Origin of the sequence: Tabrizicola aquatica (genome assembly GCF_002900975.1) — a bacterium.
Lineage (GTDB): Bacteria > Pseudomonadota > Alphaproteobacteria > Rhodobacterales > Rhodobacteraceae > Tabrizicola > Tabrizicola aquatica.
Genome location: NZ_PJON01000002.1, coordinates 165628 through 277904, shown reverse-complemented (window position 1 = coordinate 277904; position 112277 = coordinate 165628). Strand labels below are relative to the sequence as shown.

General features: G+C 66.8%; 108 protein-coding genes and 1 pseudogene (2 of these 109 only partly in view). 50 read left to right on the top strand and 59 right to left on the bottom strand.

Annotated features, from left to right (window positions below; genetic code table 11):
* The 5 genes from CXR42_RS09745 to CXR42_RS09725 all read right to left on the bottom strand — a co-directional run.
* Window positions 1-1820 carry the 5' portion of a dynamin family protein gene (locus CXR42_RS09745; protein ID WP_146038038.1) on the bottom strand. Its footprint begins 259 nt before the window's first position, so only the first 1820 of its 2079 coding nucleotides appear in the window; its start codon is at window positions 1818-1820; its stop codon lies off the left edge, out of view.
* A 134-nt stretch (window positions 1821-1954) separates the two neighbouring features.
* Entirely contained in the window at window positions 1955-4468 is a 2514-nt protein-coding gene (locus tag CXR42_RS09740) for an ATP-binding cassette domain-containing protein (protein ID WP_103257346.1), read from the bottom strand.
* 2 nt (window positions 4469-4470) lie between these two features.
* A complete protein-coding gene (locus CXR42_RS09735; RefSeq protein ID WP_245875406.1) occupies window positions 4471-5550 on the bottom strand; it encodes a PP2C family protein-serine/threonine phosphatase in 1080 nt (359 codons plus the stop codon).
* The gene (locus CXR42_RS09730; protein WP_103257345.1) at window positions 5531-6349 is read right to left on the bottom strand and encodes an FHA domain-containing protein; all 819 of its coding nucleotides are present in this window, start codon (window positions 6347-6349) and stop codon (window positions 5531-5533) included. The genes CXR42_RS09735 and CXR42_RS09730 overlap by 20 nt, the downstream gene beginning before the upstream one ends.
* Window positions 6350-6627: 278 nt before the next feature.
* Complete coding sequence (locus tag CXR42_RS09725) at window positions 6628-7635, bottom strand: polyprenyl synthetase family protein (RefSeq protein ID WP_103257344.1); 1008 nt, start codon at window positions 7633-7635, stop codon at window positions 6628-6630.
* A gap of 48 nt (window positions 7636-7683) precedes the next feature.
* Between CXR42_RS09725 and CXR42_RS09720 the strand changes: the two genes are divergently transcribed.
* From CXR42_RS09720 to CXR42_RS09710, 3 genes are all read left to right on the top strand, one after another.
* On the top strand, window positions 7684-7896 hold the full coding sequence (locus tag CXR42_RS09720) for a putative signal transducing protein (RefSeq protein ID WP_103257343.1): 213 nt from the start codon (window positions 7684-7686) through the stop codon (window positions 7894-7896).
* Window positions 7896-8654 (top strand): tRNA1(Val) (adenine(37)-N6)-methyltransferase, encoded by a 759-nt coding sequence (locus CXR42_RS09715; RefSeq protein ID WP_103257342.1) that lies wholly within the window; start codon window positions 7896-7898, stop codon window positions 8652-8654. The genes CXR42_RS09720 and CXR42_RS09715 overlap by 1 nt, the downstream gene beginning before the upstream one ends.
* A gap of 101 nt (window positions 8655-8755) precedes the next feature.
* Complete coding sequence (locus tag CXR42_RS09710; RefSeq protein ID WP_103257341.1) at window positions 8756-8920, top strand: YdcH family protein; 165 nt, start codon at window positions 8756-8758, stop codon at window positions 8918-8920.
* Here the strand turns inward: CXR42_RS09710 and yddG are convergent.
* The 4 genes from yddG to CXR42_RS09690 form a co-directional block, all read right to left on the bottom strand.
* The gene (gene yddG, locus CXR42_RS09705) at window positions 8917-9768 is read right to left on the bottom strand and encodes an aromatic amino acid exporter YddG (RefSeq protein ID WP_103257340.1); all 852 of its coding nucleotides are present in this window, start codon (window positions 9766-9768) and stop codon (window positions 8917-8919) included. The genes CXR42_RS09710 and yddG overlap by 4 nt on opposite strands.
* Window positions 9769-9894: 126 nt before the next feature.
* Window positions 9895-10620, bottom strand: coding sequence for a beta-ketoacyl-ACP reductase (gene phbB / locus CXR42_RS09700; RefSeq protein WP_103257339.1), 726 nt, complete (start codon window positions 10618-10620; stop codon window positions 9895-9897).
* 132 nt (window positions 10621-10752) lie between these two features.
* Window positions 10753-11925 carry an acetyl-CoA C-acetyltransferase gene (locus tag CXR42_RS09695; RefSeq protein ID WP_103257338.1) on the bottom strand — a complete coding sequence of 391 codons (1173 nt, stop codon included), beginning with the start codon at window positions 11923-11925 and terminating at the stop codon, window positions 10753-10755.
* Window positions 11926-12057: 132 nt separating this feature from the next.
* On the bottom strand, window positions 12058-12921 hold the full coding sequence (locus CXR42_RS09690) for an EAL domain-containing protein (protein ID WP_245875405.1): 864 nt from the start codon (window positions 12919-12921) through the stop codon (window positions 12058-12060).
* A gap of 105 nt (window positions 12922-13026) precedes the next feature.
* On the opposite strand from CXR42_RS09690, the gene CXR42_RS09685 reads away from it, so the two are divergent.
* The 6 genes from CXR42_RS09685 to CXR42_RS09660 all read left to right on the top strand — a co-directional run bounded on the left by CXR42_RS09685 (window position 13027) and on the right by CXR42_RS09660 (window position 16909).
* Window positions 13027-13590, top strand: coding sequence for a DNA-3-methyladenine glycosylase I (locus CXR42_RS09685; RefSeq protein ID WP_103257337.1), 564 nt, complete (start codon window positions 13027-13029; stop codon window positions 13588-13590).
* Window positions 13591-13656: 66 nt separating this feature from the next.
* Window positions 13657-14559, top strand: coding sequence for a thioredoxin (gene trxA / locus CXR42_RS09680; RefSeq protein ID WP_103257336.1), 903 nt, complete (start codon window positions 13657-13659; stop codon window positions 14557-14559).
* Between the two features lie 27 nt (window positions 14560-14586).
* Window positions 14587-15246 carry an LON peptidase substrate-binding domain-containing protein gene (locus CXR42_RS09675; protein ID WP_103257335.1) on the top strand — a complete coding sequence of 220 codons (660 nt, stop codon included), beginning with the start codon at window positions 14587-14589 and terminating at the stop codon, window positions 15244-15246.
* Window positions 15243-15419, top strand: coding sequence for a Trm112 family protein (locus CXR42_RS09670; RefSeq protein ID WP_103257334.1), 177 nt, complete (start codon window positions 15243-15245; stop codon window positions 15417-15419). The genes CXR42_RS09675 and CXR42_RS09670 overlap by 4 nt, the downstream gene beginning before the upstream one ends.
* 195 nt (window positions 15420-15614) lie before the next feature.
* Entirely contained in the window at window positions 15615-16022 is a 408-nt protein-coding gene (locus CXR42_RS09665) for a type II toxin-antitoxin system PemK/MazF family toxin (protein ID WP_103257738.1), read from the top strand.
* A gap of 212 nt (window positions 16023-16234) precedes the next feature.
* Entirely contained in the window at window positions 16235-16909 is a 675-nt protein-coding gene (locus CXR42_RS09660; protein ID WP_245875404.1) for a DNA methyltransferase, read from the top strand.
* 225 nt (window positions 16910-17134) lie between these two features.
* Here the strand turns inward: CXR42_RS09660 and CXR42_RS09655 are convergent, their stop codons facing one another.
* Window positions 17135-18364 (bottom strand): UbiH/UbiF/VisC/COQ6 family ubiquinone biosynthesis hydroxylase, encoded by a 1230-nt coding sequence (locus CXR42_RS09655; RefSeq protein ID WP_103257332.1) that lies wholly within the window; start codon window positions 18362-18364, stop codon window positions 17135-17137.
* Between the two features lie 77 nt (window positions 18365-18441).
* Between CXR42_RS09655 and CXR42_RS09650 the strand changes: the two genes are divergently transcribed.
* The 4 genes from CXR42_RS09650 to CXR42_RS09635 all read left to right on the top strand — a co-directional run bounded on the left by CXR42_RS09650 (window position 18442) and on the right by CXR42_RS09635 (window position 25451).
* On the top strand, window positions 18442-19773 hold the full coding sequence (locus CXR42_RS09650) for an amidase (protein WP_103257331.1): 1332 nt from the start codon (window positions 18442-18444) through the stop codon (window positions 19771-19773).
* A gap of 209 nt (window positions 19774-19982) precedes the next feature.
* Entirely contained in the window at window positions 19983-21161 is a 1179-nt protein-coding gene (locus tag CXR42_RS09645; RefSeq protein WP_103257330.1) for an aminotransferase class I/II-fold pyridoxal phosphate-dependent enzyme, read from the top strand.
* 7 nt (window positions 21162-21168) lie between these two features.
* Window positions 21169-24141, top strand: a complete 2973-nt coding sequence (locus CXR42_RS09640) for a DNA translocase FtsK (RefSeq protein ID WP_103257329.1) — start codon at window positions 21169-21171, stop codon at window positions 24139-24141.
* 263 nt (window positions 24142-24404) lie between these two features.
* Entirely contained in the window at window positions 24405-25451 is a 1047-nt protein-coding gene (locus CXR42_RS09635; protein WP_103257328.1) for a serine/threonine-protein kinase, read from the top strand.
* Window positions 25452-25458: 7 nt separating this feature from the next.
* Here CXR42_RS09635 and mnhG read toward each other — a convergent pair whose 3' ends face one another.
* The 7 genes from mnhG to CXR42_RS09600 form a co-directional block, all read right to left on the bottom strand.
* The gene (gene mnhG / locus CXR42_RS09630; protein ID WP_103257327.1) at window positions 25459-25800 is read right to left on the bottom strand and encodes a monovalent cation/H(+) antiporter subunit G; all 342 of its coding nucleotides are present in this window, start codon (window positions 25798-25800) and stop codon (window positions 25459-25461) included.
* Entirely contained in the window at window positions 25797-26081 is a 285-nt protein-coding gene (locus CXR42_RS09625) for a K+/H+ antiporter subunit F (RefSeq protein WP_103257326.1), read from the bottom strand. The genes mnhG and CXR42_RS09625 overlap by 4 nt, the downstream gene beginning before the upstream one ends.
* Complete coding sequence (locus CXR42_RS09620; protein WP_103257325.1) at window positions 26078-26560, bottom strand: Na+/H+ antiporter subunit E; 483 nt, start codon at window positions 26558-26560, stop codon at window positions 26078-26080. The genes CXR42_RS09625 and CXR42_RS09620 overlap by 4 nt, the downstream gene beginning before the upstream one ends.
* Window positions 26557-28188 carry a monovalent cation/H+ antiporter subunit D gene (locus CXR42_RS09615; RefSeq protein ID WP_245875403.1) on the bottom strand — a complete coding sequence of 544 codons (1632 nt, stop codon included), beginning with the start codon at window positions 28186-28188 and terminating at the stop codon, window positions 26557-26559. Before CXR42_RS09615 ends, CXR42_RS09620 begins: the two co-directional genes overlap by 4 nt.
* Complete coding sequence (locus CXR42_RS09610) at window positions 28185-28529, bottom strand: Na+/H+ antiporter subunit C (RefSeq protein WP_103257324.1); 345 nt, start codon at window positions 28527-28529, stop codon at window positions 28185-28187. Before CXR42_RS09610 ends, CXR42_RS09615 begins: the two co-directional genes overlap by 4 nt.
* Window positions 28529-31411 (bottom strand): monovalent cation/H+ antiporter subunit A, encoded by a 2883-nt coding sequence (locus tag CXR42_RS09605; protein WP_103257323.1) that lies wholly within the window; start codon window positions 31409-31411, stop codon window positions 28529-28531. Before CXR42_RS09605 ends, CXR42_RS09610 begins: the two co-directional genes overlap by 1 nt.
* A 139-nt stretch (window positions 31412-31550) precedes the next feature.
* Entirely contained in the window at window positions 31551-32384 is an 834-nt protein-coding gene (locus tag CXR42_RS09600) for a cyclic nucleotide-binding domain-containing protein (RefSeq protein ID WP_103257322.1), read from the bottom strand.
* Between the two features lie 250 nt (window positions 32385-32634).
* On the opposite strand from CXR42_RS09600, the gene CXR42_RS09595 reads away from it, so the two are divergent.
* The 8 genes from CXR42_RS09595 to CXR42_RS09560 are packed head-to-tail and all read left to right on the top strand — an operon-like array spanning window position 32635 to window position 41594.
* Window positions 32635-33009: a hypothetical protein gene (locus tag CXR42_RS09595; RefSeq protein ID WP_146038037.1), complete on the top strand. Its 375-nt coding sequence runs from the start codon at window positions 32635-32637 to the stop codon at window positions 33007-33009.
* Window positions 33006-35183 carry a NosR/NirI family protein gene (locus CXR42_RS09590; RefSeq protein ID WP_103257320.1) on the top strand — a complete coding sequence of 726 codons (2178 nt, stop codon included), beginning with the start codon at window positions 33006-33008 and terminating at the stop codon, window positions 35181-35183. The genes CXR42_RS09595 and CXR42_RS09590 overlap by 4 nt, the downstream gene beginning before the upstream one ends.
* 12 nt (window positions 35184-35195) lie before the next feature.
* The gene (gene nosZ / locus CXR42_RS09585; protein WP_103257319.1) at window positions 35196-37145 is read left to right on the top strand and encodes a TAT-dependent nitrous-oxide reductase; all 1950 of its coding nucleotides are present in this window, start codon (window positions 35196-35198) and stop codon (window positions 37143-37145) included.
* A gap of 4 nt (window positions 37146-37149) precedes the next feature.
* A complete protein-coding gene (locus tag CXR42_RS09580) occupies window positions 37150-38472 on the top strand; it encodes a nitrous oxide reductase family maturation protein NosD (protein ID WP_103257318.1) in 1323 nt (440 codons plus the stop codon).
* The gene (locus CXR42_RS09575) at window positions 38438-39334 is read left to right on the top strand and encodes an ABC transporter ATP-binding protein (RefSeq protein ID WP_103257317.1); all 897 of its coding nucleotides are present in this window, start codon (window positions 38438-38440) and stop codon (window positions 39332-39334) included. The genes CXR42_RS09580 and CXR42_RS09575 overlap by 35 nt, the downstream gene beginning before the upstream one ends.
* Window positions 39331-40152 (top strand): ABC transporter permease, encoded by an 822-nt coding sequence (locus tag CXR42_RS09570; protein WP_103257316.1) that lies wholly within the window; start codon window positions 39331-39333, stop codon window positions 40150-40152. The genes CXR42_RS09575 and CXR42_RS09570 overlap by 4 nt, the downstream gene beginning before the upstream one ends.
* Complete coding sequence (locus CXR42_RS09565) at window positions 40149-40694, top strand: nitrous oxide reductase accessory protein NosL (protein WP_103257315.1); 546 nt, start codon at window positions 40149-40151, stop codon at window positions 40692-40694. The genes CXR42_RS09570 and CXR42_RS09565 overlap by 4 nt, the downstream gene beginning before the upstream one ends.
* A gap of 3 nt (window positions 40695-40697) precedes the next feature.
* Window positions 40698-41594 (top strand): FAD:protein FMN transferase, encoded by an 897-nt coding sequence (locus CXR42_RS09560; protein ID WP_103257314.1) that lies wholly within the window; start codon window positions 40698-40700, stop codon window positions 41592-41594.
* Window positions 41595-41707: 113 nt separating this feature from the next.
* Here the strand turns inward: CXR42_RS09560 and CXR42_RS09555 are convergent, their stop codons facing one another.
* Window positions 41708-43012: a D-amino acid dehydrogenase gene (locus CXR42_RS09555; protein WP_103257736.1), complete on the bottom strand. Its 1305-nt coding sequence runs from the start codon at window positions 43010-43012 to the stop codon at window positions 41708-41710.
* Window positions 43013-43268: 256 nt separating this feature from the next.
* Between CXR42_RS09555 and CXR42_RS09550 the strand changes: the two genes are divergently transcribed.
* On the top strand, window positions 43269-43868 hold the full coding sequence (locus CXR42_RS09550) for a LolA family protein (RefSeq protein ID WP_103257313.1): 600 nt from the start codon (window positions 43269-43271) through the stop codon (window positions 43866-43868).
* 88 nt (window positions 43869-43956) lie between these two features.
* The gene (locus CXR42_RS09545; protein ID WP_103257312.1) at window positions 43957-46014 is read left to right on the top strand and encodes a methyl-accepting chemotaxis protein; all 2058 of its coding nucleotides are present in this window, start codon (window positions 43957-43959) and stop codon (window positions 46012-46014) included.
* Here CXR42_RS09545 and CXR42_RS09540 read toward each other — a convergent pair.
* Window positions 46011-46592, bottom strand: a complete 582-nt coding sequence (locus CXR42_RS09540) for a transglycosylase SLT domain-containing protein (RefSeq protein WP_103257311.1) — start codon at window positions 46590-46592, stop codon at window positions 46011-46013. The two genes, CXR42_RS09545 and CXR42_RS09540, sit on opposite strands and share 4 nt — an antisense overlap.
* Before the next feature lie 207 nt (window positions 46593-46799).
* Between CXR42_RS09540 and hspQ the strand changes: the two genes are divergently transcribed.
* From hspQ to CXR42_RS09505, 7 genes are all read left to right on the top strand, one after another.
* Window positions 46800-47126, top strand: a complete 327-nt coding sequence (gene hspQ, locus CXR42_RS09535) for a heat shock protein HspQ (protein ID WP_103257735.1) — start codon at window positions 46800-46802, stop codon at window positions 47124-47126.
* Window positions 47127-47187: 61 nt separating this feature from the next.
* Window positions 47188-47529, top strand: a complete 342-nt coding sequence (locus CXR42_RS09530; protein ID WP_103257310.1) for an STAS domain-containing protein — start codon at window positions 47188-47190, stop codon at window positions 47527-47529.
* Window positions 47513-47965 (top strand): ATP-binding protein, encoded by a 453-nt coding sequence (locus tag CXR42_RS09525; RefSeq protein ID WP_180996017.1) that lies wholly within the window; start codon window positions 47513-47515, stop codon window positions 47963-47965. The genes CXR42_RS09530 and CXR42_RS09525 overlap by 17 nt, the downstream gene beginning before the upstream one ends.
* A gap of 207 nt (window positions 47966-48172) precedes the next feature.
* A complete protein-coding gene (locus CXR42_RS09520; RefSeq protein ID WP_103257308.1) occupies window positions 48173-49747 on the top strand; it encodes a gamma-glutamyltransferase family protein in 1575 nt (524 codons plus the stop codon).
* Window positions 49737-50201: a GAF domain-containing protein gene (locus CXR42_RS09515; protein ID WP_245875402.1), complete on the top strand. Its 465-nt coding sequence runs from the start codon at window positions 49737-49739 to the stop codon at window positions 50199-50201. The genes CXR42_RS09520 and CXR42_RS09515 overlap by 11 nt, the downstream gene beginning before the upstream one ends.
* Before the next feature lie 107 nt (window positions 50202-50308).
* Entirely contained in the window at window positions 50309-51199 is an 891-nt protein-coding gene (locus tag CXR42_RS09510; RefSeq protein WP_103257307.1) for a homocysteine S-methyltransferase family protein, read from the top strand.
* A complete protein-coding gene (locus CXR42_RS09505; protein WP_245875401.1) occupies window positions 51192-51860 on the top strand; it encodes an RluA family pseudouridine synthase in 669 nt (222 codons plus the stop codon). Before CXR42_RS09510 ends, CXR42_RS09505 begins: the two co-directional genes overlap by 8 nt.
* A gap of 43 nt (window positions 51861-51903) precedes the next feature.
* Here the strand turns inward: CXR42_RS09505 and CXR42_RS09500 are convergent, their stop codons facing one another.
* The 11 genes from CXR42_RS09500 to CXR42_RS09450 form a co-directional block, all read right to left on the bottom strand.
* Window positions 51904-53880 carry an oxidoreductase gene (locus tag CXR42_RS09500; protein ID WP_103257732.1) on the bottom strand — a complete coding sequence of 659 codons (1977 nt, stop codon included), beginning with the start codon at window positions 53878-53880 and terminating at the stop codon, window positions 51904-51906.
* A gap of 141 nt (window positions 53881-54021) precedes the next feature.
* Window positions 54022-55467 (bottom strand): aldehyde dehydrogenase family protein, encoded by a 1446-nt coding sequence (locus CXR42_RS09495; protein ID WP_103257731.1) that lies wholly within the window; start codon window positions 55465-55467, stop codon window positions 54022-54024.
* An 81-nt stretch (window positions 55468-55548) separates the two neighbouring features.
* Window positions 55549-56148 (bottom strand): GNAT family N-acetyltransferase, encoded by a 600-nt coding sequence (locus CXR42_RS09490; protein ID WP_103257306.1) that lies wholly within the window; start codon window positions 56146-56148, stop codon window positions 55549-55551.
* Window positions 56139-57005: a molybdopterin guanine dinucleotide synthesis gene (locus CXR42_RS09485; RefSeq protein ID WP_103257305.1), complete on the bottom strand. Its 867-nt coding sequence runs from the start codon at window positions 57003-57005 to the stop codon at window positions 56139-56141. Before CXR42_RS09485 ends, CXR42_RS09490 begins: the two co-directional genes overlap by 10 nt.
* A complete protein-coding gene (gene mobB, locus CXR42_RS09480; RefSeq protein WP_103257304.1) occupies window positions 56998-57489 on the bottom strand; it encodes a molybdopterin-guanine dinucleotide biosynthesis protein B in 492 nt (163 codons plus the stop codon). The genes CXR42_RS09485 and mobB overlap by 8 nt, the downstream gene beginning before the upstream one ends.
* Window positions 57486-58073: a molybdenum cofactor guanylyltransferase MobA gene (gene mobA, locus CXR42_RS09475; RefSeq protein ID WP_103257303.1), complete on the bottom strand. Its 588-nt coding sequence runs from the start codon at window positions 58071-58073 to the stop codon at window positions 57486-57488. The genes mobB and mobA overlap by 4 nt, the downstream gene beginning before the upstream one ends.
* 136 nt (window positions 58074-58209) lie before the next feature.
* Window positions 58210-58824 (bottom strand): hypothetical protein, encoded by a 615-nt coding sequence (locus CXR42_RS09470; RefSeq protein WP_103257302.1) that lies wholly within the window; start codon window positions 58822-58824, stop codon window positions 58210-58212.
* 17 nt (window positions 58825-58841) lie between these two features.
* The gene (locus CXR42_RS09465; RefSeq protein ID WP_103257301.1) at window positions 58842-58988 is read right to left on the bottom strand and encodes an aa3-type cytochrome c oxidase subunit IV; all 147 of its coding nucleotides are present in this window, start codon (window positions 58986-58988) and stop codon (window positions 58842-58844) included.
* Between the two features lie 84 nt (window positions 58989-59072).
* Window positions 59073-59456, bottom strand: a complete 384-nt coding sequence (locus CXR42_RS09460; protein ID WP_103257300.1) for a DUF6173 family protein — start codon at window positions 59454-59456, stop codon at window positions 59073-59075.
* Entirely contained in the window at window positions 59453-60481 is a 1029-nt protein-coding gene (locus CXR42_RS09455) for an MBL fold metallo-hydrolase (RefSeq protein WP_103257299.1), read from the bottom strand. The genes CXR42_RS09460 and CXR42_RS09455 overlap by 4 nt, the downstream gene beginning before the upstream one ends.
* Window positions 60478-62181: an acyl-CoA dehydrogenase gene (locus CXR42_RS09450; RefSeq protein WP_103257298.1), complete on the bottom strand. Its 1704-nt coding sequence runs from the start codon at window positions 62179-62181 to the stop codon at window positions 60478-60480. Before CXR42_RS09450 ends, CXR42_RS09455 begins: the two co-directional genes overlap by 4 nt.
* Window positions 62182-62289: 108 nt before the next feature.
* Between CXR42_RS09450 and CXR42_RS09445 the strand changes: the two genes are divergently transcribed.
* Window positions 62290-63234: an L-threonylcarbamoyladenylate synthase gene (locus CXR42_RS09445; protein ID WP_103257297.1), complete on the top strand. Its 945-nt coding sequence runs from the start codon at window positions 62290-62292 to the stop codon at window positions 63232-63234.
* Window positions 63235-63358: 124 nt separating this feature from the next.
* Window positions 63359-63730, top strand: a complete 372-nt coding sequence (mscL, locus tag CXR42_RS09440; protein WP_103257296.1) for a large conductance mechanosensitive channel protein MscL — start codon at window positions 63359-63361, stop codon at window positions 63728-63730.
* A gap of 39 nt (window positions 63731-63769) precedes the next feature.
* On the opposite strand, the gene CXR42_RS09435 is transcribed toward mscL, so the two are convergent.
* A complete protein-coding gene (locus CXR42_RS09435; protein ID WP_103257295.1) occupies window positions 63770-64375 on the bottom strand; it encodes a protein-methionine-sulfoxide reductase heme-binding subunit MsrQ in 606 nt (201 codons plus the stop codon).
* A 55-nt stretch (window positions 64376-64430) separates the two neighbouring features.
* Window positions 64431-65549, bottom strand: a complete 1119-nt coding sequence (gene ald, locus CXR42_RS09430) for an alanine dehydrogenase (RefSeq protein WP_103257294.1) — start codon at window positions 65547-65549, stop codon at window positions 64431-64433.
* 149 nt (window positions 65550-65698) lie between these two features.
* On the opposite strand from ald, the gene CXR42_RS09425 reads away from it, so the two are divergent.
* Window positions 65699-66157 (top strand): Lrp/AsnC family transcriptional regulator, encoded by a 459-nt coding sequence (locus CXR42_RS09425; protein WP_103257293.1) that lies wholly within the window; start codon window positions 65699-65701, stop codon window positions 66155-66157.
* Here CXR42_RS09425 and CXR42_RS09420 read toward each other — a convergent pair.
* Window positions 66154-67167 (bottom strand): NAD-dependent epimerase/dehydratase family protein, encoded by a 1014-nt coding sequence (locus tag CXR42_RS09420; protein ID WP_103257292.1) that lies wholly within the window; start codon window positions 67165-67167, stop codon window positions 66154-66156. The genes CXR42_RS09425 and CXR42_RS09420 overlap by 4 nt on opposite strands.
* Window positions 67168-67285: 118 nt before the next feature.
* Window positions 67286-67492 carry a 30S ribosomal protein S21 gene (gene rpsU / locus CXR42_RS09415; RefSeq protein ID WP_008027119.1) on the bottom strand — a complete coding sequence of 69 codons (207 nt, stop codon included), beginning with the start codon at window positions 67490-67492 and terminating at the stop codon, window positions 67286-67288.
* A gap of 103 nt (window positions 67493-67595) precedes the next feature.
* On the opposite strand from rpsU, the gene CXR42_RS09410 reads away from it, so the two are divergent.
* On the top strand, window positions 67596-68267 hold the full coding sequence (locus CXR42_RS09410) for a COQ9 family protein (RefSeq protein ID WP_103257291.1): 672 nt from the start codon (window positions 67596-67598) through the stop codon (window positions 68265-68267).
* Window positions 68268-68297: 30 nt separating this feature from the next.
* Entirely contained in the window at window positions 68298-69290 is a 993-nt protein-coding gene (locus CXR42_RS09405; RefSeq protein WP_103257290.1) for an NAD(P)H-quinone oxidoreductase, read from the top strand.
* 216 nt (window positions 69291-69506) lie between these two features.
* Here CXR42_RS09405 and CXR42_RS09400 read toward each other — a convergent pair whose 3' ends face one another.
* Entirely contained in the window at window positions 69507-70145 is a 639-nt protein-coding gene (locus CXR42_RS09400; protein ID WP_103257289.1) for a ribonuclease T2 family protein, read from the bottom strand.
* 131 nt (window positions 70146-70276) lie between these two features.
* Here CXR42_RS09400 and CXR42_RS09395 point away from each other — a divergent pair, with 131 nt between their 5' ends.
* Entirely contained in the window at window positions 70277-71026 is a 750-nt protein-coding gene (locus CXR42_RS09395; protein ID WP_103257730.1) for a DUF1013 domain-containing protein, read from the top strand.
* Window positions 71027-71154: 128 nt separating this feature from the next.
* Here CXR42_RS09395 and CXR42_RS09390 read toward each other — a convergent pair whose 3' ends face one another.
* The 7 genes from CXR42_RS09390 to CXR42_RS09360 all read right to left on the bottom strand — a co-directional run bounded on the left by CXR42_RS09390 (window position 71155) and on the right by CXR42_RS09360 (window position 78849).
* The gene (locus tag CXR42_RS09390) at window positions 71155-72579 is read right to left on the bottom strand and encodes a gamma-aminobutyraldehyde dehydrogenase (RefSeq protein WP_103257729.1); all 1425 of its coding nucleotides are present in this window, start codon (window positions 72577-72579) and stop codon (window positions 71155-71157) included.
* Window positions 72580-72597: 18 nt separating this feature from the next.
* Complete coding sequence (locus tag CXR42_RS09385) at window positions 72598-73401, bottom strand: ABC transporter permease (protein ID WP_103257288.1); 804 nt, start codon at window positions 73399-73401, stop codon at window positions 72598-72600.
* On the bottom strand, window positions 73391-74329 hold the full coding sequence (locus tag CXR42_RS09380) for an ABC transporter permease (RefSeq protein WP_103257287.1): 939 nt from the start codon (window positions 74327-74329) through the stop codon (window positions 73391-73393). The genes CXR42_RS09385 and CXR42_RS09380 overlap by 11 nt, the downstream gene beginning before the upstream one ends.
* A 211-nt stretch (window positions 74330-74540) precedes the next feature.
* Window positions 74541-75527, bottom strand: coding sequence for an ABC transporter ATP-binding protein (locus CXR42_RS09375; protein WP_103257286.1), 987 nt, complete (start codon window positions 75525-75527; stop codon window positions 74541-74543).
* 89 nt (window positions 75528-75616) lie between these two features.
* On the bottom strand, window positions 75617-76774 hold the full coding sequence (locus tag CXR42_RS09370; protein ID WP_103257285.1) for an ABC transporter substrate-binding protein: 1158 nt from the start codon (window positions 76772-76774) through the stop codon (window positions 75617-75619).
* 168 nt (window positions 76775-76942) lie between these two features.
* Window positions 76943-77953, bottom strand: coding sequence for a hypothetical protein (locus tag CXR42_RS09365; protein ID WP_103257284.1), 1011 nt, complete (start codon window positions 77951-77953; stop codon window positions 76943-76945).
* Window positions 77950-78849 (bottom strand): LysR family transcriptional regulator, encoded by a 900-nt coding sequence (locus tag CXR42_RS09360; RefSeq protein WP_103257283.1) that lies wholly within the window; start codon window positions 78847-78849, stop codon window positions 77950-77952. Before CXR42_RS09360 ends, CXR42_RS09365 begins: the two co-directional genes overlap by 4 nt.
* 183 nt (window positions 78850-79032) lie before the next feature.
* On the opposite strand from CXR42_RS09360, the gene CXR42_RS09355 reads away from it, so the two are divergent.
* The gene (locus CXR42_RS09355; RefSeq protein ID WP_245875400.1) at window positions 79033-79467 is read left to right on the top strand and encodes a DMT family transporter; all 435 of its coding nucleotides are present in this window, start codon (window positions 79033-79035) and stop codon (window positions 79465-79467) included.
* Here CXR42_RS09355 and CXR42_RS09350 read toward each other — a convergent pair.
* The 11 genes from CXR42_RS09350 to CXR42_RS09300 all read right to left on the bottom strand — a co-directional run bounded on the left by CXR42_RS09350 (window position 79464) and on the right by CXR42_RS09300 (window position 92023).
* Window positions 79464-80477, bottom strand: coding sequence for a hydroxyacid dehydrogenase (locus CXR42_RS09350; protein ID WP_103257281.1), 1014 nt, complete (start codon window positions 80475-80477; stop codon window positions 79464-79466). The two genes, CXR42_RS09355 and CXR42_RS09350, sit on opposite strands and share 4 nt — an antisense overlap.
* Window positions 80478-80536: 59 nt before the next feature.
* Window positions 80537-81232 (bottom strand): urea ABC transporter ATP-binding subunit UrtE, encoded by a 696-nt coding sequence (gene urtE / locus CXR42_RS09345; protein ID WP_180996016.1) that lies wholly within the window; start codon window positions 81230-81232, stop codon window positions 80537-80539.
* Window positions 81232-81975, bottom strand: a complete 744-nt coding sequence (urtD, locus tag CXR42_RS09340; RefSeq protein ID WP_103257279.1) for an urea ABC transporter ATP-binding protein UrtD — start codon at window positions 81973-81975, stop codon at window positions 81232-81234. The genes urtE and urtD overlap by 1 nt, the downstream gene beginning before the upstream one ends.
* Complete coding sequence (gene urtC, locus CXR42_RS09335) at window positions 81972-83237, bottom strand: urea ABC transporter permease subunit UrtC (RefSeq protein ID WP_103257278.1); 1266 nt, start codon at window positions 83235-83237, stop codon at window positions 81972-81974. Before urtC ends, urtD begins: the two co-directional genes overlap by 4 nt.
* A 69-nt stretch (window positions 83238-83306) precedes the next feature.
* A complete protein-coding gene (urtB, locus tag CXR42_RS09330) occupies window positions 83307-85145 on the bottom strand; it encodes an urea ABC transporter permease subunit UrtB (RefSeq protein ID WP_425444859.1) in 1839 nt (612 codons plus the stop codon).
* Between the two features lie 198 nt (window positions 85146-85343).
* Window positions 85344-86585 carry an urea ABC transporter substrate-binding protein gene (gene urtA / locus CXR42_RS09325; protein ID WP_425444858.1) on the bottom strand — a complete coding sequence of 414 codons (1242 nt, stop codon included), beginning with the start codon at window positions 86583-86585 and terminating at the stop codon, window positions 85344-85346.
* A gap of 323 nt (window positions 86586-86908) precedes the next feature.
* Complete coding sequence (locus CXR42_RS09320) at window positions 86909-87244, bottom strand: hypothetical protein (RefSeq protein WP_103257275.1); 336 nt, start codon at window positions 87242-87244, stop codon at window positions 86909-86911.
* 2 nt (window positions 87245-87246) lie between these two features.
* The gene (gene holA / locus CXR42_RS09315) at window positions 87247-88260 is read right to left on the bottom strand and encodes a DNA polymerase III subunit delta (protein WP_103257274.1); all 1014 of its coding nucleotides are present in this window, start codon (window positions 88258-88260) and stop codon (window positions 87247-87249) included.
* Window positions 88257-88742, bottom strand: a complete 486-nt coding sequence (gene lptE / locus CXR42_RS09310; protein ID WP_103257273.1) for an LPS assembly lipoprotein LptE — start codon at window positions 88740-88742, stop codon at window positions 88257-88259. The genes holA and lptE overlap by 4 nt, the downstream gene beginning before the upstream one ends.
* A complete protein-coding gene (gene leuS, locus CXR42_RS09305) occupies window positions 88729-91356 on the bottom strand; it encodes a leucine--tRNA ligase (RefSeq protein WP_103257272.1) in 2628 nt (875 codons plus the stop codon). Before leuS ends, lptE begins: the two co-directional genes overlap by 14 nt.
* Window positions 91357-91489: 133 nt before the next feature.
* Window positions 91490-92023: a DUF3576 domain-containing protein gene (locus CXR42_RS09300; RefSeq protein WP_103257271.1), complete on the bottom strand. Its 534-nt coding sequence runs from the start codon at window positions 92021-92023 to the stop codon at window positions 91490-91492.
* Between the two features lie 268 nt (window positions 92024-92291).
* Between CXR42_RS09300 and CXR42_RS09295 the strand changes: the two genes are divergently transcribed.
* Both CXR42_RS09295 and CXR42_RS09290 read left to right on the top strand, forming a co-directional pair.
* On the top strand, window positions 92292-93188 hold the full coding sequence (locus CXR42_RS09295) for a porin (RefSeq protein WP_103257270.1): 897 nt from the start codon (window positions 92292-92294) through the stop codon (window positions 93186-93188).
* A gap of 101 nt (window positions 93189-93289) precedes the next feature.
* Window positions 93290-93949 (top strand): YggS family pyridoxal phosphate-dependent enzyme, encoded by a 660-nt coding sequence (locus CXR42_RS09290; protein ID WP_103257269.1) that lies wholly within the window; start codon window positions 93290-93292, stop codon window positions 93947-93949.
* Between the two features lie 438 nt (window positions 93950-94387).
* Here CXR42_RS09290 and CXR42_RS19900 read toward each other — a convergent pair whose 3' ends face one another.
* The 3 genes from CXR42_RS19900 to ribA all read right to left on the bottom strand — a co-directional run bounded on the left by CXR42_RS19900 (window position 94388) and on the right by ribA (window position 97986).
* Entirely contained in the window at window positions 94388-96265 is a 1878-nt protein-coding gene (locus CXR42_RS19900; RefSeq protein ID WP_103257268.1) for an amylosucrase, read from the bottom strand.
* A gap of 132 nt (window positions 96266-96397) precedes the next feature.
* Window positions 96398-96901, bottom strand: a complete 504-nt coding sequence (locus CXR42_RS09280; protein ID WP_103257267.1) for a L,D-transpeptidase family protein — start codon at window positions 96899-96901, stop codon at window positions 96398-96400.
* Window positions 96898-97986, bottom strand: coding sequence for a GTP cyclohydrolase II (ribA, locus tag CXR42_RS09275; RefSeq protein ID WP_103257266.1), 1089 nt, complete (start codon window positions 97984-97986; stop codon window positions 96898-96900). Before ribA ends, CXR42_RS09280 begins: the two co-directional genes overlap by 4 nt.
* Window positions 97987-98126: 140 nt before the next feature.
* On the opposite strand from ribA, the gene CXR42_RS09270 reads away from it, so the two are divergent.
* The 4 genes and pseudogenes from CXR42_RS09270 to CXR42_RS19940 all read left to right on the top strand — a co-directional run bounded on the left by CXR42_RS09270 (window position 98127) and on the right by CXR42_RS19940 (window position 100869).
* On the top strand, window positions 98127-98813 hold the full coding sequence (locus CXR42_RS09270; protein WP_103257265.1) for a response regulator transcription factor: 687 nt from the start codon (window positions 98127-98129) through the stop codon (window positions 98811-98813).
* A gap of 390 nt (window positions 98814-99203) precedes the next feature.
* Window positions 99204-99512: a hypothetical protein gene (locus tag CXR42_RS09265; protein WP_103257264.1), complete on the top strand. Its 309-nt coding sequence runs from the start codon at window positions 99204-99206 to the stop codon at window positions 99510-99512.
* A 63-nt stretch (window positions 99513-99575) separates the two neighbouring features.
* Window positions 99576-100364, top strand: coding sequence for an exodeoxyribonuclease III (locus CXR42_RS09260; RefSeq protein ID WP_103257263.1), 789 nt, complete (start codon window positions 99576-99578; stop codon window positions 100362-100364).
* Window positions 100246-100869: pseudogene (locus CXR42_RS19940) on the top strand (RES family NAD+ phosphorylase). Before CXR42_RS09260 ends, CXR42_RS19940 begins: the two are co-directional and overlap by 119 nt.
* On the opposite strand, the gene CXR42_RS09250 reads toward CXR42_RS19940, so the two are convergent.
* The gene (locus CXR42_RS09250) at window positions 100870-101421 is read right to left on the bottom strand and encodes a TlpA family protein disulfide reductase (RefSeq protein ID WP_245875427.1); all 552 of its coding nucleotides are present in this window, start codon (window positions 101419-101421) and stop codon (window positions 100870-100872) included.
* A 10-nt stretch (window positions 101422-101431) separates the two neighbouring features.
* On the opposite strand from CXR42_RS09250, the gene argH reads away from it, so the two are divergent.
* From argH to CXR42_RS09240, 3 genes are all read left to right on the top strand, one after another.
* Window positions 101432-102835, top strand: a complete 1404-nt coding sequence (gene argH / locus CXR42_RS09245) for an argininosuccinate lyase (RefSeq protein WP_103257261.1) — start codon at window positions 101432-101434, stop codon at window positions 102833-102835.
* Window positions 102836-102898: 63 nt separating this feature from the next.
* The gene (locus CXR42_RS19500) at window positions 102899-103036 is read left to right on the top strand and encodes a hypothetical protein (protein ID WP_180996014.1); all 138 of its coding nucleotides are present in this window, start codon (window positions 102899-102901) and stop codon (window positions 103034-103036) included.
* Window positions 103033-103353, top strand: a complete 321-nt coding sequence (locus CXR42_RS09240) for a DUF2834 domain-containing protein (RefSeq protein WP_103257260.1) — start codon at window positions 103033-103035, stop codon at window positions 103351-103353. The genes CXR42_RS19500 and CXR42_RS09240 overlap by 4 nt, the downstream gene beginning before the upstream one ends.
* Window positions 103354-103469: 116 nt before the next feature.
* Here the strand turns inward: CXR42_RS09240 and CXR42_RS09235 are convergent, their stop codons facing one another.
* Window positions 103470-104444 (bottom strand): quinone oxidoreductase family protein, encoded by a 975-nt coding sequence (locus CXR42_RS09235; protein WP_103257259.1) that lies wholly within the window; start codon window positions 104442-104444, stop codon window positions 103470-103472.
* A gap of 160 nt (window positions 104445-104604) precedes the next feature.
* Here CXR42_RS09235 and lysA point away from each other — a divergent pair, with 160 nt between their 5' ends.
* The 4 genes from lysA to pheT all read left to right on the top strand — a co-directional run bounded on the left by lysA (window position 104605) and on the right by pheT (window position 111938).
* Entirely contained in the window at window positions 104605-105870 is a 1266-nt protein-coding gene (lysA, locus tag CXR42_RS09230) for a diaminopimelate decarboxylase (protein ID WP_103257258.1), read from the top strand.
* A gap of 39 nt (window positions 105871-105909) precedes the next feature.
* A complete protein-coding gene (locus tag CXR42_RS09225; RefSeq protein WP_103257257.1) occupies window positions 105910-108462 on the top strand; it encodes a TIGR02302 family protein in 2553 nt (850 codons plus the stop codon).
* Window positions 108463-108740: 278 nt separating this feature from the next.
* Window positions 108741-109463 carry a heparan-alpha-glucosaminide N-acetyltransferase gene (locus tag CXR42_RS09220; RefSeq protein ID WP_103257256.1) on the top strand — a complete coding sequence of 241 codons (723 nt, stop codon included), beginning with the start codon at window positions 108741-108743 and terminating at the stop codon, window positions 109461-109463.
* 57 nt (window positions 109464-109520) lie between these two features.
* Complete coding sequence (gene pheT / locus CXR42_RS09215; protein ID WP_103257255.1) at window positions 109521-111938, top strand: phenylalanine--tRNA ligase subunit beta; 2418 nt, start codon at window positions 109521-109523, stop codon at window positions 111936-111938.
* Window positions 111939-111944: 6 nt separating this feature from the next.
* Here pheT and CXR42_RS09210 read toward each other — a convergent pair whose 3' ends face one another.
* A protein-coding gene (locus CXR42_RS09210) for a peroxiredoxin-like family protein (protein ID WP_103257254.1) crosses the window boundary here: on the bottom strand, window positions 111945-112277 show its 3' portion. The gene runs 312 nt beyond the window's last position; 333 of the gene's 645 nt are visible here — the last part of the coding sequence; the start codon falls outside the window, past its right edge — the gene reads right to left on this strand; the stop codon is at window positions 111945-111947.

Sequence of the window (112277 nt, the reverse complement as noted above, 5' to 3'; positions counted from 1 at the left end):
TCCTGCGCAAAGGCCTTGTAACCCCGGCGGCGCTGCCACCAGCCCTTCCACCAGCTGACCTGAAGGTCCAGCGCGATGGTCTGGCCCAGGTTGATCGGTGGCGGGATGTAGGACACGACCGGCGTCTCGATCTTGAACCCCTCGACCGTGATCGAGAAGGTCTTGCCGTACAGATCGGCAATCCGAACCGCGGTCTCGTTGTTCACCTCGGCCGCGATGCCGTGCATCTTCTTCAGCACGACCTGATAGCTGGACGACAAGAGCATCCGAAGGCCCAGCGGGCTGTAATGCCAGGTCGCATCTTCGCCATTGGCCTGAAGATGTTCGATCAGGCTGTTGGTCGCACGTTCCAGGAACCGCTCATAGCTTTGGTCGATGCGGTTGGTGAAATCCTTGCAGGCCACATCGGTCAGCGCGGTCAGCTTTTCCAGCGCGGCGATCTCGATCTTGCGCAGTTCGGCGTCCAGCTGTTCGGCCGTCATGGTCCGGTCAAGCTGGCCGTCGGATTCCAGGATGCGGACCTGGTCCACCACGTCCAGCGACTGCGCCAGGTTCAGCGCCTGCCGCGCCGATTTCTGCAGCGCCTCGTGGACCGGGCCTTCGTACATGCGCTGGCCCAGGGCATCCAGCAGCGCCGGCACACCCGAGGCATGCCAGACCAGCTGTTCCGCCGACCATTCCGCCATCTTGTCGGCAAAGGCGGCGCGGGTCCAGTTGATCGCCGACTCGGTCGAGTCGTCGGTCATCTCGTCGATCTTGCCGTCCAGCACCGCGTTAGCCCAATGGGCCGAGCCGTAGATGATGTCGATATCCTGCGGCGCGTTGTTCTTTTCCAGCGTCTCCAGGATCGAGCGGTGGATTTCCGGCACCTGGTTCGCCGGGTCGGGCAGTTCGTCGATCCGGTTGACGAAGATGATGATCTCGCGGCTTTGGCGGTGCGCGATCAGGCGGATCAGCGCCATGTCCATCGTCGTCAGCGCCTGGTGTGCGGACAGCACAACGATACAGGACCGGCTGTCGCGGACCGCGTTGATCGTGATCTGCTCGCGCATCATGAACGTGTCGTTCACGCCGGGCGTGTCGCGCACGCACAGCATGATCGGAATGTCGCCGCGTTCGATATACAGGTCGGCCGACTTGGTGATGTCGGTAAAGCGGCCCTGGTCGGCCCCCGCCGCCTCATCGTCGCCGACGCAGACATAGCGGCGCAGCAGCGAATCATCGACCGTGCCATAGCGGTGTTCGGTGCCCAGCAGCAGCTCGAACTTGCGGCCCAGCCGGGCCTGCGCCTTCTCGCGCATCTGCACGACCTGCAGGCGCAGCTTCTCCAACTCGTCATCCGCACCGGCGCGGGCCGCCAGCTGGCCGATCCGGCCGCCGTTCGACACCAGCTTGTCCCATTCGGCATGGTCGAAGAACTTGAACTTCGCCCGCACGTTCAACTCGGGCGTGGGGGTGTTGATGTGCAGCGACGTGACGACCGAGGTCCAGGGGTTCACGTCCGTCGGCAACAGCCCCGGCGCGCCGATCATCGCGTTGATCAGGCTGGTCTTGCCCGCCTTGATCTGTCCGATCACGGTGACCGAGGGTTCGACCTCGCGCACCTGCTGCAGGATGCGGGTGACCTTCTTCGACGTGTCGGGGTCCGACATCGTGACGAAGTCGCGCAGCACATCCTCGAACTGCTGGATCGAATCTGCAATGCGGCCCAACCCCGGGAAGTTGCGCGTCAGCGCGACCTCAGGCTGTGCCACCACGTCCGGAACGCCGTGCTCGGCAACCGGATCATCATCATCTTGCACAACTGCGCCAAGTCCCATGATCACCCCTCAGCTACCGCCCGGAACCACTCATATCGCACACGCCAAGGCGCAAGTCCCCGCGATCATGACATAAGTTTGGAAAGTGGTCCCAATTGGGCACGTTTTAGACGATTCTTCGGTCAATAATAAGGCTACGCTGCGCGCAATGTTTCCAATTCGCGCCTAAGTTGCAAGAGAAGGGTCAGCGCGTCGTCGGCCGGCGCGCGCCCTTTCTCCAACTGCATCAGCATGATGAGGTCCTGCACCTCGCCAAGGTCACCCTTGATTCGGCGGATCTCGGGCGATGTCGCCCGCGACAGAATGGCCATCAGCCGTTCGGCCGTTTCCCTGCCATGATCCAGGATCAGGTCCACCGGCACCTTTTCATCCGGGTTTACCTCACCGACAAGCTCGGCCGTGCGGGCCACGATCAGGCCGACCGCCTCGTCCAGCAGTGCCTGCTCGACGGCCGAGACAGGCATCGGCGCGGCCGGCGTCAGGGCCGGGGCCGAGACTGCACGCGCCGCGATGCGCGGCCGCTCGCGCCGCGCCAGTGCCGGTTCGGCCACCGGCGCCTCGCGCATCGGGGCAGTGCCAGGCATCGGCACGTTGGTCATCGGCGGGGCCGGTGCGCGCTCACGCGGGGCGCGGGGTTGCGGGGGCGGCGCGGCCGGGCGCTCGCGCGGCGTCACGACCGGAGCATTGGTCATCGGCGGGCTGGGTGCCCGGTCACGCGGCGCGCGTTCGACCGTGCGCAGCCGGGCCACCCGTTCGACGGGCGGCGGGGATTCAACCGGGTCTACCGGTGCAGCAGGCTGCGGCGCAGGCTCGGGTTCGGGAACATGCGCGTCCGCAACCTCCTCCTCCGCGTCCTCCGGCTCTTCGCCAGCATCCTCGGGCGGCAGCATCTCCTCCGGCCGGGCGCGCAAGGACGACAGGTCGGGCAAGGGCGAGCCTGGCTCCGTCCCCGCGCCACGCCGTGCGCCGAACAGGCGAGGACGCGGTTCTTCCTCGACCGGCTCTGCTACGGGCGCCGGGGCGGCGGCTGGCCGAAGCCCGTCGCGCGGCTTGCGTTCCCGGGGCGCGCGTTGGGCCTGTGCGGCCGCAGCCGCGATCATCCGGGCAATCCGCGCCTCGTCCGATTCGGGCAGCTCCGGTTCCGCTGCGGCCACCGGCTCTGCGGGGGTCGGGTCCGCCTCCGGTTCGGACTCCAGACCCGGCCCGGGAACAGGCTGCGGCTCAGGAACAGGCACCGGCTCGGGCTGGTGTGCGATCGGCTCGGGCTCGGGTTCCCGTGCTGGTGTAGGCGCTTCCACCAGCTCGGGCTCCGGCTCCGGCTCGGGGGCCGGGGGTGAAGCCGGTGGCGCGGCAAGTTCCGCTTTCGACTTCCACGTCGTGCGCAGCGGGACCTGCGGCGCGGTGCCATCGGTCGGCAGTTGCTTGATCCGGTCGGCAAAGCGTTTGCGGCCGGTCACCACCTCGGTCACCGGTTCGGGTGCCGGTTCTGGCGGGGCCACCTCAACCTGCACGGCAGTCGGCGCGGGCACTGGGGCCACCGGGGCCTCTACCTCAGGCAGCGGCGCCGGGGTGGCGGCAATCGGCTCCGGCTCGGGCGGCGCCGCGTCCGGCTCAGGTTCGGGCAAGGGCGCCGCAATCACCGGCTCGGGCGGCAGGGCAGGCGGAACGACGACCGGCTCGGGCTCGGGCGGCGGGGCCGCAACCACCGGCGTCGGCTCGGGCACGACAGGCGCCGGCGCAACCTGCGCGTCCTCGGGCGGCGGCACCCATTCCGGGGCCTTGGTATCCCCGGTCTCGGCAAAGCGCCGGGCCACCATTTCGCTGGCCTCGACATGCCGGGCCAGCAGCAGTTCGGCCATGTCCATGTCGGCCCGCCGCGCCATCTGGACCCGAGTCTTGATCGCGGTGATCACCGCCCCGGCGCCGCTGTCGCGGAACATCTCGCGGTCCAGCCCGCCGGGGGCCTGCATCGCCGCCCGCGCCTGCTTGGCCGAGATCGCCAGCACCTGCCGGAACTCTTCGCCCGCGCGCTGCTCCACCCGCTCCAGCATGCCCTGCGCGGCATCGCGGCTGCCCAGAAGATCGACCTTGGTCAGGAACAGGAACCCGTTGTCCTTCACGACATCGGGCATGTCCTCCCACACCACCTGCTCTTTCGGCAGGTATGAGGTCGTACACCAGACGACGATATCCGCGCGCTTCTGCGCCCAGGCGGTCGCGCGGCGCTGCTCGGCCTCCATCGGGCCGGCGGACACCTCCAGCAGGGTGATGACCTTCAGCGCCGGCAGGTCCATCTCGACCGTGACCAGGGCAGGGGCCAAACGCAGCACTTCTGACAGGTCGGTGCCGGGGATCACCTCGGTGCGCCCGTCGGCCAGGGTGCACAGCATCCGCGGCTCGGCCCCGTGCTGCACGACGATCGTCGGCAGGCGCAGGGTCTCGGGCACCACGATCATCCCGGCCAGAAGGTTGAGAATCGCCGACTTGCCAGACCCTGGCAGGCCCAGCAACGCCACGCGCGCCGGCCGTTCCAGCCGTTCGATCAGCCGTTCCGCCGCCTCTGCCGGGCCGCCAGCAGGAAGCAGGCCCCGGTCCAAAAGACGACCAAGCCGCTGCGCGACCGTAAGTTCCCCGTCAACTTCCGCCATGGTTACTTTATGACAATCACCCGCTTCGGCCGCAAGCGCACTGGTGAAAGATCTTCCACATCTTTCTTACCATCTTCTTGCGGCGGCTCGACAACGATGGTGCGCCGTGGCTGGGTGCGCACTTCCTCGGCCCGGGCCTTGCCATCCTTCGGCCCGGCCGGTTCCGCCGCCGCCTCGGGATCGGGCTTGCGCGGGATCAGCATCGGCTCTGACGCGACGGTTGTCAGCCGCTTTGGCCTTGTGACGGCCATGGAGGGGCGGGGGGTTCGGTTTTCCTTGGGGCGGGTGCTGGCGTCGTTCACCTTGATGATGGTGAAGCTGATGTTGTCCTGGTCGGGGTCGGCCAGGCGGTTCAGCTCTTCCAGCAGGCGTTCGGCGATCTCGGTCGAGCGGCTTTTGCGGTACTTGTGCAGCACCCGCTCGATCTGCGCATTGGTCAGGAACTGCAGCCCGTCCGACGAGCAGACCACGATATCCCCGGCCTTCAGCTCATAGGGTTTGGCCGGGCAGTCGATCTTGGGGATCCGCGTGCCCATCAGCACCGAGATCAGGCAGTTGCGGTCCGGGTGGTTCGCGCCGACCTCGGCCTCCATCAGGCCCGACTTCACCATGAAGTCGATCTGCGGCGCCATCGAGTGGTCCTCGTTCAGCTGCACCAGCTTGCCGCCCCGGTACAGGAACAGGGGCGAATCGCCGACCGAGATCCACCACAGCCGGTTCTCGACCAGCGCCGGCACCACCAGCGTCGCGCCCATGCCCTGCGTCTCGGGGTGGGTGCGGGTGTGCTGGCGCAGGGTCTCGTTCGCAAGGTCGGCCACGCCGCGCAGGATCTCGGGTGCGCGGGTCTCGAAGGCGTCGACATCGGCGAAGTGGAACTTCAGCTCGCTGTAGACCTCGGTCAGGACGATCTTCGACGCGACATCGCCGGCCGCATGACCGCCCATGCCGTCGGCCAGCACGACAAAGCCGGCCTCGGCGCCCACCGGGAAATCGCTGGTGATCGCGTCTTCCTGATAGTCGCGTGCGCCCTGGGAAATGCCCGAGGCGACATCATAGCGCGGCTCACGCGATCGCCACATCATGCCCGTCTCCTCCGGCCTCGTTGGCCACCCAGTTGAAGTCAGGCGTGCAGAGCACTTTCAGCAAGAGCGTCGTCTCGCCGATCTGGATCACGTCGCCGTCGCCCACCGCTTCGGTCGACAGCAGCGGCTTGCCGTTCAGCCGCACCAGGTTCGACTTGCCGCCATGGCCGATGTGAAAGCGGTGGCTGGCCGGGTCATAGGCGATCGCCGCATGGTTCTGCCGCGAGATCGCCATGTCGCCAAAGTCCAGCGCAACCGTCTGGTCAACACCGCGACCGATCTGGCTGACGCCTTGGGCAAGCGGAAATGCGGCGCCACGGCCTGGCCCCTGCGTGACCACCAGCCAGCCGGTGGGGCGCATCACCATGTTCGCCTTGGTTCCCGGTTCGCCCAGGTCGCCCAACTCGTCCATGCGGCCCTGGTCCAAAAGCGGAACCACGGCGGGGGACTGCGGCTCGAACCCCAGCACGCGCGTCTTGGTCCGCGAGGACCGGCGGCCCTCGACCCTTGGTTCACGCGGCGCGTCCACCGTTGGAGACTCGCCCTCCATGTCCCAGATATTCACCGCCGGCGCCGGGCCATCCTTGGCCACGGTCGCGCTGGTCGCGGTCTGGGTCAGCACCTCGGACTTGGCGTCGGCCAGCTTTGGGAAACGCCCGGCCGCCGGGCCTTCGCCCGCTGCGACCGCGTCTACTGCCGCCTTCGTCGCCCTGATTTCTTCCGTTGCGTCGCCGCCATGGCTGATCGCCAGCCGTCGAGCCCTTGGCTTGCGGCGCAGCAGCCAGTCAAACAAGCCCATACCTTACACTCCCTCCCCGGACATGGCCGAGGGTCCACCCGTAGTCACCACACCAAACCGCAGCTTGCAGCCATCGCTGCCGGACTTCCCCTGACGCTTCCCTTGGCGCCAAAGTCCAGCAACATCCTGCCCCCTGATGCCTGCAGCATCTATCTTCGGGCAGGGTCAGCAGCGGTCACCATTCACCACACACTCTGTCAGCTTACACTTTCCTGTAAACTTTGGCCAAAAAATGATCTGACTTCGGTCATTTCAGGATCACCATTCGGTCAAGTCGCTCAGGCCACCCGGGCCACCACATAGTCTGCCAGGTCGCTCAGCATCCCGCGCAGCGCTTGGTCGGGCAGCATCGCCAGCGCCTGCCGCGCGCGGTCGGCCCAGGCCAGGGCCTCGGCCCGCGCCTCGGCAATGGCCCCGTGCCGCGCCAGGATCGCCATGGCTTCGGCCAGGTCGCCGTCGCGCTGGTCGCCCTTCTCGATGGTCCGCACCCAGAAGGCCCGCTCCTCGGCCGTCGCCTTGGCCACGGCCTTGATCACCGGCAGAGTCAGCTTCCGCTCGCGGAAATCGTCGCCAGTGTTCTTGCCGATCACCGCGTCCTGGCCGCCGTAATCCAGGATGTCGTCGACAATCTGGAAGGCGATCCCCAGCGCATCGCCATAGTCGAACAGCGCCCGCACCTGCGCCTCGTTTCCCCCCGCGATCACCCCGCCCGATTCCGTCGCGGCCGAGAACAGCGCCGCCGTCTTGCCGCGCACGACCTTCAGATAGATCCCCTCATCCGTCGCCAGATCCTGCGCGGCGGTCAGCTGCAACACCTCGCCTTCCGCGATGGTCGCGCTGGCATTGGCCAGGATATCCAGCACCCGCAGACTGCCCGTCTCGACCATCAGCTGAAAGCTGCGGGCGAAAAGGTAGTCCCCGACCAGGACCGAGGATTTGTTGTCCCAGAGCAGATTCGCCGTCGGCCGCCCACGCCGCCGCTGGCTTTCGTCCACCACATCGTCATGCAGCAGCGTGGCGGTGTGGATGAACTCCACCGTCGCGGCCAGCTTCTGGTGGTCGGTGCCCGCGTATCCCAGCAGCCGCGCGGCAGCCAGGGTCAGCATCGGCCGCAGCCGCTTGCCCCCGGCCTCGACCAGATGGGCGGTCACCTCGGGGATGCGGGGGGCATGTTCGCTGGCCATCCGCTCGCGGATCAGCGTGTTCACGGCCACCATATCCTCGGCCAGCCAGTCCGCCAGCCGATCCTGCGGCGCCTTCGCCTGTGTCTCGCCCGCCCCGTCCATTCCTGCCCTGCCCTTGCCCCGGCCCTTGGGCGGGGTTAACTCCATGCCATGAAGGAAGTCCTGCGCACGACCGACCCGACGCTGATCGCTTTCGCCACGCACCTTCTTGGGGGCGAGGGTATAGCCACCTTTCCGCTGGACGTCCACATGAGCGTCCTGGACGGCAGCCTTGGAATCCTGCCGCAGCGACTGATGGTCGCGGACCGTGACCATTTTCGCGCCGCCGCGATCCTGCGCGACAACGACATTCCCGCCGCCTGATGTTCGCGGACGACCAACTGTCCGACGACAAGTTCCTGTGCGGCCGGCTGCGGCTTCTGCAACCGCTCAAGGGCTACCGCGCTGCGACCGATCCGGTCCTGCTGGCCGCCGCCTGTCCGGCGCAGCCGGGCGACAGTGTCCTTGACCTTGGTTGCGGCGCCGGCGCCGCCGCGCTGTGCCTGGGCTGGCGGGTGCCTGGCCTGATGCTGGCGGGACTGGAGCTGCAACCCGACTACGCCGATCTTGCCCGCCGCAATGCGCAGCGCAACGGCATCGCGCTTCAGGTGCATGAGGGCGACATTGCCCGCATGCCCACCGCCCTGCGCCGCGACTTCGACCATGTAATCGCCAACCCGCCCTATTACCCGCCGGGCGGCAGCCCCTCGCCCGTCGCGGGACGGGCGCGGGCGATGCAGGTCGACACGCCGCTGTCCGACTGGGTTGCCGCCGCAACGCGCCGCCTGCGGCCCGGCGGCTGGCTGACGCTGATCTGCGGGGCGGACGGCTTGCCGCAGGTTCTGTCCGCGCTGGGCACCAAACTCGGCTCGGCCGCCGTCCTGCCCCTGCAACCGCGCGAGGGGCGGCCGGCCCTGCGTATCCTGCTGCAGGCCCGCAAGGGCGGCCGCGCGCCCTTTCGTCTGCTTGCTCCCTTCGTGATTCATGCCGGGCTGGAACATGACGGCGACCGCGAGAGTTATACGCCGCAAGCAAATGCCGTCCTGCGGGATGGCGCCGACCTTGTTGCGCCTTTTCGCTGAATTGGCCGCATCATCCTGTCACATGCCTGTAACAGTTGATGACACGACTCGGGTTTCGTGGTGCACTGATCCTCGTGGGTAGCTTTTACAGGAGGACGACCATGACGATCGCATCGCATCTGGTGGAACTGCGGAAGAAGCACGAAGTCCTGTCCGAACAGGTCGAACGGGCGCAACGCAGCCCCAGCACGGATGCCCTGAAGATCGCTGAACTGAAGAAGCAGAAGCTGCGCCTGAAAGAGGAAATCGCGCGGCTCAGCCACTAGGTCTTTCCGGCCCGCGCGGCCATCGCCGCGCCGGCCGTGATCAGCACCGCAGCAAGGGCTATGGTCCAGGTCGGCCGGGCAATCCCGGCCGCCACCAATGCCAGGGTGGACAGCAACGGCGCGGCATAAGACGCGACGCCCAAAAGCTGGATGTCGCCCCGCTTCATGCCGATGTCCCAGGTGAAGAAGGCCGCCCCGACCGGCCCGATCCCCAGTGCCACGACGGCCGCCCAACCCAGGGCGCCCTGTGGCCAGACCGTGACCTCCAGCGCCAGATGCGCTGCCACTGACAGCACTGCCGTCGCCAGGCAAAAGACGGTCACGCTTTGCGTCGGCACATCGCCCAACCGCCGCGACAGGACCGAATATCCTGCCCAGGTCAGCGCGCACAGGAAAGCCAGCACCAGCCCCGCGGCCGAGCCTCCCCCGCCGTCGCGCCCCAGCACGATCACCGCCGCCCCGGCAAAGGCGACCAGCGCCCCGATCACATGCGGGGTCCGCAACCGCTCGCCCGGAAGCAGGCCCGAAAGTAGGACGATGAACAGCGGCCAGAGATAGGCGATCAACCCGGTCTCGGCGCTGGGCGACAGGCGGAAGGCGGTGAAATACAGGAAATGATAGCCGAAAAGTCCAGCCGTGCCAAAGGCATAGACCTTCCAACTGACCCCGCGCAGCACGCCGAACCCCTGCCGCGCGGTCCAGACCAGGCCGATCGCCCCACCGATCCCGAAGCACAGCGCATTCAGCAGGAACGGCGGGACCGGCGCGCTGCCGATGGTGAACAGCGCCAGAAGCGACCACATCAGCACCGCCGTAAAGCCGATCAGCGTTGCCTTGCCCTTGGTCACGATGCGCCCTCTCTGCTTGCCCGATCTGCATAGCCGGGCCTCGCGGCAAGCAAAAGGGCCGCCCCGAAGAACGGCCCCGCTGCTCGTCGATGACTTCGTCACCCCTCGCGGGACGACCTTCCGGCGTCAGACGAAGAACTGCCCGCCGTTCGCGCTGATGGTCGAGCCGGTGATGAACCCCGCATCCTCGGACGCCAGGAACACCACGATCCGCGCGATTTCCTCCGGCTCGCCCAGACGACCGACCGGGATCTGCGGGATGATCCGCTCGTTCAGCACCTTCTCGTCGATGGCGCGCACCATTTCCGTGCCGATATAGCCCGGGCAGATCGCGTTCACCGTGATCCCGGCCCGCGCCCCTTCTTGCGCCAGCGCCTTGGTGAAGCCCAGGTCGCCCGATTTGGCCGCGGAATAGTTCGCCTGACCGGCCTGGCCCTTCTGCCCGTTGATGCTGCTGATGTTGATCACCCGGCCGAACTTGCGGTCCCGCATCCCCGACCACAAGGGGTGGGTCATGTTGAACAGGCCCGTCAGGTTGGTGTCGATCACTTCCTTCCACTGGCCCGGAGTCATCTTGTGGAACATCGCATCCCGGGTGATCCCGGCATTGTTCACCAGCACGTCGATCGGGCCCAACTCGGCCTCGACCTTGGCGATCCCGGCAGCGCAGGCGTCATACTCGGCGACAGACCACTTGTAGGTCGGGATGCCGGTTTCCTTGGTGAAGGCGGCCGCCGCCTCGTCGTTGCCGGCGTAGTTCGCCGCAACCGTGTAACCCGCCGCCTTCAGCGCGACCGAGATCGCCGCACCAATGCCGCGCGACCCGCCCGTGACCAATGCAACCCGTGCCATCGTGATTCTCCTCCTAAGGGTATGCTACCGTATGCCGTTGAAATCCTGTTACCGAAACGAAATCGGGCGCGCAACATTATTGCGCGCCCGATTCGATTCAGGTCGTAGGGTGCGTGCTTGCACGCACCGCCCTCACCGCTCCAGGCACATGGCGACGCCCATGCCGCCACCGATGCACAGCGTGGCCAGGCCCTTCTTTGCGCCCGACCGGCCCATTTCGAACAGCAGCGTGTTCAGGATCCGCGCGCCCGAGGCGCCGATCGGGTGGCCGATGGCAATCGCGCCGCCGTTCACGTTCACGATCGACGGGTCCCAGCCCATGTCCTTGTTCACCGCGCAGGCCTGGGCGGCAAAGGCCTCGTTCGCTTCGACCAGGTCCAGGTCGCCGACCTTCCAGCCCGCCTTGGCCAGTGCCTTGCGGCTGGCATGGATCGGGCCGACGCCCATGATCGACGGGTCAAGCCCGGCCGTCGCGTACGAGGCGATCCGCGCCAGCACCTTCAGCCCGCGCTTCGCCGCCTCTTCCTCGGTCATCAGGACCACCGCCGCCGCGCCGTCATTGATGCCCGACGCGTTCGCCGCCGTGACCGAGCCATCCTTGGTGAAGGCGGGCCGCAGCTTCTGCATGCTTTCCAGCGTCGCGCCGTGGCGGATGTATTCGTCCTGGTCCACCACCGTGTCGCCCTTGCGGGTCTTCACCGTGAACGCGATGATCTCATCCTTGAACTTGCCAGCCTTCTGCGCCGCCTCGGCCTTGTTCTGGCTGGCCAGCGCGAATTCGTCCTGCATATCGCGGCTGATCTGCCACTGGTTGGCGACGTTCTCCGCCGTCTGGCCCATGTGATAGCCGTTGAACGCGTCCCAAAGGCCGTCCTTGATCATGCTGTCGATGAAGTTCATGTCGCCCATCTTCTGGCCCGCGCGCAGATGCGCGACGTGGGGCGACAGGCTCATGCTTTCCTGACCGCCCGCGACGACGATCTTCGCATCACCCAGCTGCACATGCTGCGCGCCCAGCGCCACCGCCCGCAGGCCCGAGCCGCAGACCTGGTTCAGCGACCAGGCGCTGCCTTCCTTCGGCAGTCCGGCCTTGATATGCGCCTGCCGCGCCGGGTTCTGGCCCTGACCGGCGGTCAGCACCTGGCCCAGGATCGTTTCTTCGACTTCGGCCTTGTCGATGCCGGCGCGTGCCACCACAGCCTCGATCACCGCAGCCCCCAGGTCATGCGCCGGAGTATTGGCGAACGAGCCGTTGAAGCTGCCCACCGCGGTGCGGCCTGCGGCCACGATTACGACATTGGTCATCTGGATCCTCTCCCTTGCGCCCGGTCAAAGCCATGGCGGCACAAGCGCCTTGCGCCGCGTCACCCATGGCCTAAGCGCATCCGGAACCAAGCGCAAGAATGTTGGCGCAACCAAGGGGAATCCGCCGCAATCCTAACCCGCCAGCGCGCCCAGGTTCGGCCGACCATGCCGGAATGCCCGGAAATCCGGGGTCACCGAGGGCGCGCCAAACAGGTAGCCCTGCATGCAACCCACCCCAGCCTCGCGCAGCCAGGTGGCCTCGGCCTCGGTTTCGACCGCTTCGGCGACGACATACATCCCCATCTCTTGCGCCAGGGCGATCGCCCCGCGGACCACCGTTTGCGGTCCGGTCATCCGGTCGATGTCGCGCACCAGACTGCCCTCGATCTTCGCGATCTCGAACCGCAGGTCCTGCAGGGTTTCCAGCGAGATCAGCCCGGCCCCGAAATCGTCCAGTGCAAAGACGATGCCGTGGTTGCGCATCTCCTCCATGAAGGGGCGCAGCACGTCGGGCACCTGCATCGCGCTGACCGCGTTGATTTCCAGGATCAGGTTGTAGCCCAGCTTGGGACTGTCGCGCAGCGCCTTGCGCAGGATCGTCGCCCAGCGCTGATAGCCGACTGACCGGGCGGACATATTCACCGAGATGCGGATCTGCGGGTTCCGCTGCAAGCTCATCAGCCCCATCTGCAAGGCGGCGCAATCGATTTCCCGGCCAAGCTGCGTTCGTTCCACCGCCCCCATGAAATCGCGCGCGGGAATCACCTGGTCGCGCAGGTTCAAAAGCCGGATGAAGCCTTCGAAAAAGCCGATGACTGCGGGGTCGGCCGCATAGACCACCGGCTGATAGGCCAGCCGCATCCGCCGGTCCTTCAACGCATCGGCCACGGTCTTCAACGTCTCACGGTCCTGGGCGGCCATTGCGGCGGCAAGGGGGCTGGCCAGTGCGGGATCGCGGTCGAACTTCGACGTTTTCGCTTCCTTCATGAAACTCATCCGCGGCCCCCGGGTGCAACTCAGTTATCGACAACCTAGACCTGCATCGGTAAACCCAACCCTAACATTCCCTTTTCGTTCTCATCTCAAAGCCCCCGGTTTGCCATGGAAATTGCCGACAATTCGATGCGTTGCCCCTGGTGCGGGACCGATCCGCTTTATGTCGCCTACCACGACCACGAATGGGGCCGGGCCGAGCGTGACCCCCGCCGGCTGTTCGAACTTCTGATGCTCGAGGCCTTCCAGGCCGGCCTCTCCTGGATCACCGTCCTGCGCAAGCGCCCCGCTTTCCGCGCCGCGTTCCACGACTTCGACCCCGCGACCCTGGCCTCCTGGGGCGAGGATGAGGTCGCCCGCCTCCTCCAGGACCCCGGCATCATCCGCCACCGCGGCAAGATCGAGGGCACGCTGAAAGCCGCCCGCGCCTTCCTGCGGATCGAGGGGACGCAGGGCTTTTCGCCCTTCCTGTGGTCCTTCACTGGTGGCCAGACCTTGGACAACCGCCCCGTGCGCCTGGCCGATGTCCCTGCCCAGACGCCGCAATCCCTGGCCATGTCCAAGGCGCTGAAGGCCGAGGGGTTCAGCTTCGTCGGCCCGACCATCACCTACGCCTTCATGCAGGCCTCGGGCATGGTCAACGACCACCTTCTGACCTGTCCCGCCCGCTGACCGCCCCCTTGGCGTTTCCGGCGCGAAGGCTCATATAGGCGGCAGACAAACCGCAAGGGGGCGACCATGCTGGGTCTGGGCGACAAACCGCAAACCGACGCGAACCTGATCAAGGACGCAACCGAGGCCAGCTTCATGGCCGACGTGATCGAAGCCAGCCGCGAGGTGCCGGTCATCGTCGACTTCTGGGCCACCTGGTGCGGCCCCTGCAAGACCCTCGGCCCGATGCTTGAGGCCGCGGTGACCGCCGCCAAGGGCAAGGTGCGCATGGTTAAGGTCGATGTCGACCAGAACCAGCGCATCGCCGCGCAACTGCGCATCCAGTCGATCCCCACCGTCTATGCCTTCTGGCAGGGCCAGCCCGTCGACGGCTTCCAGGGCGCCGTGCCTGCCTCGGAGCTCAAGGCCTTCATCGACCGCGTCTCGGCGCTTGGCGGTGACGGCGGCCTTGCCGACGCGATCCAGGCCGCCGAAGAGATGCTGACCGAAGGCGCCGCCGTCGATGCCGCGGAAACCTTCGCCGCCATCCTGGGCGAAGAGCCGGAGAATCCCGTCGCCTATGGTGGCCTTGTCCGCGCCCATATCGCGCTTGGCAACCTGGAGCAGGCGGAAAGCTTCCTCGCCGCCGCGCCTGACAAGGTGGCCAAGTCCAAGGAACTCGACGCCGCCCGCGCCCAGCTGGAACTGGCGAAGCAGGCCGCCAATGCCGGACCCGAGGCGGAACTCCGCGCCGCCGTCGACGCCAACCCCGACGACCACCAGGCGCGCTACGACCTTGCCGCAGCCCTTCTGGCGGCCGGGAACCCGAAGGAAGCCGTCGACCAGCTTCTGGAACTTTTCCGCCGTGACCGTGAGTGGAACGACGGCGCCGCCAGGGCCCAGCTTTTCACCATCTTCGACGCGCTCAAGCCGCAGGACCCGATCGTCCTCGCCGGCCGCCGGCGCCTGTCGTCGATGATATTTGCCTGACCCCCCGGTCGGGCTACCTCACTCGCCATGATCAGCGCCGCCGACCTGCCGGACACCATTCCGGTCTTCCCCCTGCCCGGAGCACTCATGCTGCCCCGTGCGCGTTTGCCCCTGCATATCTTCGAGCCGCGCTACCTTGCGATGATCGAGGATTGCCTGAAAACCAAGCACCGGCTGATCGGCATGATCCAGCCGCGCGAAACCCCCGCCTCCGAACGGCGCGAGGGTGAGAAACGCCTGCAAGCCATCGGTTGCGCCGGCCGCGTGACCGGCTTCTCGGAAACCGAGGATGGGCGCTACATGATCACTCTCTCCGGCATCTCGCGCTTTCGCGTCAAGGAAGAGGTCCAGGGCTTCACCCCCTACCGCCGCTGCCTGGTGGACTGGTCGCCCTTCGGCCGCGACCTAGGCCCGACCGAGGAAGACCCCGGTTTCCGCCGGGGCGAGTTCATGGCGCTTCTCGGCCGCTACTTCGTCAAGATGAAGCTTTCCACCGATTGGGACAGCCTGAAAGAGGCCGAGGTAGAGCTTCTGATCAACTCGCTCTCCATGCTTTGCCCCTTCTCACCCGAGGACAAGCAGGCCCTCCTGGAAGCCCCCACCCTGGACACCCGGCGCGAGACGCTGGTGACGCTGATCGAATTCGCCCTGCGCGGCGGCGGGTCCGAGGACGAGGTGCTGCAATGACCGAACCCGCCGACCGCCGGATGCTGGAATCCCTGGTCTGCCCGGTGACCCACGCCATCCTGACCTATGATGCCGAACGTCAGGAACTGATCTCCAAGGCCGCCCACCTGGCCTTCCCGATCCGCGACGGCATCCCCGTGATGCTGATCAGCGAGGCGCGAGAGTTGGAGTGACCCGTAGGTCGGGGTTCACCCCGACTCTCCTCCAATCCCCGCACAGGACCGGCACTCCCCCTCCGCTTCACTTGCCCTTAACCCCTTCCGCCGGATAGGATTCCGGTGAACCAAAGGGGCGACCATGCCGAACCACCTCCGTTCGTCGTCAAAATGGGAAGGCTGCCTCGGCTTTTATTCCAAAGGCGGTTCAGCATGCCGCTGACATACCACCCAAGAGCCGGTCAGATCCTCATTTGCGATTTTGAAGGATTCAAAGTGCCCGAGATGGTAAAGGTGCGGCCGGTGATGGTGATTTCACCGCGCTTGCCGCATCGGAACGACATCGTCACAATTGTGCCTATCAGTCTGACTGCACCAAAGCACAGTCTGCCCTTCAATGTCCGTCTTTCGAAGAATTACCACCCGCAAGAACCTGACGACCTGCCTTGCTGGGCGAAGTGCGACATGGTGATGAACCTTGGGACATGGCGTTTAGATGGCTTTAAGGTTGGACGGCGAAAATGGGAGAATCCACAGGCGACCGGCGATGACCTGCAGGCAGTGCGTCGCGGTGTCTTGTGGGGATTGGGTCTGGGCGGCTTGATTCCTGGCGCAGAGTGACCTATCTATGCAGTGTTCCCGGTCATCGGGCTTTAAGACCTAGATCACTAGGCAGGCTGACCGCCAAGCGATGACAAGCTTTGGTCAGTCTAGATTTTGTCAGCGTCCCTAGGCCCCGCTTTGGCGGGGCCTTTGCATTTCCGTAATGGTGTATACTGTCCTCCGGTTCCCTGCCTCCGCTGGGCTGAGTATCCTCACGCCTAATTCCAACCGTGGGACCGCAGCCCGGCGACGTGGTGCTTGATCCGTTCTGCGGCTGTGGCACCACCGTTCATGCGGCCGAGAAACTCGGGCGCCAGTGGATCGGCATCGACGTCACCCACCTTGCCATCGGCCTGATCGAAAAACGCCTGCGCGATGCGTTTCCGGCCGTCCAGTTCACCACCCACGGCGTCCCGCAGGACATCCATGCCGCCCGCGACCTTGCGGCGCGGGGCAAGTATCATGAGTTCGAGAAATGGGCGCTCTCCCTCATCGCCGCCCAGCCCGGCAACTTCGGCAAGAAGGGCGCGGACCGGGGCCTCGACGGGCGGCTGTACTTCGGGGCCAAGGGCACCACGCTGGGGATCGTCAGCGTCAAGGCCGGTGAGAATATCGGTGTCAGCATGATCCGCGACCTGAAAGGCGTGCTGGACCGCGAACGCGCCGGGGTGGGCGTGTTCCTGACGCTGACCGAACCCACCAAACCCATGATCACCGAAGCCGCCAGCGCGGGCCTGCACGAAGAACCCGGCTTTGCCCCCGTCCCCCGCTTGCAGATCGTGACCGTCGAACAGGCGATGGCCTTGCGCGAACGGGCCGTCCACCTCCCCGCCCGCCGCGACGACACCTTCAAGCGCGCCGCGCGGGAGGAACCCCCCGGCCGCCAGGGCGCCCTGGACCTGTAGGTCGGGCTTCAGCCCGACAAGATCACCGGCCCCGCCGCCCGGCCTTCCTCCCCGGCCTCACCCCATACCACAAAGCGCCTCCCTCCCCCTCTTTGGGGTAGGGCTGGGGTGGGGCGGCCGCACCACCCAAAAACCCACCCAAACCAAAGGTTGCCAAATCCCTAACGCCCGCGACGAAATCTTTGATTCCAAACGGATTCCAGAAAATGTCCACCGTGGACACTCTCAGATCGGCTTGCCCGCCAGCAGCTTCGGCAGCTCTCCGGTCAGCCCGGCCGCCTGCCGGATGAACCCCCGCCGCAGGCCCGGCAGCGCGCCGACGATCCCCATCCCCAGGTCCCGCCCCAGCCGCAGGACCGGGTTGTCGGTCGAGAAGACCCGGTTCACCGCATCCATCCCCAGCGCGAGGGCCGTCGCATCGAACCGCCGCCACCGCTGGTACTCTTCCAGCGCGACCGGGTCGCCCGCCTCCAGCCCCCGCCGCCGCGCCAGGATCAGCACCTCGGCCAGCGCCGCCACGTCGCGCAGGCCCAGGTTCAGCCCCTGCCCGGCAATCGGATGCACCCCATGCGCCGCATCACCGACCAGCGCGACCCGGGGGGCCACGAACCGCTCGGCCAGGGACAGCGACAGGGGGTAGGTGAACCGCGTCCCGGCCAGGCTGATCTCGCCCAGAAAGTCCCCGAACCGCGGCCGCAGCGCCTCCAGATACTGGTCGTCCGGCAGCGCCTGGATGGCCGCCGCCGCCGCCGCATCCTCGCTCCAGACGATGCTGGAGTGATGCCCGCCCTTCAACGGCAGGATCGCCAGCGGACCCGAGGGCATGAAGAACTGCTGCGCGATCCCCTGGTGGTCCTTTTCATGCCGGATCGCCGTGACCAGCGCGGTCTGGCCATAGCCCCAGCCCACCCGCTTGATCCCCGCGCGTCCCGCGACCCCCGATCCCCGCCCGTCGCACCCGACCAGCAGCCCCGCCGTCAGCACCCGCCCCGAGGCCAGCGTCACCGCCACGCCTGACGCGGAAACCTCCTGCCCCACGACCGTCTCGCCCGACAGCAGCGTCACCCCCGGAGTGGTCTGCATCGCCGCCAGGAAGGCGGCATACAGGAACCGGTCCTCCAGCATGTGGCCCATCGGGCCTTCCTCGATCTCTGCCGCGTCGAACTGCAGGAAGAACGGCGCGGCACCTTCGCCGGCACGGCCGTCGCTGGCCTTGATCTGCAGGATCGGCTGCGCCTTCTCGGCCACCGCCCCCCAGACGCCAATCGCCCGCAACAGCCGCACCGAGGCTACGGCCAGCGCATAGGCCCGCCCGTCGAACCCCGCCTCGGCCCGGTCGGGCGCGGGGCGGGCATCGACCACGGTCACGCGGAACCCCCCCTGCGCCAGTGCCAGCGCCAGGGCGGGACCGTTCAGCCCCCCGCCCGCGATCAGGATGTCGGTGTCCCAGGTCATGCCCCCTTAGATACCCCGCACGGCCCGATTGTCCATGCGTCTCCAAGCCGCTACCTTGCGGGAAAACGGGGGATAGCATGACCGGAACCTGGGCCAACCTGACCGCGGCGGAACTTGGGCGCGAGATCGAGAAGGGCCGCATCCACCCCGTCGAACTGACCGAGGCTTTCCTCGACGCGATCGACTCCCATCCACTGGCCCCGCGCATCTATGCCCGCACCACGCCGGACCGGGCCCGGGGCGAGGCGATGGCGGCGGCCTCTCGTGCGAAGGCCGGGCTGCGCAAGGGCCTTCTGGACGGGGTGCCGGTAAGTTGGAAGGACCTGTTCGATACGGCGGGGGTGGCGACCGAGGCGGGCTCGGCCCTGCTGAAGCACCGCACGCCCAGCCGCGATGCCGCGGTGCTGGAGGTGGCCACGCTGCAAGGGCTGGTCTGCCTGGGCAAGACGCATATGTCGGAACTGGCTTTCTCGGGTCTTGGCCTGAACCCGGTGACGGCGACACCGCCCTGCCTGAATGACGAGCGGGCGGTGCCCGGTGGGTCATCCTCGGGCGCGGCGGCCTCGGTCGCCTTTGGCCTGGCCCCGGCGGCGATCGGGTCGGATACCGGCGGCTCGGTCCGCATCCCGGCGGCGTGGAACGACCTTGTCGGCCTCAAGACCACCCACGGCAGCCTGCCGATGGCCGGAACCGTTCCCCTGTGCGAGACCTTTGACACCATCGGCCCGCTGGCCCATTCGGTCGAGGATTGCGCGCATCTCTTGGCCGCACTTTCCGGGCAGCGCCCAGCCGACCTGAAAGGGGCCGATCTCTCGGGCCTGCGGCTGGCGGTGCTGGAAACCGTGGCGCTGGACGACCTGCGCGACCGGCCCGCGCAGGGCTTTGACGATGCCGTGACGCGGTTGGGGCGGGCGGGGGCGCAGATCACCCGCATCCAGGCGCCCGAGGTGGCAGAGGCGATGGGCCTGGCCGGGATCCTGTTCACTGCCGAGGCCTATGGCATCTGGCGCGACACCATCGAAAAAGCGCCGGAAAAGATGTTTCCGCGGATTCTGGAGCGGTTCCGCTCGGGTGCCAGCATCGCTGCGATGGACCATGTGGCGGGTTGGCGGCGGCTGCATGTCCTGCGGGCGGCCTGGGCGGCGCGGACAGCGGTCTTTGACGCAGTGCTGGTGCCGACCTCGCCGATCCTGCCGCCCAATGCGGATCGGCTGATGACCGACAACGAGTATTACGTGACCGAGAACTTGCTGGCCCTGCGCAACACCCGGATCGGCAACCTGATGGGCCTGTGCGCGCTGACGCTGCCGACCTCGCAGCCGTCCTGCGGGATCAGTCTGCTGGCCGGTCCGGGACAAGAGGCGCGGCTGTTGCGGCTGGGTGCGGCGGCGGAGATTGCCCTGCGGTAGGGTGGGCGGATCGCCCACCTTACGCCCGCGATCACGGCCCGGGACCTGCCCCAGGTAGGGCGGGCGATTCGCCCACCGCCCGATCTTGCCGGAATGCCACAGACCCCGCGACCCAAGCCCATAAAGCTGTTGGTTTTTCTGGACCTGCGCGCCATGCCCGGTTATCGTTGCCGCAAATGGGGCGCATAGACCCCGACCTTGAGGCAGCAATGGCATTTCCTGAGCGGTTTTCGAACCTGCCAGAATACGCGTTTCCGCGCCTGCGGAAGCTTCTGGACGCTCACGCCCCCGGCGGTGAGCCCATCGCCATGACCATTGGCGAGCCGCGCCATGCCATGCCCGATTTCGTCGGTCCCATCCTGGCGGCGAACCTGTCCGGCTTTGGCGTCTATCCCCCGAACGATGGCACGCCCGAGCTTTTGGCCGCCATCTCGTCCTGGATCGCCCGCCGCTATGCCGTGACTGTGGACGAGGACCGGCTGATGGTCCTGAACGGCACGCGCGAAGGGTTGTTCAACGCCTGCATTGCCCTGTGCCCGGAAATGAAGAACGGCCAGAAGCCGGTCGTTCTGATGCCAAACCCGTTCTACCAGGTCTATGCAGTGGCTGCGCTGACAGTGGGCGCGGAACCCGTCTATGTGCCCGCGACGGCCGCCACCGGCTTCCTGCCCGACTACGGCAGCCTGCCGGCCGAAGTGCTGGACCGCACCGCCATCGCCTATATCTGCTCGCCTGCCAATCCGCAGGGGGCCGTCGCCTCGGCCGATTATCTGGCCGACCTGCTGGCGCTGGCGGAAAAGCACGATTTCACCGTGCTGGCCGACGAATGCTATTCCGAAATCTGGCGCGAGGCACCGCCGCCCGGCCTGCTGCAGGTCGCGGCGGGGCAGGGCGCCGACCCGGAGCGTGCGGTCGTGTTCCACTCGCTGTCCAAGCGGTCGAACCTGCCGGGCCTGCGCTCGGGCTTTGTGGCGGCTGGCAGCGAAAGCATGAAGCGTATCCGCCAGTTGCGCAGCTTTGCCGGCGCGCCGCTGCCCCTGCCCCTGCAACGCGTGGCCGAGGCGGCCTGGGCCGATGAGGGGCACGTCACGACCAGCCGGGCGCTGTATCAGGACAAGTTCCGCGCCGCCGACCGCATCTTTGCCGGCGTGCAGGGCTATCAGGCGCCGGATGGCGGCTTTTTCCTTTGGCTGCCGGTCGAAGACGGCGAACAGGCGGCGCTTAGACTTTGGCGCGAGACGGGGGTGCGGGTTCTGCCCGGCGCCTATCTTTCGCGCGATGCCGGGGGCCAAAACCCCGGTGCTGGATATATCCGCGTGGCGCTGGTCGCCACGCCAGAAGAAACACAGCGCGGGCTGACCATGCTTCGCGACTGCATCTATCGGTGAGGGACGAATGGCATCCTTTCAGGCACGGCAGCGCGATCCGCTTCTGGACCAGGGCACGCAGGCGATGCTCGAACGCCGCGGGCGTGAGCTTCTGGGCCTGGGCCTTATCCTGGTCGCTCTTGCCTTCGCGCTGATCCTGGGCAGCTACTCGCCCGAGGATCCGGGCTGGATGGTCGCCACCGATGAACCCGCGCAGAACATGCTGGGCCGGTTCGGGGCTGCTGTCGCCTCGACGCTGACGATCCTGATCGGGCAGGGGGCCTGGGCGATCCCGGTGATCTTCCTGGCCTGGGGCGTGCGCTTCATGGCGCATCGCGGTGGCGAGCGGGCGCTGGGCCGCGTGGTCTTTGCCGTGGTCGCGGTGGCCTTCGCCGCCGTCCACTGCGCGACGCTGGTGCCGGGCGATACCTGGACCCACACCTTCGGCCTTGGCGGGCTGTTCGGCGACACCGTCCTTGGCTCGCTGATCGGGGTGGTGCCGGGCAGCGCGGGCTTCGGGCTGAAGTTCCTGTCACTGGTGACATTTGCCGGCCTGATCGCCTTCATGCTGTATGTCTGCGGCTTTGACATGATCGAGCTGCGGTCGATCTGGCGCTTCCTGCTGCTTGGCTCGATCCTGGGCTACAATGCCGCGGCCACCGCCTTCGGTTCCGGCGCACGCGGGGCGGTCAGTGGCGCGATGTCCTTGCAGGACCGTGCCCGCGCCCGGTCCGCCGCCGCGCCGCACCTGGCGCGTGATACTGCCGTCCGACGCGCAGTGCCGCCCGTGACCGGCTCCATGGCGCCCGAGCCGCTGCGCGCCAGCCCGGCCCGCGCCATGCCGCCGTCGCTCCGGTCCGAGTCCCGCCCCGTCGCACCCGAACCTGCGCCCGCACTGCAGCCGAAGCTGGGCCTGCTCGACCGCCTGCGCCGCAAGGCCCAGCCCGATCCCGAGCCCGAACTGATCGAACCCGAGGCCCCCTCCTGGACCCCCGAGATGCCGCAGCAGGACCGGATCAAGGCCCGTATTTCGGACGTGATCCGCACCCGCGTGCAGCGCAGCCCCGATTTCCCCGTGGCCCCCGCACCGCTGCCCCCGACATCGCGGGTGGAACCGCCGGTCATGCGACCGAAGGGGCCGGTCCCGTTGATGGTCGATACCCGGCCGCAGCCGCGGTCCATGCCTTCTGCCGCCGCCCCTGTCGCGGCCCCGCTCTCGCCGCAATGGCAGGCCGAGGTCGAGGAGGATGACGAGGACCAGTACCAGGACGCCCTTTCGGTCAACACCTATGCCGAAAACGCCACCTGGGACGAGGCCCCCGAGGATGACCTTGATGCCCTGGACGAGCTGGAGGACGAGCTTCCCCCCGCCCGCCCGCTGGGCTTTGCCGCCGATCGCCGCGCCGTGGTGCAGCATGTCGCGGTGAAGAAGCCCGCCCCGTCGCGCCAGGCGATGGCCGAAAGCCAGCCCGCCCTGCGCTTTGACGAGGCCGCCAGCCAGTACGAACTGCCGCCGCTCAGCCTGCTGTCCAGCCCGACCACCATCCAGCGCAGCCAGCTTTCCGACGAGGCGCTGGAGGAAAACGCGCGGATGCTGGAATCCGTGCTGGACGATTACGGCGTCAAGGGCGAGATCACCGCCGTCCGCCCCGGCCCGGTCGTCACCATGTACGAGTTGGAACCCGCGCCGGGCCTGAAGGCCAGCCGCGTGATCGGCCTTGCCGACGACATCGCCCGCAGCATGTCGGCGCTTTCGGCCCGCGTCTCGACCGTGCCCGGCCGCAGTGTGATCGGCATCGAACTGCCGAACGCGATCCGTGAAAAGGTCGTCCTGCGCGAAATCCTGGCCGCTCGCGACTTTGGCGACAGCCACCTGCGCCTGCCCCTGGCCCTTGGCAAGGACATCGGCGGCGAACCCGTGGTGGCCAACCTGGCCAAGATGCCCCACCTTCTGATTGCGGGGACCACCGGCTCGGGCAAGTCGGTCGCCATCAATACCATGATCCTCAGCCTCCTCTACAAGCTGACGCCGGAAGAGTGCCGCCTGATCATGATCGACCCGAAGATGCTGGAACTGTCCGTCTATGACGGCATCCCGCACCTTCTGTCCCCCGTCGTCACCGACCCGAAGAAGGCCGTGGTCGCCCTGAAATGGGTCGTGGGTGAGATGGAGGAACGCTATCGCAAGATGTCCAAGATGGGCGTCCGCAACATCGAAGGCTACAACGGCCGCGTGCGTGAGGCGCTGTCCAAGGGCGAGATGTTCAAGCGCACCATCCAGACCGGCTTTGACGAGGAAACCGGCGACCCCATCTTCGAGACCGAGGAATTCGCGCCGCAGCCCTTCCCCTATATCGTCGTCATCGTCGACGAGATGGCCGACCTGATGATGGTGGCGGGCAAAGAGATCGAGGCCTGCATCCAGCGTCTGGCACAGATGGCCCGGGCGTCGGGTATCCACCTGATCATGGCGACGCAGCGGCCGTCCGTGGACGTGATCACCGGCACGATCAAGGCGAACTTCCCGACCCGGATTTCCTTCCAGGTTACGTCCAAGATCGACAGCCGCACCATCCTGGGCGAACAGGGGGCCGAACAGCTTCTGGGCGCGGGCGACATGCTTTACATGGGCAACGGCGCCAAGATCACCCGTATCCATGGTCCGTTCGTCAGCGACGAAGAGGTCGAGGAAATCGTCAACCACCTGAAGAGCTTCGGCCCGCCGGTCTATATGTCCGGCGTCGTGGAAAGCGTGGATGACGAACGCGACAACGAGATTGACGCCGTGCTGGGCCTGAACTCGGAAGGCGATGACACGCTGTATGACCAGGCCGTCGCCATCGTGGCGAAGGACCGCAAATGCTCCACCTCCTACATCCAGCGCAAGCTGGGCATCGGCTACAACAAGGCCGCCCGCCTGGTCGAGCAGATGGAGGAAGAAGGCGTCGTCACCCGCGCCAACCATGTCGGCAAGCGCGAGATTCTGGTCGAGGAACGCTGACCCCCACCCAGCCTTGGCCCGCCCGACTCTGCGCCTGCCCGAATCTCGGGCAGGCAGCGCCCTGCGGACCCTTCATTGTTGCCAGTGGTTGCACAATCTAGGGTTGAATCGGGCAATAATAAAATCTGTCCAAAATACTGCCCCAAAGCTGCCGGAAAAAAGTTGCAACCCAAAGTTGCGGCGCTAACCTCACTTATGTCGGGACTCGGCAACTGCGGCCGCCAGCCCGGACAAGTTTCTGCTTTTCGGGGGGCTGAAACACCATGGGTTTCGAAAGATGGTCCGGCGCCGACATTATTGCCGATCTGGACGATGTGCTTTTGCCGGGAACGGCTTTGCTGGGGGGCAAGTACAGCATCCGGTCCTTCCTGTGCAGCGGCGGTTTCGGGAACACCTACATTGCGATTGATGCCTGCGGCCGCGAGGTCGTGGTGAAGGAAAGCTTCGTGCCCGACTTCAACCGCCGCCAGCAGACGCAGGTTCTGTGCCGGTCCGACGGCCAGCGCCAGAACCACGCCAGGGTCGTCCGGTCCCTGCTGGACGAGGGCGCGGCGCTGAACCGCCTGTCACACCCGAACATCGTGCGCGCGCATGACACGTTCCAGGAAAACGGCACCGCCTATCTGGTGCTGGACCGCATTCCCGGCCAGGACCTGCAGCAGATTGTCGAGGATGCGCCACAGCGCCTGACGCCCGAAGGCATCGTGCAGTTGGCGCGCCAACTGGTCTCGGCCTTGGTCCAGGTCCATGACAAGGGCCTTTTGCATTGCGACATCGCGCCGGACAACATCTGCGTCACGCCGGACGGGGTGCCGGTCCTGATCGACTTCGGCTCGGCAAGGGCCTGCCTGCGCGGTGTCAGCCAGCCCTATGACGGGTTCACCATGGTCAAGGACGGCTTCTCCCCGCCCGAGCTTTACACCAGGAATGCCGCCCTTGGGCCGCAGGCCGACATCTACGCGCTGGGTGCAACGCTGTATCTGGCCATCCGTGGTCAGGTGCCAGCGGAAGCCCAGGCCCGCCGGAATGCCCGGATCGACGGGCTGCCCGATCCCCTTCCGGCGCTGGCCGGAACCGACCCGCGCTATCCTGCCGGATTTCTGGCCAGCATCGACCGGGCGCTCTCGGTTCGGGCGGCGGCGCGCTATGCCTCGGCGCGGGACTGGCGGGCGGTCCTGGGTGGGGTGCCCGGCGGTGGCAAGCCGGTCGTCTTGCTGCGGACCGCAGGCGCAGCGGGGCCAGTGGTTCCGACGCGGCCGCAACGCAGCAATGCCGGCCCGTCGCGGCCGGTCTGCACCCCGGCAAGCTGACCCGCGTTCAGGTCTCGTCCTCGGGCGCCTCGCCGGCGCTGCGGCTGCGGTGCAGGGCGGCGCGACCGATCAGCATCAGCGTCACCGGCGTCGTGACCATGAGGAAAACGCCGATCACCAGTTCATGCGCCACAGTGCGGTCCTCGGCCCAGGACCAGACCAGGATCGAGGCCAGCAGGATCGACGCCGCGCCCCAGCTGGTGCCCAGCGTCGGCGCATGGATCCGGTCGTAGAAGCTGCGCAGTCGCACCAGGCCCACGGCGCCCAGCAGGGTTAGCGTGCTGCCCAGGACCAGAAGCCCCGCCACCGCCACCGCCAACCCGGGGGGAAGGGTTTCCAGCCCGGTCATTCGATCACCTCGCCGCGCATCAGGAACTTGGCCAGCGCCACGTTGGACACGAACCCGGCGACCGCGATCACCAGCGCCGCCTCGAACAGAAAGGGCGTGCCCAGCCGCAGACCGGTCACGATGAACAGCAGCATCACCGCGACATAAAGGGCATCCAGGCCCAGCACCCGATCCTCGGCCCGGGGGCCGATCAGGATACGGACGGCGGCCAGGCAGGCCGCCAGGGCCAGGGCCAGCTGTGCATAGGTCACGGCGAACCACAGCGCGGTGTCCAGAGTCATCCGAATGCCTCCAGAAGCAGGGCCTCATAGCGGTCGCGGATCAGCACGCGCCATTCTTCGGGGTCCTTCAGGTCAAAGACATGCAGCAGCAGCACGCCCGTCGCCCGGTCATGCTCCAACCAGGCGGTTCCCGGGGTCGCGGTCAGGATCAGCGCCAGAAGCGCCAGCGCACCGGGGTCCTGCAGGCGCAGCGGGATCTCGACAAAGCCCGAGCGGCGGTTGCGCCCGTCCGACAGGATCAGCCAGGCCACCGCCAGGTTGGACCGGACGATGTCCACCGCCACGATCCCCGCCAGCCGCAGCAGCGGCCAGACCCGCCGGCGCCGGGGGACGGCAGGCTCCAGCCGGGCAAAGACCAGCCCCGCGCCCAGGGCGATCACCGACCCCAGCACCAGATGGCCCAGCGAGAACCGGGTCAGCACCAGCCACAGCAGCAGCAGCCCCAGCGACAGCAGCGGATGCGGCAAAAGGCGCGTCATTGATCGGCCTCCTGCGTCTCGGCGGTGCGCGGAGCGCCCAGCACGCCCTGCGAATAGATCGCCGGCTCCAGCACCGCGCGGGCGGTCTGCTGCATATAGCGCATCGTCACCTCGGCCTTGAAGGTCAGCAGCACCAGCATCGCCACCAGCACCAACACCGGCCCGATCTCCAGCGCCAGAAGGCGGGGCGGTTCGCTTTCGGTGGCCCAGAAGGTCTGGATGCCGATGCGGACCAGCCCGATCAGCGTGGCCAGGCCCGACAGGATCACCAGCGCGACGAAGGCCCAGCCCAGCGCCGGAACCGGCAATTCTGCCGCCAGCATCCCGCGCAGCATCCCGACCTTGCCGATGAAGCCCGACAGGGGCGGCAACCCGGCCAGCGCGATCACGCACAGCGCAAAGGTCGCCCCCAGCAGCGCCAGCGTCCCAGGCACCGCCAGCCCAACCTCGGGCTGCGCCTCGCGTTCGTCTAGACCATAGGCATCGGCGGTCAGCGCCAGCATCGCGGCGATCCCGCCCTCTTCCCGGCTGATCGGCTCGATCAGCAGGAACAGCGCCGCCGTCGCCAGCGTGGAACTCAGCAGATAGAACAGCGCGCCCGCCAGCACCCCGGTCCCCGCGCCTTCCAGCACGAACCCGGCCGAGGAGAGGACCGTCCCCGACGACACCAGCACCAGATGCGCCGCCATTCGCCCCAGGCTTTGCGAGGCCAGGATGCCGACCAGCCCATAGGCCACCGTCGCCAGACCGCCGCCCACCAGCACCAGCGAGCCATAGCCCGCCGAAGCCCCCGCCGCGACGCCAAAGACCAGGAACGACAGCCGCAACAGGACGTAGACCCCGACCTTGGTCATGATCGCGAACATCGCCGCGACCGGGGCGGCCCCGGCCATATAGGCGGTGGACAGCCAGAAGGACAAAGGCCAGATCCCGGCCTTGACCAGAAAGGCCACCGCCATGATCCCCGCCCCGGCATGGACCAACCCGCGCTCCTGCTCGCCCAGGCCGGCCATCAGCATCGACAGATGCGCCATGTTCAGCGTGCCGGTCGCGCCATAGATCAGGCTGACCCCGATCAGGAACAGCAGCGAGCCCGTCAGATTCACCGCGATGTAATGCAGCCCCGCCCGCACCCGCAACTGGCCCCCGCCGTGCAAAAGCAGGCCATAGGATGCGGCCAGCAGCACCTCGAAGAACACGAACAGGTTGAACAGATCGCCGGTCAGGAAGGCCCCGTTCAGCCCCATCAGCAGGAACTGCAGCATCGGGTGGAAATGCTGCCCCTGCCGGTGCCAGCCCGCCGCCGCATAGGTCAGGACCGGCAGGGCCAGAAGGCTGGTCAGCACCAGCATCATCGCCGCCAGCCGGTCGATCACCAGCACGATCCCGAACGGCGCGGCCCAGTCGCCCATCAGGTAGAACCCGATGTCATTGCCGCCCGTCAACTCGCTGCCCTTGGACCGCACCAGAAGCTCGATCGAGGCGACGAGGGTTGCCGCCACCGACAGCAACCCCAGCATCAGCTTGGCCCGCCGCTGCCTTTCGTCATAGATCAGCATCAGGGCGCCCGCGAAGAACGGGATCAGGATCGGCGCGACGATCAGGTGTTCGGGCGACAGCGCGGTCATGGCTCACGCTCCTGCCCGTCGACATGGTCGGTCCCGGTCAACCCGCGCGAGGCGATCAGGACCACCAGGAACAAAGCCGTGGTGGCAAAGCTGATCACGATGGCCGTCAGCACCAACGCCTGCGGCACCGGGTCGGCAAAGGCGGTCGGGTCGATCGGGCCCCCGCGCGGCATGATCGGCGGCGCGCCCAGCGTCAACCGGCCCATCGAGAAGATGAACAGGTTCACCGCATAGGACAAAAGGCACAGGCCCACGATCACCTGAAAGGTGCGCGGCCTCAGGATCAGCCAGATGCCCGAAGCGGCCAGGACACCGATGGCAAGGGACAGGACCAGCTCCATCATGCGGCCTCCCGATCCGGGGCGGCGTCACGCTCGCGCTGGCGGGCGATGCGCAGCGACTGGTGGGCGATGGCGATCAGCATCAGGATTGTCGCCCCGACAACCAGCGCAAAGACGCCTGCGTCGAAGATCAGCGCCGTCGCCGCCGGAACCTCGCCGATCAGGGGCAGGGCCACGTATTGCGCATGGGCGGTCAGGAACGGATAGCCAAAGACAAAGGCGCCTAGCCCGGTCACCCCGGCGATCAACAGGCCGATCCCCATCCAGCGGATCGGCAGCACCGTCAACCGCGATTCCACCCAACGCACGTCATGCGCCAGGTATTGCAGCAGGAAGGCGATGGACAGCGTCACCCCGGCCGAGAACCCGCCGCCCGGCAGGTCGTGGCCCCGGACGAACAGATAGGCCGCCACGGTCAGCAGGACCGGGAACATCCAGCGCATGATCACCGCCGGCACCAGCAGCGCATCGGCCATCCGCGCCGCCTCGACCGCGTTTTCGGCGACGGTCGGCTCCTCGCTTTCCGGCGCGGGACGGAAGCGGCGCAGCAGGGCGTAGACGGTGATGCCGACGATGGCCAGCACGGTGATCTCGCCAAAGGTATCGAAGGCGCGGAAGTCGACCAGTATCACGTTGACCACGTTGGTCCCGCCGCCCTCTTGATAGGCGTTGCGCAGGAACCAGTCGCCGACGTTGGGGATCAGCGGCTGGGTCAGGATGACATAGGCGATGGCCGCCAGCCCCGCCCCGCCCGCGACCGCGATCACCAGATCGCGGGCGCGCCGCAGCTTGGCCTTCAGCAGGCGGTCGCCCAGGATCTCCTCCTTGCGCTTCGGCAGCCAGCGCAGACCCAGCAGCAGCAGGGCCGTGGTCACGATCTCGACCAGAAGCTGCGTGACCGCAAGGTCAGGGGCTGACAGCCAGGCAAAGGTCAGGCAGGTGACCAGCCCCGCCCCGCCCAAGAGGACCAGTGCCGCGAACCGGTGGTACTTGGCCATCCAGGCCGCCCCCACCGCACAGGCCCCGCCCGCCACCCACATCGCGGCAAAGGCCGGGTTCAGCGGATTGCCCAACGGCTGTGGCGCTTGCGATAGCCCCTGCCACACCCCGGCCGCGCCAGCAGCAATGGCCAGCAGCACGACCAGCCGCAACTGCGGCTGCAACCGCTCGGTCCCGAAGCTGCGGTGCAGGAACCGCGGCGCGCGCCAGGTGGCCAAGAGCAGCACCCGCTCGAACAACCGCTGCGCGCGCCAGCGGTGCAACAAGGGCGGCCCCTCTGGCCCCTGGGCTATCCGCGCGCCGAACGCCGCCATGATCGCCACGCCCCCGGCCAGGGCCACCAGGCTCATCACCAGGGGCAGGTTGATCCCATGCCAGACGGCGATGTCCTTGTAGGGCAGGTCGCGTACCAGCGCCGCCTCGGCCGCCAGGTTCAGCGCCGGGCCCAGCGTCACACCGGGCAGCATCCCGATCACCAGGCAGGCCAGCACCAGAAACTCAACCGGTCGGCGCATCCAGGCGGGCGGCTCGTGCGGGGTTTTCGGCAGGTCCACCGGGGGCGGGCCGAAAAAGACGCTGGTGATGAAGCGCACCGAATAGGCCACGGCGAACACCCCCGCCAGCGTCGCCAGCCAGGGCAAGGAGTTGTCCAGCCAGGTCCCGTTGTGCCAGTCGGCGGCTTCGGCAAAGAACATCTCCTTCGAGATGAACCCGTTCAGAAGCGGCACCCCCGCCATCGCGGCCGAGGCGACGATGGCCAGGCTTCCGGTGACCGGCATCAGCCGCATCAGCCCGGACAACCGCCGCATGTCGCGCGTGCCGCTTTCGTGGTCGATGATCCCCGCGGCCATGAACAGGCTGGCCTTGAACACCGCATGGTTCACGATGTGGAAGATCGCCGCCAGGATCGCGCCGGGGCTTCCGATCCCCGCCAGCGCGGTGATCAGGCCCAGATGGCTGATCGTGGAATAGGCCAGCAAGCCCTTCAGATCATGCCGGAACAGCGCAATCATCGATCCCAGCACCAGCGTCGCCATCCCCGTCCCGGTGACCAGGAAGAACCACAACTGCGTCTCGCCCAGGACCGGGGTGAACCGGATCAAGAGGAACACCCCCGCCTTCACCATCGTCGCCGAATGCAGGAAGGCCGAGACAGGGGTCGGCGCCGCCATCGCGCCCGGCAGCCAGAAGTGGAACGGCATCTGCGCCGATTTGGTGAAGCAGCCCAGCAGGAACAGCACCAGCACCAGCGGATAGAACGGATGCTCGCGCACCGCGTCGCCCGCGGCCAGCACCCGGTCCAGGTCATAACTTCCTGCGATCTGGCCCAGGATCAGCATCGCCAGCAGCAGGCACAGCCCGCCGATCCCCGTCACGATCAGCGCCATTCGCGCCCCGTCCCGCGCCGCCTGGCCCTGGTGCCAGTAGCCGATCAGCAGGAACGAGACCAGCGAGGTCAGCTCCCAGAACACCACCAGCATCAGGATATTGCCCGAGGTGAGCATCCCAACCATCGCCCCGGTGAACAGCATCAGAAAACCGTGGAACCTTGGCACCGGGTCGGATTTCGCCAGGTAGTACCGGGCATAGATCAGGACCAGGATGGCAATCGCAAAGACCAGAGTGGCGAACAGCCAGACGAAGGCATCCATCCGGAACGACAGGTCCAGCCCGACCGACGGCACCCAGCGCACCGTGGCCCGCACCACCTGACCGCTTTCCAGCGGCGCGCGCAGGACCCACAGGATTCCCAGCCCCGCCGCCAGCAACAGACCCGAGGACCAGGCCGCCGCATTGTGCGCGCGAGAGGACACCGTGCTTGCCACGACGGCCGCCAGAAACGGCAGCGCGACCAGGACCAGAAGCAGGTTGCCTTCCATCATGCGCGGTTGTGACCCTTTCCCTGATCTGGCCCGTGCAAAATGCATGCAGCACGGCCGTTACCGCGCCGTCGCGCGGTTCGGTCATGTCAGCATTGCGCCGGGATAGCCTGATCCTAATCAAGGCTAATCGTCAGGCGATTCAAGTCCTTCCGGGCCGTGTTTCATTCGGGTCACGGAACTGTTGCCCGACCCCGCCCTGACCGGCTGCGCTGCGTCGTTCCTGCCGGCTTCCAGGCAGTTCCGGGCCGGGCAGGCTGACACCGCCGCTCATCGGTTCGGGGTCGGGTCCGTCGATCAGGATATCGGGCGGACAGGCCCGCATCAGCGCCGCGCGGTCGATGATCGTGACCGTCTGGCCCTTCATGTGGATGCCCTCGCCCTCCAGCGTCCGCAACGCGCGCGAGAAGTTCTCGGCCGTCATGCCCAGATACGAGGCGACCAGCCGTTTCTCGACCTGCAGGACGAACTGATCCGCCCCGCCCGACATCTCGGACTGTTCCAGAAGATAGCCGATGATCCGCTCACGCGAATTGCGCAGCTTCAGGTTCTTGGCGTGCCGCGCCATCGACCGGAAGGCGCCGGCCAACTCGCCCACGATCGACACGGCGAACTCCGGGTCCTCGCGAAAGGTGGCGCGCAAGTCCGACGCGGGAACAAGAAGCACCCGAGCGGGTTCAAGGGTTCGGGCCGACATGAGATAGGGCAGATCGCGGATGCAGGCTGCCAGGATGAACGTGCCCACCGGGCGAACCACGGCCATGGTCGTGCTTGCCCCCTGCCAGTCCGCATACAACTCGACGCTGCCTTCCACGACCACATGCAGGAAATCCGCGCGCTGGCCCTGCTGGATCAATTCCAGCCGCCCAGGAAAGCGTTGGGAATATGCGCCCTGCATCAGCGTCTGGAAATTCGCCGCCCGCATGTTGCGGAACAAGGGCAGGTTGCGGACTTCGGAAAGGTCTTCCTCACGCATGAAATGCTGTCCTCCGGTGGCTGAATTTGATCAGGTTAATAAACGACAATTGTCAATTGTACCAGGGAAGCCCAAGATTTTTTCCAGACCCAGAATTGCGGCAGAGGGCCGCATTTTCGGTGGAAAACCCCAAGAAAACTGCAATGAACTGGCGTTTGAAGGTCGGCGCAACCGGCCGCGCTTCCGCCGCATCTCATTCAGTTTGATCTTTGTCAAGGAATGCGCGCCGCACCTGGGCCATTCAGGGGCCATGAAACGGCTGTCCGCCCCCTTCCTTTGCCTGCTGCTTGCCCTGGCCCTTGTGCTGGCCGGGCCGGGGGCTGCCCGCAGTGCGGTGGGCGGCATGATGCTGGTCCTCTGTGCCAACGGCGCGGCCGAGACCGTCTGGATCGGCGCGGATGGCGAGCCGGTTGATCCGGCGGCTGACTGCCGGACCTGCCCCGACTGCATGATGCCGACCGCCGGCGCCGTCGACCCGGCGCTGCCGCAGCCCCTCTTCGTCTCGCGCCTTGTCCCGGCGGGGCGGATGCAGGTGGCGGCGGTGGTTCCGGTGCCGATGCCGCTGCTCTTCCCCGCTCCACGTGGCCCCCCGGCCGCGCTGGCCCTTCGGATTGATGCCAAATGACCCTACTGCGCCTTCTTGTCGTTCTGCTGTCGTTGGTTGGTCTGCCCGCTCTGGCCGAGCCGGTGCTGACCACCTACCTGGCCGAGGTTCCCGCCAGCGACCTGGTGCCCGGTGCCGAAAGCTATGGCCCGCTGGACGCCACCCACGCCGTCGCGCCCGTCCTGAAGGGCGGCGAGACGGTCGGTTGGGCCTTCATCACCTCGGATTTCGTGTCCACCACCGGCTATTCCGGCAAGCCGATCCACACGCTCGTCGCCGTGGACAAGGATGCGCGGATCATCGGTCTGAAGCTGGTCAAGCACTCTGAACCCATCGTGCTGATCGGCATCCCCCAGGCCAAGGTCGACGCCCTGGTGCAGGCCTACGTCGGCCTGGATCTGGTGGCCGAGGCGCAGTCGGGCGGAACCGGGCATGATGTGGACATCATCTCGGGCGCGACCGTGACCGTCATGGTCATCGACGATTCAATCGTGCGCGCCGGGTTGAAGGTGGCCCGCGCCATGGGCCTGGGCGGGCTAAGCCAGGCCACCGCCGCCGCTGGCCCCGCGTTCGAGTTGAACCCCGATGCCCCCGCTGCCCCCGACTGGATGACGCTGGAAGGCGACGGCACCCTGCGCCGCCTGTCCCTGGACGTGGGCCAGGTCAACGCCGCCTTCGCCGCGCTTGGCGACGAACGTGCCACCGCCCGCGCCCTGACCGAGGCACCCGAGACCACCTTCATCGAGATGCAGATCGCCCTCGTCTCGCACCCCGCCATCGCCCGCGCGATCCTGGGCGAGGGTGAGGCCGCGAACCTGACCACCTGGCTGGAACCGGGCGAACATGCCATCGTCGTCGTCGGCCGCGGGATCTACAGCTTCAAGGGCTCGGGCTATGTGCGCGGCGGGATCTTCGACCGGATCGTGCTGATCCAGGACGACGTCTCGGTCCGCTTCCGAGACAAGATGCACAAGCGGCTTGGTGCTGTGGCGGCCGAGGGCGCGCCGGACTTTGCCGAGACCGATCTGTTCAAAATCCCCGCCGACGTGGGCTTTGACCCGACCAAACCCTTCCGCCTGCAACTTCTGGTCCAGCGCGAGGTCGGGCCGATCGAGAAGGTCTTTACCACCTTCGATCTGGGCTACCAACTGCCGCCACAATACCTCCGCCCGATCCCAGCCGCCGCCCCGCAGGAAACCGCCCCGGCCGAGGCCGTCGCCGCGCAAGAGGAAACCGAGGCGCATCAGGTGCTGTGGAAGCGCATCTGGGCCGACAAGCAGCTGGAAATCGCGATCACCGCCGCGATGCTGGCCGTTCTGACGCTGGTGTTCTTCTTCCAGCACTTCGCCGTGCGGAACGAGCGTCGGTTCTACTGGTTCCGCATGGGCTTTCTGACCGTGACGCTGGTGTTCCTGGGCTGGTACGCCAACGCGCAGCTTTCCGTCGTCAACCTGATGGCGCTGTTCGGCGCGCTGACCTCGGGCTTTTCCTGGCAGGCGTTCCTGCTGGACCCGCTGACCTTCATCCTGTGGTTCTCCGTCGCCGCCGCGCTGATCTTCTGGGGCCGGGGCGCCTATTGCGGCTGGCTCTGCCCCTTCGGCGCGCTGCAAGAGCTGACCAACCAGATCGCCCGCAAGCTTGGCATCCCGCAATGGACCCTGCCCTGGGGCCTGCATGAACGCCTTTGGCCGATCAAGTACATGATCTTCCTGGGGCTTTTCGGTGCCAGCCTGGTCAGCATCGAACAAGCCGAGCGCCTGGCCGAGGTCGAGCCCTTCAAGACCGCCATCATCCTGAAATTCGTCCGCGCCTGGCCCTTCGTCGCCTATGCCGTGGCGCTTCTGGTCGCTGGCCTGTTCGTCGAGCGGTTCTACTGCCGCTATCTCTGCCCTCTGGGTGCCGGTCTCGCCATTCCCGCCCGCATCCGCATGTTCGACTGGCTGAAGCGCTACCGCGAATGCGGCAACCCCTGCCAGACCTGCGCCAACGAATGCCCGGTGCAGTCGATCCACCCGACGGGCGAGATCAACCCGAACGAGTGCATCAACTGCCTGCATTGCCAGGTGCTGTACCAGTCCACGACCAAATGCCCCGTGGTCATCAAGAAATTGAAGCGGCGCGAAGCTGTCGCCGCCTCGCCGGTCCGCGATCTGAAGGGCCACCCCAACCACCAACAACCCCAACCAGCTGAATGAAAGGGACAGATCATGTCTGAACGACCCACCTCGGGGATCTCACGCCGCGGCCTTCTGGGGGCCACGGCCGGCGGCGCCGCCCTGGCCGGCGCCATCGGCGGGGGCCGCCTGGCCCTTGGCACCAGCGCGGGCATCGGCGCACTGGCGCTGGGCAGCACCGCCGCCCTCGCCGCAGGCGACGGCGCCGTCCCGCCCGGCCAGTTGGACACGCATTACGGCTTCTGGTCCTCGGGCCAGACCGGCGAGATGCGCATCCTTGGCATCCCCTCCATGCGCGAGTTGATGCGCGTCCCGGTGTTCAACCGCTGCTCGGCCACCGGCTGGGGCCAGACCAATGAATCGCTGCGCGTCCACCAGCGCACGATGACCGACAAGACGAAGAAGCACCTCGCCGCCAACGGCAAGAAGATCCACGACAACGGCGATTTGCACCACGTCCACATGTCGTTCACCGACGGCAAATATGACGGCAAGTACCTGTTCATGAACGACAAGGCGAATACCCGCGTCGCTCGGGTCCGCGCTGACGTCATGAAGTGCGACGCCATCCTGGAAATCCCGAACGCCAAGGCGATTCACGGGATGCGGCCGCAGAAGGCGCCCAACACCAAATACGTCTTCTGCAACGGCGAGGATGAGGCACCGCTGGTCAACGACGGCACCACGATGCAGGACGTGTCGACCTATGTGAACATCTTCACCGCCGTCGATGCCGAGGCGATGCTACCCGCGTGGCAGGTGATCGTCTCGGGCAACCTGGACAACTGCGACGCGGATTACGAAGGCAAGTGGGCCTTCTCGACCTCGTACAACTCGGAAATGGGGATGACCCTGTCCGACATGACCGCGGCCGAGATGGACCATGTGGTGATCTTCAACATCGCCGCCATCGAAGCCGCCGTCGCGGCGGGTGAGGGGCAAGAGCTGAACGGCGTTCGTATCCTGGACGGCCGGAAGGACGCGAAAAGCCAGTTCACCCGCTATGTGCCGATCGCCAACAACCCGCACGGCTGCAACATGGCGCCGGACAAGAAGCACCTCTGCATCGGCGGCAAGCTTTCGCCCACCGTCACCGTGCTGGACGTGACCAAGTTCGACACCCTGTTCGACAGCGACGCGGACCCGCGCAGCGTCGTGGTGGCGGAACCCGAGCTTGGCCTTGGCCCGCTGCACACCGCCTTTGACGGACGCGGCAACGCCTATACCTCGCTGTTCCTGGACAGCCAGGTCGTCAAGTGGAACATCGAGGACGCGATCAAGGCCTATGCCGGCGAGGCTGTGGACCCGATCAAGGACAAGATCGACGTGCATTACCAGCCCGGCCACCTCAAGACCGTGCAGGGCGAAACGTCCGAGGCGGAAAACAACTGGCTGGTCTGCCTCTGCAAGTTCTCGAAGGACCGCTTCCTGAACGTCGGCCCCCTGAAGCCGGAAAACGATCAGCTGATCGACATTTCCGGCGACAAGATGGTCATCGTCCATGACGGCCCGACCTTTGCCGAACCGCACGATGCCATCGCCGTCGCGGCATCGAAGCTGAACCCGCTTTCGGCGTGGAAGCGGGACGATCCGATGTGGGCCGAAACCCGCGCGCAGGCGGTGGCGGACGGGGTAGATCTGGACGACTGGCAGGACCAGGTGATCCGCGACAAGGATGACCCGAAGAAGGTCCGCGTCTACATGACCAGCCAGGCACCCTCGTTCAGCCTGGAGACCTTTACCGTCAAGGAAGGCGATGAGGTCACGGTGATCGTCACCAACCTGGATGACATCGACGACCTGACCCACGGCTTCACCATGGGCAACCATGGCGTCGCGATGGAAGTCGCGCCGCAGGCGACCACCTCGGTCACCTTCACTGCCGCGAACGCCGGGGTCTACTGGTACTACTGCCAGTGGTTCTGCCACGCCCTCCACATGGAGATGCGCGGCCGGATGTTCGTGGAACCCGCAGGGGCATAAGGGGATGCGTGCCTTCGCCCTTTTCATGCTGCTCTCCTCCCCGCTTCTGGCGGAAGAGGTGCATGTCGTGCCGGGCGTGGGCACGCTTGCCGCAGCCATCGCCGGGGCTGCCCCCGGCGATGTGCTGGTCCTTTCCGACGGGGCCTATCTGGGCCCCGTCACCATCGACCGGACCCTGACCCTGCAAGGCGATGGCCTTGCCACCGTGGATGGGCAGGGCCAGGGCACCGTCATTACCGTGACCGCCGACGATGTGGTGCTGACCGGGTTGCATGTCACCGGATCGGGCACTGCAAACCAGGACCTGGATTCCGGCATCAAGATCGTGAAAGGCGCCGACCACGCGCAGATCACGGGCAACCGGTTGACCGACAACATGCACGGGATCGACGTGCATGGCGGGCTGGATACGCTTGTGAAAGACAACGTGATCGAGGGTCGCCAGAACCCCCGGATGAACGAACGCGGCAATGGCATCTACGTCTGGAACAGCCCCGGCACCGTGGTCGAGGGCAACCAGGTCCGCTGGGGCCGCGACGGCATCTTCTCGAACGCGTCCAAGAAGGGCACCTACCGCAACAACCTCTTCCGCGACCTGCGCTTTGCGGTCCACTACATGTACACCCACGACTCCACCGTCTCGGGCAACATCTCGATCGGCAACCACCTTGGGTTTGCGATCATGTTCAGCGACCGGGTGGTGGTGACCGACAACCTCTCGCTTGGCGACCGCGAGCATGGGGTGATGCTTAACTTCGCCAACGGGGCGGATGTGGCGGGAAACCTGGTGCGCGGCGGCACGAAGAAGTGCCTCTTCATTTACAACGCCCACAAGAACCTGATCGCCAACAACCGCTTCGAAGGCTGCGGCATCGGTATCCACTTCACCGCCGGGTCCGAGCGTAACATGCTGACCGGCAACGCTTTCCTGGGCAACCAGGAGCAGGTGAAATACGTCGGCACCCGCTTCATGGAGTGGAGCTTCGAGGGGCGCGGCAACTTCTGGTCCGACCACCCCGCCTTCGACCTGAACGGCGACGGCATCGCTGACGGGGTCTACCGCCCCAATGACCTGATGGACCACATCCTCTGGTCCCAACCCGCCGCCGCCCTGCTGACCGGCTCGCCCGCCGTGCAACTGGTGCGCTGGTCGCAGTCCTCGTTCCCGGCGATCCTGCCGGGTGGCGTGACCGACAGCCACCCGCTGATGCAGCCCCTTACCATTCCCGTCCCCGCCGACATCGCCGCCTATGAGGCCGAAGTCGCCGGACGCTGGACCAAAGGCCAATTCGATGACATCGACCCTGACGATCTCGACTCTCACTAAACGCTTCGGCGAGGTTGCGGCGCTGACCGGCGTCAGCCTGTCCGTCGCCCCTGGCGAGCGTGTGGCGCTTCTGGGCCACAACGGCGCGGGCAAGTCCACGCTGATGAAGATCATCCTCGGCCTGATCCCTGCCACCAGCGGCGCGGTCACCATCTGCGACGCCGCCCCCGGCTCGGCCGCCGCCCGCCGCGCCGTGGCCTATCTGCCGGAAAACGCCGCCTTCCACCCGGCGCTGACGGGGCTGGAGCAGATCAGGCACTACCTCGCCCTGCGCGGCGAAAGCCCGGCCCTTGCCATGCCCCTGCTGGAAAAGGTCGGCCTCGCCCAAGCCGCCCGCCGCCGCATCGGCACCTATTCCAAGGGCATGCGCCAGCGTGTCGGCCTGGCCCAGGCCCTGATCGGCCACCCCCGCCTTCTGGTCCTGGACGAACCCACCTCCGGCCTCGACCCCGTCTCCCGGCGTGAGTTCTATACCCTTCTCGACGACCTTGCCGCCCACGGCGCCTCGATCCTTCTGTCGTCCCACGCGCTGACCGAGGTTGAAGCCCGCACCGACCGCATCGTCATCCTGTCCAAGGGGCGACTGGTGGCCGAAGGCTCTCTCCCCGACCTTCGCCGTCGGGCCGACCTGCCGGTCATGCTGCATGTCACCGCCCGCAACGGCTATGCCCCCGACATCGCCCGCGCCCTGCCCGGTGCGATCATGGTCGGCGGCGCGCTGCACCTGACCTGCCCGCAATCGCAAAAGCTGGAAACCCTGGGCCGCATCGCCGACCTTGGCGACAAGGTCGCCGACCTGGAGGTCCTGCCCCCCAGCCTGGAAGACCTGTATTCCCATTTCAGCCAGTGGGCCGCGCAATGATCCGCATCCTCTCCACCGCAAGGACCGAATTCCGCATCGCCCTGCGCAACCGTTGGGTCGCCATCGCGCTGATCCTCATGGCGGTCTTTTCCCTCGTCCTCTCCCTTGCCGGCTCTGCCCCCACCGGCGGGCTTGGCGTCGACCGCCTGTCCGTCACCGTCGCCTCGCTGACCTCGCTGTCGGTCTACCTGATCCCGCTTCTCGCCTTGCTGATGAGCTTCGACGCCATCGCCGGCGAAACCGAGCGTGGGACCCTCTCGCTCCTCCTCACCTATCCCATTGCAAGGTGGCAGATCCTGCTGGGCAAACTTCTCGCCCACCTTGCCATCCTGACCCTCGCCGTCCTGCTTGGCCACGGGCTTGCCGCCGCCGTCGCCATTGCCACGGATGAATCCTCGCTTGCCGGTCTGCCCGCGCTGGTTCGCCTGTCCTGGTCCTCGGTCCTTCTGGGCGCGACCTTCCTGGGCGCGGGCTATGCGCTCTCGTCGCTGTCCCGCCGTCCCTCGGGCGCGGCGGGCCTGGCCATCGGCCTTTGGCTTGGCCTTGTCGTCCTTTACGACCTTGCCCTGCTGACCGCGATCGTTGCCGATGGCGGCGGCTGGTTCACCACCGACGCCTTCCCCATCGCGCTGCTTGCCAACCCCGCCGACGCCTTCCGCCTGTTCAACCTGACCGCCAGCGGGGCCACCGCCGCCGCCGCCGGGGTCGGCGGGGCCGCCGACGCGATTCCGCTGTGGCACTCGCTCACCTCGGTCCTCCTCTGGCCGCTTGCCGCGCTTGCCCTTGCCGCCGCCGCATTCCGAAAGGTCATCCCATGAAACGCGCGCTGATCTTCGCCCTCGCCTTGGCCGCCTGTCAGGAAGACCTGGCCCAGAACACCGATCCCGTCGCCCTGACGCCCGAAACACTGGGCCATTTCTGCCAGATGAACCTGTTGGAGCATGAAGGCCCCAAGGGTCAGGTCCACTTGGAGGGGCTGCCCGGCGCGCCGCTGTTCTTCAGTCAGGTCAGCGATACCGTCGCCTACCTGCGGCTGCCGGAACAAAGCCACAAGGTGCTGGCGATCTATGTCAGTGACATGGGCGCGGACGGCGCGACCTGGGAAGACCCGGGTGCAACCAACTGGATCGACGCCACCACCGCGCATTACGTCGTCGGCGGGAACCGTCCGGGCGGCATGGGCGCGCCGGAACTGGCCCCTTTCGCCGATCTTGCCGACGCCCAGGCCTTCGCCGCCGATCACGGCGGCACCATCCTGTCGCTGGACGAAATCCCCGCCGACGCCGTCATCGCCCCGGGGGGCGAGGCGACGGGCGACGACGATTACTCTGACCGCCTTCGGGCGCTGACCAAGGGCTAAGATATGCTGACCCGCCGCCGTTTCATCGCCATTTCCGCCGCACTTGCGCCCTCGCTGGCCATGGCCCGGACGCCCGACCTGCATGTCGAAACCGGCATCGCGCTGGGCGCGACCGTGACCCTGCGCCTGCACCACCCCGACGCCCCCCGCATCGCCGCCCTGGCGATGGCCGAGATCCGGCGTCTGGAGCAGGTGTTCTCCCTTTACCTTCCCGACTCCGCCCTGGTGCGACTGAACCGCGACACCCGGCTGGACGCCCCGCCGTTTGAACTGCTGGAATGTCTGACCCTTGCCGCCGCCGTCCACCGGGCCAGCGGCGGGGCGTTCGAACCCACTGTGCAGCCGCTTTGGCAGGCCACGGCTGCGGCGCTGACCCGTGGCGCGCCCCTGACCGAAGCGGAACGCGCCCAGGCCGGCGCGCTGATCGGCTGGCAGGGGGTCACACTGGACCCCGCCGCCATCATCCTGCGCCCCGGCATGGCGCTGACCCTGAACGGCATCGCCCAGGGCTATATCGCCGACCGTGTCGCCGCGCTTCTGGCCAGCCACGGCCTGACCCGCGCCCTGGTGGATACCGGAGAGCTTGTCGCCCTGCCCGAAGGCGACTGGCCGGTGACCTTGGCCTCTGGCGGCGGGATCAGCTTGACCGACCGGGCGCTGGCGACCTCAGCCCCCCTCGGCATGACCTTTGGCGGCGATGGGATCAGCAGTCACATCCTTGATCCCCGGACGGGCGCGCCGGTCACGGTGGTCTGGTCCTCGGTCTCGGTTTCGGCCCCCTCGGCCGCTTTGGCCGATGCGCTGTCGACCGCAGCCTGTCTGATGGCGACAGAGCAGTCCGTCCTGGACCTCTGCGCCGCGTTCCCCGGCGCCCGGATCGAGGCTTTGGTGCCTGCCTGAACCACAGCGGCGGGCCCGTTTCCGAGCCCGCCGCCAAGTCTTGCCAAACGGTTAACGGATTTCACCAAGCCTTTGTCATCGCTGGATAAAGCCCCGTCTGTCCACCGTGGACATCACGCCGGAACCGGCACCCCGGCCCCGGCCTGCATCCCCTTGCGGCCCTCCCGCAGGTAGCGGGCATAGCCCAGGTCGGCCGCCTCGATCTCGGCCCGCTTGCCGGACATGAGGTCCGCCAGCACCCGCCCCGACCCGGCCGCCATGGTCCAGCCCAGCGTCCCGTGGCCGGTATTCAGGAACAGGTTCCCGATCGGCGAGCGCCCCACCACCGGCGTCCCGTCCGGCGTCATCGGCCGCAGCCCGCACCAGAAGGCCGCCTTTGTCTGGTCCCCCGCGCCGCCGAACAGATCCTCGACCGAATGGGTCAGCGTCGCCTGCCGCTTCGCTTTCAGGGACAGGTCGAACCCCGCGATCTCGGCCATGCCCCCCACCCGGATCCGGTCGCCCAGCCGGGTGATCGCGATCTTGTGGGTCTCATCCATCACCGTCGAAACCGGAGCGCGGCCTTCATCCACGATCGGCACCGTGATCGAGTAGCCCTTCACCGGATAGACCGGCAGCCGCATCCCCAAAGGCGCGACCAGTTGCGGCGAGTAGGATCCCAACGCCACCACGAAAGCATCCGCCGTGACCCGGCCCTCGCTGGTCCGCACCGCCACGATCCGTCCCGCCTCGGCCTCCAGCCCGTCAATCCCGACGCCGTAGCGGAAGGTCACGCCCAGCCCCTCGGCCAGCTGCGAGAGACTTTGCGTGAACTTGAAGCAATCCCCCGTCTCATCCCCCGGCAGCCGCAGCCCGCCCGCGATCTTGCCCCGCGCCGCCGCCAGCCCCGGCTCGGCCGCGACGCACTGGGCGGCGTCCAGCACCTCGAACGGGACACCATCCGCCTTCAGCACCGCGATGTCCTTTTCCGCCGCCGCAACCTGCTTTTCGGTGCGGAACAGCTGCAACGTGCCCTGGGTCCGCTCGTCATACGAAATCCCGGTCTCCTCGCGCAGCTCCACCAAGCAATCGCGCGAATATTCCGCCAGCCGTACCATCCGGCTTTTGTTCACCGCATAGGCCGAGGCCGTGCAGTTCATCAGCATCCGCGCCATCCAGCTGATCTTGGCCCAGTCGGGCCGCGGCTGGATGATCAGGGGCGCATGCTCCTGGAACATCCATTTGATCGCCTTCAGCGGAATGCCCGGCGCCGCCCAGGGCGAGGCGTAACCGGGGCTGATCTCGCCCGCGTTGGCGAAGGACGTCTCCAGCGCGGGGGCGGCCTGCCGGTCGATCACCGTCACCTCATGCCCTGCCTTGGCCAGATACCAGGCCGAAGTCACCCCGATCACGCCCGCGCCCAGCACCACGACTTTCATCTCTGCCATCCAAATCCAAAGAGGTTAAAGAAAGGATACCCTGCCGGCCGGGGATTTCTTGGGGATTTTCGCTGGCTTCACCGGTTGCCTTGCAAGAATTCGGCGATCAAACTGCAAAAGACAGAAGATCCTGCATCAGCCTGCGAATCCGGCCGCAGCCCCTTGCGCCTCACCGCCGATCACGCGGTCGGCACGTCCTTGCGAAACTCCGCCGGGCGGGGGTGCAAGGTGCAGCCCACACCGCTATATTCAGGGCATGAACCGTCGTTTCGCCCTTCTGGCCCCGCTCGCCCTGCTTGTGCCGCTGCCTGCCGCGGCCGAGAAGATTCCGCTTGGCACCCTGTCGGACTATCTGAACAGCCTGACAACGGTCGAGGCGGACTTTACCCAGGTCAACTCGGACGGGACGATCTCGACCGGCAAGATCTACATCCGCCGGCCGGGGCGGGTGCGGTTCGAATATGCCCCGCCGGATCGCAGCCTGGTGATCGCAGGCGGCCAGCAGGTCGCGATCTTTGATGCCAAGTCGAACCAGCCGCCGGAACAGTACCCGCTAAAGCGCACGCCGCTGAACCTGATCCTGGCCGAAAACATCGACCTGTCGCGCGCCAAGATGGTGGTGGGGCACAAGGAGGACGGCACCTCGACCCGCGTGCTGGCGCAGGACCCGGAAAACCCCGAATACGGCTCGATCGAACTGGTGTTCACCGCCAATCCGGTAGAGTTGCGGCAGTGGGTCATCACCGACGACCTTGGCGCGCAGACCACCGTGGTTCTGGGTGAGTTGAAGAAGGGCGGCAGCATGGGGGCCAGCCTGTTCGACATCACGGCCGAGACGCAAAAGCGAAGAAACTGAGTCAAAGGCAGGTTAAAGGGCCTTTTGCCTTAACCGCTTGTTCAGATCGGCCTGGTTAGGGTTCCCGAACTCAGACGGGACCGTGCCAATGTTTTCATTCTTCAAGACGCCTGCCCCTGCCACGTCTCAAAGCGACGCACTGGTCGCAGCGATCTCGAAGGCGCAGGCGATCATCTGGTTTGATCCTGACGGGACGATCCGCGACGCGAACGACCTGTTTCTGAAGGCCACCGGCTATGACCGGGCGGAAATCCTGGGCCAGCACCACCGGATGTTCATGCCGACTGGCCAGGCCGAACACCGGGATTATCAGCAGTTCTGGGCGGACTTGCGGGCCGGCAAGGCGCTGTCCGGCACCTTTCAGCGGTGCGCGAAGGGCGGTTCGACGATCTGGCTTGAGGCGAGCTATAACCCGTTGCCCGGCCCCGATGGACGCATCGCGGGCTTTGTCAAATTCGCCACAGACGTCACCCCACGTATAAACCAGGCGCTGGAGGCGCAGGGAGTCCGCGATACCATCGACCGGTCGCAGGCGGTGATCGAATTCGATCCGTCGGGCAAGATCCTGCATGCAAACGACAATTTCCTGCGCACCATGGGCTATTCCCTGACCGAGGTTGTCGGCCGGCATCATTCCATGTTCCTGATCGACGGCACCAGCGACGATCCCGACTATCGTGACTTCTGGGCGCGCCTGCGCGCCGGGGAATTTCATTCCGGCGAATTCTGTCGTCGCACCAAGGCCGGCCAGCGGGTCTGGCTGCAGGCGACCTACAGCGCGATCCGGGGACATGACGGACAGGTGGCCAAGGTGATCAAGGTCGCATCCGACGTGACCGCAGGCAAGCGCGCCGCGCTTGAGGTGGCGGGAAAGATGGCCGCGCTGGAACGATCGCAGGCGATGATCGAGTTTGACCCCCAGGGCCGCATTCTGTGGGCCAACCGGAATTTCCTGGACGTGATGGGCTACCGGCTGGATGAGATCGTGGGTCGGTACCATTCCATCTTCATGCCCGAGGGCGAGGCTGACCGTCCTGCCTATGCCGCGTTCTGGTCCGACCTCCGCGAAGGAAAGTTCAGCCGCTCGGAATTCCAGCGCAAGGCCCGGGATGGGCGCGTTGTCTGGATCATGGCGACCTACACTCCGATCCTCGATGCGGATGGCAAGGTCTACAAGATCGCCAAATTCGCCACCGACATCACGGCCCGGAAGGCCGGTCTTGCCGCGATCAGCGTCGCGCTGGATCGGCTCTCGGCAGGTGACCTGACCTGCCGCATCACCGAAGCGGTGGGCGAAGAGCTGGAGCCGGTGAAGGCCGACCTGAACAGCTCGATCGACCGCCTGGCCGAGTTGCTGGGTCAGGTCAGCCGCAATGCCCAGACCGTGCGCGAGGTGACGACCCGGATCGATCGCGCTGCAGCCGAACTGTCCAGTCGGACCGACCGCCAGGCGCATACACTGGACCGCGCCTCGCAGGCCCTGCGGCTGATGGCCGGCACCACCGACGAGACCCGCGCCCGCACCGCTGGCGCCAGCGACCTTGCCGCCACAGCCAAGCGCGACGCCGATTCCACCAGCGGCGTGGTTATGGATGCCGTCCAGGCCATGGCGAAGATCGCGGAAAGCTCGTCGCAGATCTCGCGCATTATCGGCGTGATCGACGAAATCGCGTTCCAGACCAACCTTCTGGCGCTGAATGCCGGGGTCGAGGCCGCCCGCGCCGGCGACGCCGGCCGGGGCTTCGCCGTGGTCGCTTCGGAGGTCCGCGCGTTGGCACAACGCTCGTCCGTGGCGGCGAAGGAGATCGCCACGCTGATCGGCCTCTCGGCCGAGCAGGTCAGGACCGGCGAGGCGCTGGTGAACCAGGCGGGGGAGTCAATCTCGGCCATCCAGGGCGCGATCACCGACTTTCACCACCGGATGCTGGAGCTTGCGGATGTCGCAGCTGACCAGTCCCGCAGGCTGGAGGATGTGGCTGGGGCCGTGCGCGACTCTGATCAGGTGACGCAGTCGAATGCGGCCATGGTGCAGGAAACCGCCGACACGACCGCCGCGATGTCCCAGGCCGCCGAGGTGCTGCTTACCTGCATCCAGGGGTTTCGCCTGGCCGATGCGACGCAGCCTGCACTGCGCCGCGCAAGTTAGCGGCAGTAGGCCAACTGCTCGCGGTACATCTCGGATCGCCGCCCCACAGCTGCAGCCACGTCGACCAGCCAGGGCTTGCCCAGGTAGGACTGGTTGGCATAACCGGTGCGACCTTCATGATAGGCCAGATACTGCGCCTGGGCATCGGACTTGGAGATCCCCAGCGAGCGGCTGCTTTCGTCCATGTACCAGCCCATGAAGTCGGTCGCGTCGGCGATGTCGTCCCGCTTGGCCCGACGCGCGCCTTCGCTGTCCTGGTATTCCTCCCAGGTCCCGTTCAGCGCCTGGCTATAGCCATAGGCCGTGCTTTGCCGCCCCATGGGGATCACCCCAAGGGCAAAGGTATGCGGTGTGCGCGCATTGCCGATAAACTTCGATTCCTGATAGATCGTCGCCATCTGCACATGCACCGGAATGCCCCAGCGCCGCTCGGTCCGCTCCATCGCCCGCAGATACTGCGGCCGCTCGCGGATGATCGCGCATGCATCGTCCAGCTGCCTTGGCGCCGAATAATTGCCACCGCCCCCGCATGACGCAAGGAACGCCACCAATAGCGACGCACGGAGAAACCTGCTCATCTGCCCCTCGTGCCCGTTCTTGTTTTGACCGCAAGATACCGCAAGCTCGGGCGCGATGAAATGGGGAACTCCCCACCCGGCGATCATAAATCCGACAGCGGCACAACTGTAAGTTAAGGGTCCACAGACTGTTTCCGCTGATTCGCGCCTCCCCGGTGGACAGCTACGAACAGTCGGCGTAAAAACCCGGGCATGGGGAACCGCACGATGCTGACAACCCACGCCAAGTACCATCTGGGTCAGGTGCTCCGTCATCGGAAGCACCCGTTTCGTGGTGTCGTGTTTGATGTCGATGCGATGTTCTCGAACACCGAGGAATGGTACGACAACATCCCCGAGGATAGCCGCCCCTCGAAGGACCAGCCGTTCTACCATCTGCTGGCCGAAAACGGCCAAAGCTACTACGTCGCCTATGTGTCCGAGCAGAACCTTGTCCCCGACGAAACCGGCGAGCCGGTCGATCACCCCGATCTTGGCGATCTTTTCGGAGATTTCGAGGACGGGCGCTATCCGGTGACCTTCCAACTCAACTGACGCTTACGGGTTGCTAACTCTTTGGTCCTAGCCTGCAGGAAATGCAGCCAGGGGAACCAAGATGCAGCTGAAGACCCAGACCAGACCCAAGGTCCTGACCGTCCAGGTGATGGAGGATCGGATCGACGCCGCCACCGCCATCCAGTTCAAGGAACGCATGCGCGACATCACCAAGACCGGCGACCAGCGCGTCGTTCTGGACCTGGCGCGCGTGCAGTTCCTGGACTCCAGCGGCCTGGGCGCCATCGTCGCGGTCAAGAAGATGCTGGGCCCCGACCGCCCGCTGGAGCTTTCGGGGCTTACGGCGACGGTGGAAAAGGTCTTTCGCCTGACGCGGATGGACTCGATCTTCACCATCCACCCGACGGTCGATGTTGCCGTTTCCCATGCAACCGGCACCTGATCCCTTCGCCCAGGCGGATACCCATGACCTGGTGATCCGCGCCGAACCCACATCTGTCCGCGCGGCCCTGCTGCGGGTGACGGCCGTGGCGCCAGTCGCCGACCTGTCCGCTGATCTGCGCGCCACGGTCGAACTGGTTCTGGCCGAGGTGCTGAACAACGTGGCCGAGCATGCCTATGCCGATAATCCGGGCCATGTCGCCGTCACCGTGGCGCTGCAGCCCGGCGCCCTTTGGTGCGAGGTGGTCGACGAAGGCGGGGCCATGCCCGGCGGCGCTTTGCCTGACGGCAGGTTGCCCGAGATGGGGGCGTCGGACGTGGACCTGCCAGAGGGCGGCTTTGGCTGGCATCTGATCCGGCTGATGACCCGCGATCTGCAGTACCGGCGGCAACGTGGGGCGAATCGGCTGAACTTCATCATCCCGTTGCAGGACTGATTGCTAGACTTCTACCGATTGGCCCCGAAATCGCCACGCTGCCTGCCCGCTTTCGCCCCGGGCGGGGGCGATGTTGCTGGCGTGGCCGCGTTGGCCCCGCTGGCACCTGGATCTTCCGCCCCCACCCGGTCCGGGTGCCAGCTGACCATCTTCCCTTGCACTCTGTCGGCGCCGCCCTAGGGTTGGCTTGCACACAAGGGGGAAAAAATGCGCGATCTTCACCTTCCCGGCCGCTCGGCGGTCTATGCCGGCAACGGCATGGCGGCTACATCGCACCCGATTGCAGCCCAGATCGCGATCGAGGTGCTGAAATCGGGCGGCAATGCAGCCGACGCGGCCATCGCAGCCGCCGTGGTCCTTGGGATCGCCGAGCCGCAGATGACCGGTATCGGAGGCGATTGTTTTGTGCTGCTGAAGCCCCCGGGATCCGAGGAGATCGTGGCGCTGAACGGCTCGGGCCGCGCACCCAAGGGACTGGATGCCGCCGCGCTGCGCGCCCGTGGCATGACCGCCATGTCGGTCCAGGCCATCGAAGCGGTCACTCTACCCGGTGCCATTGACGCCTTCTGCCGCCTGAACGCCGATTATGGCCTGAAATCGATGGCCGAGATCCTGGCCCCCGCCATCCACTATGCCGATGAAGGCATCCCGGTCGCGCCCCGCGTCGCCTTTGACTGGGCCGACGACCTGCCCTGTCTGAAGGGCGCCGCCCGCGACTTCTACACGCTGAACGGCCAAGCCCCGACTGTCGGTCAGATCTTCCGCGCCCCCGGCCAGGCCGAGGTGCTGCGTCGCATCGCCAAAGAAGGGCGCGCCGGTTTCTACGAAGGTGAGGTGGCCGAGGACATGATCGCCTCGCTGCAGGCCCTGGGCGGCACGCATACGCTGGACGATCTGGCGGCCACCGCCTGCGACTACACCACCCCGGTTGCCGGCCCTTACCAGGGGTTGGAACTGGTCGAGCACCCGCCGAACGGCCAGGGTGCGACGGCGATCCTGCTGCTCAACATCCTGAAACACTTTGATCTTGCCGCGATGGACCCTTTCGGCCCCCAGCGCGCCCATATCGAGGCTGAGGCGACAAAGCTTGCCTATGACGCCCGCAACCGGTTCATCGCCGACCCCGACCACACCACGCGGCTGGCCCACATGCTTAGCGCGGAAACCGCCGCCAAGCTGGCCGCGCTGATCGACCCCAAGCGCGCGATGCCGCAGGCGGCGCCCCTGACCGAGGCGGTTCACCGCGACACCATCTACATCACGGTCGTCGATCGCGACCGCATGGCCGTCTCGCTGATCTATTCGATCTTCTGGGGCTTTGGCTCGGGCCTGGCGTCGTCGAAGTTTGGCATCAACTTCCAGAACCGCGGTGCGGGCTTCACGCTTGCCCAGGGCCACCCGAACGAAGCTGCGGGCGGCAAGCGCCCGATGCACACGATCATCCCCGGCATGATCCGGCAGAACGGCCGCGTGACCATGCCGTTCGGCGTGATGGGCGGGGCCTATCAGCCCTGCGGCCACGCCCGTTTTGTCACCAACCTCAGCGACTATGGCATGGACCCGCAGTCCGCAATCGACGCCCCGCGCTGCTTCTCCAGCGCCGACGGGATGGAGGTTGAGCGTGGTTACAGCGACCAGGTTCGTGCTGAGTTGGCCGCGCTGGGCCACAAGGTCATCATCCCCGACACCCCGCTTGGGGGCGCCCAGGCGATTCGCATCGACGGCGACCTGCTGATCGGCGCCTCGGACCCCAGGAAGGACGGTTGCGCCCTTGGTTACTGAGATCGACCGCCCCGCGATCACCGCCGCGATCCGCGCCCTGACCCATGGCGAGACGGACACCGTCTCGCTGATGGCCACCCTCGCCTGCGAGATCCACCACGCCCATCCCTACTGCGACTGGACCGGCTTTTACCGCGTCGTCGCGCCCGAACTGCTGAAGATCGGCCCCTACCAGGGCGGCCACGGCTGCCTGGTGATCCCGTTCAGCCGCGGCGTCTGCGGCGCGGCCGCGCGCACCGGTCAGATCCAGAACGTCCCGGATGTCGAGGCCTTCCCCGGCCATATCGCCTGTTCCTCCAGCACCAAGTCCGAACTGGTCCTGCCTGTCTGGAACGGAAAGGGCGACCTTCTTGGTGTCCTCGACCTCGACAGCGACACCCCTGCCGCCTTCACCAAGGCGGATGAAGACTGGCTTGTCCCGCTTCTTGCCGAAGTATTCCGCGACGCAATCTGACGAATTCGATTCAAATTCTCCTTTCTCTTCGCCAAATATCCCACGGGGGGTCTGGGGGGTGTGAAACCCCCCAGGGCCGGCCCCGGGCGCAACGACAGGATCAGCAGATGACCAGCGTCACCCTCCTCGATGGCGGCATGGGCCAGGAACTTATCGCCCGCGCCGGCTCGGACCCTGGGTCGCTTTGGGCGACGCGGGTGATGCTGGACCATCCCGGCCTCGTCCAGGCGATCCACGCGGATTACTTCGCGGCCGGGGCCAGCCTTGCCACCACCAACACCTACAACATCCTGCACGATCGCCTGGTGCCGCAGGGCCTCGACCATCTTTACCACGCGCTTCACCTTCGCGCCCTGGCCGAGGCGCATGAGGCCCGCGCTGCGGCAGGCCGGGGACTGATCGCCGGCTCCATGGGCCCGCTGGGGGAAAGCTACCGCCCCGACCTGACCCCGCCGGTCGACGTCGCCGCCGCCCTCTACGCGGAAAAGGCCCGCCTCCTTGCCCCACATGTCGACCTGATCCTGATCGAGACGATCTCCTCGCTCGACCTCGCCCGCGGTGCGCTGAAAGGCGCGCGGACGACCGACCGGCCGGTCTGGTTGTCCCTCTCGGTCCAGGACCGCGACGGCACCAGGCTGCGGTCGGGCGAGCCGGTGGCGGCCCTGGCCGAAGTGCTGGCCGAGACGCCCGCCGATGCTGTCCTGGCCAACTGCTCGATGCCCGAGGCGATGGCCGCCGCCCTTGACCAGTTGAAACCGCTCGGCCTGCCCTACGGGGCCTATGCGAACGGCTTTTCCGAAATCACCCCGCATACCCACGGCACCAGCGCCCCGGCCTATGGCGCGCGTCACGACCTGACGCCGGAACGCTATGCCGATTTCGCGCTGGGCTGGGTTGCCCAGGGCGCCACCCTGATCGGCGGCTGTTGCGAGGTCGGCCCGGCCCATATCCGCCATCTGCACGACCGGCTGCTGGCCCAGGGATATACCGTTGCATAAACCCTCGCTGATCCCGGATTTCGCGTACGATCCGCCGGATGTGCCATTGTCGATCCTGCACGAGGATGCCGCGATCCTGGTGCTGGACAAGCCGGCCGGCCTTCTGACCGTGCCGGGCAAGCTGGAGAACCGGCAGGACTGCCTGATCACCCGGTTGCAGGCCGCGCGCTGGGATGCGCTGACGGTGCATCGGCTGGACTGCGACACCAGCGGAGTCATCATCTTTGCCCGCACCAAGCAGGCGCAGGGCTTCCTGGGGCAAGAGTTCGAGCACCGCCGCGCGCAAAAGACCTATATCGCCAGGCTGAAAGGCAGGTTGAGCGAGGACAGCGGAACCGTCGATCTGCCCCTGGGCAGCGACTGGGACTATCGCCCGCGTCAGAAAGTGGATCCGGTCCACGGCCGCCCGGCGGTCACCGACTGGCAAGTGATCGCGCGCACTGACAATGAAACCCGGGTCCGCCTTCGCCCGCATACCGGGCGCAGCCATCAGTTGCGGGTCCACATGCTGGCGCTGGGCCATCCGATTCTGGGCGACCAGATCTATGCGCCCGAGACGCTGGCCGACCATCCCCGCCTGATGCTGCATGCCGAGAGCCTGGCCCTGCACCATCCGCAAACCGGCGACTGGGTCAGCTTCACCGCCCCCGTGCCCTTCTGACGCAGGCGTAGGGTGGGCGATATCGCCCACCTTACCCCCGCCTTCAGATCCCCAGCGCGACTTTTCGACCCTCGTGGAAGGCATAGGCCGCAAGCCGCGGGGCCGCGCAATCTCCGATGCGATGCATGACCTTTCCCGGCAGCGACTCCGGCATCGGGTCGAAGGCCCGGTTCGTCGTCGCCATCACCAGGGCCGAGGCGGCAATCACCTCCTCCTGTCCGGTCAGGAAGGATCGCACCGTTACCCCATTCCCGTGCCAGCGCACCAGGCAATGCTCTGGCAGCATCCGCGCCCCCAGCGCGCCCAGCCGCCGCCGCACCGCTCCATCGGCAGCGGTCCGCGCCAGTTCCTTCCCGACAAAGGGCTCTGGCGTGACGATGGTCACCTTCCTGCCTTGCTCTGCCAGCGCCCAGGCCGTCCCGACCCCGCGCCAGTTGCCGCCTTCGTCATAGACCACCACCGCGTCGCCCAGCCGGGCCTCCCGCCGCAACACTGCTTCGGGCGACCAGACGCCCCCCGCCTCGATTCCCGGCAGCGTCGCCTCGCCCGGCACCCAGCGCTGGAACCCGCTCTCGTCCGGCAGCGACCCTGTTGCCACCACAACCACCGAAGCCGGTTGGTCCGCCACCTCGTCCGCGTCCAGGAAGGTGTTCAGCCGCAGAGTTACCCCCAACCGCCCGAACTGTCGCTCGTACCACTCCATCAGCTCCAGGATCTGCCCGCGCCGCGGCTGCATCCCGGCCAGCCGGAACTGCCCGCCCACCACGCCCGAGGCCTCGACGATCTCCACCCGATGCCCCCGCTCTGCCGCCACGCGCGCCGCCTCCAGCCCCGCAGGCCCGGCCCCCACCACCAGCACATCTTTCGCCACCGCCGCAGGCGTGAACCGATCCCCGCCCCATTCGAACTCTCGCCCCGCACTCGGGTTGATCAGGCAGGAAATCCAGTAATCGCGCGACCGCCGTCCCCAGCACATCTGGTTGCAGCTGATGCAGCCCCGCACGTCGGAAGCTCTCCCCTCCGCCACCTTGCGCGCCAGATGCGGGTCCGCGATCTGGCCGCGCACGATGCTGACCAGATCCGCCAGACCCGAGGCGATGATCGCCTCGCCATTCTCCGGCGTCCGGACCCCGGCTTCTGACGTCACGACGGCGTGCTGCAACACCCCCTTCAACTGCGCCGTCAAAGGCGTCGTCAGCTTCTCGCCATGCGTGAAAGGCGGGATGATCGCCTCGAACTCCAGATACGACCCAGCCCCGACGGTCACATAGTCGATATGCCCCGTCCGGTCATGCAGCTCCAGGATCTCGATCAACGCCTCGGCCCCCAAGGTCACCTCGTAGGCCTCGGAATAACTCACGGCCAACCCGACGATGAACTCCTCACCACAGGCCCGCCGCACCCGCTCGATCAACTCACGCGAGAACCGGGTCCGGCCGTCCAGCGACCCGCCCCACTGGTCGGCCCTATGGTTCGACCAGGGCGTCCAGAACTGGTCCAGCAGCGAGTGATAGGCCGCCCAGACCTCCACCCCCTGGAACCCCGCCGCCTTGGCCCGGACCGCCGCTGCGACATGGGCCTCCAGCAACTCCTGCACCTCCGCCCCGGTCATCGCATGCGACCCGTCCGAGTCATGGTAGGAAGGCCCGCCCGAGGGCGACCAGTGCGGTGCGAAACTCAGGTCGGAATCGCCATGCGCGCCGACGTGGTATAACTGCTGGATGATGACCGCGCCTGCGTCCTTCACCTCATCGGTAATGGCGCGAAAAGCCGGAATCACCGCGTCATCGGAATGCAGGAAGTTGCCGCGGGTCAGGACGCCGGTCCGATGCACCGGCACGGGTTCGGCCACCACCATCGCTGCGCCCCCAAGTGCGCGCTCCAGCAGATACTTGCCAAAGCGCGGCCCCGGCATCCCCTGGTCCGACATGTTCGCGGTATGGGCACCAAAGACGATGCGATTGCGCAGCGTGTGGTCGCGCAGTTGCAGGGGCGACATCAGGCGGGGATGCTGGGTCATGGCGGTCTCCATTCACCGCCATGCCACCAGTTCTCGACATATGTGTCAAGTTTTAGCGGATGGGGTCAGCCGGGCCAATTTTCTTCGAAGAAAATTGCAAATTCCTTCGAAGGAATTTGGCCCCGGCCGATCCGTCCAGCCCTATTCCGCGGCCACGTCCCAGCCCGAGATCGCCTTGACTTCCAGGAACTCCTCGATCCCCCAGATGCCACCCTCGCGCGCCCGACCGCTGGCCTTGACCCCGCCGAACGGCGCACCGGCGCCGCGCGACTTGCCGTTCATCTCGACCATCCCGGCCCGCAATTGCCGCGCCAGCCGGTTCCGCCGCGCACCGTCCTGCGACTGGACATAGTTGGTCAGACCATAGGGCGTGTCATTGGCGATCTTCACCGCCTCGGTTTCGGAATCGAAGGGGATCATGCACATGACCGGCCCGAAGATTTCCTCGCGCTCGATGGTCATGCCGGGCTTCACGTCGGCAAAGATCGTGGGCCGGACGTAATAGCCCTTGTTCATCCCCTCGGGCAGGCCCAGCCCCCCGGCCACCAGCCGCGCGCCTTCGTCGATGCCCTTCTGGATATAGCCCTGGATCTGCTCCCACTGGCGCTTGTTGACCACTGGTCCGATATGCGGCCCTGCCTCGCTGGCCGGCCCGACCTTGATCGCGTTCGCCACCTCGGCCGCGATTTCGACCGCCCGGTCATAGTAGGACCGTTCCACCAGCATCCGGCTGGGCGCGTTGCAGGACTGGCCCGAGTTGTTCATCATGTGGCGCACGCCGCGTTCGACCGCCCGGTCATCGGCATCGGCGAAGACCAGGTTCGCGCCCTTGCCCCCCAGTTCCAGCGTCACGCGCTTCAGCGTCTCGGCCGCTGCGGCGCTGATTGCCCGGCCGGCGCGGGTGCTGCCGGTAAAGCTGATCATCTCGACATCCGGGTGGCTGGACAGCCGCGTGCCGACGCCCGCGCCATCGCCGTTCACCAGGTTGAACACGCCCGCCGGCACGCCCGCGTCATGGCAGAATTCGGCGAAGAGCATGGACGACAGCGGCGACTCCTCTGACGGTTTCAGCACGCAGGTGCAGCCCGCCAGCAGCGCCGGGATCACCTTCAGCGTCACCTGGTTCATCGGCCAGTTCCACGGCGTGATCAGGCCCACGACGCCGATCGGCTCCAGCGCGATCCGGGTTTCGGGCGCATGGGGGCCCAGGGGGCGGATCCATTCGATGTGATCGAAGGCAGTCAGGAAGTTCTTCAGGTGCCAGGGCAGGCATTCCGCCTGGTCGTCCCGCGCCATGTCGATCGGCGCGCCCATTTCCAGGCTGATGGCATGGGCCATCTCTTCCTTGCGCAAGTAGTACTGCTCCAGGATCCGCTCGACCACCGCCCGACGCTCGGCCGGCGGGGTTGCGGCCCAGGCCGGGAAGGCCGCCTTCGCCGCCGCCACCGCCGCATCGGTATCGGCTGCGCTCCCCAGCGAGATCACCGCACAGGCCTCTTCGGTCGAGGGGTCGATCACCGGGCAATCCTTCGGTGCCAGCGGCGGAACCCAGGCCCCGTTGATATAGAACTCACGCTTGGTGATCATGGTCTGGCCCTCCATCGGGAAATTTGATCATATTCTGGCAGGATGAGGCCGCTGCGGCAAGGGGCGGCCGGCTTTGTGGCGTCAATCGGCCTCGGACGACAGCGGACGGACCATGGTGGTCGAGGAGGCGAAGCCGAACAGATGCGCCAACAGCCCCAGGCGTTGCGACCCTGCGGCGATGAAACCGTGGCGTTGGTACAATGCCCGGGCGCGCCAGTTGGTGTCGATCACATCCAGCCGGATCGCGGGATAGCCACGCCCCTTCGCCTCGTCACATAGCGCCGCCAGCAGCAGCGAGCCGATGCCCTGGCTGCGCAGCGACCGGGTGACCGAGATGCCGTCGATCAGAAAGCGGTCGTTGTCCACTTCGCGGTTCAGTGCCCACAGCAGCCAGCCGCGCCAGCGCCCGCCAAACGGGCCGTAGACGGCGGTCAGGTCGGCCCAGCTGCCGCCCGCAAAACTGCCGGCCGGGGTCTTGTAGCCCGCGATGCCGACCAGCCGGCCATCGCCATCCAGCGCGGCAAAGCACAGGTCGGTGCGGATGACCCGGGAGAAGAACGCCAGCGCCCGGTCCTCGGGCCCCATGACCCGACCCAGCTTGCCTCCGAACGCCTCCCAGTACAGCCGCGCCGCGTCGGGGCGCAGGTGGGCGTGCAACCCGTGAAAGATCGTCACGCCCATGTCAGCGCCTCGGCCAGCAGGGGGGCATGATTGGCGCCAAGGATCCAGCCCTCTTCCCGGGCGATATCGGGCGTCGAAAACAACGGCGCCAGCCGGTCCCGTTGTGCAAGTCGGTAGAGCGCCCGCGCCAGCAGCCGGACCTGCGCCTGATCGGCGGGCAGACCCTCGGCATTGGCCAGGATCGCCACCGGCCCGGCCAGAAGCGAGGGGTAGACCTCGGCCAGAACCACCGGCGCGTCGGGGGCATCAAAAGGCCAGACGGTGGTATCGGGGCGCTGCGCAAGTCGGTGGATCATCGGCAGGCCCAGAAGGCTTTGCGACCCGACCGAGCCCGGGTTGAACAGCATCCAGGGGCTTTTCGCCCCGCGCACCGCCGCTTCAGCCGCACGGGTTTCAGCAAGGCCAAGCGCGGCATAGTCGATGCCCTTGCGGCGATAGGGCAGGCCCGGCCAGCTTTGCCCGGTCGGGTGACTCCAGAACGGGCCGGGGCCTTCGGGAAAGGTAGCGTTGATCGCGGCGGCGACGGCAAAACGGTTGTTCCGGTTGTCCGGCGCGTCGGTGATCCGCTCCGCCAGCCAGGCCCAAAGCGCGCGGGTATCGCCGCCAGTCAGGCGCGCCGCAAATCCCGCCGGATAGCCCATCGCAAAGTCAAAGCCGACCAGCACCCGCAGCCCATCCGCCCGCGCGGTGTCCAGTAGCGTGACCAACTGCGCCTCGGCCGCCGCCCGCGTGCGGTGGTGCCACTCGGCCCCGCCCTCGGCGTCATGGCAGCCGATCCAGATGGCGTTGGCGCGGTTGGTCGGGCTGGTGGGCAGGTTCGCCGCCGACCAGTCGACCACGATCACCCGGTCAAACAAGCCCGACCTCGTGCAGGATGAAATTGGCCACCGCGCGGGTGTCGTTCAGGTCCAGGACCGGCACCGAAAGGTGCAGCGCCGCATCGGTCGCCACGGCGCGCACCAGGGCATCGCCGGTCTGAATCAGCGGATGGCCGGTCTCGGCGCGCCAGACCTCGACCTTGGGATGGGCGTCGCGCTTGTAGCCTTCGACCAGCACCAGATCGACCGGGGCCAGCCGCGCCAGGATCGCCGGCAGTTCCGGCTCGGGCCCCCGATGCTCGACCATCAGCGCGAAACGGTCGGCCGAGGCCAACACCACCTCGCGCGCGCCTGCGGCCCGGTGGCGGAAGGTATCCTTGCCGGGCTGGTCCAGGTCCACCGTGTGATGCACATGCTTGACCGTGGACACCGAGAACCCCCGCCCGGTGATATCGGCCACCAGCCGCTCCATCAGGCTGGTCTTGCCCGAGTTCTTCCAGCCGATGACGCCATAAAGCCTCATGCCGCACCTTTCAGCATTGCCTCGGCCTGGGCCAGGTCATCGGGGTTGTTCAGGTTCAAAAAGGCGCGTGGGTCGGGGAAAAGGGCGCGGACGGCGGCGTGCGCCTGGGTGAACCGGGTCACCTTCGCTTCGCCCGCCGCCAGGAACGCCTCCAGCGCAGGGGCCAGGCCCACGGGCCACAGCGCGGTCGCCGGATGGTCTCCGGTGGCATCTGCCGCAAAGGCTAACCCACCCGCGCCTTCGGCCGCCATCAGAAGCTGCGGTACCAAGTCGCCCGGCAGGAACGGCGTATCCACGGGGGTCGAGACAAGATGTGTCGCCCCCATCCCTTCCGCCGCCTGCAGCGCCGCCAGCACACCTGACAGCGGTCCCTGTGGCCGGGCATCCGGCACCACCTGGCACCCGAACCCCGCAAAGCGCGCCGGATCGCCATTGGCCGAGATCAGCACCGCCTCGACCTGCGGCTCCAGCCGGTCCAGCACATGCGCAATGAGCGGCCGCCCGCCCAGGGTCAGCAGCGCCTTGTCGGCGCGCCCCATGCGGCGACCTTCCCCTCCGGCCAGAATGACCCCGAAAATGCGCAAATGTCCGATCCCAGGTTTACAGGGCGGCAGCCTAGCCGGTCAGGCCACGGGCGCAAGCGGCGCGTCCGGGGCCCAAATTTCTTGAGCAAGAAATTTGTCAAAATCCTTCCGCAAGGATATTGGCCCCGGTCCGAGCCTAGCCCTCCAGCGGGTTACCGTTCGCCTGGACCAGCAGCACGCCGTGGTTGCTGTCGTCGTCGTCGTCGGTGATTTTCCGCGTGCTGACGCCCGGCAATTCGCCAAAGGCGTCGGACAGCTTCTTGGGATACCAGGTCGACGGCAGCTCTTCGAACCCCGGCACGCCGCGCAGGACGCTTGACGTCGCCTCGGTACACATCGCCTTCGGCACTGCGCCATAGTCCTTGACCCGGCGCATCACCAGCGCGGCGATCTCGGGCGAGACCTCGATCCGCTGCTCGATCACGTCATAGGTCTTGCGGGCGTGGTAATCGATGTAGAACGCCAGCGCCCTGTCGGTCATGCCGAAATGCACATCGTTGCGTTCCGGCAGCTTTGGATGGTGCCAGGTGCCCGCCGGATCGAAGATCAGCCGTTCCGACCCGTTCACCAGGATCGCCGAATGCGCGCCCGAGCCCGAGGACTTGTTCACCACCGTGTAAAGCGTGATGTGCGGCGGTTCGTCCGCAACGTGACGGGCGGCCTGCACCTGTTCCTCGGGGGCCCAGACAGGCTCGGCGCCGCAGGCGGCAAGGCCCAGCAGGGCAGCAAGGCAAAGGGCAAGGCGCAACATGGGACCCCCGGTTCCGGTCAGGCGTTGGTCAGGGCCAGGAACACCAGGATCGCGATCGAGATCACGACGACCCAGATCGACAGGCGGACGAAGCCGGCGAAGGTCTTTTCGTGTTCGCGGATATCCATGGTCCCGTGCTGGTGTTCTTGGTTGTGGTCGGCCATCGGTCCGGTTCCCTTGTTATGCGTCTTTCCTGCCCCATAGCCTATTCGGTCCGGCCTGTCACGGGGGCGGCGCGGGTGGTGGTGTCACACCGAGGCGTCACCGGAATCGCCGCCGGTCCATCCCGCATCCAGTTGAAAGCCGATGCGGCGCGGCGGGTCTTCGTCGCTTTCCTTGGGCACGGCGCGCAGGGTGACGGAAAGCTGGCTGACATGCTGGATCAACTGGGTTTTGGCCCCGCTTTCGTCGCTGCCGTAGAAGGTGACGATATCGGGGTCGTGGTAGCCGATCCCCTCAATCCGCAAGACGCCGGCCTCGTCCCCGGCAAAGCCCATGGCGATTTCCTGGGCCGAATCAAGCTGGCTTTCAAAGTGCCGGATATAGGCGATCAGCATGTCATGCGCCCGCCGCGCCGGGTTGCGGGGCTTTGCCGGCCGTTTCGCCGCCGCCTTGGTTGGCGCCTTTGTCATTCCATCCGCTCCCATGCCCAGGCCCCCGTCGGGGTCAGGGAACGGGAAACCAGCCCGCGCCGCAAGAGGCAGTTGAGGTGCGCAATCGCCTCGACCAGCGCCAGCGCAAACTCGGCCGGCCCGATCTCGCGCCGGAAGAGCGGCGGGAAACATTCGGCTGCGGTGCGGGGGGTGGAGAGGTGGTCGCGCAGGCGCAGCAGCGCGCTTTCATGGTTCTCGACCATCTGGACCAGCCGGAAGGGCAGGCCGGTGAATGGCAACTTGTGGCCGGGCAGCACCAGTTGATCGTCGCGGGCATGGGCGCCAAGCGCGCGGCAACTGTCCAGCCAGTCGGTCAGCGGATCGGCCTCGGGCTCGGTCGGATAGACGCCGATATTGGCCGAGATGCCCGGCAAAAGCTGGTCGCCGCCCAGCACGATCCCGTCGTCCGACCACAGCGTCGCGTGTTCCGGCGCATGGCCGTGGCCGATCCGCACCGTCCAGTCGCGGCCCCCGGCGCGCAGGCGCGTGCCCTCGATCAGCCGGGTGAAGCCAAGCGGCAGCGGCTCGACGATATCGGCAAAGTTGAACGGTCGTTCCTGGGCACGCTTGGCCAGATCGGCCTCGGACAGACCCGCGCGCCGCAGGAAGGCAAGGCCCTCGGCCGTCGGGCGCTCCTGCACGTCCAGCGTCAGCATCCGGGCGTAAAGCCAGGCGGTGCGGGTGGCCAGAAGTTCCGCCCCACGGGACTGGAACCAGCCGGCCAGCCCGACATGGTCGGGGTGGTGGTGGGTCAGGATCACGCGGCGCACCGGCTTGCCCTGCAAGGGACCCGAGAGCAGCACCTCCCAGATCGCCTTGGATCGTTTCGACGACAGCCCGGCATCGACGATGGACCAGCCGTCGCCATCGTCCAGCGCATAGATGTTCACATGGTCCAACGCCATCGGCAGGGGCAGGCGCAGCCACAGGATGCCTTCGGCCACCTGGATCGCCGCGCCTTCGGCGGGCGGGACCGCGAATGGATGCCTTATGCCGTCTTTCAAGCGGCCAGATCCTCGGGGCGCAAGGCATACAGCCCCTCGGCCCCCTCGCGCACCTGGGCCAGCAGGGCGGCATGTTCCGGCAGGATGCGGCGCAGCATCACCCGGGCCAGGGTCACGCGGTCGGGATCGGCCAGCGCAGCCTTCAGATGGGCATGGCCGCCCAGGACGCGCGCAAAGGCGCGCAGATAGGGCACGGCCCCGGCGAAACGGTCGTTCAAAGGCTGGGCCACCAGCGCCTCAGTCGCCTCGCGCAGCGCCTCGGCCGCTTGCCACAGATCGCCCGCAAGGTCGGCGAACTGGCCGCGCGCCGCTTCGGCCCCGCGCTGGACCTCGTCGATCAGGCGGAAGGCGGCTTCGCCCCCGTCCTGCATCTTGCGGCCAACAAGGTCCATTGCCTGGATGCCGTTCGTCCCTTCGTAGATCGGAGTGATCCGCACATCGCGCGCGAATTGCGCCGCGCCGGTTTCCTCGATGAACCCCATCCCGCCGTGAATCTGCACGCCCAGATGCGCGACCTCGCAGCCGATATCGGTGCCGTGCGCCTTGGCGATGGGGGTCAGGAAGGCCGCGCGGGCCTGCCAGTCGGCGCTGCCGGTGGCGCTGGCCATGTCGATCGCCACCGCGCAGGCCAGCGCGATCGAGCGCGCCGCAAAGACCTCGGCCCGCATCACGGCCAGCATCCGGCGCACATCGGCGTGGTCCAGGATCGGCCCATCCTTGGCCAAGGGGGTCGCGCCCTGGTGACGGTCGGCGGCATAGGCCAGCGCCTGTTGCAACGCCGCCTCGGCCAGACCAACGCCCTGCGCCCCGACCGAGAGACGCGCGTTGTTCATCATCGTGAACATCGCCGCCATGCCCTTGTTCTCCTCGCCCACCAGCCAACCCTTGGCTCCGTCATACTGCATCACGCAGGTCGGGCTGCCGTGGATGCCCAGCTTGTGCTCCAGGCTGACGACCCGCAGGCTGTTGCGGTCGCCCAGGCGGCCCTCGGCATCGGGGATGAACTTCGGCACCATGAACAGGCTGATCCCCCGCGTCCCCTCGGGCGCGCCAGGAAGGCGTGCCAGCACCAGATGGCAGACGTTCGCGACCAGATCGCTGTCGCCCCAGGTGATATAGATCTTCTGCCCGCTGATCGCATAGGTCCCGTCGCCCAGGGGTTCCGCCTTGGTCCGCAGCGCGCCCACATCCGACCCGGCTTGCGGTTCGGTCAGGTTCATCGTCCCCGACCATTCGCCCGAGGTCAGCTTCGGCAGATACAGTGCCTTGATCGCATCGCTGGCGTGATGCTCCAGCGCCTCGATCTGGCCCTTGGTCAGCACGGGCTTCAACTGCAACGCCAGGCAGGCGCCGGCAAACATGTCGTCCACCGCCAGCGCCAGGCTGATCGGCAGGCCCATCCCACCATGCTCCGGCCGCGCGGCGATCCCTACCCAGCCGCCTTCAGCCATCGCCCGATAGCCTTCGGCGAAACCGGGAGAGGACAGGACCGCCCCGTTCTCCAGCCGCGCCGGATGCTTGTCGCCCGCCCGGTTCAAGGGTGCCAGCACGTCGGTCGCGATCCGTCCGGCCTCGGTCAGGATCGCGGTCGCCATCTCGCCCGAGGCCTCGGCAAAGCGCGGGGTCGCTGTGACCTGGGCAAAATCGACCACATGGTCCAGGATAAAGCGAAGATCCCTGACCGGGGCGCGATAGGGCATGACGGCTCCTCCGACGGCTTGGCAAGACGGGGGGCCTGCCGTAAGGACGACCCCAGCCCGAACGCTACCGCTTTCCCCCCGACCTTCAAGCCGGACGCTGCGTCAGAGATGACCGAGACCCTAGCCCCCGATGACGCCGGTATCGCCCGTGCCGCCCGCCTTCTGGCCGAGGCAGAGCTGGTCGCCTTTCCGACCGAGACGGTCTATGGCCTGGGCGGCGATGCCCGGTCCGATCAGGCGGTGGCCGGGATCTATGCGGCCAAGGGGCGGCCCAGCTTCAACCCGCTGATCGTCCACCTGCCCGACCTGGCGGCGGTCGAAGGTTACGCTGTGCTTGGCCCGAACGCCCGTTCGTTGGCGCAAGCCTTCTGGCCCGGCCCCCTGACTTTGGTCCTGCCGCTGCGCGACGGCGCTGGCCTGTCCCCGCTGGTGACCGCGGGCCTGCCGACTGTCGCGATCCGCGTCCCCGCCCATCCCCTTGCGCAACGCCTGCTCCGCGCCTTTGGCGGTCCGGTCGCAGCGCCCTCGGCCAACCCCTCGGGCCGCGTCTCGCCCACCCGCGCCGAGCATGTGCTGGAGGGCCTGTCGGGCCGTATCGCCGCCGTGCTGGACGGCGGTCCCTGCGCCGTGGGACTGGAATCCACCATCGTCGCGGCCGATCCGCAGCCCACCCTCCTCCGCCCCGGCGGCATCCCGGTCGAGGCGCTGCAGGCTGCTCTTGGCCAGCCGCTGTCCATCGGTGGCGATGCCCAGAAACCCAGCGCCCCCGGCCAGCTTGCCTCGCACTACGCGCCCGAGGCCGGGGTGCGGCTGAACGCAACCGATGCCGCGCCCGGTGAAGTGCTGGTCGGCTTCGGCCCGATCAAGGGGGCACTGACCCTCTCGGACAGTGGCGACCTGGTGGAAGCCGCCGCGCGCCTGTTCGACCTGCTGCGTCGGGCCGACCAACTGGCTGGCCCCGGTGGCCGCATCGCCTTTGCGCCAGTGCCGGAAACCGGCCTGGGCCTTGCGATCAACGACCGCCTGCGCCGTGCAGCCGCCCCGCGCAAATAGAAGCGCAGGCCACAAAATTCCCCGTTAAGAACCGGCGCAAGATATGCGATAGTCCCGCCGGGCCGCTGTGGCCAAAAAACACGAATGCCCGTCAATCAAGCTGGGCATATGAGGGAATCGGTAAATGTTCAACGAATTCAAGACTTTCATCGCGCGTGGCAATGTGCTGGACCTTGCGGTCGGTGTCGTCATCGGCGCGGCCTTCACCGCCATCGTCACCTCGCTGGTCGATGACCTGATCAACCCGTTCATCGGTCTGATCGTCGGCGGCGTGGATTTCAGCGGCCTCAGTGTCGGCCTTGGCGATGCGCAGTTCATGTACGGCAACTTCATCACCGCGATCATCAAGTTCGTGATCGTCGCCTGGGTGGTGTTCCTGATCGTCAAGGGCGTGAACCGGATGATGCCGAAAAAGCCCGAGGCCCCCGCCGCCCCGGCTGGCCCGTCGGACAACGACCTGCTCAAGGAAATCCTGGCCGAACTGAAAAAGAACTAAGTCTGACGGCCCGCAGCGTTCAAGCTGCGGGCCCTCGCCCTATGCCGTAGCGGGGCCGCGCGGCCGCAGGTACCAGTACCACAGCCGATAGGCCCATAGCGCCAGCAGCGGCCCGAAATGTACCGCCGCGGGCGGCCAACTACCCCAGTCCTTCATCGCTGCCCAGTGGATCAGCACCAGCACCGCCGCCGGATAGGCCGCGCGCTGCATCGTCTTCCAGCCCGCATGCAGCCAACGCTGTGCGGCGTTGTTCGATGTGAGGGCCAGCGGTACAAAGATCAGGAAGGCCAGCCAACCCGTCCAGATGCGGACCTGGGTCAACTGCTCCAGCACGCGGTCCAGCGTGCCCCGGTCAATCAAATAGACGACCAGATGCAGCGTGGCATACAGGAACGCCGCCACCTCGATGTCGCGGCGGTGGTGCAGCAGCCAACGCGGCCACTGTCGTCCACGGAATAGCAGCAGAAGGCCCGAGGCCATCATCCCGATGATCATGAACCGCCCCGCGAACTCTCCGGTGGGGTGGAGCAGTCCGTGAAACGCCTTCGGATCGTCGCCGAACAGCGGGCCGATCATGCCAAGCGCGGGCAGGGCAAGGACGACCCACAAGATCAGGGTCGCGGGTTTGTAGCCAAGGAGGGTCATGGGGCACCTGTTGTCAGATGCCCCATATACGCCGCAGCGCAGCGGTTCCGTCGCGCTAAAGCGCCAGCGCCTGCGCTCCGGTGATCGACGGCAGGCCCAGGGCCGTGCCGACCGCCGCATAGGTCAGCTTCCCGGCATGGACGTTCAACCCGTTCAGCAGATGCGCATCGTCGGCGCAGGCTTTCTTCCAACCCTTGTTCGCCAGGGCCAGCAGGAAGGGCAGCGTCGCGTTCCCCAGCGCCTGGGTCGAGGTGCGGGCAACCGCGCCCGGCATGTTCGCCACGCAGTAGTGCAGGATGCCGTCCACCTCATAGATCGGGTCCTGGTGGGTGGTGGCGCGGCTCGTCTCGAAGCAGCCTCCCTGGTCGATCGCCACGTCGACCAGCACTGCGCCCGGCTTCATCTCGGACAGTTGCGCCCGGCTGATCAGTTTCGGCGCTGCCGCCCCGGGGATCAGCACCGCGCCGACCACCATATCCGCCGTCCGCGCCAATTCCGCCACCGCGCCCGCGCTGGAATACTGGGTGACCAGCTTGCCGTGGAAGATGTCGTCCAGATAGCTTAGCCGCTGAACCGAGCGGTCAAGCACCGTCACCCGCGCGCCCATGCCGACCGCGACTCGCGCCGCCGCCGTGCCCACCACGCCGCCGCCGATGATGACGACATTCGCCGGGGCCACGCCCGGCACGCCGCCCAGCAGCACGCCCCGCCCGCCATTCGCTTTCTGCAAGGTCCACGCCCCGACCTGAGGCGCCAGACGCCCCGCAACCTCGGACATCGGTGCCAGCAGGGGCAGACCGCCCCGGGCATCCGTCACCGTCTCATAGGCGATGCAGGTCGCGCCGCTGTTCAGCAGGTCGTGGGTCTGCTCCGGGTCCGGCGCCAGGTGCAGATAGGTGAACAGAAGCTGCCCCTCGCGCAGGCGCTTCCGCTCGACCGGCTGGGGTTCCTTGACCTTCACGATCATCTCGGCCTCGGCGAACACCTCTTCCGCCGTGTCGACGATCCGCGCCCCGGCCGCAGCATAGTCCGCATCGGCAAAGCCTGCGCCGACACCCGCCCCGGCCTGGATCATCACCTGATGGCCATGCGCCACCGCCTCACGCGCCGCATCCGGGGTCATGCCGACCCGGAATTCCTGCGGCTTGATCTCTTTCGGACATCCGATCTTCATTGCATCCTCCCTTGGGACCCCTGGCCCCCTGTGGCATCACTGTGATCCTGTTTCGCGTGCAATGCTTTGAATTCCCGGTGACGCAGCGGCCGTCCCAGGATAGATTTCTGCGGATAGCTGCCAATCAGCCGAAGGATCTTGCGCGAAACATGGAGCTTGACGCCACAGACCGCCGCATCCTGACCGTCATGCAAAAGGACGGCCGCATCACCAATGCCGAGTTGTCGGAACAGGTGAACCTCTCGCCCTCGGCCTGTCACCGCCGCGTGCAGCGACTGGAGGAAGAGGGGTTCATTGCCGGCTACGTCGCCCTGCTGGACGCCCGCCGCATGGGCCGGATGACCACGGTCTTTGTCGAAATCACCCTGCAAAGCCAGGCCGAGGATCTGCTGGACGCCTTCGAGCGCGAGGTGGCCCGCGTCCCCGACCTTCTGGAATGTCACCTGATGGCCGGAACCGCCGACTACCTGTTGAAGATCATGGCCGCCGATACCGAGGACTTTGCCCGCATCCACCGCCAGTTCCTGTCGCGCCTGCCCGGTGTGCGGCAGATGCAGTCGTCCTTCGCCCTGCGGACCGTGGTCAAGACCACGGCGTTGTCGGTCTAGACCTGGTGATAGTCGCGGTACCACTCGACAAAGCGCCCCACCCCCTCGCGGACAGTGGTTTGGGGGCGGTACCCCGTCAACCGCTCCAGCAGCGCGCAATCCGCCCAGGTCTCGGGCACGTCGCCCTTGTGCATCTCGGTAAAGTCCTTGCGGATGTCCTGGCCCAGGGCGCGTTCGATCTCGGCGATGAATTCCATCAGCGGGACGCGGGTGCTGTTGCCGATGTTCACCACGCGGAACGGGGCGACGGGGCTTAGGCTGTCGCCGGGAATCGGCTCGCCGCCCGCGCCCGGCAGGGCCGGTGGCTGGTCCAGCAGCAGCCGGATGCCGCGCACCAGGTCGGTGACATAGGTGAAATCCCGCGCCATTCGGCCGTGGTTGTAGACGGTGATCGCCTCGCCCTCCAGCGCGGCGCGGACAAAACGGAACAGCGCCATGTCGGGGCGCCCCCAAGGTCCGTAGACGGTGAAGAAGCGGAACATGGTCGTCGGCAGCTTCCACAGATGCGCATAGCTGTGCGCCATCGCCTCGTTCGCCTTCTTGGTCGCGGCGTACAGGGTCAGCGGGTGATCGGTCTTGTCCGTCTCGCGGAACGGCAGTTCGGTATTCGCGCCATAGACCGACGACGTCGAGGCCATCAGCAGATGCCCCACCCCCAGCATCCGCGCACACTCCATCACGTTGAACGTGCCGGTCAGGTTCGCATCGACATAGGCGCGCGGGTTCTCCAGCGAATAGCGCACGCCGGCCTGCGCGGCGAGGTGGACGATCATGTCGGGCTGCTCTGCCTCGCACAGGGATTGCAGTCGGTCCATGTCCTCCAGCATCCCTTCTTCGCAGCGGAAACCGGGGGATTGCAGCAGGATCTGATGCCGCCGCCGCTTCAGCGCCGGGTCGTAATAGGGCGTCATCCCGTCATAGCCGACCACGCGGACCCCTTCGGCCAGCAAGAGTTGCGCCAGATGAAAGCCGATGAAGCCCGCCGTTCCCGTGATCAGCACCTTGCGCATCTGTCTGCCCCCGTCCCTTGCCTTCGCGTCCCAACCGGCCATCGTCAATGAAAAACCCCCGGCCAGAAGGACGGGGGTTGATCGGGCGGGGATCGCTCCCCCAGTGTCGCTTGACGTCTTAAAGACCGCCTTCGCGCTGAAGCTTCTTCCGGGCAAGTTTCCTTGCACGGCGCACGGCTTCGGCTTGTTCGCGTGCTTTCTTGACGGAGGGCTTCTCGAAATGCTGCTTAAGCTTCATTTCGCGAAACACGCCTTCACGCTGAAGTTTTTTCTTCAGGGCACGGAGAGCCTGTTCGACGTTATTGTCGCGGACGCTGACCTGCATGTGGTTGTCACCACCTTCCTAAGCTAGAGTTGCACTGTCTTGTGCAGGCGTGCGCCCTATAACAAAGGGGGTGTCCCTTGTCCACCGAAGAAGGAAACGGCCGATGACCCAGGACCTCAAGGATCGCCTGCTTGATGCGGCGCTGGGCCATGTGCCCTTTGACGGCTGGTCAGACCGCAGCCTGCGCGCCGCTGCTGCGGATGCGGCAATCGACCCGGCACTGGCCCGCGCGCTGTTCCCGCGCGGCGGGGTGGACCTGGCTTTGGCCTATCACGCCCGGGGTGATGCCGCGATGGTGGCAACGCTTGCCGCCTCCGACCTTTCAGCCATGCGCTTTCGCGACCGGATCGCCTTTGCTGTCCGCACCCGCCTTGACCTTGCGGACCGCGAACTGGTGCGCCGCGGCACCACGCTGTTCTCGCTGCCGCAGCACGCCGCCGACGGCGCAAGGGCGGTCTGGACCACGGCCGACCGGATCTGGTCCGCGCTGGGCGACAGCTCGCAGGACCTGAACTGGTACACCAAGCGCGCCACGCTTTCGGCCGTCTATGGCGCGACGGTGCTGTACTGGCTGGGCGACGACAGCACCGGCCACCATGACACATGGGAGTTTCTGGACCGCCGCATCGACGGCGTCATGCAGTTCGAGAAGCTGAAGGCGAATTTCAAGGAAAATCCGTTGGGAAAAGTGCTGCTCTCGGGCCCGTTCAAGGCTATGCAGGGGATCAAGGCACCCAAGCTGCCAGATAACCTGCCCGGCCTGCGCCGGGACTGACCGAAGCCCCGACCAGCCGGAACCTGACCCATGGCGCTTTCCCACTCCATGCTTGCCGTCGAAATCTCGCAGCCCGGCGGGCCGGATGTGTTGCAGCCGGTCTCGGTCCCGGTCCCGGTGCCAGGCCACGGCCAGATCATCATCCGCGTCGCCTATGCCGGGGTGAACCGTCCCGACGCGCTGCAACGCGCCGGCATGTATGCGCCGCCCGCCTCGGCCTCGCCGCTGCCGGGCCTCGAATGTTCCGGCACGGTGGTCGAGGTCGGGCCGGGCGTCAGCCGCTGGCAGATCGGCGATCAGGTCTGCGCGCTGCTGCCGGGCGGGGGCTATGCCGAATACGTCGCCACCCACGAATCGCACGCCCTGCCGATTCCGCGCGGCCTGTCGCTGCGTGACGCCGCCTGCCTGCCGGAAACCTGCTTCACCGTCTGGTCGAACGTTGTCATGCGCGGCGGGTTGCAGGCGGGCGAACGCTTTCTGGTCCACGGCGGCACCTCGGGCATCGGGACCACCGCCATCCAGATCGCCCAGGCCCTGGGCGCCCGCGTCTTTGCCACCGCCGGCTCGGACGACAAGGTTCAGGTCTGCCGCGACCTTGGCGCCGAAGTCGCGCTGAACTACCGGAATGAGGATTTCGTCCAGGTCCTGCGCGATGCGGGCGGCGCGAATCTGATCCTCGACATGGTCGGCGGCCCCTATATCGAACGGAACCTCAAGGCCCTGGCCGACGACGGTCGCCTTGTGCAGATCGCCTTCCTGCAAGGTCCCAAGGTCACGCTGAACTGGGCCGAGCTGATGACCCGCCGGCTGACCTTCACCGGCTCTACCCTGCGGCCGCAATCGGACCTCGCCAAGGCCCGAATCGCCCGCGAGGTTGAAGCGCATGTCTGGCCGATGATCGAACGCGGCGCGTTCCGGGTGGTGCTGGACAGCGAATATTCCCTGGCCGACGCCCCCGCCGCGCATTGGCGAATCGAGGCCGAGGGCCATGTCGGCAAGATCGTCCTCAAGGTCGAAACCTAGGCCCGCCAGCTTACGCCATGTGAAATGCTGCGGCATGCAACTTTTACGAGCGCCAGAAAGAAGGCTCTGCTAAACAAGCATCAGGCGGGGTCGTGAATTTTTGCTCAATCCTAGGCCGTCGGGCAGATCCCCAGCTGCCTTGGCATCGCATATTGGTACAACTTGTTTCGTCGACTTACCCTCGAAGCCACCATTCCTGACGACCCCGCCAACCTGCTAGCGGACCGGCTCCAGCACCGCGTCGGGCAGGCGGCAATCCCGGATCACATCAGCGCCACAGCGGCGCGGCGCAAGGTCGCGGGTCAGACAGATCCGTGCTTCCTGAATCCGTCCGGCCTTGCAGGTGATGGTGATTCCGTCCCGCTCCAGCCCGGGATTGGTCTCCAGAAGCGCGTCCTCGATCACGCTGGCGGGCAGGGTCAGGGGGCGGTCGACTTCGGCGAACAGGTCGGGAATCGCAATGCTGTCATAGGCTTCCCGCGCCGCGCGATAATAGCCGGCGGCCGACAGGCCAGAACAGCGGCCGTGTTTCTTCCACTGATAGAACGCCAGCCCCGCACCGCCCATGATATCCGCCATTGCCGCCGTTTCCGCCCGCGTCGGGTCGCGTTCGCCGGTCCGGCAAAAGCTGGGCCAGCCGTCGTCGTACTGCGGCCAAAGCCCGTGCAGGACAAAGGTCAGCCCGCGCCCGGCGTCGCATTGCGGGTCATCCCGCGCGTCGCCCTCCAGCGCGCACCAGGCGGCCGACCAGGACAGCGCCAGGACATAGTAATCGAAATCCCCCGCCCGCTCTCCCTCGGCCCTTGCCGCCGGGGCCAGCCACAGCGCAGCAAGCAAAGCCAGGACCGTCCGCATTTCCGCTTTTCCTTCTGCCCGACTGGCCTTATATGGACGTCTGAATTCCCCGAAATCGTGGAACTCGCGGGCCCCGCCCGCAGCCGTTTTCCCGGCCCGGGAGAGATTTGTAAAGGAGAGATCCGATGTCGATGTCAAAGCCTCTCATGGCCAAGGCGACCGCCGTCTGGCTGGTCGACAACACGACCCTCAGCTTCGCCCAGATCGCCGATTTCTGCGGGATGCACGAGCTTGAGGTGCAGGGCATCGCCGACGGCGACGTGGCGGCCGGGGTCAAGGGCTTTGACCCGATCGCGAACAACCAGCTTGACGCGATCGAGATCACCCGCGCCCAGGCCGATCCGCTGTATCGGATGAAGCTCAAGTTCAACGCCGCCGCCGTGGGCGAGGAAAAGCGCCGCGGCCCGCGCTATACCCCGCTGTCCAAGCGCCAGGATCGCCCGGCCGCGATCCTGTGGCTGGTCAAGTTCCACCCGGAACTCAGCGACGGCGCCATCGGTAAGCTGGTCGGCACCACCAAGCCGACGATCCAGTCGATCCGTGAACGCACCCACTGGAACATCGGCTCGATCCAGCCGATCGACCCCGTTGCCCTTGGCCTGTGCAAACAGTCCGAGCTTGACACCGCCGTCCAGGCCGCCGCCCGCAAGAAGGCCGCCGAGGGCACGGTCATGTCCGACGACGAACGCCGCAAGCTGGTGTCGACCGAGCAGTCTCTCGGCATGGCGACCGAGCCGAAGCTGCCCACCGGGCTTGAGGTCTTTGGCGACGAAGAAAAGGACGACAGCCCGGCTGGCGACTTCTCGGACGCCGACAGCTTCTTCAACCTTCCCGCCGGCGGCCACGACGACGACGAGGACGAGGACGACCACCGCCGCTGATCCGGCCCCGTGGAATTTGGAAACCCCGGTCCGCAAGGGGCCGGGGTTTTGCTTTGCGTACCCGCTCGTCGTTCGGCTTCGCCGCTCCTCGCTACGTCCCGACGAGAAGACGAAGTCGCACGAGGAGGCTACCCGTGCTTCACCATCACATGCCGGACGACCGTATAATCCTCCAGCGCATAGGCCGACATGTCCTTGCCATAGCCGGATTGCTTCAGCCCGCCGTGCGGCATCTCGTTGGTCAGCATGAAATGCGTGTTGATCCAGGTGCAGCCATAGCGCAGCCGCGCCGCCGTCGCCATCGCCCGACCCACGTCGCGGGTCCAGACTGACGACGCCAGCCCGTAGTCGCTGTCGTTGGCCCAACCCACAGCCTCGTCCACGTCGCTGAACGGCGTCACGCTGACCACCGGCCCAAAGACCTCGCGCCGGACGATCTCGTCGTCCTGCTTGGCCCCGGCAACGACAGTGGGGCGGTAGTAGAACCCCTGCTCCATCGCCTCGCCGCCCGTGGTGATCTGGACGTGATTCAACTCCCTCGCGCGGTTGACGAAGCTGGCCACCCGGTCCCGCTGGCGCTGGCTGATCAGCGGCCCGATTTCGTTGGTGGCGTCGTCCTCGGCCCCCAGAACGATGGACGACGCCGCCGAGGTAAGGTCCGCGACAAGGTTGTCGTAGATCTTCTTCCCGGCATAGACCCGGCAGGCTGCGGTGCAGTCCTGACCGGCGTTGTAGAAGCTGAAGGCCCGCAGCCCCTCGACCACCGCGCTGACATCGGCGTCGTCAAAGACCACCACGGGGGCCTTGCCCCCCAGTTCCAGATGCGTGCGCTTCACCGTCTTGGCGGCGGCATCCAGCATCTTCTTGCCGGTCGCCACGTCGCCGGTGAGGGAGATCATGTCCACCTGCGGATGGTTGATCAGGTAGCTGCCCACCGTCTGCCCGCGCCCCGCGATCACGTTGACCACGCCCTCGGGCAGCACGTCCGCCAGGATCTGCGCCAGTTTCAAAGCGGTCAGCGGGGTCTGCTCGCTCGGCTTGAACACCACCGTGTTCCCGCCGCCGATGGCGGGGCCCAGTTTCCAGGCCATCATCATCAGCGGATAATTCCAGGGCGCAATCGACGCCACCACCCCCACCGGATCGCGCCGGATCATCGAGGTATGGCCCGACAGATACTCCCCCGCCACCGTGCCCGTCATGCAGCGCACCGCACCGGCGAAGTAGCGGAAGCAGTCCACGATGGCCGGAATCTCGTCATTCCGCGCCGCGTTGATCGGCTTGCCGCAGTTCAGCGCCTCAAGCTGCGCAAAGGCATCCGCCTCGGCCTCGATCCGGTCGGCGATCTGCAACAGCGCCGCCGACCGCTCGGCCGGAGTGGTCCGCGACCAGCCTTCGAACGCCTTGCGTGCGGCCGCCACAGCACGATCCAACTGCGCGGTCGAGGCCTCGGGCACCTCCAGGATCAGCCCCCCGGTGCGCGGGTTCAGGATCTGCTCGGCCGCTTCCTGGCCCGCCTCGAAGGCGCTGCCGATCAGGAACTTGGTCTGGATGGTCATGTCTAGGTCTCCCTATTTGCCCATGCCGGCGGTCTCGGACCCGCCGCGGGTGAGGTAGTAGGCGATGAGGATCGGCACGAAGGTGGCCGCAAAGACCACGATGGCGACGACATTGGTGACGGGGCGCTGACGCGGTCGGACAAGCTCGTTCAGCATCCAGATCGGCAGGGTGGATTGCTGGCCCGCGGTGAAGGTGGTGACGATGACCTCGTCGAAGCTCAGCGCAAAGGCCAGCATCCCGCCCGCCAGAAGCGCCGAGCCGAGGTTCGGCAGCAGGACGTAGCGAAAGGTCTGGAAACTGTTGGCACCAAGGTCCGCGCTCGCCTCCAGGATGCCGCCCGACAAACGCCGCATCCGGGCGATGGCGTTGTTGTAGACGATGACGATGCAGAAGGTCGCGTGGCCCAGGACGATGGTCCAGGTGCTGAACGGGATGTCCATGACCCCGAAGGCCGACCGCAGCGACATCCCGGTAATGACGCCAGGCAAAGCGATGGGCAGCAGGATCAGCAGCGACACTTGATCCCGCCCGAAGAACCGCGCCCGCGCCATCGCGGCGGCGGCCAGCGTCCCCAGGATCATCGCCATCAGGGTGGAGATCGCCGCAACCTTCAGGGACAGCCACAGGGGCGGCCAGATATCCTCGCGGTTCCAGGCGACGCCGAACCACTGGGTGGTATAGCCCGGCGGCGGGAAGGCATAGCTGCGCTCTTCCGTCGTGAAAGCGTAAAGAAAGATCAGCAGGATCGGCAGGTGAAGGAACAGAAGGCCCCCCAACGCCGCCAGCTTCAGACCCCAGGAAGCTTCAGAGCGCATCGAACGCCCCCGCCCGTTTGGCCAGCGACAGGTAGACCAGCATGATCAGGATCGGCACCACCGCAAAAGCGGCGGCCAAGGGCGTGTTTCCTGCCGTGCCTTGCAGTTGATAGACTGTCAGCCCGATGAAGCGCGAGCTGTCCCCCACGATCTGCGGGATGATGTAGTCGCCCAGCGTCAGCGAGAAGGTGAAGATCGACCCGGCGATCACCCCCGGCAGCGCGAGCGGCAGGATCACCGTGCGGAAGGTCTGGCTGCGGGTCGCGCCAAGGTCGGCCGAGGCCTCCAGCATCGAATTCGGCACCCGCTCCAGCGCCGCCTGCATGGGCAGGATCATGTAGGGCAGCCAGATGTAGACAAAGACCAAGAAGGTCCCGAAGGGTGAGGTCGACAGGGACGAGCCTTCCAGGAAGGGGACCGACAGGATGCCGTCGATGATGAACCCGGTCCCCGTGCCTTCCGCCGCCCAGCCCAGGATACCCTCCTTCGCCAGGATCAGCTTCCAGGCATAGACCTTGACCAGATAGGACGACCACAGCGGCAGCATGACCCCAAGGTAGAAGGCGGCCTTCCACGGGCCCTTGGCATAACGGGCGGCATAATAGGCGATGGGGAAGGCGAGGACCGCGCAGGCCAAGGTGACCGCCGTCGCCATGACCACCGTCCGCAGGATGATGTCCAGATTCTGCGCCCGGAACAGTTCGGCATAGGTCTTGAGCGTGAACTCTTCCTTCACCACGCCCGAGAACTCGTCGATCGAGTAGAAGGATTGAAGAAGAAGGGCGGCGAGCGAGCCGAGGTAGACCACGCCAAGCCAAAGAAGCGGTGGGGTGACGAGAAGGAGAAGGAGGAGCCCCGGCCGCCGCCAGAACACTCCGGTCAGCCGGTCTGCCGCCCCCTTTGCGGGCAGGATCGCAGGGGCGGTCATCGGCGCGCCCCTTGATCCACAAAATTCTTGAAGGAAGAATTTTGGGCGCCTGGTTCTGCGAGGTTGGGTTGGGGACCGATGGCGGAGCCTCCGGCGGGGATATTTGCAGACAGAAAATGTGATTGCCGACAGTGCATTTTCTGTCCGCAAATATCCCGGGGGGAGCCGAAGGCGGGGGGCTGCGCCCCCCTCTGCCGCTGGAAGCCAGGCATCAGTTGGTTCCCATCAGGTGCAGGGCCTGCGGCTCGAAGGCGATGGCGGTGGTCGCGCCCTCGGCCGGAACGGGTTGGCCGGCGGGAACCAGCGCCGCGATCTCGGTCGCGCCCGTGTGGATCACGACGCGGGTGCCGGATCCAAGGTAGCGCAGCGCGGTGACGGTGCCTGAGACCGGGCCTGTCGCCGCAAGGCGCGTCGCCTCGGGGCGAAGGCTGGCCCATTGTGCCGGACCGCCAAGGGCGCGGGTGAGGTCGGGGGGCAGGACATTGGACGAGCCGACGAAATCCGCGACGAACCGCGTGGCAGGGCGGTCGTAGATATCCTGCGGAGAGCCGATCTGGGCGATCTTGCCTTCATTGAAGACGGCGAGGCTGTCGGCCATCGACAGGGCCTCGTGCTGGTCATGGGTGACGAACACGAAGGTCAGCCCCAGCTTGTGCTGGAGTGCCTTCAGCTCGTCCTGCATTGCCTCGCGCAGTTTAAGGTCCAGCGCGCCCAGGGGTTCGTCCAGCAGCAGCACGCGGGGCTCATTCACCAGCGCCCGCGCCAGGGCCACGCGTTGCCGCTGGCCCCCGGATAGCTGGGCGGGTTTGCGGTCGCCGTAGCCGTCCAGCTTGACCAGCGCCAGCATCTCCTCGGCCTTGGCATGACGCGCGGCGCGACCCACGCCTTTGACCATCAGCCCGTAGGCCACGTTGTCGCGCACGTTCAGATGCGGGAAAAGGGCATAATCCTGGAACACCGTGTTCACGTTGCGCAGATGAGGCGGCGTGTTCGACACATCCTCGCCGAAGATGCGGATCGCACCGCCCGTGGGCTTTTCGAACCCCGAGATCAGCCGCAGGCAGGTGGTCTTGCCTGACCCTGATGGGCCAAGCATGGCGAAGAATGACCCCTCGGCGATGGTCAGGTCCACGCCATCGACCGCCCGGACGGGGCCGAAATGGCGCGAAACATCTTGGAACTCGACAGCTGCGGTCATGGAGCATCCGTTGGGTGCGCAAAAGGCGCACCACTGGTCAGGGAAAACAGGGGAGTAGGGTGGGCGATCCGCCCACCCTGGTCAAAGGATCAGCGGCCGCCGATCACGCCGATATAGTCGCTGACCCAGCGGTAATAGGGCACGCAGGCGCCTTCACCCTGGCTGCAGTTCGATACCGGGGTGGTCCAGAACCGGATCTTGTCGAAATCGTCCATCCCGTTTCCGGTGCAGGTCTCGGCCGTCGACATGCCGCGTCCGTCGGTGCAGGCCGCCGGAACCGAGGGGTTCGCCCCGAACCAGACCGCCAGGTCGGATTGCAGGTTCGACGACAGCGTATGTTCCATCCACAGGTACGAGCAATTCGGGTTCGCCGCGTCGACATGCATCATCGTCGTGTCGGCCCAGCCCGTCGCGCCTTCCTGCGGGATCACCGATGCGATCGGCTGGCCGTCCGCCTGCAACAGGTTGCGCTGGAACGGCCAGGAGCCCGAGGCGACCACGCCTTCGTTCTTGAAGTCGTCGATCTGGATGAAGGCGTCGTGCCAGTAGCGGCTGACCAGCTCACGCTGACCGCGCAGCAGGTCCAGTGCGGCCTTGTACTGCTCTTCGTTCAGCTCGTAGGGCGAGGTGATCCCCAGTTCCGGTTTGTGGAACATCAGGTATTGCGCGGCGTCGGCGATGTGGATCGGGCCGTCATAGGCCTGCACACGCCCCTTGTTCGACTGGCCGTCCGGCAGGGTCTGCTCCTCGAACACGACGTTCCAGCTGGTCGGCGGTTCCTTGAACACTTCCGAGTTGTACATCAGGACATTCGGCCCCCACATGTAGGGCACGCCGTAATGGACGCCGTCCACCGTATGCCAGGGCGCCGACTTCAGCCGCTCGTCCACCGTCGACCAGGACGGGATCAGGTCGGTATTGATCGGCTGCACGCGGTCGCCCGCCACAAGGCGCAAGCTGGCATCGCCCGAGGCGGTGACCAGGTCGAACCCGCCCTCGTTCATCAGCGCCACCATCTCGTCGCTGGTGTTGGCGGTCTTGACGTTCACCTTGCAGCCGGAGGCCGCCTCGAACTTGGTGACCCAGTCGAATTCCTTCACCGTCTCGCCGCGCTCGATATAGCCGGGCCAGGCGACGATGTTCACCTGGCCTTCCGGGGCACCGATCTCGGTGACCTGGGCCAGGGCCGGGGTAATCGCGGTCCAGGCGCACAGCGCGGTGGTTGCCATCAGTTTCATGGTCTGCATTGCATCACTCCCTGGGGTTGGGCCGCCCGCGACACGGGGCCGGGGCGGCGCGCCGGTATTCCGGTCATGTGAGCAAGCTACGCAGGCGCGCAGGAATCGCAAATGCAAAAGATGGATGCATGGTATCGGATTTTCCGATGGATCACTGTCCCAGGTGCAAACCTGCAATCAGGTCGGATCGACCCGCGTCAGGCTCTCGCGCAGGCGGAGCAACCGGGCCGGATCATGCAGGAACAGGCTCTCGGGTGGCGCGGTCAGCAGCCAGTCGGGCAGGGCGCTGCCGTCGATCTGGCGGGTGTCCAGGCCCGGCAGATGCAGCCGGCCGGTCTCGGCCAGCCAGTGGTGGCACGTGGCGGCCCGAAGGACAGCTTGCGCGACGTCGGGCAACAGGGTCAGCGGCCGGTCCGGGGGATCGCTGCGGTCCAGCGCCGCCAAGGGCGCGATCAGGCGGGCCACCCGCCGCGCGGAGTCGGGGACATGCCCGGCTTCGGCGCGCAACCGGGCCAGCAGGACCAAGGCCTCGGCCGACAGTCCGGCATTGACCTCGGCCTGGGGCAGGTCGTCCGGGCAGAGATGGTCGGCCAGGAAACGGGTGGCGAAATCCCGGACGATGCCGCCACCCAGCAGCCCCGCGCGGTCATAGGCCACCAGGTGCGGCGGGGTGCCAAAGCTGGACTCACAGTCCAGGATCGCCGCGCGCAGGGTCGGCTCGACCACGGGCAAGGGGGCGCTTTCGACCTTCAGCCATTCCTGCAACCGCGCGCGGAAATGCGCGACGGGGTGGCGGACATAAATCACCGGCATCAGGTCGGGCGTCAGTTCCGCCAGAATGTCGGCCAGCCGCTGTTTCGCGCGGGGGCGGGTGTGCTGGATCAGCAATTCGCTGGACAGGACCATGACCTTGGGCGGATCGGCCAGAACCGCCTCGCAGGTTCGATTCCACACCTCCCAGGCGTGCAGCGCGGCGGTCTCGGCCCCGCCCTGATCCTGCAAGGACCAGGCTGGCAGGCGGTTCGGGTCCTCGCACAGGGGAAGCAGCGCGTGATGGGCGATGGCCCGGCCACCGAACCGGGGATACAGGACACCCCGCGCCCGCAGGTCCCGCGACGCGCCATGCAGGCCCTGTTGCAGCGCGGTCGAGCCGGTCTTGACCTGGCCCAGGTGCAGCAGCAGCCTCACGGGGTATTCCCGGCCTGGGCCGAGCGGACGAAGTTATGCGCCGGGGCCGACAGCGGCGCGCCCTTGCGCCAGGCCAGACCCACCTGCACACTGGGCAGGTCGCCCGACACATCGCGGATCTCGATCCGGTCGCCTTCCAGGCTCCAGGGGCGGTAGACCAGGCTGGGCAGGATGGCGAGGCCCGCGCCCGTGGCGACCAGCGACCGCACCGCCTCGACGCTACGGGTGCGGAAGGTGATCTGCGGCTTGACTGGCAGGGCAGCCGTCAGGCGGCGGGTCGATTCCTCGATCTCGTCCACCATCAGCTGGATCAGCGGCTGACCGGCCAGTTCTTCCAGCGTGATCGATTCCTGTTGCGCCAGCGGATGGCCCAACGGCATCCACAGCCGATAGGGCGAGACGAGCAGGGTTTCCACATTCAGCGCTAGCCGGTCCTTGACCGACGAGGTCAGCAGGACCGCCACGTCCAGCTCGCCCCCGATCAGAAGATGCTGCAGGTAGTCGCCGTTATCCTCGATCACGTTCAGCTCGATCTGCGGAAAGGCGCGGCGATAGCGGGCCAGGATGTCCGACAGCACATAGCCCGCCACCAGGCTGGTCACCCCCAGCGACAACCGCCCGGTCGCGGCCTCGGCCTCCTCTTGAAAAGCCGTCCGTGCGGTGGCCACATCGGCCAGGATCTTGCGGGCATGGCGCAGGAAGGCCGACCCCTTGTGCGTGATCAGCAGGCCCCGCGCCTGCCGGTCGAACAGGATCACGCCCAGGTCATCCTCCAGTCCCCGGATCGCCTCGGTCACCGAGGACTGGCTGATCGACAAGGCCCGCGCCGCGCCCGAGACGGACCCGGCCTCGGCGGCGGCGACGAAGAATTGCAACTGGCGCAGCGTGAAGGCCATGCGTGGCTCGGGTTGCCGGCGGCGGCGGGGGTTTCACACCCCCGCACCCCCGTGGGATATTTGAGGAAGAGAAAGACCCCGCCAGTCTGCGGATTCCGCGCCGCAGGGCAAGCGTGCAAACGCGCAGGTTGTTGCGGCGACCCTCGCGTGGTTTCTAGGGTGCGGGCAGCGATGGAGACAGGCATGTGGTTGGCAGTTGCAGCGGTGGCGCTGGGCGGGGTGGCAATCGCGGTGCAGGCCCCGATCAACGCGGCGCTTGGCCGGGGGTTGGGCGCGCCGGTTCCGGCGGCGGCGGTGTCCTTCGGGGTGGGATTCCTGGTGTTGCTTGCCGTGTCCGTCGTGCAGGGGCAGGGCGGCGCCTATTTGAAGCTGGGCCAAGTCCCCACCTGGACGCTGCTGGGCGGCCTTCTTGGCGCCTGGTATGTCTTTGCCGCCGTCTGGGGCGTGGCCTCGCTGGGCGTGGTCACCCTGGTCGCGGCGCTGGTCTTCGGGCAGATGGCGGCGGCGCTGGTCATCGACGCCACCGGCATCCTGGGCATGGCGGTGCGCGAGATCACGCCCACCCGCATCGCGGCGGCGGGGATGGTCCTGGGCGGTCTGGTGCTGTCGCGGCTTTAGGACCGATCCACCGGCTTTGACCGCATCATCGCCACCGTCTCGCGTTCCGCGCGGCGGCAGGCGACCGGGGGCAACCCGCGCGCGACCAGGTCCATATCCTCCAGCACCCGGGTGCCGATCTCGCGCAGCGCGAAGGTCAGCGCGCCCGCGCGGTGCGGCGAGAACAGCATGTTCGGGGTCTGGCGGATCGGGTCGTCCTGCGGCAGCGGCTCGACCGGAAACACGTCGGTCGCCACGCGCACCCGGCCGGTCCGGGCAGCCTCGGTCAGCGCCGGGAAATCCGCCGCCGCCGCGCGTGACATCAGCAACAGCATCGCCCCCGGCTGCATCAGCGCCAATGCATTCGCGTCGATCATCCCCGCATTGGCCGTGGTGATCGCCGCCATGACAAAGACAAAGCGGTTGCCCGACATCAGCGCATCGAACGCCACCGGCTCTACCCCCAGGCGGCGCAGGTGGCCGGGGGGCAGCCAGGGGTCAAAGACCTGCACCCGGCAGCCAAAGGGCGCGAGCAGCCGGTGCAACGCCCGCCCCAGGTCGCCGAACCCGATGATCCCCACGGTCGATCCCGCCAGCAGTTCCGACTGCCGGTTGCCGTCGAACAGCCATTTTTCCTGCCCCGTCAGGAAGGCCGCATGTTCGCCATGGATGTTCCGCGCCAGGCTTAGCGCCATCCCCAGCGCCATCTCGGCCACCGGGGCGGCAAAGACCGCGCCGGGGGCCAGCACATGCACGCCGCGCCGGAAACATTCATCATAATCCACGTTCGGCAGGAAATTCGTCTCGACGTTGAAGATCGCGCGCAACTTCGGCGCCATCGCCAGCCGGTCCGCGCCCATCGCCTGTTGCGAGATCAGGATGTCGGTCCCCGGCAGATGGGCGGCATAGAAGGCCTCGCGGTCCTCGCCCTGCCATTCCGTCACCTGATAGCGCGACCGCAATTCGGCCAGCGCCTCGGCCGAGAAGATTTCATCGGTCGCCCGGGGTTCGGGATCGTACAGCACGCGCATGGCAAGGGGTCCTTCCGGTTCCCCGCCACCTTAGGCCAACCCTGCCCCGCGCAACAAGGTCAGACCGAAACCTCGCGGTGCAGCACGTCCCGCTCCAGCGCGTCCTTCCGGCCTTCCAGCGCCACCGCCCCCCGGCGCAGGACATAGACCTGATCGGCGCGCGCCCAGGCAAAGTCGAAATACTGTTCCACCAGCACCACGGCCATGTCGCCCTTGGCCTTCAGATAGTCGATCACCTCGCCGATCTGCTGGATGATGTTGGGCTGGATGCCTTCGGTCGGCTCGTCCAGAAGCAGGACCTTCGGCTGCATGATCAGCGCGCGGGCGATGGCAAGCTGCTGCTGCTGCCCGCCCGACAGATCGCCCCCCCGGCGGTGCAGAAAGCTTTTCAGGATCGGGAACAGGGTGAACACCTCGTCCGGGATCTGGGCTTCCGCCTTGGGCAGCACGGCAAAGGCGGTCTCCAGGTTTTCGCGCACGGTCAGCAGCGGAAAGATCATCCGCCCCTGCGGCACCACCGAAAGCCCGCGCCGCGCCATGTCCTGCGCCCGCAGGACCGGCAACGCCTCGCCCGCCAGCGTCACGCCGCCCCCGGACCGGGGATGCGTCCCCGCCAGCGCCTTCAGGAACGAGGTCTTGCCCACCCCGTTCGGCCCCATGATGCAGGTCACTTCGCCCGCCTTGGCGGCAAAGTCGATGCCGTGCAGGATCTGGCTGCCGCCGTAATGCAAGGTCAGTCCGGTCGTGGAAAGCATCAGCCGCGCCCCAGGTAAACGGCGATCACTTGCGGATCGCGGGTGACATGGTCCAGCGAGCCTTCGGCCAGCACGCTGCCTTCGTGCAGGACCGTGACCCGGCAGTTCAGGCGGCGGATGAACTCCATGTCATGCTCCACCACCACCACGGCGCGGGTTTTCGCCAGGCTGACCAGCAGGGCCGTCGTCTGCTCGCGCTCGGCAGGGGTCATCCCGGCGGCGGGTTCGTCCACCAGCAAAAGCCGAGGCTCCTGCGCCAGCAGCATTGCGATTTCCAGCCATTGCTTCTGCCCGTGCGACAGCTCGCCCGACTTGCGGTGCAACTGGTCGCCCAGGCCCACCTCCTCGGCCAGGGCCTGCACCCGGTCCATGTCGGCGGCCTTGGGTCGCCAGAACAGCACGGCCCAGGGGCTGCGGTTCGCCTTCAGCGCCAGGATCAGGTTGTCCTCGACCGTCTGGTCCTCGAACACCGTGGGGCGCTGGAACTTGCGGCCGATGCCTTCGCGCGCGATCCGCGCCTCGTTCATCCCCAGAAGCGAGATCGAGCGTTCGCCAAAGGTCACCCGGCCCGCGTCCGGACGGGTCTTGCCGGTGACGATGTCCATGAAGGTGGTCTTGCCCGCCCCGTTCGGCCCGATGATCGCGCGCAACTCGGCCGGGCCGATGCTGAACGACAGGTTGTTGATCGCGCGGAACCCGTCGAAGGTGACCGAGACGCCCGAAACCTCCAGCAGCGCGCTCATTCCCGCGCCTCCTGTTCCTGCAAGGCCCCGTCGTTCGGACCCAGCGCCGCGCCCTTCCGATCCGGCGGGCGGATGTGCTGGAACCGGTCGAACAGCCCGCCGATCCCCTTGGGCGCCAGAAGCGTGACGGCGACGAAGGCCAGGCCCAGGATCACCAGCCACCAGTCCACCCAGTTCAGGGCGACCGGACCCAGCGGAATGTCCGGCAACCGGCCCGAGGTGAACAGCGACGACAGTAGGGACACAAACGCCGCCCCGATCACCGCGCCATACAGCCGCCCGCGCCCGCCGATGGCGACCCAGACCGCCAGATAGATCGACGCGATGGGCGCCAGTTCCGCCGGGTTGATGATGCCCGCCTGCGGATAGTACAGCACCCCCGCCAGCGCGGCGATCACGGCGGTCAGGGTAAAGACGAACAGCTTGTAGGTCTCGACCGCATAGCCCAGGAACCGCACCCGCGCCTCGTCGTCTCGGATGGCGCGGATGACGCTGCCGAACTTGCCCGAGACGACCCAGGCCAGCGCCAGATACCCCAGCCCCAGCGCCAGCGCCGAGGCCCAGAGGAACCAGACCGACACCAGATCCTGCGAGGCGTCGCCCAGCCCCGGCAGGTTCTGCAGCCCCGACAGCCCATTGTTGCCGCGCAACCCGCTGTCGTTCTGGAACAGGTACAGCGCCAGCGCCAGCGTCATCGCCTGGGTCAGGATCGACAGATAGACCCCGGTGACACGGGACCGGAACGCCAGCCAGCCAAAGACCAGCGCCAGCACGCCCGGCACCGCCAGCGCCAGCAGCAGTTGCAGGGGCAGCGAATGCGCAAAGGCCCAGATCGCCGGCAGGTCCGACGACCCCACCACGCCAAAGATCTGCGTGGCGATGCCCTGGCTGACCTCCTCGGGCGTCGCGGGCAACCCGCCCTGCGCCAGCGCCTGGACCACGATTTCCTCGGTCCGGGCATACATCAGCCACATGCCGATCATGTAGCCGCCAAGCGCAAAGAACGCCATGTGGCCGAGGGAGAGGATTCCGGCATAGCCCCAGATCAGGTCCATCGCGAGCGCGACAAGGCAAAGGCACAGCGTCTTGCCCAGCGTCTTGACGAAAGAGGTGGAGAGGAACCCCACGCCATAAGCCTCGGACAAAAGGGTGACGATCAGGGTGAACGCGGCCAGGAAGGCGATGAAGATCAGCGCCGAGGGGTTCTGGGCAAAGAAGCTTTTCGACTTGCCGTCGGACCGGGGGCCAGCCCCGTCGCCCATCGGTCCTTGAACCGATGGCGGAACCGATGGTCGACCCCCGGGATGTTTCTGGACAGAAAATGTCATGGATCAGTCCCCCGCCGCGCGGCCGCGCAGGGCGATGATGCCCCTTGGCCGGAACTGGATGAAAAGGATGATGAACAGGATCATGTAGGTCTGCGCGGCCAGGGTGTTGGCGGGGTTCAGGAACTCGATCACCTTTTGCAGCGACCCGATCATCGTCGCCCCGGCCAGCGTGCCCCAGACATTGCCCACCCCGCCCACGACCACCGTCATGAACGACTGCACGATGTAATCCGCCCCCATCTCGGACGTGACCTTGGCGTAAAGCCCGATCGCCACCCCCGCGATCCCGGCGATGCCGCTGCCGAGGCCGAAGGTCAGCATGTTGATCCGGTCCGGGTTGATCCCCATGCTGGCCGCCATGGCGGGGTTCTGCGTCACCGCGCGCACCTCCAGCCCCAGGCGCGTGCGCTTCATCAGCCACAGGAAGAAGCCCAGGAAGATCAGCGCCAGGACGAAGATCGCGATGCGGATATAGCTGATCGAGACGACATCGTTGAACACCAGCGCCCCGTCCAGCCAGCCCGGCGCGGTCAGCGGCCGGGCCTGGGTGCCAAAGACGTTCTTCAGGATCTGCTGCAAGGCGATGCTGATGCCGAAGGTCGCCAGCAAGGTCTCCAGCGGCCGCTTGTAGAGGTGGCGGATCACCAGCCGCTCCATCGCCACGCCCGCACCGAAGGTGACGGCAAAGGCCAAGGGCAATGCGATCAGGATCGAAAGGGTGTAGTCCGGCACGAAAAGCTGCACCACGAACCCGGTATAGGCGCCGATGGTGATGAACTCGCCATGCGCCATGTTGATCACGCCCATGACGCCGAAGGTGATGGCCAGCCCGATGGCGGCAAGGAAATAGATCGCGGCCAGCGACAGGGCATCCAGCCCCAGGTCAGCGGCCTGCATCAGCCCGACCTTGCGGTCGATCCGCGCCAGCGCAGCGGCGGCCGCTTCGGTCACGGCGGGCTCTGCCTCGGCATAAACCTCATAGAACCGGTGCGCCGCCAGCGCCGCGGCCGCCTCGTCATCCGTCGCTGCCACCGGCACCGCGCCCGAGGCTTCCAGCGCCGTATAGGCCCGGTCCCGCGCCGCCTGCCTGTCCAGCGCGGCCACCGGCACCCCGCCGACCGAGCCGGCGTCGATATTCGCCACCAGGGCGGCCCGCTGTTCCTCCAGCGTCAGCCGGGCCGGCGCGAGCCCGCCTGCGACCAGAAGCTCATAGGCCTCCACCTCGGTCAGGTCGCGCCCGGGGATCAACTCGCGCGCCACATTCCCGTCCGGGGTGCCGGACACCGCCACCCGGCGCGTCGCCAGCAAGGGGTTCAGCGCCCCGCGCACGTCCAGCGCGGTATCGGCACCCAGCGACTCGATGGCCGCCACCCGCGCCGCCGGATCGGGATCAAAGCGCAGCGTCAGGAACCGCTCCAGCCGCTCCTTCTGCGCCTTGAGCGCGGGGTCGGCCTCGGCCTGCATCGAGGCGCGCAGGGGGGCCAGCGCCTCGGCCGTGGGGTCGCGCGCGATCGAGGTCAGCGCCTCGGCCCGCCGCGCGGGATCGGGATCGGACAGGGTGAACTGCACCAGCGCGGTCTCGATCAGCCCGCGCACCCCGGCGTTGGGCTTCAACTCGGTCACATCCGCCTTGGCAGCGGTCCCGCCAGGCGTGCCGTCCAGCGCGGTCAGCGCAAAGCCCTCACCCTCGGCCACCGCCAGGAACATCGCCCCGTCTGCCTTGCGCACCACCAGCCGCTTGTCGGCCCAGGCCGTCAGGATGTCATCCGCCATCGGATCGCCGCTGCCCGCCAGCGCGGCGATCACCGGCCCGATGGTCTGGCGCGACGGCTTTTCGATCATCGCGCGGTTTTCATCGACGATCCGCGCCGCCTCTTGGGCAAGGGCCGGCAAGGGCACAAGCCAACAAAGGGCCGTGAGGATAAGGGCGGTCAGGCGCATGGGGCGTCCGGGACAAAAGGGGGAGTGACGGGCCAGGCAGGAAGGCAAGCCCCTGTCCCGCAAGGGAAAGGGGAAGATGCCCGGCCCGTCAGGGTCAGCTTAGTAGTTCGAGGTCAGCTGCACGCAGGTCTTGGTCTCGGTGTTGTACATGCCGCACTGAAGATCCTTCCAGTTGGCATCCAGCACCGCCGATTCCGGCAGGAAGTCGGTCCAGGCGTCGCCCGCGACCGGCTCGGTCTGGCTGATGATGTCGAACTGGCCATCCGCCCGGATTTCGCCGATCAGGACCGGCTTGGTCAGGTGGTGGTTCGGCAGCATCTCGGCCATGCCCCCGGTCAGGTTCGGGAACTTCTGGCCCCACATCTTTTCGCGCACCATGTCGACCTCGGTCGTGCCCGCCTCGGTCACCGCGTTCACCCACATGTTGAAGCCGATGTAATGGGCTTCCATCGGGTCATTGGTGACGCGCTTGTCATCCTTGATGAAGGCTTTCCACGCCGCGATGAAGGCCGCGTTTTCCGGGGTGTCGGCCGACATGAAGTAGTTCCATGCCGCCAGATGGCCCGCCAGATTGGTGGTGTCGAGGCCCGACAACTCTTCCTCGCCGACCGAGAAGGCGACGACAGGCAGCGTATCGGCGGTGACGCCCGCAGCCGCCAGTTCCTTGTAGAACCCGATATTCGCATCGCCGTTGATGGTCGAGATGACGCCGACCTTCTTGCCGTCCGCGCCCAATGCCACCACGTCGCCGACGATCTTCGACCAGTCCGAATGGCCGAAGGGGGTGTAGTTGACGAAGATATCCTCTTTCGGGATGCCCTTCGAGATCAGGTAGGCCTCCAGGATGTTGTTCGTGGTGCGCGGGTAGACATAGTCGGTGCCCAGCAGCGCGAACTTCTGCACGCCAAGCTCTTCCAGGTAATAGTCGACCGCCGGGATTGCCTGCTGGTTCGGCGCGGCGCCGGTGTAGAACACGTTCTTCGACGATTCCTCGCCCTCGTACTGGACGGGGTAGAAGAGAAGGCCGTTCAATTCCTCGATCACCGGCAGCACGGATTTCCGGGACACCGAGGTCCAGCAGCCGAACATCACATCGACGTTCGACACGGTCAGCAACTCGCGCGCCTTTTCGGCGAACAGCGGCCAGTCCGAGGCCGGGTCCACCACCACCGCCTCAAGCTGCTTGCCCAGAAGCCCGCCCTTGGCGTTCTGCTGTTCGATCAGCATCAGCATGGTGTCTTTCAGCGTCGTCTCGGAAATCGCCATCGTGCCCGAAAGCGAGTGCAGCACGCCGACCTTGATCGTCTCGGCCTGCGCGAAGGCAAAGCGTGGCATGGTCATCGCAGCGGCGGCTGCGGCGCTGGACAAAAGCGTGCGTCTGGAAAGCTTCATGTCGTGATCCCCTGTTTCCCTGCCGCCTCTGACCCTTCCCTTTCGCGGGACAAGGTCCATATCCGGACGGCAACCCTGGTTGCACCCGTGCGGTGGTGACGTCCGCCAAGACCAGTCGCCACCGCACACCCCGGCCCCGGTTGGGCCGTGCGCTGTCAGGAAAGGGCAGGGGGCGTACAGCCGGCAATCACCGTCGCGCCGCGCTGCCGCGTCCGGACGCAGTTGCTGCAATTATGGGCGGTATTCTGCGCTGCAGCGTGAAATCTGTGCGCTCAGCCGCCGGACCACAGGCCCTGGTCCAGCGCGATCCAGCCCGCCGGCAGGTCGGGGGGCGGGCTGTCGTCCTGCCAGAACTCCAGCCGCAGGTGGTCGGCCAGGCCGGGCGCATCGGCGCTGGCCATCAGCGACCAGCGCATCCGAAAGCCATCCTCCAGCAACCCCTCGGCATAAAAGGCGATCTCTTCGGCCTCCAGTGCCTCGGACGGGTTAGCGTCCCAACCCTCGGCCCCGCCCCAGAACACCAGCCCCTCTACCTCGCGCAGCTTTTGCGCGTGGCGGGCCAGGGGGGCAAGGAAAGCCTCGATCGGGGTGGGGTCGCGTTTCGCCATGCCTATCTCCGCATCATCGCGATTCGGATCAGCGCGCGCTCCATCAGCGCCATGCCCGGCGCCTTGCTGGACGAGCGCAGCGTCAGGTCGGTCTCGACCAGCACCGCCACCGCCGCCTCCAGCACCCGCACGCCCCATTGCCCGGCCTGCCGCCCCATCGCGTCCTTCTGCTTGAAGTTCACCCGCGCGCGCTGGATGCCGACGCCCGGCCCACCGGGATCGGTCGCCGCCGCATGCAGGATGCGAAAGTGCCGCAACGCGCCGATGCAGATCGTCACCGGATTGACCCCCTGCCCCTCCAGCCGCCGGAACAGCGGGCCAATGGCCCCCGCCCGCGCCTCGGCCACGGCGTCGATCAGGTCGTCCACCTCGGCCTCGATGGTGGCCGGAGCCATCGCCGCCACATCCGCAGGGGTCAGCGGCGTCGCATCGCCGTATTTGTACAGCGCGATCTTCTCCAGCGTCTGGCGAAAATCGCCGGGGTCCAGCGCGCGGGCCAGGGTGTTCAGGTCGTTCATCGCCTCACGGTCGATATCGACCAGCCCCGCCGCCTTCAGCGCGGCCTCGATCTCTTCCCGGCCCGGGGGTTCGTCATACAGACCGATGCAGACCGCCGCCGGATGCTTTTCGAACAGCCCCTTCAGCGCCGACTTCCCCGTCAGGTTGCCCGCCGTGACCACGATCACCGCATCGCCGGGGCGCCACTCCTTCAGCGCCACCGCCACTGTATCGGCCAGCCCATCCGTCGCCTCTTCCAGAAACGCGACCCGAGGACCGGGGAAGAACCCGACCGCCTTGATCGCATCCAGCAAAAGACTGCCATCCTTTCGCAGGTCCGCGCCCGACATCCGCGTCAGCCGCATCTCCGCCTCGCCCTCGGGGCCGACCAGCGCCGCAATCGCCTCTTGCCGCTTCAGCGCCACCCGCATCGCATCGACGCCAAAGATCAGCAGGCCCGGACGCGCAGGATCGGGCTTTGCGCAATAGCGCGCGGCCTCGGCCCCCTTCAGGATCATGGCAACTGGGCCGAGACGGCAATCAGCCGCGCGACGATCTGGTCCGCCAGAATCCGCATCAGCCGGAACGCCGCGTCCTCTTCGGCCGCCAGCCCGGCGATGGTCGATCCGGTCGCGGAATAGGCGGTAAAGTTCTGCACCCGCCCGCTGGCCACCTTCACCCCCGAGGCGCGCTCGGTCAGCGTCCAGTCGACCACGCCCTTCAGGTTGAACCGGGTGATCTGGTTTTCGGTCGTGATGCCGACGCCCACGGCCTCGGTCGTGATGGTATATCCCAGGTCATAGCGAATGTCCTCGGGCCGCCCCAACCGCTCTTCCAGCCGCTCGACCAGGTCAAACCCGGCCTTGGTGGTCGGGTCCTGCACCCAGATCGTGCCCAAAAGCTTGTCCGCGCCCCCGCCCGGCGCATAGGCCGGGGTGAACCCGCAAGCCACCAGGGCCAGCGGGGCAAAAAGGACAAAGCGGCGGCTATACGACGACATTGATGATGCGGCCCGGCACGACGATGATCTTCTTCACCGGCTGACCGGCAAGGAACTTGATCACATCCTCATCCGCCAGCGCCAGCTTTTCAACCTCGGCCACGGGCATATCCTTTGGCACGCTGATTTCCGCCCGGCGCTTGCCATTGATCTGGATCGGCAGGGTCACCGTGTCAGCCACCAGCAATGCCGGGTCCGCCTTGGGCCAGGGGGCCTGTGCGCACAGACCCGCGCCGCCCTGATAGGTCCACATCGACTCGGCGATATGCGGCACCATCGGCGACATCAGTTTCGCCAGGATGCGGATCGCCTCCTTCATCGTCGCGGTCGAGGCATTGGCCTTCGCGATGGTGTTGGTAAAGGCATACAGGCTGGCAATCGCCTTGTTGAAGGCAAAGCCGTCGATTCCCTTCGTCACCTCGTCGATGGCCCGGGCCGTGGCCCGCGCCAACTCCGCGTCGCCCTCGCCCTTGTGGTCGGCCGGCATCTCGCCGATCCGGGAACACAGTGCCCAGACCCGCGACAGATGCTTGAACGCCGCCTCCGCGCCCGAGGATGTCCACTCCACATCCCGTTCGGGCGGAGAGTCCGACATCACGAACCACCGCGCCGTATCCGCGCCGAAGCTGGCGATGATGTTCATCGGATCGACGACGTTCTTCTTCGACTTCGACATCTTGGCCGAAGGGATGACCTCGACCAGCAGCCCCTCGTCGCTCAGGGCGCGGATGAACGCGTCAACATCGTCGACCATGTCCAAAGGCGGTGGCTCATTGCCCCGCACCACGATCCGGCGGTCGGCAATGTTGAAGGCGGTCACGTCCTCGGGCAGGTGATAGACCGGCCGCCCCGCCGCGTCGGTCGTCTTGTAGATCTCGTGCGTCACCATCCCTTGCGTGAACAGCGCATTGAACGGCTCGATGGCCTTCTTCGGCAGATGGCCGGTCTTGTGCATCGCCCGGGCGAAGAAGCGGGAATACAGCAGGTGCAGGATCGCATGCTCGATCCCGCCGATATACTGGTCGACGTTCATCCAGTACTCGGCATCCTCGGCCACGGTCGGGGTCGTCGACCGCGGCGCGGTGAAGCGGGCATAGTACCAGGACGAATCGACAAACGTGTCCATCGTGTCCGTCTCGCGCCGCGCCTTGGCCCCGCACTTGGGGCAGGTGCAGTCGCGCCAGGTCGGGTGCCGGTCCAAGGGGTTGCCCGGCACGTCAAAGCTGACGTCGTAGGGCAATTCGATCGGCAGGTTTTCCTTCTTCTCGGCCACCACGCCGCAGGTCGGGCAGTGGATCACCGGGATCGGGCAGCCCCAATAGCGCTGGCGGGAAACCCCCCAGTCGCGCAGCCGGAACTTGGTGACGCCCTGGCCATAGCCGTTGGCCTCGGCATGGGCGATGGCCGTCGCCACGCCCTCGTCCCCGGTCTGCACGGTCTCGCCGGCAAAGCCCCGGATGTAATGGACCTTCTCCGACTTCATCGGCACGAAAGCCTCGTCCAGATCCGCGTCGCTGCCATCCGCCGTGAACACCGGCTTGATCGGCAACCGGTATTTCGTGGCAAAGTCAAAGTCGCGCTGGTCATGCGCCGGGCAACCAAAGATCGCCCCGGTGCCGTAATCCATCAGAATGAAGTTCGCGATCCAGACCGGCAGTTCCCAGTTCGGGTCCAACGGATGCTTCACCCGGATGCCGGTGTCATAGCCGATCTTCTCGGCCGTCTCGATCTCTTCGGCGCTGGTCCCGCCCTTGCGGCACTTCGCCACGAACTCGGCCACCGCCGGATCACCCTCCAGCGCCTTGGCCAGCGGATGATCCGGGCTGATCGCCGCAAAGCTGGCGCCCATCAACGTATCCGGCCGCGTCGTATAGACCTCCAGCCGCTCGAACCCGGCCGGAGCGCCCACCGTCTCGAACGCAAACTGCAACCCGCGCGACTTGCCGATCCAGTTCGCCTGCATCAGACGCACCTTCTCGGGCCAGTCCTTCAGCCCGTCCAGGGCGCTCAGCAGTTCCTCGGAATAATCGCTGATCTTGAAGAACCACTGCGTCAGCTCGCGCCGCTCCACCGCAGCACCCGACCGCCAGCCCTTGCCGTCGATCACCTGCTCGTTGGCCAGCACCGTCATGTCCACCGGGTCCCAGTTGACCACGGCGGCCTTCCGGTAGACCAGCCCGGCCTCCATCATGTCGATGAACATCGCCTGCTGCTGGCCGTAATACTCCGGGTCACAGGTCGCCAACTCGCGCGACCAGTCGATCGACAACCCCAAAGGCTTCATCTGCGCCTTCATGTCCGCGATGTTGCCGTAGGTCCAATCCTTCGGATGCCCCCCCCGCTCCATCGCCGCATTCTCGGCCGGCATCCCGAAGGCGTCCCAGCCCATCGGATGCAGCACGCTGAACCCGCAGGCCGCCTTGTAGCGCGCGACCACATCCCCCATCGTATAGTTGCGCACATGCCCCATGTGGATGCGCCCGCTGGGATAGGGGAACATCTCCAGCACATAATACTTCGGCCGCGCCGGATCGCGCCGCGCCGTGAACGCCCCCGCCGCCTCCCAGGCGTCCTGCCATTTGGGTTCGATCACCGAAGGGTCATAGCGCGACATCAGAGGGCCTCTCACTGCTTGCCGGGCTGAATTACACGGATCGCGGCGAAAAGGTCCACCCCGCTCCATTTTCTGTCTGCAAATATCCCGGGGTCCGGGGCAGCGCCCCGGGGCCTGCCAGGCGCCAAGCGGCTTACAGCTTGCTGTCGCGCACCCGCAACTGCCGCGCCCGGGTCAGGATCGCATCCTCGACCGCCCGCACGGTTTCCGGCGCGACCGCACCGCCGCCCTGGCCCTGCAACGCCACCTTCAGGCTGCGCGCATCCAGCGCCGGGTCCTGCACATAGATCGTCGCGCGATAGGCCCGACCGCCGCCCGGAGGCCGGCCATACCCCGTAACGATGACCCCGGTGAACGGGTCCACCGATTCGACGGGCAGAAAGTTCAGCACCTCAAGGCTGGCCTGCCAGATGTACTTGTTGACCTCGACCGTGGTGTTCGGATCGTCCGAGTTCGAGAACAGGTCCCAGATCGTGCTGCCCCGCTCGCGGTCCGGGTTTGCCGCCCGGTTCGCCGCGCGCTGGGCATCGGCCCGCTCCTGGCGCGAGAGTTGGTCCTCGGTCGGCAACCCGCCGCCCCGGTTGAACAGCCCCCCGCCACCGCAGGCGGAAAGAAAGGCGACCAGCCCGGTTGCCAGACCAATGCGTGCGACCCGCTGCAAGTTCATCCGTCCATCCCGCCTTTGCATGACCTGCTGTCTAGCCCAGCGCCCCCGGCCTGCCAAGGGCTTTCGCCTCACGCACAGCCTCGCGCGCGAGTCAGGAAGGGTGGGGGTCAGGCCATCCCGACCTGTGGCATGTCTGCACCAGATTTGGGCCGTTTTGCGCGGCGCGGGCTGTTGGCGTTGCAATCCGGGGCGCTGCGGATGAAATACGATCCATTCCCGCTGCGGATTCCCCTGCGGAGGGCTTACCTTGAAGGAAAGAGGGAAAAACATGAAAAAGGTTCTTCTCGCGACCAGCGCCCTGGTGATGTTTGCCGGTGCTGCCTCCGCGGAAATCGCTCTGTCGGGCTCGGCTCGCATGGGTCTGGTCTATGACGAAACCCAGGGCACCAACGGCGAAACGTTCTTCTCGTCGCGTATCCGTATCGTCTTCACCGCTTCGGGCGAAACCGACTCGGGCCTGTCGTTCGGCGCTTCGGTCCGTAACGACCAGTCGGGCGTTGGCGGTTCGGAAAACGGTGACTCGACCGTCTACATCTCGGGCGCTTTCGGCAAGCTGACCATGGGCGACGTGTCGGGCGCTGCTGACGCTCTCGTCGGTCAGGTCTCGGGCGTTGGCTACGGCCCGAACGACGCTCTGCAGGAAATCTCCTTCATCGGCACCGACAAGACCGCTCTGTACTACGAGTACAGCGCCGGCGCTCTGACCTTCGGTCTGGGCATTGGCCAGCTGTACTACCCGGACGAGTTCGGTGGTGTTGACACCGCTGACGCCGCCAACATCGGTGTGAAGTACGCTGCTGATGGCTACTCGGTCGCTCTGGGCTGGGAAACCTCGGACACCGAAGAGCGTATCCACCTCGGTGGTTCGGCCACCTTCGGCCCGGCAACCGTCAAAGTCCGCATCTCGGACAGCGACAACGCCCTGCTGGATACCGCTTACGCTCTGTCGGTTGACTATGTCACCGGCGCGACCACCATCACCGGCTTCTACACCGACTTCGGTCTGAACGGTGTGTTCCTCGGCGTTGACACCCAGCACATCGGTCTGGGCGCTGCCTACGACCTGGGTGGCGGTGCGACCCTGGCTGGCGGTATCGTTCAGCAGCGCAACGACATTGGCGACGACCCGATCTTCGCCGACATCGGTCTGAAGTTCTCGTTCTAATCCTTCGGGATCAGACGAACGGAAAGAGCGGGCCTTGCGCCCGCTCTTTTCTTTTCCGGCCCTGCGATTAGGTTGCCCGGCAGCAGACAGGGGGCGGCATCATGGGGTTGGACCAGATTCTCGCGCGGGTGCGCGCGGCGGAACAGGCGGCGGGGCGGGCCGCAGGCTCGGTCACGCTGATCGCCGTCTCCAAGGTGCAACCGGCCGAACGGGTGCAGGCCGTGCTGGACCAGGGTCACCGCGTCTTTGGCGAAAACTACGTGCAAGAGGCTGCCGGGAAATGGCCCGACTGGCGCGCCGCCTATGGCCCGTTGCAGGTCCACATGATCGGCCCCTTGCAGACCAACAAGGCCAAGCTGGCCGTTGATCTGTTCGATGCCATCCACACGCTGGACCGCCCCTCACTGGCGCAGAAACTGGCCAGCCTTGGCCAGGCGCGCGGATCGCTGCCGCAGCTTTTCGTCCAGGTGAATACCGGGGAAGAGCCGCAAAAGGCCGGCGTCCTGCCCGCCGACCTGCCCGGCTTCCTGCGCGATTGCGCGGGTCTGGGCCTGTCGCCCCATGGCCTGATGTGCATCCCGCCCGAAGATCAGGACCCCACCCCGCATTTCGCCGTGCTCGCCCGCATGGCCGCCGATCACGGGCTATCCGGCCTGTCGATGGGGATGAGCAGCGATTTTGAGGTCGCCATCGCCCACGGCGCCACCCACATCCGCGTCGGCAGCGCCATCTTCGGCGCCCGCACCTACCCCACCCCTTAACGCGGGCCTAACCCCGACGCGCCCCACCATTCCCTCGCAGCGCGCCCCTCACCGACCGACACTCCCCGGCCCCGTAGGTCGGGGCTTGCCCCGACTCCCCCGCCAAAGCCCGCACCACACCCACCAATCCCGCAGCCCGGGGCCTGCCCCCGACTCCGCCAAGCACCCGCACGCCGCAGACCGCGCCTCAACCGACTCCCCGACCAACCACCCGCATCCGACCCACCACCCCGTAGGTCGGGGCGTGCCCCGACTCCCCCGCCAACCGCACCTCAACCAACCCGCCCACTCAGGCCACGCCAGGCCCCGGCGTAGGGTGTGCTTCCAGCGCACCCCACCGGCAGGAACCCCCGCCAGCACCCCTTAACAAATCCCTAACGCCCGCGACTAACCCATTGGAAACGCGGGAACATCAGAAAATGTCCACCGTGGACAGAGTCAGACCAGCCAGACCCGCGCATAGGGGGGCAGCACGATCTGCCCGTGGTGGGTCTCCACCCGCTGGTCCGACAGAAGGTCCCGCATCTCCCCCACCCCCAGCGCCCGGGCCCACCCCTCGGGCACCTCCTGCCAGTGTTCGGTGAAGTTGAAGAGGGCCAGCAGAACCCCCGTCGGCGCGACCCGCTGGAAGGCGAACACCCCCGGATTCCCCGCCGCCGCGACCCGCACCGGCACCCCCCCATGCAGCGCCGGCACCGCCTTCCGCCGCGCCAGGATCGCCTTCGTCCCCCAAAAGACTCGGCTGGCCGGCGTGTCCCCCGAATGCCGCGTCTCCGCCAGCCCCCAGTCCATCCGGGGCCGGTGGACCCACCGGCTGTCATGGGCCAGGTGGGGGTCGTCGCGGTAGCTGTAGTCGTTCGTCAGCGCCAGCTCGTCCCCCATGTAGATCAGCGGGATTCCCCCCCAGGCCGCGATCAGCGCGTGCCCCATCAGGATCCGCTGCACCGCCATCTCGACCCCCGCCGGGTCAGCCGCCCGCTCCAGCCCCGCCAGCGACGCGAAGGACCCCGAGATCCGCTTGTCCCCCGTCGCCTCGTTCACCTGGAACAGCTCACCCGTCGCGAAGGTGCCGGGAAAGCTGCCCTCATAGAAGTCGGACAGAAAGCCCCGATGCCCATGCCCCGACAACCCCACCGCCGCCGCATCCTCATCCGTCACCGCCCAGCCGATGTCGTCGTGGCAGCGGATATAGGTCGCATAGGTCGCGTTCGTCAGCCGGTCGGGAAAGTGGGTGGCCAGCACGTGACTCATCAGCCGGGTGTCCCGAGTGGCCAGCGAGGACCAGAACTGCACCATCAGACTGTTGTGGTAGGCCAGGTTCCCCTCTTTCCCGTCATGCTTGCCGCGTCCCAGATAGGGCAGCATCTCTGCCGGCGCGACGATCGCCTCCTCCAGGTGCAGAACCGCGGCCGAGGCGATCCGGCTGCACGCCCGCAGGGCCTGCAGCAGCATGTGGACCTCGGGCTCCGACTGGCAGCGCGTGCCCATCCGCTTCCACATGAAGGCCACCGCGTCCAGCCGCAGCACGTCCACGCCCCGGTTGGCCAGAAACAGCATGACCTCGACGATCTCCAGGAACACCGCCGGGTTGGCCCAGTTCAGGTCCCACTGGTGTTCGTTGAAGGTGGTCCAGACCCATTTCCCGATGTCGGGGTAATGGGTGAAGTTGCCCGGCGCGTTGTCGGGGAACACCTCGACCAGCGTCCGCTCGTACTGCTGCGGCAGGTCGGGGTTGTCGAACATCAGGTAATAGTCCTGATACTTCGGATCCCCCTTCGCCGCCTTCTTCGCCCAGGCATGTTCCTTCGCGGTGTGGTTCAGCACCAGGTCCACGCACAGCGAGATCCCCCGGGCGCGCAGGGCGGTGGCGACCGTCTCGAAATCCTCCATCGTGCCGAAGGCCGGGTTGATCTGGCGGTAGTCCATCACCGAGTAGCCGCCATCGCTGTCACCGGGCCGCGGCTTCAGGCAGGGCATCAGGTGGACATAGGTGACGCCCAGATCGTCCAGGTAATCCAGCTTGTCCAGAATCCCGCGCAGGGTTCCGGCGAAACGGTCGATATAGAAGACATAGCCCGCCATGCCGGGCCGCTGGAACCAGTCCGGCTCCAGGTCGCGGGCCAGGTCCAACCGCTTCAGGTCGGCCGGACGTTCCTCCCAGCCTTTCTTCAGCGCCTTCACCAGCTTGTCGCGGAACGCGGCATAATCAGACCGGGCACCATACAGCGCCTCAAGCATCGGGAAGAGGTCAGGGGCCGAGCGGGCATGCCGCAGGTTGAAGATTTCGTCATCCGCGACGGACGGCGTTCTGGCCATGGGCTCCTCCCTGTTTGGGCGAGACTAGGCAATCCAAAGCGGTTTGGAAAGGGGATTGAGCCGAAGCGCCCCGCCGATTTCTTAAAGAAATCGGACGGACCCTTGAAGGGTCCGTGTCGCCTAGGCGCGCGGTCACGCCCGGATGATCAGCCGGGTCTGATGGGTGATGCGGGGGGCGATCCAGTGCAGCGCGCGGCGGGGCAGGGCGACGCAGCCTGCGGTCGGCGCGCCGGGGCGGCGCCACTGGTGGATGAAGATCGCCGAGCCGCGCCCGGGGTCAGCGTGAGGCCAATTCCAGTCGGTGATGATCACCAGATCATACATCGGATCGGCCCGGCGCAGGCGTTCGTGGCTGAAGCCATGCGGGGCGCGGACCATCAGGTTGTAATCCTCGTCGCGCGGATCGTCGGACCACAGGTCGCAGGTGTCGATTGGCAGCGCCCAGTCGGCGGGCCGGGTCAGGCGGTCGGGTCGGTACAGCATCCCGACCAGCCGATGCACCCCCGCGGGCGTTGCCCCGTCGCCCTCACGCTTGGCCCCGGCCGGCACGATCCCGCTGCGCCCGATGGTGCAGGGAAACCGACGGCCCAGAAAACGCAAGCCCATGGGCGTGACTACCAGATCCGTGGCCTTCACAGCATATGCCCCGATTTCGCGGCCTTGGTGGCCAGATAGGCCCGGTTCTGCGCGGTTTCGCCCACTTTCAGCGGCACCCGTTCCACCACATGCAGCCCGCAGGATTCCATCATCGCCAGCTTCTTCGGATTGTTCGTCAGCAGGCGCACGGCAGAGAAGCCCAGCTTGCGCAGGATCTCGGCCCCGATCCGGAAGTCGCGCTCGTCATCCTCGAACCCCAGGCGGTGGTTCGCCTCGACCGTGTCAAACCCCTGATCCTGCAGGGAATAGGCGCGCATCTTGTTGGCCAGGCCGATGCCCCGGCCCTCTTGGTTCAGGTAGAGCAGCACGCCGGACCCTTCCTCGCCCATCTGGGCCAGGGCCGCGCGCAGTTGCGGGCCGCAGTCGCATTTCAACGACCCCAGCACGTCGCCGGTGAAACAGGCCGAGTGCAGGCGGGCCAGCACCGGCAGGGTGCGGTCGGGGCGGCCGATCTCGATGGCGTAATGCTCGTCGCCGCCGTCGTCGGGCCGGAAGATATGGACGCGGCCCGCCTCGCTCGCGACCAGCGGCACCCGGGCCGAGACGACTTCGGCCAGCGGCGACAGGGCGGCAAGGGCGGGGGCGATCTCCTCCAGCACCAGCAGGGTAAGGCCGTGTTCAGTGGCAAGCCGCAGCGCATCGGGCACTGGCACCAGCAGAGCGGCTGGCAGCAGATGCGCCGTCTTGGCCAAAAGCAGCGCGGCGCGGTGCAGGTCCGCCCGGCCATCGCGGGCCGAGGTGAGCGGCCCCTTCATCGGCACCCGCAGATCATCGGCCGGGTCCGCAACCGCGCGCAGCCAGGCCAGGTCGGCATCCGCCGGGGGCAGGATGCGGGCAAGATCACCGTCATAGGCGCGGGCTTTCAGCGTCTCGGCCCGACGCGCGGTGATCGCCAGGACCGGAGCGCCAAAGCCGCGCAGGTCGGCCAGCCGGTCGGCATCCAGCGCCTCGACCGCAGCAACCAGCGCCGCGCCCGCTGCACCGCATAGCACCACGGGAACGCCCATGCGCAGGTCGGCCCGGGCACGGGTCAGGCGTTCGGCAATGGAAAGACGCAGGCTCATGGCGCTTATCCTTAGCTGCCGGATGACGAAATTGAAACATTCCCCAGCAGGGCGACACGACCGCGTGAGAAATCGGTAGCAAATCTTGCTGCAGCCGTGATCGGGGCGCATCTGAACCCCAGAAGCGACGGAGGGAAACCATGCCCGGACTGCGAAAGATCCTGCTTGTCGATGACGACGACGACCTGCGCGAGGCGCTGAGCGAGCAGTTGGTGATGACCGAGGACTTCGACGTGTTCGAGGCCGGAACCGGTGCCGATGGGATGGAAAAGGTGAAGGCCGGCCTTTTCGACCTGGTGATCCTGGACGTCGGCCTGCCCGACACCGACGGCCGCGAATTGTGCCGCCGGATGCGCAAGCAGGGCGTCAAGTGCCCGATCCTGATGCTGACCGGCCACGACACCGACAGCGACACGATCCTGGGCCTGGATGCCGGCGCGAATGATTATGTGACGAAGCCCTTCAAGTTCCCGGTCCTTCTGGCCCGCATCCGCGCGCAATTGCGGACGCATGAACAGTCCGAGGATGCGGTGTTCCAGATGGGGCCCTATACCTTCAAGCCAGCGCAGAAGATGCTGGTGGATGAGAAGGAAAAGAAGATCCGCCTGACCGAAAAGGAAACCAACATCCTGAAATACCTCTACCGCGCCCAGTCCGGTGTGGTGGCGCGGGATGTCCTGCTGCACGAGGTCTGGGGTTACAACGCTGGCGTGACCACCCACACGCTTGAGACGCACATCTACCGCCTGCGCCAGAAGATCGAGCCCGACCCCTCGAACGCGCGGCTTCTGGTGACCGAAAGCGGCGGCTACCGGCTGGTGGCCTAGGAACCCCCTGGCCGCGTCGGGGTCTTGACGCGGCACCTCCCTGTTGGAACTGGCCCGGCGGCCCTGAAGGGTTTGCCGGGCATTTTTGTGGTCGCGGTGCAACGGTAGCTGCGTCTGCCATGCAACAGCCCAAAAATCTTGCGGTCTAGGGCTTATTGTTGCCGGATTCGCTTGCTACCTTTTGAACATGCACAGGTTGTGCAGGCAGTTCCCCTGGTCGCGTCGGGGTTATGGCGCGGCATCCTCCCTGTTGGACCTGGCCGGGCTTCTTGCCCGGCCTTTTTTTATCTGCAAAGCCATCGACTTGGCGTGCATCTGCCATTGGGATTGCACAATTCCCCGGCTAGAAGCAGCCATCCGCAGACAGTCTGCGGCCTTGATGGAGATTTCATGCGTATCGCCCTCGCCGCTGTCCTGGCCCTTGCCGCGACCCCCTCGCTTGCCGAAGACATGGTGTTCACCCTTGTCAACGACAGCTCGCACACCATTGTCGAGATGTATGTCTCCCAGGTCGGTGCCGCCGAATGGGGCGAGAACATCCTGTTCGCTCCGGTCGATCCGGGTGTCGCGGGCGAGGTGACCATCGCCGATGGCCTGGACGTCTGCGAATACGACATGCGCTATGTCTCGGTCGAGGGTGGCGAGGCCGAGGATACCCAGAACCTGTGCGAACTGGGCACCTACACCCTGACCGACTGATCCGGGGCTTGAGCCTTGCGGCGGTCGGCCCTAGGGTCCACCGCCGCAGCCAGGAGCCCGCCCATGCCCTTCACCCTTGCCACCTGGAACATCAACTCGGTCCGCCTGCGCGAAACGCTGGTCTCGCGCCTTCTGACCGAAGAGGCACCGGATGTGCTGTGCCTGCAGGAATGCAAGTGCCCGGTCGAACTGATCCCGCTGGAGGGGTTCCGGGCCCTGGGCTACAGCCACATCGTCGCGCGCGGGCAAAAGGGCTATAACGGCGTTGCGATCCTGTCGAAGCTGCCCATTGAAGATGTGGGGGGGCATGACTTCGCCACCCTGGGCCATGCGCGCCACGTCGCGGGGCGGCTGGAGAACGGGGTCACGATCCACAATTTCTATGTGCCCGCAGGCGGCGACATCCCGGACCGCGCGCAGAACGTGAAGTTCGGCCAGAAGCTGGATTTCCTGACCCACATGCGCGACCATTTCCACGCCGAGCCGCCGGAAAAGGCGATCCTGGTCGGCGACCTGAACATCGCCCCGCGTGAAGATGACGTCTGGGACCACAAGGCCCTCTTGAAGATCGTCAGCCACACCCCGGTCGAGGTCGACCATCTGGGCCAGGTGATGGAGTCGGGCGGTTGGCAGGACATCACCCGCAAAGACATTCCCCAGGGCCGGCTTTACAGCTGGTGGAGCTATCGTAGCCCCGACTGGGATGCCGCCGACAAGGGCCGCCGGTTGGACCATGTCTGGGCGACGCCGGATATCGCGAACGCCGCCCATTCCAGCCGCATCCTGCGCCCGGTGCGCGGCTGGCAGCAGCCCAGCGACCACGTCCCGGTTCTGGCGACGTTCGACCTCTGACGGGAACAATTTGCCGCTTCCCCCGCTGACGCATTGCGGAAACATGGGGGAAGTGGTGCGTCTGTGGCAATTGGTCGATCCCGATCAGCTTCCCGGCCTGTCCGGTGAGGGCACGCGCAAACATGGCGGCCGGTGGAACAGCCCTGGCCTGCCGGCGGTCTATTGCGCCTCGTCCCTTGCGCTGGCGGCCCTGGAGGTTTTCGTGAACCTGCCCCGCGACCGGCGCCGGAAGGGGAAAGTCCCGGTCCAAAGGGCGGTGGAATACGATCTGCCTGACGCGCTGTGCCGCATCTCGGGCTTTCCCGGCGCCATGCCGTAGGACAAGACGCGCCCCCTGGGCGACGCCTGGCTGCAAAGCCAGGACTGTCTGGCGCTAAGCGTCCCAAGCAACGTCGTGCCGCTGGAGGCAAACGTGATCCTGAACCCGCGCCACCCGGATATGGGCCGGGTCAAGGTCCTGCGGGTCGAACCCTTCGACTTCGACCCCCGGCTTCTGGATGGCTGACTACTGGCCTGCCACCAGCGCGGCCAGCACCGCCTTGGCGCTGTCGCTGTCCCATTCCGCGTCCCCAATCAGGCGGGCGACCTCTTGCCCCTCGGGGTTCAGGATCACCGTCACCGGCAGGCCCATGACACTCATGCCCCGCGCCAGTTCGGATGATGGGTCGCGCAGGACCGGCAGCAGCTTCACCTCGGCCTCGGCGTAGAAGCGTTCGATCCCCGCCACCGCGTTCCGGCCAGTCGCCACCGGCACCACCGCAATCTCGGGCAGGGCGGCTTGCAGCCGGTCCAGCGAGGGCATCTCGCGCCGGCAGGGGGCGCACCAGGTGGCCCAGAAGTTCAGGACCACCCACTTGCCGCGATAGTCCGCCAGGCTATGCTCGCCGTCCGCAGCGTCCAGCAGCACGACCTCGGGGATGTCCACCGGCTGCGCATGCAGCGCCAGCTTCTTCATGTCGCCCTCACGCAGGGCAGCCACATCGGCCGAAGCCGCGTTTGCACCGATCAGGAAGGCCGTGTAGAGGACGACCAGAATTTTCCGCACGTTTTCACCCATCGAGGCCACAATGACCGCCACCCCCGATTCCACCTCCGCCAACCAGATGTGGGGCGGGCGCTTCTCGGCCGGGCCGGACGCGATCATGCAGGCGATCAACGCCTCGATCGGGTTCGACCAGCGGCTTTATGCGCAGGACATCGCAGGCAGCCGGGCCCATGCCGCCATGTTGGCGGCGCAGGGCATCATCAGCAATAAGGATGCTGAAGCGATTGGGGAAGGCCTGCTCGCGATCTTGTCAGAGATCGAGGCCGGACAGTTCCCCTTTACCCCCGCGCTTGAGGATATTCACCTGAACATCGAAGCCCGCCTGACCGAACGGATCGGCGAGGCCGGCAAGCGCCTGCATACCGGCCGCAGCCGCAATGACCAGGTGGCCGTCGACTTCCGCCTCTGGGTCCGTGACCAGTGCGACCAGGCCATCGCCGGGCTGACCGGGCTGATGCAGGCGTTCCTGAAACAGGCCGACGCCGGGGCCGATTGGGTCATGCCCGGCTTCACCCACCTGCAGACCGCCCAGCCCGTGACCTGGGGCCACCACATGCTGGCCTATGTCGAGATGCTGGCCCGCGACCGCAGCCGGTTCGAGGACGCCCGCCGCCGCATGAACGAATGCCCGCTTGGCGCCGCCGCCCTTGCCGGGACCAGCTTCCCGATCGACCGCCACATGACCGCACAGGCGCTGGGCTTCGACCGGCCCACGGCGAACAGCCTGGATTCGGTCAGCGACCGAGATTTCGCGCTGGAGTTCCTGTCCGCCGCCAGCATCTGTGCCATGCACCTGTCGCGCTTTGCCGAAGAGCTGGTGATCTGGTCCAGCGCCCAATTCCGCTTTGTGCGCCTGTCGGACCGCTGGACCACCGGGTCCAGCATCATGCCGCAGAAGAAGAACCCCGACGCGGCCGAACTCCTCCGCGCGAAACTGGGCCGCATCCTGGGGGCGACCGTGGCGCTGTTCACCGTGATGAAGGGCCTGGCGCTGACCTATTCCAAGGACATGCAAGAGGACAAGGAACAGGTCTTTGACGCTGCGGATTCCCTCATGCTCGGCCTGGCCGCGATGACCGGCATGGTCAGCGACATGACCGCCAACCGCGAGGTGCTGCGGACCGCTGCCGCCTCGGGCTTTTCGACCGCGACGGATCTGGCCGACTGGCTGGTCAAGGCGCTGAACCTGCCCTTCCGCGAGGCGCACCACGTCACCGGAACGCTGGTCGCGATGGCCGAGGCCAAGGGCTGCGACCTGCCCGACCTGACGCTGGCCGACATGCAGTCGGTCCATCCCGGCATCACGGACCAGATCTTTGGCGTTCTGGGCGTGGACAACTCGGTCCGCAGCCGCACCTCTTATGGCGGGACCGCGCCCGACCGGGTGCGCGAGCAGGTGGCGCGCTGGCAGGCGGCGCTGGGCTGAAACCCGGACCTTGCCAGCGGCCCACCGGCCTGCCACCTTCCCGCCAAAGCATATGAGGTTCCCATGCCCCGCCTGATCCTGCCCCTTCTTGCCTGCCTGGCCCTGACCGCCTGCGGCGCGGATGGAGAGCCGCAAGCGCCGACCAAGCCCGGCATCTCGATCACGGGTGAGGCGCAGATCGGCGTCGTGTCAGTCAATTGACCCCGCTGCGGCTGACCTTCCTGGCGCTGGCGGTCTGGGGCGCGGTGCATCCGATGTACTGGTTCCTGAAACACATGCGCGAGACCGGGACAGGTCTGGGCGGCCTGATCGACGCCTGGTACGTCAATGCCTCGACCACCGGGCTGACCTGGGACCTGACCATTGCCGCCATCGCGCTGACCGTGTGGATCCTGGCCGAGGCGATCAGCCGCCGCGCCTGGGCGCATCTGGTCGCGATCCCGGCGACCTTTTGCATCGGCGTCAGCTGCGGGCTACCCCTGTACCTGTTCCTCCGCTCGGGCCGCCCATCGCATTGAGCGCGTTCCGCGCAAGCCTTTCCTCTCGCCATTTTGCGTGAAGAACGCAAAACGGCTCGGCTGTTGGGGACGCTTCGCCCCCCAAACCCCCCGAGGATATTTGGGGAAGAGAAAGCCTAAAGCGTCAGGATCGTCTGGCCCGTGGTCGCCCTTGCCTCCAGCGCGCGGTGGGCTTCGGCGACCTCGGCCAGGGGGAAGCGCTGGTCGATGCGGATCTTCACCTTGGCCGACAGGACCATGTCGAAAAGCTCCTGCGCCATCTGCTGGCAGGTGGCGTGATCGGCGATATGGGTGAAGATCGTCTGCCGCGTGACCTTGAGCGAGCCCTTGGCCGCGAGGACGCCGATATCCAGGGGCGGGACCTTGCCGCTGGCATTGCCAAAGGAAATCAGCATGCCAAAGGGCTTCAGGCAGTTCAGGCTGCCGTCGAATGTGTCCTTGCCCACGGCATCCATCACCACATCGACGCCCTTCCCGCCGGTCAGGTCCTTGACGCGGGCCACGAAATCTTCGGTCCGGTAGTTGATCGCATGGGCGGCGCCATGGTCCAGCGCGAGGCGGCATTTCTCGTCCGAGCCGGCGGTGGCGATCAGGGTGATGCCTTCCGCCCTGGCCCATTGGCAGGCCAGAAGGCCCACGCCCCCGGCAGCGGCGTGGAAAAGGACGGTATCGCCGGCCTTCAGCGGCGTCGTGCGGCGGAAGAGGTAGTGGACCGTCATCCCCTTCAGCATCATCGCCGCGCCCTCATCAAAGCTGATGCCGTCGGGCAGGGGGCAGACCTGCGCGGCTGGCATCACGCGGGCCTCGGCATAGGCCCCCGGCGGTTGTGCCGCATAGGCCACGCGGTCGCCCGGTTTCACATGGGTCACGCCCGGGCCCACCGCCTCGACCACGCCGGCGGCTTCCATGCCCAGGGCGGCAGGCAGGGTCATCGGATAAAGGCCCGTGCGCTGGTAGACGTCGATGAAGTTCAGCCCGCAGGCCATGTGGCGGATGCGCAGCTCTCCCGGTCCCGGATCGCCCACCGGGCGGCCGACCAGTTTCAGGACCTCTGGACCGCCATGGGCCTCGATGATGACGGTGCGTGCCATGTGCTTCCCCCTTGCTTTGCGCCATCCTAGCCCGGGTGCTGCGCTTGGCCAGCCGGGGGCAGCGGAAATCCGCGATTTCCGGTCCGATTTCTTTGAAGAAATCGGCGCTTTGCTCCCGTCGGGCGCTCGGGTATCAGGGCGCGGACAGACGGGGGTTACGATGGACCACTTCCAGTACAAGAACGGCACGCTGCACGCCGAGGATGTCGCGATCCCGGACATCGCCGCGGCCGTGGGCACGCCGTTCTATGTCTATTCCACGGCGACCCTCACCCGGCACTACAACCTGTTCACCGAGGCGCTGTCGCCCCTGCCGCATCTGGTCTGCTTCGCGATCAAGTCGCTTTCGAACGTCGCCGTGCTGAAGACCCTCGGCAACCTTGGGGCCGGGATGGATGTGGTCTCGGGCGGCGAATACCTGCGCGCCAAGGCGGCCGGCGTCCCCGGCGACCGCATAGTCTTTTCCGGCGTCGGCAAGACCCGGGAGGAGATGCGGCTGGCCCTGACCGGCGGTATCCGGCAGTTCAACGTGGAAAGCGAACCCGAGCTGCGGGCGCTGTCCGAGGTTGCGACCTCGCTTGGCGTGACCGCCCCGATCACCATCCGGGTGAACCCCGACGTGGATGCCCGCACGCATGAGAAGATCGCCACGGGCAAGAAGGAAAACAAGTTCGGCATCCCGATCGCCCGCGCCTCCGAAGTCTATGCCGAGGCCGCCCGCCTGCCGGGCCTGCAGGTCATCGGGATCGACGTGCATATCGGGTCGCAGCTCACCGAGTTGGAGCCCTTCGAACAGGCCTACCTCAAGGTCGCCGACCTTACCCGGCGCCTGCGGTCCGAGGGCCACACGATCACAAGGCTCGATCTTGGCGGCGGGCTTGGCATCCCCTACACCCGCACGAACGACGCGCCGCCCCTTCCCACCGACTATGGCGCCCTCATCAAGCGGACCGTGGGCGATCTGGGCTGCGAGGTCGAGATCGAACCGGGCCGCCTGATCAGTGGCAACGCGGGTATCCTGGTGTCCAAGGTCATCTACGTGAAGAACGGCGAGGGCCGCGATTTCCTGATCCTCGACGCCGCGATGAACGACCTTGTCCGCCCCTCGATGTACGGCGCGCACCATGACATCGTCCCGGTGGCCGAGCCCCCCGTCGCCGCCCCCACGCAGGAATTCGACGTGGTCGGCCCGGTGTGCGAGACCGGCGACACCTTTGCCAAGGGCCGTGACCTGCCACTGGTCGCCGAAGGGGACCTTGTCGCCTTCCGCAGTGCGGGCGCCTATGGGGCGGTCATGGCGTCGGAATACAATACTCGGCCCCTGATCCCCGAGGTGTTAGTCAACGGGGATCACTTCGCCGTCATTCGGGCGCGTCCAAGCTTTGACGAAATCCTCAATCGCGATACCATCCCCGCGTGGCTGTGACGCCCCAGGCTGTGGGTCATCCGGTCAAAGGCAGGTAAGATGACCGGACCCAAGACCCAACCGCCGCTGAAATCGCTCGTCTGGCCGATGCGCCTGACGCTGGTCGGCCTGTGGGCCGAACGCCTGTCGCGGGCTTTCTGGCCGCTGTGGTCGCTGCTTTTGCTGACCTTGGCCGTGCTGGCCTTCGGGCTGCAGGACCTGGGGCCGCTGCTTTACGCCCAGATCGCGGGCGGTGTGGTCGCTGTCCTTGCGCTTGTCCTTCTGACCATCGGGATTCGCCGCTTTCGCAAGCCGACAGTAACCGATGCGCTGAACCGCCTGGACGCCACCATGCCCGGCCGCCCCATCGCCGCGCTGCGCGACACCCAGGCCATCGGCACCGCGGACCCTGCGTCGCTGGCCGTGTGGCAGGCGCATCAAGAGCGGATGGCCGCCCGCGCCGCCACGGCGCGCCCGGTCCAGCCCGACCTGCGCCTGTCGTCGCGCGACCCGTTCAGCCTGCGCTACGTCGCGCTGACCGCCTTTGTCATGGCGCTGATGTTCGGCTCGTTCTGGCGCGCGGCCTCGGTCACCGGGCTTGCCCCCGGCCCGGCCATCGCCATGCCTGGCGGCCCCAGTTGGGAGGCCTGGGCCCAGCCCCCGGCCTATACCGGCAAGCCCTCGCTTTACCTGAACGACATCACCGACCCCACGCTTTCCGTGCCGACCGGCACCCGCCTGCAGATCCGCCTCTACGGCCCCGAAGGCACGCTGACCGTCACCCAGACCATCGCCGACCCGCCCCCGCCCGTGCCCGAGACGACCGAAGTCGCCGCCGCCCCCGACGGCATGGCTGGCGTGCGCGACTTTACCGTCACCCGCTCGGGCGACCTTGCCATCGAAGGCCCCGGCGGCCGCGAATGGGCGGTGACAGCCCTGCCCGACGCCGCCCCGGCGATCAGCATCGCGGGCGAGATCGGCCGCGAAGGCGACGGCCGCTTCACCCAGGGCTTCACCGCCTCGGACGACTATGGCGTCGTCGCCGGCCGTGTCACTATCGCGCTGGACCTGGCGCAGATCGACCGTCGCCACGGCCTGATCCCCGATCCCGAACTCGTCGAACCCGTGGTTCTTGACCTGCCGATGCCCCTCTCGGGCGAGCGGGTCGAGATCGCTGAAACCCTCGTCGATGACTTGTCGAAACACGTTTTCGCCAATCTGCCGGTGACCATGGTCTTTGCCGCCGTCGATGCGGCCGGGCAGGAAGGCCAGTCCGAGCCTTACAGCGTCACCCTGCCGGGCAAACGGTTTTTCGACCCCCTCGCCGCCGCCCTGATCGAGATGCGGCGCGACATCCTGTGGAACCGCGTCAACGCCCCGCGCGCGGTCGACCTGCTGAAGGCCGTCACCTTCGCCCCGGATGGCTTCATCCGCCACGAACGCGCCTTCCTGCACCTTCGCGTCCTGATGCGCGAGTTGGAGGCGAAAGAGGCCAGCCTGTCGACCGAAGATCGCGATGCGCTTGCCGAAAAGCTGTGGAACATCGCCCTGATGGTCGAGGAGGGGAACCTTCAGGACGCCCTTGAACGCCTGCAACGCGCCCAGGACCGCCTGGACGAGGCGATCCGCAACGGTGCCTCGCCCGAGGAAATCGACCGCCTGATGAAGGAAATGCAGCAGGCGCTGAATGACTACATGCGCGAACTGGCCGAAGAGGCGCAGCGCAATCCCGGCGACCAGCAGCAGCAAGGCATGATGCAGGGTCAGATGATGTCGGGCGACCAGCTCCAGCAGATGCTGGACGAACTCCAGCGCCTGATGGAAGAGGGCCGCACCGCCGAAGCTGCCGAGTTGATGGAACAGCTTCGCCAACTGATGGAGAATATGGAGGTCGTGCAAGGCCAGGGCGGGCAAGGCCAGGGCCAGGGCGGCCCGATGGGCGAACTTGGCGACACGCTGCGCGACCAGCAGGAGCTGTCGGACGAAGCCTACCGCGACATGCAGCGCGGCGAAGGCGGCCAGCAGGGCGACCAGCAGCCCGGCCAGGACGGTCAGCAGCCGGGCGACCAGCAACAGGGCCAGGGTGGCCAGCAGGAAGGCGAAGGCCAGGGCCAAGGCACTTTTGCCGAACGCCAGCAAGAATTGCGCAACCGTCTGGACCGCTTGCAGGACGGCCAGCTGCCTGGCGATGGCTCTGAACAGGGCGAGGAAGGCCGCCGCAACCTTGACCGCGCCGGCCGCGCGATGGACGAGGCCGAAGAGGCCCTGCGCCAGGGCGACCTTGACGGCGCACTCGACCGTCAGGCCGAGGCGATGGAGGCCATGCGCGACGGGATGCGCAACTTCGGCGAGGCGATGGCCGAAGAGCAGCGCGAACAGCGCGGCGCCGACGGTGAAAATCAGGAATTCGGCAGCGCCGATCCAAACGGCCGCGATCCCCTGGGCCGCGAACAGGGCGATACGGCGCGGATCGGCTCGGACTCGAACATGGTGCAAAACGATCCGAACCAGCGCGCGCAAGAGTTGCTGGACGAACTCCGCCGCCGTTCCGGCGAACTGACCCGCCCCAGCGAGGAACTCGACTACTTCAAGCGGCTGTTGCAACTGTTCTGACGCGAAAGCTCCTCGAGCACTTCGTGCACTCGTCGCAACAGGCCGCGGGGTCGTCCGATTCCAAGGGCAGGGCTCCCCAGCCAAACCAGGAACCAGGCGAGGAGTGCACGAAGTGCTCGACGAGCCTTCGGCCAGCCCTCAGGCACGGCCCTTGGAAAGTCCTAAGAATTCCCTAATGCCCGCGACCAAGTGCTTGATAGACATAGATTTACTCGGATTGTCCACCGTGGACACCCGCCAGCCTTGCGGCCCCCGCCGAACCGCGCCATTCTGACGGCATGACACCACCCGACCCCACCCCCCGCCTGATACCGCTCGACCTCGCGCGAAGCCTGGCGATCCTCTGCATGGTGGTCTTTCACTTCACCTTCGACCTGGCCCTGTTCGGCTACATCCCCCCCGATACGATGAGCCAGCCCTTCTGGTACTACTTCGCCCGGATGATCGCCGGCAGCTTCCTGTTCCTCTCCGGGGTCAGCCTCTGGCTGGCCCATGGTCGGGGCATCCGCTGGCCCGCCTTCTGGACCCGCTTCGCGAAGATCGCCGCCGGCGCCCTCCTGGTGACCCTCGCCAGCATCTGGTTCGTCCCCGGCGGCACGATCCTGTTCGGCATCCTCCACGCCATCGCCGCCGCCAGCCTGCTGGGCCTCGTCGCCCTCCGCCTGCCCTGGCCCGTCACCCTTGCCCTCGCCGCCGCGATCTTCGCAGCCGCCTGGGGCCGGCGCTTCCCGGCCTTCGACCCGCTCTGGCTGGTCTGGACCGGCCTGGCCGAGACCCGCCCGATGATGGGCGATTACGTGCCCCTTGTCCCCTGGGCGGCCCCCGCGCTGGCCGGCATTGCAATCGCAAAGGCCCTCCGTCTGGACCTCTGGCGTGGCACCCCTCCCACGCGGCTGACCCGCGCCCTTGGCTTTCCCGGCCGCCATTCGCTGGTGATCTACCTGATCCACCAACCGATCCTCTTCGGCCTCTTCAACCTCTACGCCCGCGTCACCTCCTGACGCTTCCCCTTCCCGCCGCTTTCCGCTAATCCGGGCGCAAGTTTTGGAGGCCCGCCGATGAAATTCACCCTGTCCTGGCTGAAAGATCACCTTGAAACCGAGGCCCCTGTCGATGCCATCGCCGAGGCGCTCACCGACCTTGGGCTGGAGGTGGAGGGCATCGAGGACCCGACCGCCCAGCTTGGTGCCTTCCGCATCTGCCGGGTGATCGAGGCCGTCCAGCACCCGAACGCCGACCGCCTTCGCGTCTGCCGGGTTGAGACTTTCCCCGAAGGCCCCGGCGGTCGGAGTGAGGAAGTCCAAGTCGTCTGCGGCGCGCCGAATGCCAAGACCGGGTTGGTCGGCGTTTTCGCACCCCCCGGCACCCATGTCCCCGGAACCGGCGTCGACCTGAAGCCCGGCAACATCCGGGGCGTGGACAGTAACGGCATGCTCTGCTCTGAACGCGAATTGATGCTGTCCGACAACCACGACGGCATCATCGAACTGCCCTCCGACGCGCCCTTGGGCTTGCGCTACATCGATTACCGCGGCGTCAATGACCCGGTCGTCGAGATCAAGGTCACCCCGAACCGCCCCGACGCCCTGGGCATCCACGGCATCGCCCGCGACCTTGCCGCGCGCGGCATGGGCAAGCTTAAACCCGTCACCGCCACCCCGGTCGCAGGCACCTTCGACACCCCCATCGGCATCCACATCGCCCCCGAGCTGAAAGCCAAGGGCTGCCCCCACTTCGCCGGTCGCCTGATCCGTGGCGTGAAGAACGGCCCTTCGCCCGACTGGATGCAGGCGCGGCTCAAGGCCCTGGGCTTGCGCCCGATCTCGGCGCTGGTGGACATCACCAACTACTTCACCTTCGGCCTGAACCGCCCGCTGCACGTCTTCGACGCCGCCAAGGTGAAGGGCGACCTCCACATCCGTCCCGCCCGGGAAGGTGAGACGCTGCTGGCGCTGGATGGCAAGACCTACGCCCTTTCGTCCGGCCAGATGGTCATTGCCGACGACCACGGCCCGGAATCGCTGGCCGGGATCATGGGCGGCGAAGCCTCGGGCTGCACCCCCGAGACGACTGACGTGTTTCTGGAATCGGCCTACTGGGACCCGATCACCATCGCCGCCACCGGCCGTGCGCTGAAGATCAACTCGGACGCCCGCTATCGCTTTGAACGTGGCGTCGACCCGGCTTTCACCCTGCCGGGGCTGGAACTGGCGACGCAGATGATCCTTGATCTTTGCAGCGGCGAGGCCGGGACCGTCGTTCAGGACGGCGCGGCCATCGACCCGACCCGCACCTATCGCCTTGATCCCGCGCGCGTTGTCAGCCTTGTCGGCATGGAGATCCCCGAAGCCACCCAGCGCGCCACGCTGGAGGCTTTGGGCTTCACCCTGAACGGCAATGATGTGACGCCGCCGACTTGGCGCCCTGATATTCTGGGCGACGCCGACCTGATCGAGGAAGTCGCCCGCATCGCCAGTCTGACCAAGTTGCAAGGCGCGCCGATGGCCCGTCAACTTCCCGGCGTGCCGCGCCCGATCCTGACGCCGCTGCAAGTCCGCGAACGCACCGCCCGCCGCACCATCGCGGCACTTGGTTATAATGAGGCCGTGACCTACAGCTTCATCGACGCCAAATCCGCAGCCTTGTTTGGTGGCGGAACCGAGGCCGTGCGGGTGGATAACCCAATCTCCTCCGAAATGACGCACCTGCGCCCCGATCTCCTCCCCGGCCTTCTGGCCGCGGCTGCCCGGAACCAGGCGCGCGGCTTCATGGACCTGGCGCTGTTCGAGATCGGCCCCGCCTTCCACGGCGGCGAACCGGGCGACCAGCACCTGCAAGCCGCGGGTCTGCTGATCGGTGCCGCCGCGCAGCGTGATCCGCACGGCAGCCGGCGCATGGTCGACGTGTTCGACGCCAAGGCCGATGCCGAGGCGGTGCTGGCCGCCCTTGGGGCGCCTGCCCGCGTCCAGATCAGCCGCAAGGTGACGGGATGGTGGCACCCCGGCCGCTCGGGCGTGATCGGGCTGGGGCCGAATGTGATGGCGAGTTTTGGCGAGGTTCACCCGCGCATCCTGCAGGCCATGGATGTGAAGGGCCCCGCCGTGGCCTTCACGATCCTGATCGCCAACGTCCCTGCGCCGAAGGTGAAGACGCCGACCCGTCCGGCGCTGGCGATCAGCGACCTGCAAGCGGTAGAGCGGGATTTCGCCTTTGTCGTCGACGCCAAGGTCGAGGCCCTGATGGCGGCCAACGCCGCGCAAGGCGCCGACAAGACCCTGATCGAAAGCGTCCGCGTTTTCGACCAGTTCACCGGCGACAAGGCAGAGGCGCAGATGGGGGCGGGCAAGAAGTCCATCGCCTTGACTGTCCGCCTGCAGCCGGTGACCGCGACCCTCACCGAAGCCGAGATCGAGGCCGTGTCGGCCAAGATCATCGAGAAGGTGACGAAAGCGACCGGCGGCAGTCTACGCGCGTAAGGGGGGTCACTCCCCCTTCGCCTCTCCGGCGTACTGGTCCACGGCCCCGGCCATCTGCAGCATCAGCGTCTCCATCGAGATACTTTCGTTGGAATAGGGATAGAAGCTGGACGTCTCGCCCTTCTCCCACTTCTGCCGCATCTCGGGGCGGGTGATGTCCCAGTCCGGATAGGTCTGCCGCGCCACGTCGCGCAGGTCGGCGTGCAATTCGGCGGTCGAGGGGCGGCCCCAGTAGTAATAGCCGTTGTAGATCTTGTGGACCTTCAGCCCCCGGCCCAGCACGATCGTGTGCGGGATCATCACGTCATGCGTGGTGTCGGTGTATTCCTTGATGTCCAG

Bases quoted from the DNA above. Each gene is read 5' to 3' on its own strand.
- CXR42_RS09265 (WP_103257264.1), top strand. From the start codon at position 99,204: ATGCGTATCGCCCTCGCCGCTGTCCTGGCCCTTGCCGCGACCCCCTCG.
- CXR42_RS09690 (WP_245875405.1), bottom strand. From the start codon at position 12,921: ATGAGTTTCATGAAGGAAGCGAAAACGTCGAAGTTCGACCGCGATCCC.
- mnhG (WP_103257327.1), bottom strand. From the start codon at position 25,800: ATGACCGGGCTGGAAACCCTTCCCCCCGGGTTGGCGGTGGCGGTGGCG.
- CXR42_RS09645 (WP_103257330.1), top strand. From the start codon at position 19,983: ATGGCATTTCCTGAGCGGTTTTCGAACCTGCCAGAATACGCGTTTCCG.
- CXR42_RS09380 (WP_103257287.1), bottom strand. From the start codon at position 74,329: ATGACCGCCCCTGCGATCCTGCCCGCAAAGGGGGCGGCAGACCGGCTG.
- CXR42_RS09435 (WP_103257295.1), bottom strand. From the start codon at position 64,375: ATGACCCTCCTTGGCTACAAACCCGCGACCCTGATCTTGTGGGTCGTC.
- CXR42_RS09715 (WP_103257342.1), top strand. From the start codon at position 7,896: ATGTTCGCGGACGACCAACTGTCCGACGACAAGTTCCTGTGCGGCCGG.
- CXR42_RS09615 (WP_245875403.1), bottom strand. From the start codon at position 28,188: ATGACCGCGCTGTCGCCCGAACACCTGATCGTCGCGCCGATCCTGATC.
- CXR42_RS09530 (WP_103257310.1), top strand. From the start codon at position 47,188: ATGCAGCTGAAGACCCAGACCAGACCCAAGGTCCTGACCGTCCAGGTG.
- CXR42_RS09730 (WP_103257345.1), bottom strand. From the start codon at position 6,349: ATGGGCTTGTTTGACTGGCTGCTGCGCCGCAAGCCAAGGGCTCGACGG.
- nosZ (WP_103257319.1), top strand. From the start codon at position 35,196: ATGTCTGAACGACCCACCTCGGGGATCTCACGCCGCGGCCTTCTGGGG.
- CXR42_RS19500 (WP_180996014.1), top strand. From the start codon at position 102,899: ATGCCCCGCCTGATCCTGCCCCTTCTTGCCTGCCTGGCCCTGACCGCC.
- CXR42_RS09355 (WP_245875400.1), top strand. From the start codon at position 79,033: ATGTGGTTGGCAGTTGCAGCGGTGGCGCTGGGCGGGGTGGCAATCGCG.
- CXR42_RS09405 (WP_103257290.1), top strand. From the start codon at position 68,298: ATGGCGCTTTCCCACTCCATGCTTGCCGTCGAAATCTCGCAGCCCGGC.
- CXR42_RS09270 (WP_103257265.1), top strand. From the start codon at position 98,127: ATGCCCGGACTGCGAAAGATCCTGCTTGTCGATGACGACGACGACCTG.
- lptE (WP_103257273.1), bottom strand. From the start codon at position 88,742: ATGTCGTCGTATAGCCGCCGCTTTGTCCTTTTTGCCCCGCTGGCCCTG.
- CXR42_RS09675 (WP_103257335.1), top strand. From the start codon at position 14,587: ATGATCAGCGCCGCCGACCTGCCGGACACCATTCCGGTCTTCCCCCTG.
- CXR42_RS09740 (WP_103257346.1), bottom strand. From the start codon at position 4,468: ATGGCGGAAGTTGACGGGGAACTTACGGTCGCGCAGCGGCTTGGTCGT.
- CXR42_RS09400 (WP_103257289.1), bottom strand. From the start codon at position 70,145: ATGCGGACGGTCCTGGCTTTGCTTGCTGCGCTGTGGCTGGCCCCGGCG.
- hspQ (WP_103257735.1), top strand. From the start codon at position 46,800: ATGCTGACAACCCACGCCAAGTACCATCTGGGTCAGGTGCTCCGTCAT.
- urtA (WP_425444858.1), bottom strand. From the start codon at position 86,585: ATGACCATGCCACGCTTTGCCTTCGCGCAGGCCGAGACGATCAAGGTC.
- urtD (WP_103257279.1), bottom strand. From the start codon at position 81,975: ATGAGCGCGCTGCTGGAGGTTTCGGGCGTCTCGGTCACCTTCGACGGG.
- lysA (WP_103257258.1), top strand. From the start codon at position 104,605: ATGGACCACTTCCAGTACAAGAACGGCACGCTGCACGCCGAGGATGTC.
- CXR42_RS09685 (WP_103257337.1), top strand. From the start codon at position 13,027: ATGGAAATTGCCGACAATTCGATGCGTTGCCCCTGGTGCGGGACCGAT.
- CXR42_RS09410 (WP_103257291.1), top strand. From the start codon at position 67,596: ATGACCCAGGACCTCAAGGATCGCCTGCTTGATGCGGCGCTGGGCCAT.
- CXR42_RS09635 (WP_103257328.1), top strand. From the start codon at position 24,405: ATGGGTTTCGAAAGATGGTCCGGCGCCGACATTATTGCCGATCTGGAC.
- CXR42_RS09610 (WP_103257324.1), bottom strand. From the start codon at position 28,529: ATGGAGCTGGTCCTGTCCCTTGCCATCGGTGTCCTGGCCGCTTCGGGC.
- CXR42_RS09655 (WP_103257332.1), bottom strand. From the start codon at position 18,364: ATGACCTGGGACACCGACATCCTGATCGCGGGCGGGGGGCTGAACGGT.
- CXR42_RS09460 (WP_103257300.1), bottom strand. From the start codon at position 59,456: ATGACAAAGGCGCCAACCAAGGCGGCGGCGAAACGGCCGGCAAAGCCC.
- CXR42_RS19900 (WP_103257268.1), bottom strand. From the start codon at position 96,265: ATGGCCAGAACGCCGTCCGTCGCGGATGACGAAATCTTCAACCTGCGG.
- CXR42_RS09735 (WP_245875406.1), bottom strand. From the start codon at position 5,550: ATGATGTGGCGATCGCGTGAGCCGCGCTATGATGTCGCCTCGGGCATT.
- CXR42_RS09625 (WP_103257326.1), bottom strand. From the start codon at position 26,081: ATGACTCTGGACACCGCGCTGTGGTTCGCCGTGACCTATGCACAGCTG.
- holA (WP_103257274.1), bottom strand. From the start codon at position 88,260: ATGATCCTGAAGGGGGCCGAGGCCGCGCGCTATTGCGCAAAGCCCGAT.
- CXR42_RS09385 (WP_103257288.1), bottom strand. From the start codon at position 73,401: ATGCGCTCTGAAGCTTCCTGGGGTCTGAAGCTGGCGGCGTTGGGGGGC.
- CXR42_RS09420 (WP_103257292.1), bottom strand. From the start codon at position 67,167: ATGCGCAAGGTGCTGATCACGGGAACGGCGGGCTTCATCGGCTTTCAT.
- CXR42_RS09375 (WP_103257286.1), bottom strand. From the start codon at position 75,527: ATGACCGCAGCTGTCGAGTTCCAAGATGTTTCGCGCCATTTCGGCCCC.
- CXR42_RS09695 (WP_103257338.1), bottom strand. From the start codon at position 11,925: ATGACCAATGTCGTAATCGTGGCCGCAGGCCGCACCGCGGTGGGCAGC.
- urtE (WP_180996016.1), bottom strand. From the start codon at position 81,232: ATGCTTTCCACGACCGGACTGACCTTGCATTACGGCGGCAGCCAGATC.
- mscL (WP_103257296.1), top strand. From the start codon at position 63,359: ATGTTCAACGAATTCAAGACTTTCATCGCGCGTGGCAATGTGCTGGAC.
- CXR42_RS09295 (WP_103257270.1), top strand. From the start codon at position 92,292: ATGAAAAAGGTTCTTCTCGCGACCAGCGCCCTGGTGATGTTTGCCGGT.
- CXR42_RS09595 (WP_146038037.1), top strand. From the start codon at position 32,635: ATGAAACGGCTGTCCGCCCCCTTCCTTTGCCTGCTGCTTGCCCTGGCC.
- mobB (WP_103257304.1), bottom strand. From the start codon at position 57,489: ATGAGGCTTTATGGCGTCATCGGCTGGAAGAACTCGGGCAAGACCAGC.
- CXR42_RS09395 (WP_103257730.1), top strand. From the start codon at position 70,277: ATGTCAAAGCCTCTCATGGCCAAGGCGACCGCCGTCTGGCTGGTCGAC.
- CXR42_RS09360 (WP_103257283.1), bottom strand. From the start codon at position 78,849: ATGGCCTTCACGCTGCGCCAGTTGCAATTCTTCGTCGCCGCCGCCGAG.
- ald (WP_103257294.1), bottom strand. From the start codon at position 65,549: ATGAAGATCGGATGTCCGAAAGAGATCAAGCCGCAGGAATTCCGGGTC.
- CXR42_RS09720 (WP_103257343.1), top strand. From the start codon at position 7,684: ATGAAGGAAGTCCTGCGCACGACCGACCCGACGCTGATCGCTTTCGCC.
- CXR42_RS09620 (WP_103257325.1), bottom strand. From the start codon at position 26,560: ATGACGCGCCTTTTGCCGCATCCGCTGCTGTCGCTGGGGCTGCTGCTG.
- CXR42_RS09235 (WP_103257259.1), bottom strand. From the start codon at position 104,444: ATGGCACGCACCGTCATCATCGAGGCCCATGGCGGTCCAGAGGTCCTG.
- CXR42_RS09725 (WP_103257344.1), bottom strand. From the start codon at position 7,635: ATGGACGGGGCGGGCGAGACACAGGCGAAGGCGCCGCAGGATCGGCTG.
- CXR42_RS09495 (WP_103257731.1), bottom strand. From the start codon at position 55,467: ATGATCACCAAGCGTGAGTTCTATATCAACGGGGCCTGGGTTCCGCCG.
- CXR42_RS09300 (WP_103257271.1), bottom strand. From the start codon at position 92,023: ATGAACTTGCAGCGGGTCGCACGCATTGGTCTGGCAACCGGGCTGGTC.
- CXR42_RS09290 (WP_103257269.1), top strand. From the start codon at position 93,290: ATGGGGTTGGACCAGATTCTCGCGCGGGTGCGCGCGGCGGAACAGGCG.
- CXR42_RS09220 (WP_103257256.1), top strand. From the start codon at position 108,741: ATGACACCACCCGACCCCACCCCCCGCCTGATACCGCTCGACCTCGCG.
- CXR42_RS09425 (WP_103257293.1), top strand. From the start codon at position 65,699: ATGGAGCTTGACGCCACAGACCGCCGCATCCTGACCGTCATGCAAAAG.
- CXR42_RS09540 (WP_103257311.1), bottom strand. From the start codon at position 46,592: ATGAGCAGGTTTCTCCGTGCGTCGCTATTGGTGGCGTTCCTTGCGTCA.
- CXR42_RS09560 (WP_103257314.1), top strand. From the start codon at position 40,698: ATGCTGACCCGCCGCCGTTTCATCGCCATTTCCGCCGCACTTGCGCCC.
- CXR42_RS09320 (WP_103257275.1), bottom strand. From the start codon at position 87,244: ATGGCGAAACGCGACCCCACCCCGATCGAGGCTTTCCTTGCCCCCCTG.
- trxA (WP_103257336.1), top strand. From the start codon at position 13,657: ATGCTGGGTCTGGGCGACAAACCGCAAACCGACGCGAACCTGATCAAG.
- CXR42_RS09370 (WP_103257285.1), bottom strand. From the start codon at position 76,774: ATGCAGACCATGAAACTGATGGCAACCACCGCGCTGTGCGCCTGGACC.
- CXR42_RS09570 (WP_103257316.1), top strand. From the start codon at position 39,331: ATGATCCGCATCCTCTCCACCGCAAGGACCGAATTCCGCATCGCCCTG.
- CXR42_RS09470 (WP_103257302.1), bottom strand. From the start codon at position 58,824: ATGTTGCGCCTTGCCCTTTGCCTTGCTGCCCTGCTGGGCCTTGCCGCC.
- CXR42_RS09225 (WP_103257257.1), top strand. From the start codon at position 105,910: ATGACCGGACCCAAGACCCAACCGCCGCTGAAATCGCTCGTCTGGCCG.
- CXR42_RS09260 (WP_103257263.1), top strand. From the start codon at position 99,576: ATGCCCTTCACCCTTGCCACCTGGAACATCAACTCGGTCCGCCTGCGC.
- CXR42_RS09650 (WP_103257331.1), top strand. From the start codon at position 18,442: ATGACCGGAACCTGGGCCAACCTGACCGCGGCGGAACTTGGGCGCGAG.
- ribA (WP_103257266.1), bottom strand. From the start codon at position 97,986: ATGAGCCTGCGTCTTTCCATTGCCGAACGCCTGACCCGTGCCCGGGCC.
- CXR42_RS09520 (WP_103257308.1), top strand. From the start codon at position 48,173: ATGCGCGATCTTCACCTTCCCGGCCGCTCGGCGGTCTATGCCGGCAAC.
- CXR42_RS09250 (WP_245875427.1), bottom strand. From the start codon at position 101,421: ATGGGTGAAAACGTGCGGAAAATTCTGGTCGTCCTCTACACGGCCTTC.
- CXR42_RS09670 (WP_103257334.1), top strand. From the start codon at position 15,243: ATGACCGAACCCGCCGACCGCCGGATGCTGGAATCCCTGGTCTGCCCG.
- pheT (WP_103257255.1), top strand. From the start codon at position 109,521: ATGAAATTCACCCTGTCCTGGCTGAAAGATCACCTTGAAACCGAGGCC.
- CXR42_RS09640 (WP_103257329.1), top strand. From the start codon at position 21,169: ATGGCATCCTTTCAGGCACGGCAGCGCGATCCGCTTCTGGACCAGGGC.
- CXR42_RS09665 (WP_103257738.1), top strand. From the start codon at position 15,615: ATGCCGCTGACATACCACCCAAGAGCCGGTCAGATCCTCATTTGCGAT.
- CXR42_RS09580 (WP_103257318.1), top strand. From the start codon at position 37,150: ATGCGTGCCTTCGCCCTTTTCATGCTGCTCTCCTCCCCGCTTCTGGCG.
- CXR42_RS09445 (WP_103257297.1), top strand. From the start codon at position 62,290: ATGACCGAGACCCTAGCCCCCGATGACGCCGGTATCGCCCGTGCCGCC.
- argH (WP_103257261.1), top strand. From the start codon at position 101,432: ATGACCGCCACCCCCGATTCCACCTCCGCCAACCAGATGTGGGGCGGG.
- CXR42_RS09575 (WP_103257317.1), top strand. From the start codon at position 38,438: ATGACATCGACCCTGACGATCTCGACTCTCACTAAACGCTTCGGCGAG.
- CXR42_RS09500 (WP_103257732.1), bottom strand. From the start codon at position 53,880: ATGACCCAGCATCCCCGCCTGATGTCGCCCCTGCAACTGCGCGACCAC.
- CXR42_RS09710 (WP_103257341.1), top strand. From the start codon at position 8,756: ATGACGATCGCATCGCATCTGGTGGAACTGCGGAAGAAGCACGAAGTC.
- CXR42_RS09590 (WP_103257320.1), top strand. From the start codon at position 33,006: ATGACCCTACTGCGCCTTCTTGTCGTTCTGCTGTCGTTGGTTGGTCTG.
- CXR42_RS09565 (WP_103257315.1), top strand. From the start codon at position 40,149: ATGAAACGCGCGCTGATCTTCGCCCTCGCCTTGGCCGCCTGTCAGGAA.
- CXR42_RS09550 (WP_103257313.1), top strand. From the start codon at position 43,269: ATGAACCGTCGTTTCGCCCTTCTGGCCCCGCTCGCCCTGCTTGTGCCG.
- CXR42_RS09605 (WP_103257323.1), bottom strand. From the start codon at position 31,411: ATGATGGAAGGCAACCTGCTTCTGGTCCTGGTCGCGCTGCCGTTTCTG.
- CXR42_RS09545 (WP_103257312.1), top strand. From the start codon at position 43,957: ATGTTTTCATTCTTCAAGACGCCTGCCCCTGCCACGTCTCAAAGCGAC.
- CXR42_RS09600 (WP_103257322.1), bottom strand. From the start codon at position 32,384: ATGCGTGAGGAAGACCTTTCCGAAGTCCGCAACCTGCCCTTGTTCCGC.
- CXR42_RS09510 (WP_103257307.1), top strand. From the start codon at position 50,309: ATGACCAGCGTCACCCTCCTCGATGGCGGCATGGGCCAGGAACTTATC.
- urtC (WP_103257278.1), bottom strand. From the start codon at position 83,237: ATGGGCGACGGGGCTGGCCCCCGGTCCGACGGCAAGTCGAAAAGCTTC.
- CXR42_RS09490 (WP_103257306.1), bottom strand. From the start codon at position 56,148: ATGGGCGTGACGATCTTTCACGGGTTGCACGCCCACCTGCGCCCCGAC.
- phbB (WP_103257339.1), bottom strand. From the start codon at position 10,620: ATGGCACGGGTTGCATTGGTCACGGGCGGGTCGCGCGGCATTGGTGCG.
- CXR42_RS09350 (WP_103257281.1), bottom strand. From the start codon at position 80,477: ATGCGCGTGCTGTACGATCCCGAACCCCGGGCGACCGATGAAATCTTC.
- CXR42_RS09555 (WP_103257736.1), bottom strand. From the start codon at position 43,012: ATGAAAGTCGTGGTGCTGGGCGCGGGCGTGATCGGGGTGACTTCGGCC.
- CXR42_RS09465 (WP_103257301.1), bottom strand. From the start codon at position 58,988: ATGGCCGACCACAACCAAGAACACCAGCACGGGACCATGGATATCCGC.
- rpsU (WP_008027119.1), bottom strand. From the start codon at position 67,492: ATGCAGGTCAGCGTCCGCGACAATAACGTCGAACAGGCTCTCCGTGCC.
- CXR42_RS09525 (WP_180996017.1), top strand. From the start codon at position 47,513: ATGCAACCGGCACCTGATCCCTTCGCCCAGGCGGATACCCATGACCTG.
- leuS (WP_103257272.1), bottom strand. From the start codon at position 91,356: ATGTCGCGCTATGACCCTTCGGTGATCGAACCCAAATGGCAGGACGCC.
- urtB (WP_425444859.1), bottom strand. From the start codon at position 85,145: ATGATCGAAAAGCCGTCGCGCCAGACCATCGGGCCGGTGATCGCCGCG.
- CXR42_RS09450 (WP_103257298.1), bottom strand. From the start codon at position 62,181: ATGCCCTATCGCGCCCCGGTCAGGGATCTTCGCTTTATCCTGGACCAT.